The 100,711-nt window shown below is 72.8% G+C and carries 85 protein-coding genes, 1 tRNA gene and 2 pseudogenes; 37 read left to right on the forward strand and 51 right to left on the reverse strand.

The window, feature by feature from the left end; all coding sequences use genetic code 11:
- The first annotated feature begins 20 nt into the window (after positions 1-20).
- The gene (locus tag ACWCXC_RS28525) at positions 21-2,387 is read left to right on the forward strand and encodes an NB-ARC domain-containing protein (protein ID WP_450890925.1); all 2,367 of its coding nucleotides are present in this window, start codon (positions 21-23) and stop codon (positions 2,385-2,387) included.
- An 886-nt stretch (positions 2,388-3,273) separates the two neighbouring features.
- Positions 3,274-4,086 carry a phytanoyl-CoA dioxygenase family protein gene (locus ACWCXC_RS28530; protein ID WP_450890926.1) on the forward strand — a complete coding sequence of 271 codons (813 nt, stop codon included), beginning with the start codon at positions 3,274-3,276 and terminating at the stop codon, positions 4,084-4,086.
- 390 nt (positions 4,087-4,476) lie between these two features.
- Here the strand turns inward: ACWCXC_RS28530 and ACWCXC_RS28535 are convergent, their stop codons facing one another.
- Genes ACWCXC_RS28535 through ACWCXC_RS28545 form a run of 3 tightly spaced genes read right to left on the reverse strand, consistent with a single transcriptional unit; the run spans position 4,477 to position 8,051 of the window.
- Entirely contained in the window at positions 4,477-5,754 is a 1,278-nt protein-coding gene (locus tag ACWCXC_RS28535; protein ID WP_450890927.1) for an erythromycin esterase family protein, read from the reverse strand.
- Between the two features lie 49 nt (positions 5,755-5,803).
- Complete coding sequence (locus tag ACWCXC_RS28540) at positions 5,804-6,454, reverse strand: CatB-related O-acetyltransferase (protein ID WP_450684112.1); 651 nt, start codon at positions 6,452-6,454, stop codon at positions 5,804-5,806.
- The gene (locus tag ACWCXC_RS28545; RefSeq protein ID WP_450890928.1) at positions 6,438-8,051 is read right to left on the reverse strand and encodes an FAD-dependent monooxygenase; all 1,614 of its coding nucleotides are present in this window, start codon (positions 8,049-8,051) and stop codon (positions 6,438-6,440) included. The genes ACWCXC_RS28540 and ACWCXC_RS28545 overlap by 17 nt, the downstream gene beginning before the upstream one ends.
- Before the next feature lie 113 nt (positions 8,052-8,164).
- Here ACWCXC_RS28545 and ACWCXC_RS28550 point away from each other — a divergent pair, with 113 nt between their 5' ends.
- Positions 8,165-8,743 (forward strand): TetR/AcrR family transcriptional regulator, encoded by a 579-nt coding sequence (locus tag ACWCXC_RS28550; protein WP_450684110.1) that lies wholly within the window; start codon positions 8,165-8,167, stop codon positions 8,741-8,743.
- A gap of 74 nt (positions 8,744-8,817) precedes the next feature.
- On the opposite strand, the gene ACWCXC_RS28555 is transcribed toward ACWCXC_RS28550, so the two are convergent.
- Both ACWCXC_RS28555 and ACWCXC_RS28560 read right to left on the reverse strand, forming a co-directional pair.
- Entirely contained in the window at positions 8,818-9,234 is a 417-nt protein-coding gene (locus ACWCXC_RS28555) for an NUDIX hydrolase (RefSeq protein WP_450890929.1), read from the reverse strand.
- Positions 9,152-10,288 (reverse strand): DMT family transporter, encoded by a 1,137-nt coding sequence (locus ACWCXC_RS28560; RefSeq protein ID WP_450890930.1) that lies wholly within the window; start codon positions 10,286-10,288, stop codon positions 9,152-9,154. Before ACWCXC_RS28560 ends, ACWCXC_RS28555 begins: the two co-directional genes overlap by 83 nt.
- Before the next feature lie 40 nt (positions 10,289-10,328).
- Between ACWCXC_RS28560 and ACWCXC_RS28565 the strand changes: the two genes are divergently transcribed.
- From ACWCXC_RS28565 to ACWCXC_RS28580, 4 genes are all read left to right on the forward strand, one after another.
- Positions 10,329-10,853 carry a MarR family winged helix-turn-helix transcriptional regulator gene (locus ACWCXC_RS28565; protein ID WP_450890931.1) on the forward strand — a complete coding sequence of 175 codons (525 nt, stop codon included), beginning with the start codon at positions 10,329-10,331 and terminating at the stop codon, positions 10,851-10,853.
- Between the two features lie 132 nt (positions 10,854-10,985).
- Positions 10,986-11,474 carry an MmcQ/YjbR family DNA-binding protein gene (locus ACWCXC_RS28570; RefSeq protein ID WP_450890932.1) on the forward strand — a complete coding sequence of 163 codons (489 nt, stop codon included), beginning with the start codon at positions 10,986-10,988 and terminating at the stop codon, positions 11,472-11,474.
- Between the two features lie 97 nt (positions 11,475-11,571).
- Complete coding sequence (locus tag ACWCXC_RS28575) at positions 11,572-12,873, forward strand: replication-associated recombination protein A (RefSeq protein WP_450890933.1); 1,302 nt, start codon at positions 11,572-11,574, stop codon at positions 12,871-12,873.
- Positions 12,874-12,991: 118 nt separating this feature from the next.
- A complete protein-coding gene (locus tag ACWCXC_RS28580; protein ID WP_450890934.1) occupies positions 12,992-13,453 on the forward strand; it encodes a DUF6896 domain-containing protein in 462 nt (153 codons plus the stop codon).
- Here ACWCXC_RS28580 and ACWCXC_RS28585 read toward each other — a convergent pair.
- The 6 genes from ACWCXC_RS28585 to ACWCXC_RS28610 form a co-directional block, all read right to left on the reverse strand.
- Entirely contained in the window at positions 13,395-14,582 is a 1,188-nt protein-coding gene (locus ACWCXC_RS28585; RefSeq protein WP_450890935.1) for a cytochrome P450, read from the reverse strand. The genes ACWCXC_RS28580 and ACWCXC_RS28585 overlap by 59 nt on opposite strands.
- 196 nt (positions 14,583-14,778) lie before the next feature.
- Entirely contained in the window at positions 14,779-15,834 is a 1,056-nt protein-coding gene (locus ACWCXC_RS28590) for an MDR family NADP-dependent oxidoreductase (protein ID WP_450890936.1), read from the reverse strand.
- Entirely contained in the window at positions 15,831-17,549 is a 1,719-nt protein-coding gene (locus tag ACWCXC_RS28595) for a phytoene desaturase family protein (RefSeq protein ID WP_450890937.1), read from the reverse strand. Before ACWCXC_RS28595 ends, ACWCXC_RS28590 begins: the two co-directional genes overlap by 4 nt.
- Positions 17,546-19,228: a phytoene desaturase family protein gene (locus tag ACWCXC_RS28600; RefSeq protein WP_450890938.1), complete on the reverse strand. Its 1,683-nt coding sequence runs from the start codon at positions 19,226-19,228 to the stop codon at positions 17,546-17,548. The genes ACWCXC_RS28595 and ACWCXC_RS28600 overlap by 4 nt, the downstream gene beginning before the upstream one ends.
- Positions 19,218-28,643: a non-ribosomal peptide synthetase/type I polyketide synthase gene (locus ACWCXC_RS28605; protein ID WP_450890939.1), complete on the reverse strand. Its 9,426-nt coding sequence runs from the start codon at positions 28,641-28,643 to the stop codon at positions 19,218-19,220. Before ACWCXC_RS28605 ends, ACWCXC_RS28600 begins: the two co-directional genes overlap by 11 nt.
- 65 nt (positions 28,644-28,708) lie before the next feature.
- Complete coding sequence (locus ACWCXC_RS28610; protein WP_450890940.1) at positions 28,709-29,647, reverse strand: sterol desaturase family protein; 939 nt, start codon at positions 29,645-29,647, stop codon at positions 28,709-28,711.
- Between the two features lie 488 nt (positions 29,648-30,135).
- Here ACWCXC_RS28610 and ACWCXC_RS28615 point away from each other — a divergent pair, with 488 nt between their 5' ends.
- Complete coding sequence (locus ACWCXC_RS28615; protein ID WP_450890941.1) at positions 30,136-31,866, forward strand: PP2C family protein-serine/threonine phosphatase; 1,731 nt, start codon at positions 30,136-30,138, stop codon at positions 31,864-31,866.
- Between the two features lie 13 nt (positions 31,867-31,879).
- On the opposite strand, the gene ACWCXC_RS28620 is transcribed toward ACWCXC_RS28615, so the two are convergent.
- Positions 31,880-33,148, reverse strand: a complete 1,269-nt coding sequence (locus ACWCXC_RS28620) for a hypothetical protein (RefSeq protein ID WP_450890942.1) — start codon at positions 33,146-33,148, stop codon at positions 31,880-31,882.
- 37 nt (positions 33,149-33,185) lie between these two features.
- Positions 33,186-33,698, reverse strand: a complete 513-nt coding sequence (locus tag ACWCXC_RS28625) for a SigE family RNA polymerase sigma factor (protein WP_450684096.1) — start codon at positions 33,696-33,698, stop codon at positions 33,186-33,188.
- Between the two features lie 185 nt (positions 33,699-33,883).
- On the opposite strand from ACWCXC_RS28625, the gene ACWCXC_RS28630 reads away from it, so the two are divergent.
- Positions 33,884-34,567 (forward strand): alpha/beta fold hydrolase, encoded by a 684-nt coding sequence (locus ACWCXC_RS28630; RefSeq protein WP_450684095.1) that lies wholly within the window; start codon positions 33,884-33,886, stop codon positions 34,565-34,567.
- A 33-nt stretch (positions 34,568-34,600) separates the two neighbouring features.
- Here the strand turns inward: ACWCXC_RS28630 and ACWCXC_RS28635 are convergent, their stop codons facing one another.
- Positions 34,601-35,896, reverse strand: coding sequence for an MFS transporter (locus ACWCXC_RS28635; protein WP_450684094.1), 1,296 nt, complete (start codon positions 35,894-35,896; stop codon positions 34,601-34,603).
- Positions 35,897-36,040: 144 nt separating this feature from the next.
- Between ACWCXC_RS28635 and ACWCXC_RS28640 the strand changes: the two genes are divergently transcribed.
- Positions 36,041-36,652 carry a CGNR zinc finger domain-containing protein gene (locus tag ACWCXC_RS28640; RefSeq protein ID WP_450890943.1) on the forward strand — a complete coding sequence of 204 codons (612 nt, stop codon included), beginning with the start codon at positions 36,041-36,043 and terminating at the stop codon, positions 36,650-36,652.
- A 7-nt stretch (positions 36,653-36,659) separates the two neighbouring features.
- Here the strand turns inward: ACWCXC_RS28640 and ACWCXC_RS28645 are convergent, their stop codons facing one another.
- Together ACWCXC_RS28645 and ACWCXC_RS28650 are read right to left on the reverse strand one after the other, a co-directional pair.
- The gene (locus ACWCXC_RS28645) at positions 36,660-37,208 is read right to left on the reverse strand and encodes a GNAT family N-acetyltransferase (RefSeq protein ID WP_450684092.1); all 549 of its coding nucleotides are present in this window, start codon (positions 37,206-37,208) and stop codon (positions 36,660-36,662) included.
- Positions 37,209-37,343: 135 nt separating this feature from the next.
- Positions 37,344-38,126: an IclR family transcriptional regulator gene (locus ACWCXC_RS28650; protein WP_450684091.1), complete on the reverse strand. Its 783-nt coding sequence runs from the start codon at positions 38,124-38,126 to the stop codon at positions 37,344-37,346.
- A 266-nt stretch (positions 38,127-38,392) separates the two neighbouring features.
- Here ACWCXC_RS28650 and ACWCXC_RS28655 point away from each other — a divergent pair, with 266 nt between their 5' ends.
- Entirely contained in the window at positions 38,393-40,045 is a 1,653-nt protein-coding gene (locus ACWCXC_RS28655) for an OPT/YSL family transporter (protein WP_450684090.1), read from the forward strand.
- Positions 40,046-40,098: 53 nt separating this feature from the next.
- The gene (locus tag ACWCXC_RS28660; protein WP_450890944.1) at positions 40,099-41,163 is read left to right on the forward strand and encodes an S-methyl thiohydantoin desulfurase domain-containing protein; all 1,065 of its coding nucleotides are present in this window, start codon (positions 40,099-40,101) and stop codon (positions 41,161-41,163) included.
- A gap of 396 nt (positions 41,164-41,559) precedes the next feature.
- Here the strand turns inward: ACWCXC_RS28660 and ACWCXC_RS28665 are convergent, their stop codons facing one another.
- The 3 genes from ACWCXC_RS28665 to ACWCXC_RS28675 all read right to left on the reverse strand — a co-directional run bounded on the left by ACWCXC_RS28665 (position 41,560) and on the right by ACWCXC_RS28675 (position 44,031).
- Positions 41,560-42,231, reverse strand: a complete 672-nt coding sequence (locus ACWCXC_RS28665; RefSeq protein WP_450890945.1) for a hypothetical protein — start codon at positions 42,229-42,231, stop codon at positions 41,560-41,562.
- The gene (locus ACWCXC_RS28670) at positions 42,228-42,647 is read right to left on the reverse strand and encodes a S8 family serine peptidase (protein ID WP_450686059.1); all 420 of its coding nucleotides are present in this window, start codon (positions 42,645-42,647) and stop codon (positions 42,228-42,230) included. Before ACWCXC_RS28670 ends, ACWCXC_RS28665 begins: the two co-directional genes overlap by 4 nt.
- A 778-nt stretch (positions 42,648-43,425) precedes the next feature.
- A complete protein-coding gene (locus ACWCXC_RS28675) occupies positions 43,426-44,031 on the reverse strand; it encodes an Rv1733c family protein (RefSeq protein ID WP_450686060.1) in 606 nt (201 codons plus the stop codon).
- A gap of 372 nt (positions 44,032-44,403) precedes the next feature.
- Between ACWCXC_RS28675 and ACWCXC_RS28680 the strand changes: the two genes are divergently transcribed.
- The gene (locus ACWCXC_RS28680; RefSeq protein WP_383650903.1) at positions 44,404-44,628 is read left to right on the forward strand and encodes a hypothetical protein; all 225 of its coding nucleotides are present in this window, start codon (positions 44,404-44,406) and stop codon (positions 44,626-44,628) included.
- A 26-nt stretch (positions 44,629-44,654) separates the two neighbouring features.
- On the opposite strand, the gene ACWCXC_RS28685 is transcribed toward ACWCXC_RS28680, so the two are convergent.
- The 10 genes from ACWCXC_RS28685 to ACWCXC_RS28730 form a co-directional block, all read right to left on the reverse strand.
- A complete protein-coding gene (locus ACWCXC_RS28685) occupies positions 44,655-45,245 on the reverse strand; it encodes a hypothetical protein (protein WP_450686061.1) in 591 nt (196 codons plus the stop codon).
- 14 nt (positions 45,246-45,259) lie between these two features.
- On the reverse strand, positions 45,260-46,423 hold the full coding sequence (locus ACWCXC_RS28690) for an ROK family glucokinase (protein WP_450890946.1): 1,164 nt from the start codon (positions 46,421-46,423) through the stop codon (positions 45,260-45,262).
- A 163-nt stretch (positions 46,424-46,586) separates the two neighbouring features.
- Positions 46,587-47,435 carry an ATP-binding cassette domain-containing protein gene (locus tag ACWCXC_RS28695; protein ID WP_450684368.1) on the reverse strand — a complete coding sequence of 283 codons (849 nt, stop codon included), beginning with the start codon at positions 47,433-47,435 and terminating at the stop codon, positions 46,587-46,589.
- Complete coding sequence (locus ACWCXC_RS28700) at positions 47,432-48,481, reverse strand: ABC transporter permease (protein ID WP_450684369.1); 1,050 nt, start codon at positions 48,479-48,481, stop codon at positions 47,432-47,434. Before ACWCXC_RS28700 ends, ACWCXC_RS28695 begins: the two co-directional genes overlap by 4 nt.
- Positions 48,478-49,491 carry a substrate-binding domain-containing protein gene (locus ACWCXC_RS28705; RefSeq protein ID WP_450684370.1) on the reverse strand — a complete coding sequence of 338 codons (1,014 nt, stop codon included), beginning with the start codon at positions 49,489-49,491 and terminating at the stop codon, positions 48,478-48,480. Before ACWCXC_RS28705 ends, ACWCXC_RS28700 begins: the two co-directional genes overlap by 4 nt.
- Before the next feature lie 304 nt (positions 49,492-49,795).
- Positions 49,796-50,992 carry a cytochrome P450 family protein gene (locus ACWCXC_RS28710; protein WP_450684371.1) on the reverse strand — a complete coding sequence of 399 codons (1,197 nt, stop codon included), beginning with the start codon at positions 50,990-50,992 and terminating at the stop codon, positions 49,796-49,798.
- 11 nt (positions 50,993-51,003) lie between these two features.
- On the reverse strand, positions 51,004-51,423 hold the full coding sequence (locus ACWCXC_RS28715; protein ID WP_450890947.1) for a PaaI family thioesterase: 420 nt from the start codon (positions 51,421-51,423) through the stop codon (positions 51,004-51,006).
- A 70-nt stretch (positions 51,424-51,493) separates the two neighbouring features.
- Positions 51,494-52,672, reverse strand: coding sequence for a cytochrome P450 family protein (locus ACWCXC_RS28720; RefSeq protein WP_450684373.1), 1,179 nt, complete (start codon positions 52,670-52,672; stop codon positions 51,494-51,496).
- Positions 52,673-52,758: 86 nt separating this feature from the next.
- Positions 52,759-53,478: a response regulator transcription factor gene (locus tag ACWCXC_RS28725; protein ID WP_450890948.1), complete on the reverse strand. Its 720-nt coding sequence runs from the start codon at positions 53,476-53,478 to the stop codon at positions 52,759-52,761.
- Complete coding sequence (locus ACWCXC_RS28730; RefSeq protein ID WP_450684375.1) at positions 53,475-54,698, reverse strand: sensor histidine kinase; 1,224 nt, start codon at positions 54,696-54,698, stop codon at positions 53,475-53,477. Before ACWCXC_RS28730 ends, ACWCXC_RS28725 begins: the two co-directional genes overlap by 4 nt.
- 146 nt (positions 54,699-54,844) lie before the next feature.
- Here ACWCXC_RS28730 and ACWCXC_RS28735 point away from each other — a divergent pair, with 146 nt between their 5' ends.
- Positions 54,845-55,108: a hypothetical protein gene (locus ACWCXC_RS28735; RefSeq protein ID WP_450684376.1), complete on the forward strand. Its 264-nt coding sequence runs from the start codon at positions 54,845-54,847 to the stop codon at positions 55,106-55,108.
- On the opposite strand, the gene ACWCXC_RS28740 is transcribed toward ACWCXC_RS28735, so the two are convergent.
- The gene (locus tag ACWCXC_RS28740) at positions 55,098-56,021 is read right to left on the reverse strand and encodes a DMT family transporter (protein ID WP_450684377.1); all 924 of its coding nucleotides are present in this window, start codon (positions 56,019-56,021) and stop codon (positions 55,098-55,100) included. The two genes, ACWCXC_RS28735 and ACWCXC_RS28740, sit on opposite strands and share 11 nt — an antisense overlap.
- 191 nt (positions 56,022-56,212) lie before the next feature.
- Here ACWCXC_RS28740 and ACWCXC_RS28745 point away from each other — a divergent pair, with 191 nt between their 5' ends.
- Entirely contained in the window at positions 56,213-56,959 is a 747-nt protein-coding gene (locus ACWCXC_RS28745; protein ID WP_450684378.1) for an SDR family NAD(P)-dependent oxidoreductase, read from the forward strand.
- A gap of 82 nt (positions 56,960-57,041) precedes the next feature.
- Here ACWCXC_RS28745 and allB read toward each other — a convergent pair whose 3' ends face one another.
- A complete protein-coding gene (gene allB, locus ACWCXC_RS28750) occupies positions 57,042-58,385 on the reverse strand; it encodes an allantoinase AllB (protein ID WP_450684379.1) in 1,344 nt (447 codons plus the stop codon).
- Positions 58,386-58,724: 339 nt separating this feature from the next.
- Between allB and ACWCXC_RS28755 the strand changes: the two genes are divergently transcribed.
- Positions 58,725-59,525, forward strand: coding sequence for an IclR family transcriptional regulator (locus ACWCXC_RS28755; protein WP_450684380.1), 801 nt, complete (start codon positions 58,725-58,727; stop codon positions 59,523-59,525).
- A 21-nt stretch (positions 59,526-59,546) separates the two neighbouring features.
- On the opposite strand, the gene ACWCXC_RS28760 is transcribed toward ACWCXC_RS28755, so the two are convergent.
- Both ACWCXC_RS28760 and ACWCXC_RS28765 read right to left on the reverse strand, forming a co-directional pair.
- A complete protein-coding gene (locus ACWCXC_RS28760; RefSeq protein WP_450890949.1) occupies positions 59,547-60,227 on the reverse strand; it encodes an ABC transporter ATP-binding protein in 681 nt (226 codons plus the stop codon).
- A complete protein-coding gene (locus ACWCXC_RS28765; RefSeq protein ID WP_450684382.1) occupies positions 60,224-61,315 on the reverse strand; it encodes an ABC transporter permease in 1,092 nt (363 codons plus the stop codon). Before ACWCXC_RS28765 ends, ACWCXC_RS28760 begins: the two co-directional genes overlap by 4 nt.
- Before the next feature lie 110 nt (positions 61,316-61,425).
- Here ACWCXC_RS28765 and ACWCXC_RS28770 point away from each other — a divergent pair, with 110 nt between their 5' ends.
- Positions 61,426-62,628 carry a sensor histidine kinase gene (locus ACWCXC_RS28770; RefSeq protein WP_450684383.1) on the forward strand — a complete coding sequence of 401 codons (1,203 nt, stop codon included), beginning with the start codon at positions 61,426-61,428 and terminating at the stop codon, positions 62,626-62,628.
- Entirely contained in the window at positions 62,625-63,257 is a 633-nt protein-coding gene (locus ACWCXC_RS28775; RefSeq protein WP_450684384.1) for a response regulator, read from the forward strand. Before ACWCXC_RS28770 ends, ACWCXC_RS28775 begins: the two co-directional genes overlap by 4 nt.
- Positions 63,258-63,287: 30 nt before the next feature.
- Here ACWCXC_RS28775 and ACWCXC_RS28780 read toward each other — a convergent pair whose 3' ends face one another.
- The gene (locus ACWCXC_RS28780; RefSeq protein ID WP_450684415.1) at positions 63,288-63,587 is read right to left on the reverse strand and encodes a DUF5955 family protein; all 300 of its coding nucleotides are present in this window, start codon (positions 63,585-63,587) and stop codon (positions 63,288-63,290) included.
- A gap of 320 nt (positions 63,588-63,907) precedes the next feature.
- Here ACWCXC_RS28780 and ACWCXC_RS28785 point away from each other — a divergent pair, with 320 nt between their 5' ends.
- A complete protein-coding gene (locus tag ACWCXC_RS28785; protein ID WP_450684416.1) occupies positions 63,908-64,477 on the forward strand; it encodes a nucleotidyltransferase family protein in 570 nt (189 codons plus the stop codon).
- 233 nt (positions 64,478-64,710) lie between these two features.
- Entirely contained in the window at positions 64,711-66,330 is a 1,620-nt protein-coding gene (gene aceB / locus ACWCXC_RS28790) for a malate synthase A (RefSeq protein ID WP_450890950.1), read from the forward strand.
- Between the two features lie 75 nt (positions 66,331-66,405).
- Here aceB and ACWCXC_RS28795 read toward each other — a convergent pair whose 3' ends face one another.
- From ACWCXC_RS28795 to ACWCXC_RS28810, 4 genes are all read right to left on the reverse strand, one after another.
- Complete coding sequence (locus ACWCXC_RS28795; protein WP_450684386.1) at positions 66,406-67,302, reverse strand: sucrase ferredoxin; 897 nt, start codon at positions 67,300-67,302, stop codon at positions 66,406-66,408.
- A 19-nt stretch (positions 67,303-67,321) separates the two neighbouring features.
- Positions 67,322-68,533: a cupin domain-containing protein gene (locus ACWCXC_RS28800; RefSeq protein WP_450890951.1), complete on the reverse strand. Its 1,212-nt coding sequence runs from the start codon at positions 68,531-68,533 to the stop codon at positions 67,322-67,324.
- Positions 68,530-68,775, reverse strand: coding sequence for a hypothetical protein (locus ACWCXC_RS28805; protein WP_450890952.1), 246 nt, complete (start codon positions 68,773-68,775; stop codon positions 68,530-68,532). Before ACWCXC_RS28805 ends, ACWCXC_RS28800 begins: the two co-directional genes overlap by 4 nt.
- A 210-nt stretch (positions 68,776-68,985) precedes the next feature.
- Positions 68,986-71,274, reverse strand: coding sequence for a glycosyl hydrolase family 18 protein (locus ACWCXC_RS28810; RefSeq protein ID WP_450684389.1), 2,289 nt, complete (start codon positions 71,272-71,274; stop codon positions 68,986-68,988).
- Between the two features lie 214 nt (positions 71,275-71,488).
- Here ACWCXC_RS28810 and ACWCXC_RS28815 point away from each other — a divergent pair.
- The 5 genes from ACWCXC_RS28815 to ACWCXC_RS28835 all read left to right on the forward strand — a co-directional run bounded on the left by ACWCXC_RS28815 (position 71,489) and on the right by ACWCXC_RS28835 (position 77,021).
- Positions 71,489-71,561, forward strand: a tRNA-Cys gene (locus ACWCXC_RS28815).
- Between the two features lie 104 nt (positions 71,562-71,665).
- Entirely contained in the window at positions 71,666-72,802 is a 1,137-nt protein-coding gene (locus ACWCXC_RS28820; RefSeq protein ID WP_450890953.1) for a gala protein, read from the forward strand.
- Entirely contained in the window at positions 72,799-74,580 is a 1,782-nt protein-coding gene (locus tag ACWCXC_RS28825) for an ankyrin repeat domain-containing protein (RefSeq protein WP_450890954.1), read from the forward strand. Before ACWCXC_RS28820 ends, ACWCXC_RS28825 begins: the two co-directional genes overlap by 4 nt.
- Positions 74,577-75,806, forward strand: a complete 1,230-nt coding sequence (locus ACWCXC_RS28830) for an AAA family ATPase (protein WP_450890955.1) — start codon at positions 74,577-74,579, stop codon at positions 75,804-75,806. The genes ACWCXC_RS28825 and ACWCXC_RS28830 overlap by 4 nt, the downstream gene beginning before the upstream one ends.
- Before the next feature lie 3 nt (positions 75,807-75,809).
- Positions 75,810-77,021 (forward strand): vWA domain-containing protein, encoded by a 1,212-nt coding sequence (locus ACWCXC_RS28835; protein WP_450684393.1) that lies wholly within the window; start codon positions 75,810-75,812, stop codon positions 77,019-77,021.
- Positions 77,022-77,028: 7 nt separating this feature from the next.
- Here the strand turns inward: ACWCXC_RS28835 and ACWCXC_RS28840 are convergent, their stop codons facing one another.
- Positions 77,029-78,021, reverse strand: a complete 993-nt coding sequence (locus ACWCXC_RS28840) for a fibronectin type III domain-containing protein (RefSeq protein ID WP_450684394.1) — start codon at positions 78,019-78,021, stop codon at positions 77,029-77,031.
- A gap of 166 nt (positions 78,022-78,187) precedes the next feature.
- Between ACWCXC_RS28840 and ACWCXC_RS28845 the strand changes: the two genes are divergently transcribed.
- Entirely contained in the window at positions 78,188-78,790 is a 603-nt protein-coding gene (locus ACWCXC_RS28845) for a TIGR03086 family metal-binding protein (protein ID WP_450890956.1), read from the forward strand.
- A 52-nt stretch (positions 78,791-78,842) separates the two neighbouring features.
- On the opposite strand, the gene ACWCXC_RS28850 is transcribed toward ACWCXC_RS28845, so the two are convergent.
- Complete coding sequence (locus tag ACWCXC_RS28850) at positions 78,843-79,526, reverse strand: alpha/beta fold hydrolase (RefSeq protein ID WP_450684396.1); 684 nt, start codon at positions 79,524-79,526, stop codon at positions 78,843-78,845.
- Positions 79,527-79,587: 61 nt separating this feature from the next.
- On the opposite strand from ACWCXC_RS28850, the gene ACWCXC_RS28855 reads away from it, so the two are divergent.
- The 3 genes from ACWCXC_RS28855 to ACWCXC_RS28865 all read left to right on the forward strand — a co-directional run bounded on the left by ACWCXC_RS28855 (position 79,588) and on the right by ACWCXC_RS28865 (position 81,779).
- On the forward strand, positions 79,588-80,427 hold the full coding sequence (locus tag ACWCXC_RS28855) for a chitosanase (RefSeq protein WP_450890957.1): 840 nt from the start codon (positions 79,588-79,590) through the stop codon (positions 80,425-80,427).
- A gap of 229 nt (positions 80,428-80,656) precedes the next feature.
- Positions 80,657-80,971, forward strand: a complete 315-nt coding sequence (locus tag ACWCXC_RS28860) for an SH3 domain-containing protein (RefSeq protein WP_450890958.1) — start codon at positions 80,657-80,659, stop codon at positions 80,969-80,971.
- A gap of 43 nt (positions 80,972-81,014) precedes the next feature.
- Positions 81,015-81,779, forward strand: a complete 765-nt coding sequence (locus ACWCXC_RS28865) for a chitosanase (RefSeq protein WP_450684399.1) — start codon at positions 81,015-81,017, stop codon at positions 81,777-81,779.
- An 85-nt stretch (positions 81,780-81,864) separates the two neighbouring features.
- On the opposite strand, the gene ACWCXC_RS28870 is transcribed toward ACWCXC_RS28865, so the two are convergent.
- From ACWCXC_RS28870 to ACWCXC_RS28905, 8 genes are all read right to left on the reverse strand, one after another.
- Positions 81,865-83,298, reverse strand: a complete 1,434-nt coding sequence (locus ACWCXC_RS28870; RefSeq protein ID WP_450890959.1) for a nucleobase:cation symporter-2 family protein — start codon at positions 83,296-83,298, stop codon at positions 81,865-81,867.
- Between the two features lie 265 nt (positions 83,299-83,563).
- Positions 83,564-84,952, reverse strand: a complete 1,389-nt coding sequence (locus ACWCXC_RS28875) for an 8-oxoguanine deaminase (RefSeq protein ID WP_450890960.1) — start codon at positions 84,950-84,952, stop codon at positions 83,564-83,566.
- 166 nt (positions 84,953-85,118) lie between these two features.
- Positions 85,119-86,042: a factor-independent urate hydroxylase gene (pucL, locus tag ACWCXC_RS28880; RefSeq protein WP_450684402.1), complete on the reverse strand. Its 924-nt coding sequence runs from the start codon at positions 86,040-86,042 to the stop codon at positions 85,119-85,121.
- Positions 86,043-86,048: 6 nt separating this feature from the next.
- Entirely contained in the window at positions 86,049-86,441 is a 393-nt protein-coding gene (uraH, locus tag ACWCXC_RS28885; protein ID WP_450684403.1) for a hydroxyisourate hydrolase, read from the reverse strand.
- A gap of 18 nt (positions 86,442-86,459) precedes the next feature.
- Positions 86,460-86,969, reverse strand: coding sequence for a 2-oxo-4-hydroxy-4-carboxy-5-ureidoimidazoline decarboxylase (gene uraD, locus ACWCXC_RS28890; protein WP_450684404.1), 510 nt, complete (start codon positions 86,967-86,969; stop codon positions 86,460-86,462).
- A gap of 177 nt (positions 86,970-87,146) precedes the next feature.
- Entirely contained in the window at positions 87,147-87,524 is a 378-nt protein-coding gene (locus tag ACWCXC_RS28895; RefSeq protein WP_450890961.1) for a helix-turn-helix domain-containing protein, read from the reverse strand.
- Positions 87,521-87,772 carry a hypothetical protein gene (locus tag ACWCXC_RS28900; RefSeq protein WP_450890962.1) on the reverse strand — a complete coding sequence of 84 codons (252 nt, stop codon included), beginning with the start codon at positions 87,770-87,772 and terminating at the stop codon, positions 87,521-87,523. The genes ACWCXC_RS28895 and ACWCXC_RS28900 overlap by 4 nt, the downstream gene beginning before the upstream one ends.
- Before the next feature lie 56 nt (positions 87,773-87,828).
- Entirely contained in the window at positions 87,829-89,010 is a 1,182-nt protein-coding gene (locus ACWCXC_RS28905) for a lactonase family protein (RefSeq protein ID WP_450890963.1), read from the reverse strand.
- A 244-nt stretch (positions 89,011-89,254) separates the two neighbouring features.
- Here ACWCXC_RS28905 and ACWCXC_RS28910 point away from each other — a divergent pair, with 244 nt between their 5' ends.
- From ACWCXC_RS28910 to ACWCXC_RS28930, 5 genes are all read left to right on the forward strand, one after another.
- Positions 89,255-90,094, forward strand: coding sequence for a TIM barrel protein (locus ACWCXC_RS28910; protein ID WP_450890964.1), 840 nt, complete (start codon positions 89,255-89,257; stop codon positions 90,092-90,094).
- Positions 90,095-90,131: 37 nt separating this feature from the next.
- Positions 90,132-91,031: a 2-hydroxy-3-oxopropionate reductase gene (locus tag ACWCXC_RS28915; protein ID WP_450890965.1), complete on the forward strand. Its 900-nt coding sequence runs from the start codon at positions 90,132-90,134 to the stop codon at positions 91,029-91,031.
- Between the two features lie 234 nt (positions 91,032-91,265).
- On the forward strand, positions 91,266-92,723 hold the full coding sequence (locus tag ACWCXC_RS28920; RefSeq protein WP_450890966.1) for a catalase: 1,458 nt from the start codon (positions 91,266-91,268) through the stop codon (positions 92,721-92,723).
- A 600-nt stretch (positions 92,724-93,323) separates the two neighbouring features.
- On the forward strand, positions 93,324-93,998 hold the full coding sequence (locus tag ACWCXC_RS28925) for a DUF6518 family protein (RefSeq protein ID WP_450890967.1): 675 nt from the start codon (positions 93,324-93,326) through the stop codon (positions 93,996-93,998).
- Between the two features lie 216 nt (positions 93,999-94,214).
- Positions 94,215-95,501, forward strand: coding sequence for a phospholipase D-like domain-containing protein (locus ACWCXC_RS28930; RefSeq protein WP_450890968.1), 1,287 nt, complete (start codon positions 94,215-94,217; stop codon positions 95,499-95,501).
- A gap of 89 nt (positions 95,502-95,590) precedes the next feature.
- Here ACWCXC_RS28930 and ACWCXC_RS28935 read toward each other — a convergent pair whose 3' ends face one another.
- Both ACWCXC_RS28935 and ACWCXC_RS28940 read right to left on the reverse strand, forming a co-directional pair.
- Positions 95,591-96,322 (reverse strand): hypothetical protein, encoded by a 732-nt coding sequence (locus ACWCXC_RS28935; protein ID WP_450890969.1) that lies wholly within the window; start codon positions 96,320-96,322, stop codon positions 95,591-95,593.
- 145 nt (positions 96,323-96,467) lie between these two features.
- Positions 96,468-97,010, reverse strand: a complete 543-nt coding sequence (locus ACWCXC_RS28940; protein ID WP_450890970.1) for an ATP-binding protein — start codon at positions 97,008-97,010, stop codon at positions 96,468-96,470.
- 225 nt (positions 97,011-97,235) lie between these two features.
- Between ACWCXC_RS28940 and ACWCXC_RS28945 the strand changes: the two genes are divergently transcribed.
- Entirely contained in the window at positions 97,236-98,519 is a 1,284-nt protein-coding gene (locus tag ACWCXC_RS28945; protein ID WP_450890971.1) for an XRE family transcriptional regulator, read from the forward strand.
- Complete coding sequence (locus ACWCXC_RS28950) at positions 98,516-99,055, forward strand: GNAT family N-acetyltransferase (protein WP_450890972.1); 540 nt, start codon at positions 98,516-98,518, stop codon at positions 99,053-99,055. The genes ACWCXC_RS28945 and ACWCXC_RS28950 overlap by 4 nt, the downstream gene beginning before the upstream one ends.
- A gap of 39 nt (positions 99,056-99,094) precedes the next feature.
- On the opposite strand, the pseudogene ACWCXC_RS28955 reads toward ACWCXC_RS28950, so the two are convergent.
- Positions 99,095-99,510 (reverse strand): annotated as a pseudogene (locus ACWCXC_RS28955) (hypothetical protein).
- Positions 99,511-99,665: 155 nt separating this feature from the next.
- Between ACWCXC_RS28955 and ACWCXC_RS28960 the strand changes: the two are divergent.
- Positions 99,666-99,951: pseudogene (locus ACWCXC_RS28960) on the forward strand (IS21 family transposase); the annotation flags it as partial.
- Positions 99,952-100,711 lie beyond the last annotated feature (760 nt).

Raw genomic sequence — 100,711 nt, forward strand, 5'->3', positions numbered from 1 at the left:
ATGTCCATGTCCATTGGCTCATGATCGTCTACCCGGTGCTGCCGACACAATCCGGCCGAGAAGTAAGGAAGCACACGGGTTCATCCTCCGCACTCTCGTCTCGTCTCAGCCAATCAAGACGACGTCTAACAAGCGGCGGACGGGAACGCACGGTTCCCACCTGCGCGCTGCTCGGCCCCTCCGGCATCGGCAAGACGAGTACCGCCGCCGACTACGCCTACGACATGGCCGACTCTTACGACCACATCTTCTGGGTGAACGGCGAGAGCAGCACGTCCCTGCGCTCCTCCTTCCAGAGCATTCACGATTGGCTGCTCAGTCGCACGAACAACGGCCCAGATACTGACAGCAGTCGACTCCGTGACCGGGTACGCACGCTACTCAGCTCCTCAGCACGCCCCTGGCTCATGATCATCGACAATGTCGTCGACCGCCGTTTGGTGGATCCTTGGGTTCCCACCAGCGGGCGCGGCCACGTCCTCATCACCGCGACCGACCAGGTCAGTTGGGCAACCCAGCGCGCCAAAGTAGCGATCCTGAGCATGACGCCAGATCAGTCCACGGAGCTGATCAGGATGCGCCTGCACCACGAGGGAGATTGGGATGCCGCCAGCGAAGGGACCGCTGCGGCTCTCGCAGAACAGCTTGAGCACTGGCCACTGGCGATAGAGCTCGCCTGCGGTCACCTTGCCGGTCACGAGTTCGGGCTCAAGGAAGCGGACCGCTACCTGGAGCAGATCCGTGAACTGGCGCTGGATGACCGAGACGCCATCCCGCACGGGTACCCCGAGACGCTGGTGGGAGCCATCCGGTTGGCTCTACAACGCCTGATGGAAAAGGAAGAGCTGCAGCCGGCATCCGAAGGCGCAGCCCACGCGCTGTTCCCCGCAGCCTATTTCGCCTCCCGGCAGATTCCGATCTGGCTCCTCTACTTCTCCACCCTGATGTCCAGCGACAACGCCGTCAGGGCGGGGCTTCGCCATCCGGCGGTCTTCGGCCCGCAGGCCAAGGTCCCTTTCACCGCCCACGAGATGCATCGCGCGCTGCGTGCAGAGTCGTTGGCCCGGCGCGATGAACCGCTGTGCACGCTGCCTCAGCAGGAATGGTCCACCGCACACTGCGAAGGCGTCGACGACACCATCAACGTCAACGAGATCGTGCAACACGTCATCCGCACACTGGCGGAAGGCGGCACCGACGTGCCCGAGATCCTGAGCCAAGCTGCATACCACGCGCAGGGATGGCTGACGGCGTTCATTGAGGCGAATGACGACAAACATCTCCTGGCGATCCTGCCGCACGTGCAGAGCCTCGCCAGCCATGCCGGCCGACTGGGCATTGCCACAGACACGCTGGCGGTCATGTGGGGCAACCTGGCCGGTACCTACGTGCTGCGGGGGAAGCTCGACGACGCCCGGCAGGCATTCGAGAACGAGCTGGAGTATCTGCTGACCCGCAAGGAACCGGCCCCCGTGCTTGAACTGAAAACCCGTTCTCAGCTCGCGGACGTCCTGAGAAACACCGGTGAAGCATCGGCAGTGTGGCTGCCCCACCTGCAGCGCGCCCGAGACCTCGCCTTCCAACTGGCCGACTCCCGGACCGAAGACGTGTCCGTGGCCGTCACCAACTGCCTGACGGTGCTCAGCAGTCACACCGGCCGTGGCACCCCGGAGCCAGAGGTACAGGCCCTCACAGCCGATTTCACCTCGCTGCGTCAACGAATGCCGGCCACCCAGTCCCTGCGCATTCAGCACGAGATTAGCCAGATCAATGACGCCCTGACCACGAGACTCATGACCGACGAGGAAGTCGAGCAGCGCTGCCGAACGCTACTTGAGGACGACGGTCTTCGCGGCCCGCAACGCCTCGAACTGACGGGGCTCCTCACCGAAGCCCTGGCGTATCAGCATCGATGGAACGATGTCCGGGAACACCTTCAAACCATCCACGCGTACGCAGTCGAGCAACCTCTGCACCCGCAGGTGATCGCCAAGACCCTGCACAACGTGGGGCTGCGGGTGGGTCTGGCCGCGGCCTGCGGCGTGCCTGAGTGCCGCACCGCGTTCATGGTCCTCATCGGCGAAGCCGACGCATCACCCGCCCCGGAGTGCCAGCAACTTCTATCCATCCTCGTCAGTATCGCGTCAGGCATGGCCGTCGAGCATCTCAGTCTCCAGGCGGGGGTGACCTGCATGCCCTACAAGATGCAGACGCTGCGCCTCCTGAAAGCCGTGTGCGACCGGGAGCACGCCGCGATTCGCGAGTTCCACGGGGGCCTGGACGGGCTCGATGTGGCGGCACTTGACCAGGATGACGAGTTCGGTTGGAAGCTACTTTCCCGGGTCGTCGTCGCTTCCGCGGTCAGCATGATGCTGCGCGGCAAATGACCTGCTCACGCTCTTACCCGCGGGCTCGAGTCACGTCTTGCAGGTTGTCGATTGCCCCGTACCGATCGAACCCGCGGACCCGGACCAGGCACGTGGAGAAGGCAGCCAAGACGTACGGATTCTTGCGAGCAAAGGGCTACATCCTCGTTCGCCAGGGGCAAGTTCTGCTGCCCCGTGCCCTGCATTGCCACCGCACGCGCGTGGTCACCACGTCCGTCCAACGGAGCCCACGAAGGCTGCCGCAGACCTCCTGTCCAGCCACACGAACATGCCCCGCCACAGCGATCCGCAGGACCTCTTCTTGCCGTGATCTGTCACAGGCCGATCACCAACTGGAAAGATACCCTCGCACCTAGCAGTCCCGAACTGGACATAAGTGTCTGCATTGGACTGGTTGGACGCCCTAGGACAGTTTTTCCGACGTGTGCCACGTGGTCCCCAGCGAGGGTCCGAGGATCAGAACGGGGGCGTCCTCGGGCCCGTCGAAGCGGTACTGCAGGGTGTTCGGCGGTGTCTCACTCACGCCCCGCACCCTCTCACGTGTCACGAAATCTCACACAGCCGGGGAAGCCGACCGGGCCGGTGCGTCCGGCGCCTCGGCACGTCGAGCACCGCCGACACCCAACCGGCTGATGATGAACCTTTCACAGTGCACGGGCGAACCTGGCGCCGCGTGTCCTGCCGGCCGGGCTCGCGCCTGGTCCACCCGTCGACGCGCTGCTTCCTTCCTCAGCACAGCCGCCGACAGTGCGCAGTTCGCTGCAGAGCGTGTGGCGCCATTCCGAAGGCCGGGACGACGAGGCGGGGAACCGCATCCTGCTACCCGACAAAGGCAGCGCGGGGAATGTCGGGTGAGCGAGGCCGGTGCCACCGCACGATGGGGGGCATGGATGACACAACCTTGGTATCCCGTTTTCTCCGCGACGGTTTCGTGAAGTTGGAGGGCGCCGTCGCGCCTCGCGTGGCCGCGGACTGTGCGCGGCTGCTGTGGCGGGAGACGGGCTGCGACCCGGACGACCCGTCGACCTGGACGCAGCCCGTGCACTGGGTGGGCGGCATGGCGCAGGGCCCGTTCGCCGCTGCACCCAACTCCCCGTCCCTGCAACACGCGTATGACCTGCTCGTCGGCGCGGGACGCTGGGAGCCGCGCTACTCGCTGGGCACGTTCCCGCTGCGCTTCCCGCATGAGGAGGAGCCGGACGACGCGGGCTGGCACATCGAGGGGAGCTATCTGCCGGAGGGCGAGAGCTGGTACTTCACGAATCTGCACTCCCAGGGCCGGGCGCTGCTGATGCTGTTCCTGTTCAGCGAGGTCGGTGAGAAGGACGCACCGACCCGGATCCGGGCCGGCTCACACCTCGACGTGCCAAAGGTGCTGGAGAAGTACGGGACGGACGGGGCGAGCGGGCTGACCCTTGCCCCCGATCTGGTGGCGGCGTCCGACCACCGGCCACTCGCCCTCGCCACCGGATCCCCGGGCGACGTCTTTCTGTGCCATCCGTTCCTGGTGCACTCGGCACAACCGCACCATGGGGTGCGGCCACGCTTCATGGCCCAGCCACCGCTGATGCCTGCCGCACCGTACGAACTGGAGCGGGCCGACGGCGCGTACTCACCCGTCGAGATCGCGATCCGCAGGGGCCTGGGACGGGACACCCCCGGTCCGGCCGGGGACGGCGCAGACCACGGCGCCGGGTAGGCGCCTGCAGCGCCAACCGCTGGCGGCCGTTCCCCGAGGACGGATCGGAAGCCGGCCCGGAATCGCCAGCCACTGCTTTCACTGGCCCAAGACGCCCACCGGCTCCGCCCCTTGCAGTGCGGCACACAGACAAAGCGCCAGAACGGACATCCCGCCGGCAGCATGACGGCGGCCTCCGCCCCGTCCTCCACGAGAGCCCATCAAAAAGCCCGGGGACGGACACACAGCGGCGCTCTGCGAGCCCACACGTTCGGCCTCACGGCGAAGCCGCACCGGGGCCTCCGGTGCAGCCCCTCCGTCTCGCGGTCCCGTCCGGAGATGCCACGAGGGCGGGCAGACCTCGGTGGTGGGGATCGCGGCAGTCGACGACCAGTTCGGTGAACCCGCTGGTCATGACTTCTCCACGTCGGTGGTGGTGGAGACGGGGGTGCTGAGGATGCCGTCGAACGCGTCGACGACGGCGGTCTCCTGGTGGATTCCCTGCATACGGATGCGGGCGGGGGTTCCGGGAATCTCGGACGGGGCGCGGCGGAGGTCGGCGATCGCGAGTCCGAGGGCGGCGTCGGCGAAGGCCGCTTCGATGCTTTCCGGTGCGGGGGGTTCCAGCGGGGTGTCGTGGAGGGTGAAGCCGAAGGGCGCGCTCTCGTCGCGGCGCATGTCGGCGGTGTGGCCGGTGATGCTGGTCAGGCCGAGGGCGAAGTACGCGTCGCCGAGGGCCTCGTGGAGGTGCTGGCCCATGGGAAGCCCGGTGAGGCGGCCGTCGAAGGCGACCGGTGTCTTCTGGATGTGTGCGTTGTGGGCCATGAGGACGACCCGCTCGGTGGGAGCGAGTCGGTGCAGGTGCCACAGGAGTGACTCCGCCATGAAGTGGTCACGGGCGGACGTGTCGGCGGTGAGTCCGTCGCCGGTGAAGAGGGCGGCCATGGCGCGGAACGTGTAGTCGCCGTGGCAGGCGGCCTCCAGACATCGCAGGGCGGTGTCGTAGTCGTCCGGGTCGGCGCGCGAGAGGTAGAGCGGTTTCAGGGAGCGGAATCGGATGAGCAGCCGTGCCAGGAGTGCGCTGAGGGTGTCCTGTTCGCCGGTGGTCAGGCGCGCCCACGCGGGTGCGGCCGCGGCCGCCGAGTCACCGGCGAAGGACGCGGCGATCGTGGTCGCGTGCCGGATCGCCGGCAGGGTTTCCGGGTCGACGCGCCCGAGGTAGCCGGCGACCGGAGCCAGCGCGGGGAGCAGGGACCCGCCGGCCGCCGGGATGTCGATTCCCGCGAAGCGGACCGGTCGGGCGGCGGTGCGGTTGTGCCCGCGGAGGTAGCGCGCCGGCTCCTGGAGTCCGATGGGGACCGCGGTGGCCAGGAGCGCGGAGAGGTCGTCGTCCGCTCCCGTGCCGCGCGTCCAGACGTCCAGGGGGAGGGATTCGCAGAAGCCGTACTCGAAGGCCAGGACGGTGAAGCCGCAGCGTTCGACGAGGAAACGCAGGATACGGCCCCGCAGGGCGGCGAACTCGGCGATGAAGTGGGAGTGTTCCCCGACGGCGACCACACGGGCGCCGTCGAGGATGTCACGCAGCGGTTCCAGGTCGTCCAGGGGCGCTGCCGGGTCGAGGTGGGCGAGCGGGGTGGCGTGGCCGGCGAGCCAGTCGGTGAAGTGGGGCCGGTCGGGGGCGGGCGGCATGGTGGGGCTCTCCTCCGGAGGGATGGGCGCGGCGTGCGGGCGCGGCGGCTCAGGGGTGCCGGGACGTGGGGGCCGCGTCGCGCAGTTGGTCGACGCTGCCGGACATGAGGGTCCGTACGTGCCGGCCGATGTGCTCCGGGGGCCAGTCCCACCAGGCCAGTTCGAGGAGCTGCGCGACGTCCTCCGCGCTGTAGCGGGTGCGGATGAGCCGGGCCGGGTTTCCGCCGACGATGCCGTAGTCGGGCACGTCCCGGGTGACGACGGATCCGGCGCCGATGATCGCCCCGTGGCCGATGCGCACGCCGGGCATGACGGTCGTGCCGTGGCCGAACCAGACGTCGTTGCCGACGACGGTGTCCCCACGGCTGGGCAGCCCGGTGAGCAGGTCGACGTGCGCGGACCAGGAACCGCCCATGGTGGGGAACGGGAACGTGGAGGGCCCGTCCATGCGGTGGTTGGCCCCGTTCATGAGGAACCGCACCCCCGTGCCGAGTGCGCAGAACTTGCCGATGACCAGCTTCTCGGGTCCGTAGTGGTGGAGAACGTTGCGCGTCTCGAACGCGGTGGCGTCGTCGGGGTCGTCGTAGTACGAGTACTCCCCCACCTCGATCAGCGGGGAGGTGACCAGCGGCTTGAGCAGCACCACCCTCGGCTGGTCGGGCATGGGGTGCAGGACGGTGGGATCAGCGGGTACGTGCATGGCGGACATCCTCATCGTGTGCGAGCGGTCGTACGTGGCCCGTGGCAGGCCGGTGGGGTCGGTCGTGTTCGGCCCGGGGACGCCCGAACCAGGTGGAGAGGGACTGCCGCAGCGCCGGCAGAAGAACGTCGGCGGGCGCGCCGACCGGTGCGGCCCAGGCGACGCGGGCGTCCGGACGGATCAGGAGGGCGTCGGCCGGCCGGTCGTCGGTTCCGGCCGTCCGGATGTCGACGCGGTGGGCCCATCCCGTGGCGGCTTCCCGAAGCTCACGGCGGTCCGCGAGGTCGAGGAGCAGGGGGCGTGCGGAGTGCATGAGTGCGCCGACTCTGGTGGTGCCCCGGTCGGTCTCCAGGGCGAGATCGGGTGCGAAGGTGCCGGTCAGTGCGTGCGTAGGGCCCTCCGACAGCGGGTATCGGATGTCGGCCCCGGCGACCATGGCTCCCATACGGCGCAGGGGTGCCTCGTCGCCGAGCAGTTCCCGGAAGACGACGCGGAGTGCGTCTGCGGCGGCGTCGTGACCGCGCCGCAGGGCCATCTGGGCGCGGGTGTGCAGCAGGGTCCGGGCTCCCGCGGCGTGGCGCTCCGCGTGATAGGTGTCCAGCAGTCCGGGTGGTGCCCAGGCGTGAACCTCGGCGGCCAGCTTCCAGGCGAGGTTGACCGCGTCGGTCATACCGGCGTTGAGCGCGACGCCGGTCGCGGGGAACTGGTGGGCGGCGTCGCCCGCCAGCAGGACGCGGCCCTCCCGGTACCGGTCGGCGTGCCGGTCCTGGAACTGGTACCGCGACAGGCGCAGCGGTTTCCCCAGGGGAAGAGCCACGCCCAGCACCCGGCGCACGCTGTCCTGGAGTTCGGCCAGGGTCATGGGCGTGTCGTCCTCGTAGGTGGTGCCCTCGTCCTCCGTCGTGGAGATCAGCATCACCTCGGAGGTGAGCCAGCCGAACCCGAGCACGCCGTGACCGTTCCGCGTGAACCCCGGACGCAGTCTGCCCAGTTCCGGCACATCGAGGTCACCGTTGTCGCAGCGCGCCGCTCCCTCGGCCGGGGTGACCTGGGCAAGCCGGTTGACCTCGGGACAGGTGGTCCCGGGAAAGCGGATGCCCGCCATGTCGCGTACGCCGCTGCGCGAGCCGTCGCAACCGATCAGGTACCGGGCGCGCACCCGATACGGCCCGTCCGGGCCCCGCACGTCGGCGGACACACCGTCCCGGTCCTGGTCCAACCCGGTGAGCTCGTGGCCGCGACGGATGACGACGCCCAGACGCAGAGCGCGTTCCTCCAGCAGCCGCTCCAGAGAGGGCTGGGGTATCTGGACGGCCCGCATCGGCGGATCGACCAGCCCGCCGAGGTCCAGGTGCACGTTTCCGAACGGAAACCGCGGAGCGGGGTGGGGGTCGGTGGCTGCCGCATGGAGTTCGGTCAGCATGCCCCGGAAGTGCAGCAGTTCCAGGATCTGCCCGCCCAGGCCGTTCGCCCGCGGGGTCTCGCGCCGTTGGGGCTGCCGCTCCAGGAGCAGGGACCGCACGCCCGCGAGGCGCAGTTCGCCGGCGAGCATCAGGCCCGTCGGTCCCGCACCCACGATGATCACATCAGTGTCCACACACCCACCCTTCACCTTCGGCACGGCACGTACCGTGCCGTTGTGGGGAGAGCGTGCCGCGAGGGCGGAGGACTGTCAAGCACGGCACGTGCCGTGCCGCTATGGTGATGGGCATGACCAACGCCCGTCGAAGCGGCCCCGACCTCACCCAGGCCATCATGCGCACCACCTTGGACCTGGGGCAGGAACTCGGCTACGCCAAGCTCAGCATCGAAGCGATCGCCGCGCGGGCCGGTGTCGGCAAGCACACCATCTACCGCCGGTGGTCCTCCAAGGGCGCCCTGCTGCTCGACTCTGCGCTCTCACTCAGCCAGTCGGACCTGGACTACCCCGACACGGGCGACATCGCGGCGGACCTGCGGACCCAGATCTACGCGACCGTCGATCTCCTGGCGACCGCCCCGCTCCGCTCCCTCTTCCAGGCGTTGGTCAGCGAGGCCCAGCACGATCCCGGCGTAGCCGCCGCACTCAAGGAACGCTTCATCGCCCCGCAGGCCGACAGGACCGTCGCCCGCCTGGAAACGGCTCGGCGCCAGGGCCAACTGGCACCCGACTTCGACCTCGACCTGGCGATGGCCATGCTCTCCGGTCCGCTGTACTTCCGCCTGCTCATCACGCAGGAGCCACTGACTCACGCCTACATCGACCGGATTCTCGATGCCCTCTTCACCGGAATGGGACCGCGGCCGTGACATGACGGAGCACCCTCCGCGGGGCCGGCTGCCGCCGCGCAGGGCTTCGCGGGGAGGGCAGCCGCATAGCCGTTCTACGCCGCCAGCAGGCCCTTCCTCCGCAGCAGTGGCAGGACGTGGTCCCGTACCGCCGGAGCGATCCGGATGTCCTCCTCGTGACCCGACACCCACCGCAGGTGTGCGAGTTCGGCGGCGGGGACCGGGGTGCCACTGAGGCGCGACTCGAAGACGGTCATCGCCAGAGGGACGCCCTCCAGGGCCGCGACGGACTCGACGTCGGTGAGCAAGCGCGGCTCCACGGGCCGGACGCCGAGTTCCTCCTCGCATTCCCGCACCAGCGTCCCCAGGGGTTCCTCGCCCGCGTCGGGCTTCCCGCCGGGAAGGTAGAAGATCTCGGGAGCCGCCTTCTTACTGACCACGAGGAGCTTCCCGCTCTGGACGACCGCCGCCGCCACGACGATCAGCGGCTCGGTCCGGGCGGGCGGTGTCACCGGCGTATTTCCTTGGGTCATGGACGCGATTCTGCCAGGCACGAGCCACGGACGACGCCTCACCGCGACCGGCCCCGGGCTTGCGGCCGACCTCACGGTCGGCACCGTTCCCCACGGCACGGGGCCGAACGAGGGCTCGATGCGGTTGACGCGGGCCGCCGGTCGGGGGCGGGGCGAAGCGGAGGCCGGTGCCGTCGCGTCGTCGGGGGCGGCCGGAGCGTCCCAGGACGACTCCGGCCAGAACGAGCGCGATGCCACACAGCTGATGGGCGGTCAGCATCTCTCCGGCGATCACCGTGCCGAGCAGGACACCCGTGACGGGGTTGAGGAGTCCGACCAGGCCCACGGTCCCCGCCGGAAGGTGCCGAAGCCCGGTGAACCAGGCGACGAAGGCCAGGGCGGTGGCGACGAGGGCCACGTAGCCGAACGCGAGGAGTTCCGGTGCGGAGAGTGCGGGTGGCGGGCCCTCGACGACCGCGGCGGCCGGCAGCAGGAAGAGTCCCCCGGCGGTGAGCTGCCAGGCGGTCGACGCGAGCACGTCGGTTCCGGTGTCGTTCCAGCGTTTGGTCAGGATGTGGCCGAAGGACGAGACGAGCATGGCTCCCGCCGAGGCGAGGACCCCTGGCACGCTCGCTCCTCCCCCCCCTGTCAGCAGCATGAGGCAGACCCCGCCGAGCCCGACCGCGGCCCCGGCCAGGTGCGCGGCGCCGGGCCGCTCGGACACCAGGACCCAGGCGATGAGCATCATCGCCAGGGGCGACACCGCCATGACGGTGGAGGCGACGCTCGTCGGCAGGAGCTGGGAGGCGGCGTAGACGAGGACGAAGAACACGCTCACGTTGAGCAGTCCGAGGACCGCGGACCGCCACCACCACACGCCACTCGGCCGCCGCCCGCACAGCCCGAGCAGGACCAGGCCGGCGGGCAGCGCTCGCAGCGCAGCCCCGTAGAGAGGGGTGTCGGCCGGCAGGAATTCACGGGTGACGTAGTAGTTCGTGCCCCAGGCCACTGGTGCGGCGGCGGTGAGCGCCACCCACCGCAGATTACCTTCCATGGAAGGTAATATAACTTCCACGGAAGGTATTGTGGTGCGCATGGACACTCCGCGACCGCTGGACCGCGTGGCTCGCATCCAGGCCGACTGGCGCCGCGAGCGGCCCGACCTCGACATCTCCCCGCAGGGCGTCATCGGCCGGCTGCACCGCCTGGCCGACCACCTCACCCGGGAACTCTGCGTCGTCTACGAACGCTACGGACTCAGCGAGGGAGAGTTCGACGTCCTGTGCGCGCTGCGCCGCGCCGGTGAACCCTTCGAGCGCGCGCCCGGAGAACTCGCCGCGCACACCATGGTCACCACCGGCGCGATGACGAAGCGGATCGACCGCCTGGAGCGAGCCGGACTCGTCACCCGCCGCCGTTCCGACGACGACCAGCGCGGCCGGATCGTGGCCCTCACCCCGCCCGGCCGCACACTGATCGACCAGGCATTCACCGACCACATGCACAACGAGCGCCACCTGCTGAGCCTGCTGACGCCCACCGAGGCCACGGCGCTCGAAGAACTGCTCACCACCTGGGTCTCCCGCGTGGAGTCTCCGCGTCCGTCCGACCGTACGTGAGCCACCCCGGCGCCGAGCGGCCGAATCCATACGGGAACCGCCGATGGCCCCGGCGGAATGAGCGGCCGTCATCGACCCTCATGTGTCCGCGGCATGTCGCCCGTTTTCGGCGGTTTCGGGCGAGGATGGACTGTGCCGCCGCGACCGCAGGGCGCCCACTTCGCGGTCTTCGACGCAGCGGCCGGCCCTCACGTCAAGGAGGACAAGCCCCATGACTCCCCACAGGACCGCCGGCGACACGCGGGTGTCCCGGTGAGCGCGGACGGCGACCGGCTCCAGGACACCGCCCACGAGGCGGCCCTCGCCCTGCCCGACGTCAGCCGCTCACGCCCCTTCACCCCCCAGCTCGACGTGTACAAAGTCGCGGGCAAGGTGTTCCTCATCGTCACCGACGACCCGGACGAGCAGATCATCACGGTCACATGCGAACCCGAGCACGCCCGTGCCCATGTGCACGCCCACGACTCGATCACACCGGGCCGCTACCTCGACAAACGCCACTGGATCACGATCGGTCCGGGCCCCGGCATCACCGAACGGCTGATCACCGACGCGGTCGAGGACTCCTACGACCTGGTCGTCGAACGGCTGCCACGACGCGATCGCCCCCGCCCCCGGTAGGCACCCCCGGCGCGCCCGCCAGTGGGCGCCGACGCCTGCCGACACCCCCGTACACAGCCCACTTCGCCCGCCGCCAACCGGGAGAACCGGGAGACCCATGGAACCGACGCTTCCGCTCTTCGACGAGGAGCCCGCCCGGCCCCTCGCCGACCGCCTGCGCCCCACCCGGCTCGACGAGGTCGTCGGACAGGACCACCTCCTGGCCCCGGACGCCCCGCTGGGCCGTATGGTCGCCCAGCAGCGCCTCGGCTCCACCATCCTGTGGGGCCCGCCCGGCGTCGGGAAGACCACCATCGCCCGCCTCCTCGCCCACGCCGGCAACCTGGCCTTCGAACCGGTGTCGGCCACCTTCTCCGGCGTGGCCGACCTGCGCAAGGTCTTCGCCGCGGCCCGCAGCCGGCGCACCGTCGGCCAGGGCACGCTGCTGTTCGTCGACGAGATCCACCGCTTCAACCGCGCCCAGCAGGACAGCTTCCTGCCCTACGTCGAGGACGGCACGATCACCCTGATCGGTGCCACCACGGAGAACCCGAGCTTCGAACTCAACGGCGCCCTCCTCTCCCGCACCCAGGTCCTCGTCCTCGAACGCCTCGACGAAGCCGCCCTGTCCACCCTCCTCGGCCGCGCCGAGGACCTCATCGGCCACCGGCTGCCCCTGGACGACGACGCCCGCCGGGCACTGATCGCCATGGCCGACGGCGACGGCCGCTACCTCCTCAACATGGCCGAACAGCTCCAGGTCGTTCCGGACACCGAGCCCCTCCTGGACACCGCGGCGCTCGCTCACCGCATCCAGCAGCGTGCCCCGTTGTACGACAAGGCGCAGGAGGGCCACTACAACCTGATCTCCGCGCTGCACAAGTCGATGCGCGGCTCCGACCCGGACGCGGCCCTGTACTGGCTCGCCCGCATGCTCGACGGCGGCGAGGACCCCCTGTTCGTCGCCCGCCGCCTGGTCCGCTTCGCCAACGAGGACATCGGCACCGCCGACCCGGCCGCCGTTCAGCAGGCCCTTGCCGCCTGGGACGTGTACGAGCGCCTCGGCTCTCCCGAGGGCGAGCTGGCGATCGCCCAGGCCGTCGCCTACCTCGCCACCGCCCCCAAATCCATCGCCGTCTACCGCGGCTTCGACGCCGCGCGGCGCGCCGCTCGCCGCACCGGCTCCCTCATGCCGCCCGCCCACATCCTCAACGCCCCGACCCGGCTGATGAAGGACCTCGGCTACGGCAAGGACTACCAGTACGACCCCGACAGCACCGACGGCTTCTCCGGCGCCGACTACTTCCCCGACGGCATGGATCGCGAGACGTACTACCGGCCGGCCCGCAACGGCTACGAATCCCGGATCGCCGAGCGCATGCGCCGCTGGGCGGACCTGCGCGCTCGCGGAGAGGAGTAGGTCCGACAGAGCGTGGGACGTACAGGTGATGAGGGGGTCTCACCCCTTGACCCGTCACGCCCCGCGCGGCGCGCTTTCCTGAACAATGCCCGCAGCCACAGACTCAGGGGGACGTCGTATGGAACGGGCCGCTGCCGCGCGAGATGTCGTGCTGGGTTACGTCCGCGATCCGAACGCGATCGATGAGGCCGTGAAGGCGGCGATCCACTCGCTCGAGCGCAGGGCGGATGTCCTCGGTCCGGTCCGCTCGCGCCGGATCGGCCGGGACGGGCGCATCGGCGCCTACTCCTCCACGGTTCATGGGGCGGGATGCCGATTCCTCAGTGGCGACGGCACCGAGGACGATGTGGACTTCGAGGCCGACGGGAGCGCGGTCTTCGACCTCTGGCGGCTGCGCCGGTGGGCCGATCGCTTCCGTGATGACGTCCCTTCCACGGGCGTCGGAGGCATACGCGGCTCCTGGGACGCGGTGCGCCGAGAGCGTACGGGCGGGGTGGGCCGGCCCGGCGGGGGAGCGGGGTCTACCAGTCGACGTCCAGCCGCAGGGGGCTGCGGAAGGTGGCGCCGAGTCGCCAGGTGACGGAATCCGCGGGGGCCGTCAGGCGCAGGCCGGGGAAGCGGGCCGCCAGGCGGTGCAGGGCGAGGTGGAGTTCGCAGCGGGCGAGCCAGGCGCCGAGGCAGTAGTGGGGGCCAGCGCCGAAGGAGAGGGTGGGGGCCTCCAACGGGGCGAACAGGTCGTGGAGGGTGGCGGGCGGGTAGACCGCCGGGTCGCGGTTGGCCCGGCCGCAGTCGGCGAGCACGGTCGCGCCGGCCGGGATCGTCACCCCGCCGACCTCGACGTCGGTGGCCGTGTGCCGGGCGCTGCCGCGCTCGTCGCCCAGCGGGACGAGGTGGAGTATGCGGTCCGCGACGCGGCCGGCCGCCTCCTCGTCGGCGCCGAGGCGCGGCCAGCTCTCACGGCGTTCGCCCAGGAGGTACAGCAACGCGTTGCCGAGCATGGTCGAGGTGCTGTCGTGGCCGCCCACGGCCAGTCCGCACACCAGCGTGACCAGGTGGGCCTCCGGCACGCCCCCTTCCCGGTCCGCCGCCGCGACCAGCCCGCTGACCAGGTCGTCACCAGGGGTGCGCCGCCGTCGCGCGATCAGGTCCGCGCCGAACGCGCGGAACTCCTCCACGGCGGACTCCACCCGCTCGCCGTCGTGGCTGCCGTCCGAGAAGGCGTGCTCGCCCCAGTACCGCATCCGGTCCCAGACCTGCTCGTCGAGCCCCATCAGCCGGCTGATCACGGCCACCGGCAGCGGGAGGGTGAACCCCTCGACCGCGTCGGCGGGCCGGGGCACCGTCTCCAGCCGGTCGAGGAGGTCGTCCACCATCTCCGCGATCCACGGCCGCCAGCGGGCGACCGACCTCGGGGTGAACGCCCGGCGCAGGGTGCGGCGCAGCCGCAGATGGGCGGGGCCGTCCTGGTTGAACATGAGGTCGGGGCTGCTCACGAGGTCGGGGACCTCGGAGAGGGCCGGGGCGTCGGGGGCGAACAGCTTCTCCCGGCCGAACCTCGGGTCCGAGAGGACCTGCCGGACGTCTGCGTAGCGGCTGACCAGCCAGACGGGGGCGCCGTCGGCCGGTTCGGCGAGACGGGGCGGGCCCGGTGCCTCGAAGTGCAGGCGGTGCAGGGGCACCGCTACGGGGGGCGCGGACTCGGCGGTCAACGTACCTCCAGGGGTGGGCGGGACGGTGGGGACCACAGCGGCGGGCGGGGCGGGCGTCATCGTGGTGGCCGTCAGGGGCGGTGACATCGTCGTGGCGGGCGGGGGCGGTGGCAGCGTCGTGGCGGGCGGGGACGGTGGCAGCGGTCGACTCGGTCGAGGCGGTCGTGACCGTCGCGACCGCCCGGGGTCGGCTCGGTCAGACTGCGACGAGGACCTTGCCCCGGTGCGCGGCCGGGTCCGTGTAGAGGCCGGCGTACGCGGCGGGGATGGTGTCGAAGCCGTGGTAGACGGTGTGGTCGCAGACGACCTCGCCGCGCCGGACCCGGCCGCCGAGATCGGTGTGCAGGGCGCGCCAGTTCTCCTCGGTGAACCACTCCAGGGAGAAGATGCCGCGGACGGTGGCGCGCGGGAACATCAGGTACGGCAGGAGGCGGGGGCCGGTGTGCTCGTTGCCCACCTGGGTCGCCCACTGCCAGCAGACCGCCACCTGGGCGCCGACGTTGAGGAGGGGGAAGACGGCGTCGGTGACCGCGCCGCCGAGGTTGTCGAAGTACCGGTCGACGCCGTCGGGGGCGGCCCGTTCCAGGGCGTCGCGGACGCTGTCCGCGTCGTCCCCGTGCCGGTAGACGATCACCGCGTCGAAGCCCAGCGCGGCGAGGCGCCCGGCCTTCTCCGGGGAGGAGGTGGTGCCGACGACCCGGGCCCCGTCGAGCGCGGCGAGCTGGCCGACGAGGCTGCCGACGGCGCCGGAGGCCCCGCTGACGACGAGGGTGTCGCCGGGGCTGATCGTCATGTATTTGGTGAGGGTCCCCCAGGCCGTCATCCCGGGGCCGCCCATCACGCCGAGGGCGGTCGGCAGCGGCAGGGCGTCGTCGTACCAGTCGGGATCGAGCCTGCGGTAGGCCGGGAAGACCATGGGGAAGGTGCCGGTCCGCCAGGGTTCGGGCGCGCCGGTGGAGATCAGATGGGTGCGCCAGCCGCCGAAGCCCTGGACGAGGTCGCCGACGCGGTGGGCGGCTTCGGGTCCGGCCTCCACCACCTCCATGACGGAGTCGGCGCCCATGTGCCCGCCGATGGGGGTGTCGAGGGCGATGCCCTGGAGGTAGGGGTCGACGGAGACGTACCGCGTGCGCAGCAGCATCTCGTCGGGGGCGAGGTCGACGTCGAGGTGCTCGACGACCTTCTCGTAGACGCGGCTCACGTCGGGGACGCCCTCGACGTGTTCGCGGAGCACCCATTTCTCGGTCTTCATGGTTTCCTCTCCGGCGGGGCGGCGGGGCGGACGGGGACGGGGATGACGCGGTGGGTCGGCGGGGGCGCCGTGAGGTCGACCGAGGCGGTGAAGGGTCTGCCGTCGTCGCGGCAGACGAACTGCATGACGTGACGGCCCGCGGCGGCGGCGCGGATGAGGCCGCCCGTGGTGGCCCAGACCCCGGACTGGTAGAAGTCGCGCAGGCCGGGGAAGCCGGGGCCGTGCTTCTTGATCAGCTCTTCGAGGGTCTCGCCGCTCTCGACGAAGGGCTGCCAGCCGAGGACGGTGCCGTCGTGGTTGGCGGTGTAGCGGACCTGGGTGAGCGGGCTGGAGACGTCGCGGACGACGATCGCGTCGCGCAGGCCGGGGTGGCGCCGGTCCAGGAAGCCGATGAGGGCTTCCCGGGCCCGGTGCTTCGCCGCGTAGTAGCCGCGCCCGTGCCGTACGGGCAGGGTGTGCAGCTCCTTGCCGCCGCGGACCCGGGTGACCTGTTCGGGGCCCTCGTCCAGGGCCCGCCAGGGGGCGATGTCGCAGAAGTAGGTGGCGTAGACGACGGTGGTGCCCGCCGGGGAGAGTTCGGGGTAGTGGCTGCTGCGGAACTGGACGTTGACGCTGTGGTGGCGGATGCCGGTCAGTTCGGCGGCCAGGGCCTCGTCGATGAGGTGCGTCGTGCAGGGGTCGCCCTCGGGGAAGGGACGGTCGAGGCCGAGGAAGAGGGTGAAGTAGCCGGGGAAGACCATGCCGGGCCGGTGGATGGTCTCGGTGTAGAGCCGGTGGTAGTCCTCTCCGAGGTAGCGGCCCCCCAGGAACTTCATGGCCGTCGTGTAGCCGTCGCAGGCCGAGACGACGATGTCGGCGCGCAGTTCACGGCCGTCGCTGAGCCGGACGCCGGCCGCCCGGTCGTCCTCGACGATCACCGACTCGACCTTGGTGTTGTACGAGACCTCGCCGCCGAGCCGCAGATAGCGGGCCTCGATCGAACGGGCGAGGCCGAGGGAGCCGCCCTCGGGGACGCCCGCGGACAGGTTGGCGTGCGAGGCGAGCTGGAAGTGGAACGGGAGGACCGGGAAGGCCGGGTGCTTCTCGTAGAGGATGTAGTTGAACGCCTCCCTCAGCAGCGGGTCCGTGAACCGGGCCGAGAAGTCGCTCATCAGGACGGTGATGGTGGTGCGGACGGCGTTGGCGTAGGGCAGGAACGAGGCGAGCATCCGCCAGCGCTCCCGGCGGCCCATCAGCCCGACGGGTTTGAGGAAGGGGTAGACCGCGAGTGCCTTGCGGAAGCTGCGCAGGTGGCCGCAGAACTTCCGCACCAGCCGGGCGTCGGCGGGCGAGAGGGCGATCAGATGGGCTTCGAGCCGGTCCGGGTCGGAGTAGAAGTGGACGGCCCGCCCGTCCGTGCCGCGCACGATGTTGAAGACGTCGAAGTGGCGGATCTCCTTGCCCTGGAGGGCTCCGAGCTCCAGCCAGATCTGGTGCATCTCGTTGCCGGGGCCGCTGCCGAGCAGCCAGCTGACGCACCCGTCCAGGGTGAAGTCGCCGCGCTCCCAGGCGGTGCAGCAGCCGCCGGGCAGTTCGTGCATCTCCAGGATGCGGGTGCGGTAGCCGTTCATCCGGGCGTAGACGCCGGTGGAGAGACCGCCGAGCCCCGCCCCGATGATGATCATCGTCTTCCGGTCCCGGCCCGCCGGCCGGGACCGGCCCGTTCCCTCGCTCATGAGTCCTCGCTCTCGCGTGCCGACCACCGGTCGAGCTGGGGCAGCCGTCCCAGCATCCGGGGGTGCCACGGCTCGGTCCCCTCGCTCTCCCAGGCCCGGAACTCCAGGCCGAGTTCGCGGCAGAGGTACTGGACGGCGAAGCGTCCGGTGGAGGCCGCCCTGATCAGTCCGCCCATGCCGGCCCACTGACCGGCCATGGAGAAGCTGCTCAGGCCCGGCAGCCGCATGCGGTCCCTGCCGACGAGCCGCGACGCGACGTCGTCGGCGTCCGAGAACGCCTTCCAGGCCAGGATGGAGCCGCGCAGATTGCCGGTGTAGCGGTGGGTGGTGGCGGGGGTGGCGACCTCCAGGACGTCGATGCGCTCGGCGATGCCGGGCGTGCGCCGTTCCAGGAAGTCCCGGACGAAGTCGGCGACCTGGCGTTTGCGCTGCCGGTACTCCGCGCGGCTCTCGGTCCGCAGCTCCTTCCACGAGGTGTAGTCGCTGAAGTAGGTGCAGTGCAGGACGGAGTGGCCCGGTGGGGCGAAGCCTCCGGAGTAGCGGGAGCGGGCCTGCACGACGAGGCTGTCCTGGAGCGCGCCGGGCAGCCGGCCCGCGTCGTGCGGGCCGAGGAGATGGGTGGTGCTGTGCGCCTCGTCCGGCTCCACGTCGCCGCGCAGTCCGACGAAGGCGGAGACGACGGCGGGGAAGAGCGTGCCGGGGCGGTGCAGCAGGTCGGTGTAGAGCCTGTCGATGCGGGGTCCGGTGTACCGGCCCCCGAGCAGGTCGTAGACGGTGGTGTGCCCGTCGCAGGCGGAGACCACGTGCTCGGCGAAGTACCGCCGCCCGTTGCGCAGTTCGACGCCGACCGCCCGGTCGTTCTCGACCAGGATCCGTTCGGCGCGGGCCCGGTAGGTGACCGTGCCGCCCAGTCGGCGGTACCGCTCCTCGACGGAACGGGCCAGGCCCAGCGAACCCCCCTGCGGGAAGCCGGCGTTGCCGTGGTGGGCGGCCGCCATGTTGAAGAGGTACGGCAGCAGCGGGAAGCCCTCCGGGTCCTGGAAGAAGATGTTGCGGAACGCCGCGCGCAGCAGCGGGTCCTGGAACCGGTCGGCGAAGACGTGCATGGGGGTGGCGGCGGTCCGCCAGAACAGCCGGAAGGCGGGGAGCACCGTGCGCAGGGTGCGGGCCCTCTCCCCCACGGTGCGCAGGGCGGGCGCGGTCAGGAACGGGTACAGCTCGATGCGCAGGAAGCGCCGCAGGTCCCGGGTGAACGCCCGGATGTGGGGGGCGTCGGCGGGCGAGAGCTCCAGGAGGTGCGCCTCCAGCCGGTCGGGGTCGTTGTAGAAGGTGACGGACCGTCCGTCCGCGTCCTCGACCTTGTTGAACAGCTCGAAGTTGGTGACCGACTTGCCGTCCAGGGCGCCGAGTTCGCGCCACACGCGGTGGGCGTCGTTGCCCGGGGCGGTGCCGATGAGCCATTCGATGCAGTAGTCGAAGAGGTAGCCCTCGCGCGACCAGGCGGTGCAGCACCCGCCGGGCAGGACGTGTTTCTCGAAGACCCGGGTTCTGGCCCCGCTCATCTGGGCGTAGCAGCCGGTGGAGAGGCCGGCCACGCCCGCGCCGACGACGATGACGCGGGGCGGGGTGCCGGGGGCGCGCCGCCTGCTGGTCCAGTCGTCCGGGTACTCATCCGCCATGGGCCGGTTCTCCCGTCAGGGCGGACCGCACGAGTGCGGCGTTGCGGGGCAGGTGCTTGGCGTCGAGCAGGTCGGCGTGGCTGCCGGAGCCGCGCAGGACGGCGGTGCCGGTGGTGGAGCTGCCGTGCCAGGTGCCCTGTTCCCCGGCGGCGTAGAGGGCGGCCTTGTCCTCGTCGGTGATCACGCTGACGGTCGCGGCGACCGTGCCGGTGTTGGGGGTCCGTCCGCAGAAGGCGAGGTACTCGGCGGCGTGGGCGAGGGTCTCGCGGGCGACGGCCTCGGAGCCGGTGTGTTTGCGCAGGTGCTCGGCGAGTTCGCGTTCGAAGACGGCGATGCCGGTGGCGTCCGGTTCGTAGGGGGTGAGGATGCGGCGGGAGTCGAGGATGACGACGTGGGCGACGCGGCGGCCCCGGCGCTCCAGTTCCTTGGCGGTCTCGAAGGCCAGGTTGCCGCCGAGGGAGTAGCCCAGGAGGAGGCAGGGGTCCTCGGGCCCCTGGGCGGCCTCGACGAGGTCGGCGTAGCGGGCCGTCTTGTCGTCCCCGGGGAGGTAGTTGAAGCCGATGACGGTGTGGTCGGGGAGGTGGGCGGCCAGGCCCCGGTAGACGAGGCCGTGGCCGCCGGCGGGCGGGAAGCAGAACAGGGCGGGGCCCTGTCCGGCGTTGAAGGTGAGGAAGGGCAGGTCGTCGGTGTCCGTGCCGTGCAGCACGTCCTCTATGGTGGCGGCCATGCCGTGCAGGGTGGTGACCTGGTAGAGCCTGCTGACGGGGACGCCGACGCCGAATTCGGTGCGCAGGTGGTGGAGGAGTTCGATGAGCTTGATCGAGCTGCCGCCGAGTTCGAAGAAGTCGTCCTCCAGGCCGACCCTCTCGCGTCCCAGGAGGGCCTTCCAGTGCCGGGCGACGCCGATCTCGTACAGAGTCACCGGCTCCGCGTGGGGCCGGTCGCCCGTTGCGGCCCGGGGGGCGGGCAGCGCGGCCGTGTCGACCTTGCCGTTGGCCGTCAGCGGCAGGGCGGGCAGTTCGGTGTAGTGGGACGGGATCATGTAGGAGGGCAGGGAGCGGGCGAGATGGCGGCGCAGGCCCCGGACGTCCAGGGTGGCGCCGGGGGCGGTCACGCAGTACGCGCAGAGCGCCGGGTCTCCCCCGGTGTCGGTGCGTACGGTGACGACGGCCCGGACGAGCGCGGGCCACTGGGCGAGGTGGGCCTCGATCTCGCCGGTCTCGATGCGGTGGCCGCGCAGTTTCACCTGGCCGTCGGTGCGGCCGAGCAGATGGACCCGGCCCCGGGCGTCCCAGCGGGCGATGTCTCCGGTGCGGTAGAGGCGTTCGGGGCGGGCGCCGGGGCCTCGGCCGAGGGTGCGGGTGACGAAGCGCGCGTCGGTCTGCCCGGGGTCTCCGGCGTAGCCGAGGGCGACGCCGGGGCCGCCGATCCAGAGTTCGCCGGGGACGCCGGGCGGGACCGGTTCGCCGTGGGTGTCGAGGACGTGGAGGGTGCTGTGGGGCAGGGGGCGGCCGATGGGGACCATGGCGCCGTCCTCCAGGTCGTCGACGGGCCCTTCGAAGCAGGCGCTGTCGATGGTGGCCTCGGTGAGGCCGTAGGAGTTGACGAGCCGGGTGCCGGGGCCGCACAGTCCGGCCAGCCGGCGGTACTCCCCCACGCTCCAGGCGTCCGAGCCGACCACCAGCAGCCGCAGGAAGTCCAGTCGCAGCCCCTCGCGCGCGCAGTGGTCCATCAGGCCGCGCACGACGGCGGGGACGAACTCCGCGCAGTCCACACGTTCCTGACGCATGGTGCGGTAGAGGCGGGTGGTGTCGAAGAGGAGGTCGCGGTCGGCCAGGACCAGGGTGCCGCCCGAGCACAGGGCGCGGACCAGGTCGCCGGTGAACACGTCGAAGGACGGGTCGGCCATTTGGAGGTGCGTCCGCACGTCGGTCTCCAGCCGGTACTCCAGCCGCCACGCCTCGTACGCGGAGGCCAGGTTGCGGTGGCTGACGCGGACGGCCTTCGGGCGGCCGGTGGAGCCGGAGGTGGTGATGACGTACGCGGGCGACTCGGGGCCGGCCGCGGGCCCCGGCCCGTCCGGGTGCGGGGCGGTGCGGGTTAGCTCGGCGAGGGTCCGTGTCGGGACGGCCCAGGCGCCCTTGTGCTCCGGCGCGGCGTCGTCCGCGACGACGACGAGCGCCGCGCCGGTGGCCGATACGAGGTGGGCGAGCCGGTCGACGGGCTGACCGGGCCGCACCGGGAGGTAGGCGGCACCCGCCCGGAGCACGCCGAGCAGGGCGACGACCAGCTCGGGCGACTTGTCCAGGCAGAGCACGACCACGCGGCCCTCGCCCACGCCGAGCGAGCGCAGCCGTGCGGCGGTCTCGTCGGCCCGGCGCAGCAGTTCCGCGTAGGTCAGCAGGCGCGGTGCGCCGCCCGGTGAGGGGAAGGTCACGGCCACGGCGTCGGGGCGTTCGGCGGCCCTGCGTGCGATCAGCTCCTGCACCGGTACGACGTCCGCGTCCCCGGCCGGTGCGGTGAGCGGCAGGGCCGGGCGGCTCCACTCGTCCAGGATGCGCTCCCGCTCCCGGTCGCCGAGCATCTCCAGCCGGGAAACGGGCCGTTCGCCCGGCGCACGGGTCATCCCGTCCAGGATGCGGACGTAGTGGCCGGCCATGCGGCGCAGCGTCTCGGGGAGGAAGAGGTCGGTGTTGTACTTGAACACGCAGTGGAAGCGGCCCTCCGCCTCGTCCTCGTAGGCGGAGAGGGTGATGTCGAACTGACCCTCCTCCTCGGGCAGTTCGATGTACTCCAGGCGGTATCCGTACTGTTCGGACGCCACCTTGTGGGTCAGCAGGATGAACATCGCCTGGAAGACGGCGGAGCGGCTGGGGTCGTGCTGGAGGCCCAGTTCCTCGACGAGGAGGACGAAGGGGTACTCCTGGTTGTCCAGACCGCCGAGCACGGTCTCGCGGACCTGCCGCAGCAGGGCGGCCACGGTCGGGTCACCGGTCAGGTCGGCGTGGAGCGGGAGCGGGTTGACGAAGTAGCCGTAGACGGAGGCGAAGTCCTGCCGGGTGCGGCCGGTGACCGGGCTGCCGACGACGAGGTGGTCCTGCCCGGAGTAGCGGTGCAGCAGGAGGTAGTAGGCGCTGAGCAGCACCATGAACGGGGTGACGCCGTGGGTCTGGGCCAGGGCGTGGACGCGGGCGCTGAGCGCTTCGTCGAGGACGAAGAACTCCGAGGCCCCGTTGTGGGTCTGGACGGCCGGGCGGGGCCGGTCGACGGGCAGGTCCAGGAGCGGGACCTCGGCCGGCAGGTGCGAGCGCCAGTAGGCGAGCATGCCGGCCGCCTCCGGCCCGGCCAGGAAGGCGTTCTGCTGGTTGAGGAAGTCGAGGTAGCGGGCCTTCACCGGCGGCAGTTCGGGCTCCTGGCCACGGCGGAGCGCCTCGTACACCGCGAGGAGTTCCTCGATGAAGGTGAACGTGGAGATGGCGTCGGAGACGATGTGGTGGACGGCCTTCATGATGATCCAGCGGTCCGGGCCCCGCTTGAAGAGGCGGAAGCGGACCAGGGGGTCGTGGGCGAGGTCGTAGGGCTTGCGGTACTCCTGGACGATCGTCGCGTGGATGGACTCCCAGTCCTCGCCCTGGACGTCGAAGAGGGCGAGGTCGGCCGGGGCTTCCTCGGAGACCTGCTGCACGGCCTGCCCGTCCACCATGAGGAAGTTGGTGCGCAGGGCCGGGTGGCGGGCGATGAGCCGGCGGACCGCCTCGAACATCAGGTCCGGTTCGAGGGCGGCGTGGACCTCGACGGCCCCGCCGATGTTGTAGGCGTACCCGTCGGGGTTGAGGTGCTTGAGGAACCAGAGCGCCTTCTGGTTCTGCGTCAGCGGGTAGCTGCGCTCGTCCTCGTGGAGGGCGACGGCCGTGCCCGTCCCGTCGGTGTCGTCGGCCGAGGCGAGGGCGGTGAGGCCGTCGTGGAGCTGGCCGGCGAGTTCTCCGGCCGGGGTGCCGCTGAGCAGGGCGACCACGGGCAGGGCGACGCCGAGGTCGGCGTGGATGCGGGCCCGCAGCTCCATGGCGAGGAGGGAGTCGAGGCCGAGGGCGCCGAGGTCGGTGCCGGGGTCGACGCGGTCGGGGGCGGTGCGCAGGACGGTGGCGGCGAGCGCGGCGAACCGTTCGGTGACCAGGGTCCGGCGGGCTTCGGGCCCGGCCGCGCGGAAGGTGTCGAGGAAGCCGTGACCACCGCCGGCGTCGCGGGGCGGGGCGGCGGCCGCCACGAGATCGGCGACCAGCGGGGGCGGGGACGGGTACCAGGCGAGGAAGACGGGCCAGTCGACGACGGTGGCGACGACGAGCTGGGCGTGGTCCTGGCCGATGACGCGTTCCAGGACGGCCATGCCGGCCTCCGGGGACAGGGAACTCATGCCCCGGCTGTGCAGATAGTGGTCGACCAGGCCGAGTTCCTCGATCATTCCGGTGGCCCAGGGGCCCCAGTCGAGGCTGAGGGCGGGCAGCCCCTCGGCGCGGCGGTGGTGCGCGAGGGCGTCCAGGAAGGCGTTCCCCGCGGCGTAGTTGGTCTGGCCGGCCGTGGTGAGCAGGGAGGCGATCGAGGCGAACAGCACGAAGTGTTCGAGGGGTTCGTCCCTCAGATGCCGGTGCAGGAGGTGGGCGCCGACGGTCTTGGGGTCGTGGACGGCGTCGAAGGCGGCCCGGTCGAGATCGGCGACGAGGGTGTCGCGGACCTGTCCGGCCAGGTGGAACACCCCGCGGACCGGCGGGGCCCCGCTCGCGCGATGGACGTCGAGCCAGTCGGTCAGGGCGTCCTCGTCGGTGATGTCGAGGGTCGCGAGGACGGGCTGGGCGCCCAGCGCCTCCAGTTCGCGCAGCAGGCCCGTGGCCCGGCCCTCGGGGGTGGCGGGGTCGAGTCCGGCCCAGGTGTCCCGGGGCGGTACGGGGGTGCGGCCGACGAGGACGAGTCTGCGGGCCCCCCGGCGGACGAGGGTGCGGCAGAGCAGCCGGCCGAGCGCGCCGAACGCGCCGGTGACCAGATAGCTGCCGTCGGCCCGCAGCAGGGGCGGCAGCGGACGGGTCAGGCCCTCGGCTGGGCGCAGCCGGCCGGTGAGGCGGCCGCCGTCGCGCAGGGCGATCTCCGTCTCGTCGTCGCTCAGGGCCTCGGCCAGGAGTGCCTCGGCGTCGGCCCGGTCGCCGTCCGGGCCCGGGCTGCGCCGGGGGTCGAGGTCGATGAGCTTGCCGGGGTGGCCGATCAGCTCCTGGTGCCGCAGGACGCGGCCGATGCCCCAGGCGGGAGCCCCGAGGGGTTCGGGTGCCTCGCCGGGCAGGGCGGGCTGGGCGCCCCGGGTGACGATGTGCAGCCGGCCCCCGTCGCCCCGGGCGGCCAGCAGGCGGGCGAGGACGATCAGGGAGTAGGCGCCGGCTCCGGTGTGGTCGCGCAGGGCGGTCCCGTCGCAGGTGGCGAGGGCGGGGGCGTCGAGGTTCCACAGGTGGAGGACGGTGCCCCGGAAGGGGGCGCCCTCGCGGTCGAGGTCCGCGAGGAGGCGGCGCAGATCGCGGTCGGACGCGGGGTCGACGGTGTAGGCGGAGCCGTCGGCGGAGGCGGTGTAGGCCGGGCCCCGGCGTACGGTGCGGCAGCGTTCGCCCCGGGCGGCGGCGAGGGAGGCGAAGGCGTCCGCGACGCCCCCGCCGTCCGCGAGGAGCAGCCAGCCGTGGTCCGGTGCGGGCGCGTGCGGGGCGGCGTCCGGTGCGGGCGGTCCGTTCCGTTCGGTGCCGGGTCCGGCGGGCTCGGGACGGGCGGTGGGCAGGGGCGGGCAGCCGGTCCAGACGGGTTCGACGAGCCAGGAGTCGATGGTGGTGCGGGCGACGGCGGTGGCGGCCTTCTCCACGTCGGCGGCGCGGAATCCCTCCACGCGGCCCAGCGGGGTGCCGTCGTCGCCGTACAGGGCGAGGGTGCCGAGGGTGGTGTCCGCGTCGGCGGGGAGCAGCGTGGCATGCGCCCAGAACGGCTGGTCCCCGATGGGTTCGAGGGCGATCTCCTCCACCGAGAGCGGCAGCCTGATCCCGGTGCCCGGGGCGGGGTCTTCGAGGACGAGCGGGGTCAGCAGGGTCTGGAAGCAGGCGTCGAGCAGCACGGGGTGGAGGTGGTGGTCCCCGGCGTCGCCGCCGAGCGCGCGCGGTGGGCGGATCCGGGCCAGGGCCTCTCCGTCGCCGATCCACACCTCCTCGATGGCCCGGAAGGCGGGTCCGTAGTGGTAGCCGAGGGCGGCCAGGGCCGTGTAGCAGTCGGGGCCCTTCAGGCGGCGCCGGGTGCGGGCCCGGATCGCGTCGGCGTCGAGGGGCGGGGTGGTGCGGCGGCGCTGTCCGGTGCGGACGGTGCCGGCGGCGTGCACGGTCCGCTCGCCGTCGGGTCCGGTGGGCGAGGCGATGGTGAAGGTGGCGTTCTCCGGGGAGAGCGCCACCTCGATGGTGCGGTCCTCGCCGTCGGGCAGGAAGAGGGCCTTGCGCAGTTCGATGCCGGCGAGGACGGCGGTGGTGCCGCCGGTGAGCCGCAGGACGGCCTGCGAGGCCATCTCGATGTAGCCGGCGGCGGGGAAGACGACGGTGTCCTGGATGCGGTGGTCGGCGAGGTAGGGAAGGTCCTCGGTGTCCAGGCGGGCCTGCCAGGTGGGTTCCGCCGCGTCGGTGCGGCGGCCGAGGAGGGCGTGGTCGCGGTGGCCGAGGCGGACCCGGGCGACGTTGGCGGGCTCGGTCCAGTAGCGGTCGCGCCGGAAGGGGTGGCGGGGCAGGGTGACGGGCCGGCCGGCGGGCTGGAGCACCGACCAGTCGACGGGGACGCCCAGGGTGTGGAGCGCGCCGAGGGAGGCGGCGAAGCGTTCGCTCTCGTCCTCCCCCCGGCGGATGGAGGGCAGGGTGGTGGCGGTGGCGCCGGTGGCGTCGAGGCATTCGCGGATCGCGTGGCCGAGGACGGGGTGGGGGCCGATCTCCAGGAACAGCCGGTGGCCGTCGGCGGCGAGCCGGTCGACCGCGGAGCGGAAGCGGACCCGGTCGCGGACGTTCCGCCACCAGTAGGCGGCGTCCAGTTCCTCGCCGCGCGCGGTTCCCTCCGTACCGGTCAGATAGAGCGGGACGTCGGCCCGGCGTGGTTCCAACGGGGCCAGGGAGCGCAGGAGTTCGTCCTTGATGCGTTCCATGCCGACGCTGTGGTAGGGCACTTCGACACTGAGGAACTTCACGAACCGCTGTTCGTCGCGCAGTTCCTCGGCCAGCCGGATGAGCGCCGCCTCGTCTCCGGCCAGGGTGATCGCGGTGGGGCTGTTGACAGCGGCGACGGAGACCCGGTCGCGGTAGGGGCGGACGCGGCGCTCCGCCTCGTCCTCGGCCAGGCCGACGGCGAGCATGGTGCCGGTGCCGGCCAGGGTCTGCTGGAGGCGGCTGCGGTGGACCGCGATCCTGACCGCGTCCCGCAGGGAGTAGACGCCCGCGGCGTGGAAGGCGGCGATCTCGCCGGTGCTGTGGCCGACGACGGCGTCCGGGCGCACCCCGTACGACCGCCAGAGCGCGGCCAGGCCCGCCTGTACGGCGAAGTTGGCGGGCTGGGCGAGCCATGTCCCGCTCATCCGGGAGGCGGACTCGTCGGCGGTCAGCTCCTCGACCAGGGACCAGTCCGCGAACTCCCGCACGGCCCGGTCGCAGGCGATGACGGTGTCGCGGAAGACCGGTTCGTCGGCGAACAGTTGGCGGCCCATGCCCCACCACTGGGGGCCCATGCCGGTGAAGACCCAGACGAGTGTGCGGTCGGCGCTCCCCCGGGCGCGGCCCCGCACGACGCGCGGGTGCGGTTCGCCGCGTCCGTGGGCGGCGAGCGCCTCGTCGAGGGAGGCGGCCGAGGAGTAGACGACGGACAGCCGCTCGGGCAGGTGCTGGCGGCGGTGGGCCAGGGTGTGGCCGAGGTCGTCGAGGGAGGGGGCCGGGCCGTTGTCGCCGGCCAGTTCGCCCCGGATCCCGGCGGCGGCTTCCGTCAGGGCGTCGGGGTGGCGGGCGCTGAGCGGCAGGATGCTCCACGGTCTGCGGGCGGGCGGGGCGGAGCGCGGGGCCGGCGGGGCCTCCTCCAGCACGACGTGGGCGTTGGTGCCGCCGAAGCCGAAGGAGTTCACCCCCGCGCGGGCGGGTCCTTCGTGGTCGGGCCAGTCGGTGGCCCGGGTCGGGATCTCGTACGGGAGGGCCGCCGCGTCGATGGCGGGGTTGAGGGTCTCCAGGTTGATGTGGGGCGGGATCACCCGGTGTTCGAGGCTCAGCACGGTCTTGATCAGGCCGGCGATCCCGGCGGCGGATTCGGTGTGGCCGATGTTCGCCTTGACCGAGCCGACGTAGGCGCGGGCGCCCGGGGCCCGTCCCACGGCCAGGGCGCGGGCCAGGGCGTTGGCCTCGATCGGGTCGCCGACCGGGGTGGAGGTGCCGTGCGCCTCCATGTACTGGAGGTCTCCGGGGGTGATGCCCGCCTCGGCGCAGACCCGGCGGATCAGGTCGACCTGGGCGTCGGGGCTGGGCACGGTGATGCCCGGGGTGCGGCCGTCCTGGTTGACGCCGCTGCCGAGGATCACCGCGTGGATCCGGTCCCCGTCTCGTACGGCGTCGTCCAGGCGCTTCAGCGCGACCAGGCCGACGCCCTCGGCGCGTACGTAGCCGTCGGCGGTGGCGTCGAAGGTGCGCGAGCGGCCCCCGGGCGAGAGGAACCCGCCCTTGGTCTCCGCGATGGTGTACTGCGGGGCCATGTGGAGCAGGACGCCGCCGGCCAGCGCGAGATCGGTCTCGCCGCTGTCCAGCGCCTGGCAGGCCAGATGGACGGCGACCAGGGAGGAGCTGCACGCGGTGTCGACGGAGAGGCTGGGGCCGCGGAAGTCGAAGCAGTACGAGATGCGGTTCGACACCATCGTCATCATGGTGCCGGTCGCGGTGTGGGCGGCCAGGGTGGTGAAGTCCAGGTCGGCGAACTGGAGGATCTTGTAGTCCAGGGTGAACGCCCCGACGTAGACGCCGACGTTGGTGCCCGCGAGCGCGTCGGGCCGCTGGCCGCCGTCCTCCAGGGCCTCCCAGGCCACTTCGAGCAGTTTGCGCTGCTGCGGGTCCATGTGGTGGGCCTCGCGGGGGCTGATGCCGAAGAACGCGGGGTCGAACGCGTCGAAGCCGTCGATGTATCCGCCGCGACCGCCCACGAGGCGTCCGGGTTTGTCGCGGTACCGGCTGCCGAGGGTCGCCGCGTCGTAGCGGTCGGGCGGGGTCGGCGTGACGCAGTCCTTGCCGGTCACCAGGTTCCGCCAGAACGCGCGGTGGTCCGAGGCACCGCCGGGCAGGCGGCAGCCCATCCCGACGATGGCCACCTTGGACCGTAAGGTCCGGTTCTCGGCGTCGGACATGTCGAACTCCTCACAGGGTGGTGGAACGTCGGGGGCGGTGCGGTCGTCGGCGGGTGACCTGCCGGTCAGGGCCGGCGGCCCGGCGCGGCTCCGCGTCGCCAGGGGTGCAGGAGGGCGGCCAGGATCTCGCCGGTGCCGGGGAAGGCGGCGGGGTCCCGGAGGCCCACGGCGGCGGGTTCCCGGCCCGGTCGCCAGGTGAAGCTGCCGAAGAGGTGGTCCCAGCACGACAGGTCGGAGCCGTAGTGCCCGGCCTCGGCCAGATCGGTGCTGTGGTGCAGCCGGTGCTGCTCGGGGCTGGCCAGCAGATGGTTGAGGGGGCCGATGCGGACGTCGATGTTGGCGTGGACGAAGTAGCCCTGGGCGGCGACGAAGAGTCCGGTCACCAGCACGGCCGGCCGGGAGAATCCGGCGAGGGCCAGGGCCAGTTGGACCAGGCCCTGGGCCAGGACGATGTCCAGGACGTGGTTGACGCCGTTGTTGGCGACGTTGACCTTCTCCGGCACGTGGTGCACGCCGTGCAGCCGCCAGAGCAGGGGGTTGCGGTGGCCCAGCCGGTGCACCAGATAGCTGGCGAGCGATCCGGTGAGGAGCGCGCCCGGGATCTCGACCCCCAGATGGTGGGTCGGCTCCGCCGGCGAGATGAGGCCGACGGCCAGCGACACGAGCAGTTGCGCCAGTCCGCTTCCGGCCATGGTGAGCAGGAAGTAGATGCCGTAGAGGCGCCATTCCGCCGTGGCCGGGTGCCAGGTCCGGTCGTACGGAATCAGCCGTTCCAGCAGGACGAGATAGGAGATGACCCCGATCAGGAAAAGCGGGCTGACCCGGGCCGGGTCCCATCGCTCCCGTACCGCGAACACCCCCACGAGAACGACCGCGAGGAGCAGAAAGGGATAGGAGAACGCACGGAGGAAACGGGCCGGTGAATTACCGGCCGCACTCCGACGCACATCCGAATGGTCTGCCGAATGAATTGCGCCATCGGCTCCACGCTCACGCTCGCCCATCCGTGACCCCCACAGGAGACGGTAACCGAAAGAAGGATCGATACGCCGCATCAGGGCAGGTCATCGCAGCCTTTGGCGCATCGGCGCACCCGGGGGGCCACCCCGGATCCGCACGGAAAGATGTCAGACACCCGGCCCCGACGGAATTCGGCCGTGGCGTGAACCGATGCCTCTACCCCCATCGGCCCAGATCATTTATTTCCCGCTCCCGTCGCTTTAACCGTGCTCGGCACGGAGAAATCGCCCATCCTTTTCGACCGCGGCACATAATTGTGTGAGGAATTAATTCTTAGGATCATCGAGACGCCGAAGGACGGCGCATCGCGATGCGCTGGTCCGCCTTTTCCACGCCGGGGCGTGCGTGGGGGCGCGGAGCCGTACGCCGGCACGCGTGACACGCCCCGGTCCGTGCGGTGGCGCCGCCCCCGGCTGGCGCGACCCGCCGTGCGCCCCGATGCTGTTCACACACGGCACCGAGAGGGCCCGCTATGCCCATGGACGACCCCACTCCGGCGGACGGCGCGCGCTCCCGTCTGGAACTGCGGGCGATCCGTGCGCTGCTGGACGCACAACGGCGGAGGATCACGGCGTACGCGGCCCTGCACCAGGACGACGACGAGGACCGCGACCCCGGTGTGCTCCCCGGGGCGGTCCTCGTGACGCCTCCCGGGGGCCAGGAGGTGCTGGACGCGCTGCCGATGGCCGCGCTCCTGCTGGAGCCCGTCTTCGGCGCGGACGGGGAGCTGCGGGACGCGCTGGTCATCGGCCGGAACGCGCAGGCCCAGGTCTACGGAACGGCACGGGCACGCGAGAGTCCGGCCGAGCCTCCGGGCGGCGCGCAGTGGCTCTTCGCCCGCTATCCGGCCCTGGCCGCCACCTCGGTCCCCCGGATGCTGACCGCCGCGTACCGCGAGGGCGTTCCGCAGGGCCCGCAGGACGTGGAATGGCTCGCGCGCACCCGTACGGGACCCGTGCGGAGCAACGGCGAGGCGCGGATCGCCCCCTGCGGCCGCCACTACCTGCTGACCTGGGAGCCGGGCAGCCGCCTCCGGATGGCCGCCGCAGCGCAGCGGCTGGTGCGCAGCTGCTGGGCGGAGTGGAACCTCGGGGACCCCGGGGTGCTGCCCTCGCGCGGCTTCCGGCAGGTCCTCGGCCTGGCGCGGGGCACCCCGGTGCCGGGGCTGTACGAGCTGGCCGCCGCGGCCACGCCCGCCAGTCTGCCCGCGCTGTACCAGACGCTGTACGACGTCATCCTCCGCAAACGGACCACCGCCTGCGAGCTGCGCCTGCGCGGCAGCGGCCGGAAGGTGTTCCGCATGATCGCCGAGCCCGTGCGGATCGCCCCGGGGAGCCTGGTGTGGGCGGTGCGGGCCGTGCTCGTCGATGTGACGGCGGATCTGCGGCGCCGGGAGGCGGCCCGGCGCGCGGAGCGCGAGGCGCGTCGGGAGCACGAGCGTGCCGAGGCGGTCGCGGAGATCGCGGACGTCCTGCGCGAGGCGGTGCTGCCCCATTTCCAGGACGAACTGGACCCCTACGGTCTGGAGGCGGCGGCCGTCTACCGCCCCGACGCCCGCGAGGCCGGGGTCGGCGGGGACTGGTACAAGGCGCGCAGGCTGCCCGACGGCCGTCTCCTGATCGCCCTGGGCGACGCCCGGGGCCACGGGCTCGCGGCGGCCACGCTGATGGCGAAGCTGCGGTACGCGCTCGCGGGGCTCGCGTACACGCAGGAGCCGGTCGAGCGGCTGACGCAGTGGCTCAACGAGGTGGCGTGCGCGGAGGGCTCCGAGTCCACCGCCACCACGATCATCGCCCGCTTCCATCCCGAACAGGCGCTGCTCCGGTGGACCTGCGCCGGTCATCCGCGCCCCGTCCTCGTGCGCGACGGCCGCGTCGCCCTGCTGCCGATGACCGGCGCAGGCCCCGGGCCCCCGCTGGGCGTGCTGTCCGGCGTGTCCTACGACGCCACCGAGTCGCCGCTGGAGATCGGTGACATCGTCCTGATGTACTCGGACGGCCTCACCGAGCGCCGCCCGGCCGATCCCGACCGGGACACGCTGCGCTTCCTCGAAGCGGCGGCCCGGTGCTTCGAGGAAGCGCCCCCGGGTCCGGGTCAGGACGGACTCCAGGACTACGTGGAACTGCTCGTGGCCCGGCTGGACGGCCCCCACCGGACCGATGACGCGACCCTCCTCGCCCTGCGGCGGATCGGGACCGTTTAGCGGGCGGCGGGCGCTACTTCGCCGTCCAGGCCGGACTCGTGGCGACGGCCCGCAGCTGAGCCATCGTCAGGGCGGGTTCCTCGCGGGTGGCCGGGGTGTTCTGCGCACCGGAGTTGAAGGCGGAGACCACCACCCGCAGGCCGTCCGGGCGCAGGGTGTCGACGGTCCACATCCGCACGCCGGCGCCGCCCTTCTCTCCCGGACCCTGGTGGGAGGCGACCTTCGTCCCGTCGGGCAGCTCCTCCGTATCCGCGAGGAACAGATCGCCCGCGTCGGACATGCCGGGCTGCACATTGATCTGGACGAGGGAGGCGCCCTTGCCGTCGTCCACGACGACGTAGGCGAACTCGTCCTGCCCGTCGCGGGAGACGACCTTCACGGAGGGAGGCAGCAGCGCGGTGAGCTTGCGGAGGATCGCCGCCCCGTCCAGGCCGCGCGCCGGGGGCTGCCGCACGGGTTCGCGGGGCGCCTTCGCGAGGGCCGCCATCACGGGCCGCCACGCCTTCGACGTGACGAGCGCCTTCAACTGCCCGGCGTCGAGCGGGGGATCGTCGCGGGTGGTGTCGGCGCCCTTCTCCGCCGGGGCGTTCCACTCGCTGGCGTCCACGGTGTAGCCGTCGCGGGTCACGAGGTAGGCGTGCCACCACTTGGTGTCCACCCGCTTGTCGGGGTACTCGTAGCCGCGCATCACCATCAGGCGGGAGCCGTCGGGGAGTTTCTCCTCGCGGCAGGAGTCGTACGGGACGTAGACCTTGTCGGGGCAGGCGAGCTGTTCCCCGGCCTCGCTGCCGGTCGGGTCGACGGAGCCGACGGAGACGCCGATCGCCGCCCTGCCCCGGCCGTCGTCGTGGACGAGGTGGGCCAGCGGTCCGGCCGGGTCATCGGTGCCGCGTGCGGAGCGTTCGGTGATCTTCCCCTTCGGCAGCAGCCCCTCCAGGACGGCACCGACCTGCCGGGCCGAGAGCTGCGGCCCGGTGGCGCCGGCCGGTGCGGCGGAGGCGGCCCGGCTCGCCGCCGGCCGCGCGGCGGCGGGGGCGCCGGTGCCGCCCGGCTGGTGGCCGAAGGCGCCCGCCGTGTACGAGGCGCCGATGCCCACGACCGCCAGCGCCACGACACTGCCGGTGACGGCCGCGGTCCTGCGCCGCCGCACCCCGCGCCTGCCGCGTGCGACGCCGCCGTCCACCAGCGGGAGGCCGTCGGCGGAGAAGGTCTCCCCCGTACGGCGCAGCGCGTCGCCGAGCCCCGTCTCGAACGGGTCCCGGTCCTCGCGTGTTCCAGACATGTCCAACCACCCTTGTCGTCTTCGTCGGTCCAGCGGGTCAGCGTGCGGCGAGATCGGCGAGGCTCCCGCCGAGGAGCGTCCGCAGCCGGGCGAGTGCCCGGGTGCTGCGGGTGCGTACGGCCGCGGAGCTGACGGAGAGGGCGTCCGCGGTCTCGGTGACGGACCGGTCCTCCCAGTACCGCAGCACCACCACCGCCCGGTCCTTCGGCGGCAGTTGCCGCAGCGCGTCCAGGAGTGTGAGGCGCAGCGAGGGGTCGGCGGACGCCGTCGTCCGCGCGTCCTCCGGTATCGCCTCGCTGGGCCGCTCGCCCGCCGAGCGCCGCCGCCGGTGGGCGAGGAAGGCCCGGACGAGCACGGTCTGCGCGTACGCGGCGGGGTTGCCGAGCGTGGGGCTCCGGCCCCACACCACGTACATCCGCCCCAGCGTCTCCTGCACCAGGTCCTCGGCGAGATGGGTGTCACCGCTGGTCAACAGGCACGCGGAACGGTAGAGATGCCCCATGCGGGCCTCCGCGAACGCCCGGAAGGCGCCCTCCTGGGACCGCCTCATCCGCCACCCTTTTCCCTTGCCGGCCGCTTACGTCCTTACCGATGCGGCGGAGGTGACGAAATGTTTCATGCCGGTCCCGGGAGGTGTGCGCCGGTCCGGCGGATCCGGTGGCCGGGGGCGTTGTCGGTGCCGGCCGGTAGCGTGCGGGCAGCCCGCCTTTCCTCCGCTCACTCCCGGGAGACACCGTGGACATGCTGCTCATCGCCGGTCTCTGGCTCGACGGCTCGGCCTGGGACGAGGTCGTGCCCGAACTCACCGCGCTGGGCCACCGCCCGGTCGCCCTCACGCTTCCCGGCCAGGGCGACGGCGCCGCCTCCGCGACGCTGGAGGACCAGGTGGCGGCCGTCGTCGCGGCCGTGGACGCCTCCCCCGGGCGGCCGCTGGTGGTGGGGCATTCCGCGGCGGCGACGCTGGCCTGGCTGGCCGCCGACGCACGGCCGGGGAAGGTCGCGGGGACCGCGCTGATCGGCGGCTTCCCCGCGCAGGACGGGCGGGCGTACGCCGATTTCCTGCCGATCAGGGACGGGGAGCTGGCATTCCCGGGATGGGAGCCGTTCGAGGGCCCGGACGCGGCCGATCTGGACCTGCCCGCGAGGAAGGCATTCGAGGCGGTCGCGATCCCCGTCCCCGAGGGCGTCGCCCGGGGCGCGGTGCGGCTGACGGACGAGCGCCGGCTGGCCGTGCCGGTGACCCTGGTCTGCCCGGAGTTCACCCCGGCGCAGGCGAAGGAGTGGATCGCCGCGGGCGAGAGTCCCGAGCTGGCCCGTGCCGCCGATGTCACCTATGTGGACCTCGACTCGGGGCACTGGCCGATGTTCACCCGGCCCCGGGCCCTGGCGGAGGTGCTGGCGGCGGTCGCGGAGGCGTAGGGACCGGGGCCCGATGCCGTGCGGCGGGGCCGGTCAGCGCGCGGCCCCGCTCTCCTCCCAGGTGGAACGGGTGACGTTCCGCAGGAAGTACACCGGGGTCACCGCCGTGGCCAGGGCGAAGACGGCGAAGGCCGTGCGCATGCCGCCGACTTCGGCCAGCACGCCGACCAGGGCGGCGCCCAGCGGCATGGCGCCGAAGGTGAAGAGACGGGCAGCCGCGCCGTAGCGGCCCTGCATCGCGTCGGGGACCTTGCGCTGGGAGAGGGTGCGGGCGTTGACGGACCAGAGGGTGCCGCCCATGCCGCCGAGGAAGGCTCCGGCCGCCACCGCCCAGACGCTGGTGGTGAGCGCGGGGAGCGCCACCATCGCGGTGGTCCCCAGGAGATCGGCGAGCATGGCGCGGCGCACCCCGAGGAGCCGGTTCACCCGCGTCACGGTGAGCGCGCCCACCAGTCCGCCGACGCCGAGCGCGCTGAGGACGAGGCCGTAGCTCCGCGGGTCGAGGCCCATGACCCGGGAGGCGTAGAGGGGGATCAGTGCCAGCCAGGCACCCCAGACCGCGCAGAGCACGGCGACGACCAGGGACAGGGTGCGCAGCACGCGGTCCCGCCACAGGAAGCGCAGCCCTTCGGTGACCCGGCCGCCGGCCGCCCGCGACGCGGAGTCCGCGATGTCGCGGGCGGGCCGGAAGCGGCCGGCCAGGAGGAGCAGGGCGAGGGCGGCGACGGCGTAGGAGATGCCGACCAGGCCCAGCGCGAGGCCGGTTCCGGCGGCGAGCAGGAGCCCGCCGAGGAAGGGGCCCACGAATTCCTGGCCGACCGTCTCGGCGCCCACCATCCAGGCGTTGGCGCGTTCGCGTCCCTCGGGCGGCACGGCCGAGGGCACCAGGGCGGAGGCGGCGGTCGAGGCCAGCACGTCGGCGGTCCCCAGCACCGCCCCGGCGGCGAGGAGCCCGCCCAGGGAGAGGCCGCCGGTCAGGGCGGTGGCGAGCAGCCAGCCGGTGGCCGCCACCCGCAGCGCGCCGGCGATCCAGAGCAGCCGTCGCCGGTCGAGGCGGTCGACGAGCACGCCGACGTGGAGCGCGACGAGCAGCCACGGCAGCGTCACCGTCAGGGAGACCGCGGTGACCTGGGCCGGTGAGCCGGTGAGCCGGGCGGCGAGCAGCGGAAGGGTCATCTTCAGCACGCCGTCGGCGAGGTTGGTGGCCGCCGTGAACCCGACGAGGACCGCGGTGTTGCGGCGGCCGGTCTCCTCCGGAGACCGCGCCCCCGCCCCCGTGTCCGATGCCGCTTCCCCGCTCTCCGACCGTACGGACGTCCCTGTGCTCACGGCTGCCGCCTCCCCACCTTTAACCGCCTAACGGCTTAGGCGGTGAACGTACTGTGGCGCATGCCGGCGGCTCCGCGCAACCGGTAAAACGGTTAGCCGGTGAACGGGGGTAGGATGGCGGACGATCGCGGGAGGTGACACGCCATGCTTGAACCGCCGGCCTCGGCCGTCCTGGTGGAGTCCTTCGCCAACACGGTGGACGTGGAGGAGGCGAGCGACGAGATCGCCACTCCTCAGGGACTGTCCGCCTGGCTCGGGGGTCGCGGTCTGCTGGACGACCCGTCCGTGACCCTCGCCCCCGCCGACCACCGCGACTATCTGGCCCTGCGCGCGGGCATCCGTGAGGAGTTGGGCGCACACGTCGGGGACGTCCCCGATCCGGCACTGCTCGCCGGGGCGGACCGGGTGCTGGCGCGGCATCCGGTGCTGGTCACCGCACGGGGCACGCTGGCCCCCGTTCCGGATCTGCCCCCGGAGCGCCGCCCGCTGGCCGTTCTGGCCCTGGCCTGGAGCCAGTTGGTCACCACGGGGGACGCGGCGCGCCTCAAGCGGTGCGCCGAGCACAGCTGCGCCTGGGCGTTCTGGGACGTGTCGAAGAACCGCAGCCGGCGCTGGTGCTCGATGCGGGTCTGCGGGAACCGCAACAAGGCGCGGTCCTACGCGTCGCGGCAACGGAGCGGCGCCGCCGGGGCCGAGACCGCTGCCGCTGCCGGTGCCGGTGCCGGGGCGCCGGAGGGCTCCCCGGGCACCGGCTGAGCGCCCGTCAGCGGCGCACGCCGAACCACTGCTCGGCGCCGTACTCCTCGAACCGCTCCACCTCCGTGAACCCGAGCTTCGCCGCGAGGCGCATCGCGGGGGCATTGGCGGTCCGGGTGGAGAGGACGACGGGTTCACCGGCCCGTGCGCGGGCGCACCAGCCGAGGGCCGCCGCGCACGCCTCGGTGGCGTAGCCGCTCCCCCACGCCTTCGGCAGGAACAGACAGCCGAGTTCGGTCTCGCCGCCCTCGGGACGGACGCGGCCCCGGCGTTCGGCGGGGCGCCGGTCCAGGGTGACGATGCCGACCAGCGCACCGTCGCGCGCCGCCACGAAGAGGCCGGGGCGGCGTCCGGGGACCTCCGGCATCGCGCGTTCCAGCGCCTCGCGCGGCTGCGCGCCGCCGGTGTGCGCGCCCACCTCGGGCGAGGAGAACAGCTCCACGAACCCGGGGCGGTCGCGCGCCTCGGAGGCGCGCAGCACCAGGCGTGCGGTGCGGATCGGGGCGGGGGGCCATGCCTCGTGGGCGGTGGCGGCTTCCTGTCCGGGTGCGGTCATGACCGGCAACCTATCCCGGGCGGGGCGGAGATGACGGTCGGTCACCCGTAACGCGACGGGCATCGGCCCGCATCACCGGAAACCGCAATCCGGTTCCACAATCCGGAACTCGGGTGGAACGCGGTGCCGGTGCGGTCAGCGGGCCGGGCCGGTGTCCACGTAACGCAGCCAGTACGGGTCGCCGATGCGCTTGCCGACGCGCAGCGCGGCGTCCCGGACGGCGCGGCCGAAGCGGGCCGCGTTCTCGTCGTGGACCTCGCGGGCGGGCAGGGCGATCCCGATGCCGAAGACCTGGCCGGTGTCGCCGTCGAGGACGGCCGCGGAGATCCCGGCGACGCCGGGGACGTACTCGCCGCGCGAGGAGTCCCAGCCGTCGGCGCGGACCCGGGCCAGGCACGCGGTCAGCTCGCCGGGGGTGCGCGGGGCGGAGCCGGTGCTCTGCTCCAGCCGGGCGCCGACGAGCCGCAGCACCTGGGCGTCGTCGAGGCGGGCGAGCAGGGCGCGCCCCATGGAGCTGGCGTAGGCGGGGGCCCGGGTGCCGGCCGGGGTGTACGCCTGGAGGGCGCCCGTCGTACCAATGCGCATGTGGAGCACCAGGGACTCGGCGCCGTCGAGCACGTCCACGTATCCGGTGTATCCGATGTCGGCGACCAGCCGGGCCAGCTCCTCCTCCAGCAGCGAGGCGGTGCTGCGCGAGGCGCGCAGATGGTACGAGGCCTCCATGACGAGGGGGCCGGGGCGGTAGGCGCGGCTCACCGGGTCGCGGTCGAGGAAGCCGTAGTCGGCCATCATGCTCAGCGTCCGGGACACGGAGCTCTTCGGCTGCTCCAGCGCCGTCGACACGTCCGTCACGGTCAGATCGCGCTGCAGGCGCGCCATCAGCTTCAGGACATCGCGCGCGTTGGCGAGTGTGCTCACCGTTCTCCCGCCTCCCCCGGGCGTCCCCCGAGTCGTGTCGTCCGATCGTAAGCGGCCCGGGCCGCCGGCCCCGACCGGCCCCGGTCCGCACCGCCGGGCTGCCCACATGGCGAGAAGCCCGGAGGCGGCCTTGACGGCACTGTTCACCGTAGGCATGATCCTGGAGATCCGAATATTCAGACATGGTTCCAGATTTTAGAACTACCCGGCGGGGCCCGAAACGACGACGCCACCGGCCCCCGCCCCACACGGAAGCACCGAGGAGCATGACCACTGACGCCCCGCCCCAGGCCGGGACCCCGTCCGCCGAGCACGGCGGACGGCGCCACCCGCGCGCCCTGGCCCCCGGCAATCTGATCCTCACCGTGGTGCTCAGCGTCTTCGGCGCCGTCGTGGGCGTGCAGTTGCTCGCCACGCTCGGGGTCACCCCCAGCACCTCGCTGATCGGCGCGCTGGCCGCGATGACGCTGGCCCGGCTGCCGTTCGTGGTGTTCCGCGGCTTCCGCTCGGTCCACGCGCAGAACCTGGCGCAGACCAGCATCTCCTCGGCCACGTTCGGCGCGGCCAACAGCCTGTTCCTGCCGATCGGCATCCCGTTCCTCTTCGGGATGGACGACATGATCGTCCCGATGCTCATCGGGGTCTCCGCCGCGATGCTCGTCGACGCCTGGCTGCTCTACCGCATGTTCGACACCCCGGCCTTCCCGGCGGCGAACCCGTGGCCGCCGGGGCTCGCCGCCGCCGAGGCCATCAAGGCGGGCGACGAGGGCGGGCGGCGCGCCAAGGTGCTGGGCCTGGGACTGCTGACCGGTCTGGTGGGCGCCGTGTTCGCGCTGCCGATGTCGGCGTTCGGCGTGGCCCTGATCGGTGGGCTCGGCGCCATGGCGGCGTTCGGGGCCGGACTGCTCTTCACGCAGTACGCGGACCCGCTGTTCGGGCTCGATCTGAACGGCATGTACCTGCCGCACGGCATGATGATGGGCGCCGGCCTGGTCGCCCTGGTCCAGGTCGGCCGCACCGTCCTCGCGGCCCGGCGCACCCACGCGCCCCGCACCGGTCCGGCAGCGCCCCGCACCGCCGGGACGACGGCCGGGGACGCCGAGGACGGGGCGCGCCGGCTGGGCCGCTCCATGCGGCTGGGCTTCGGTGCCTACCTCGTGATCTCCGTCCTGCTGGCCTTCGGCACCGGCGCGGCCACCCACATGTCCCCCGGCATGCTGATCGGCTTCCTGCTGTACGCGTCCGTCGCCGCCTTCCTCCACGAACTGCTGGTCGGCATCGCCTCCATGCACTCCGGCTGGTTCCCGGCCTTCGCCATCGCCCTGATCACCCTGCTTCTCGGCATCCTCATCGGCTTCCCGCCGGAGGCCCTGGTCGTGCTGTCCGGTTTCACGGCCGCCACCGGCCCGGCCTTCGCGGACATGGGCTACGACCTCAAGGCCGGCCATCTGCTGCGCGGCGAGAACGCCGATCCGGCCTTCGAGCTGGAGGGCCGGCGCCAGCAGCTCATCGCCGCGATGATCGGTTTCGTCGTCGCCATCGCCGTCGTCCTCGTCTCGTACCGCATCTTCTTCGACAGCGGCCGTACCGCCCCGATCGACGCCGCGTACGTGGCCGCGATCAAGGCCGGCCCCTCGGCCGAGACCGCCCGGCACCTGGCGCTGTGGGCGATCCCCGGGGCGCTGGTCCAGTTGCTCGGCGGATCGCGGCGGCAGCTCGGCATCCTGCTGGCGACCGGGCTGCTGATCACCACGCCGATGGCGGGCTGGATGGTCGCCGCCGGACTCGCCGTCCGCGTCCTGGCCCCGCGGGTCCTCGGCCGGAAGGCCACGGAGGACCTGGAGGTCTTCGCCGGGGGCGCGATCGCCGGCGACGCGCTCTACTCCTTCGGCAACGGCGTGTTCAAGGCCGCCGGTTAGCCCTCTCTCACCCCCTCACCCCCCGCATCGAAACACCCTGGGAGACCCCTCCGATGAAGCGACAGCTGACCCATGACGACCTCCGCGCGGCCGTGTACGGCGGTGCCGTACTGGGCGGTGGCGGCGGCGGGTTCGTCGAGCGGGGCCTGCGCACCGCCGAACTGGCCCTCCAGGTGGGCACGCCGGAGCTGTGGACCGCCGACGAGTTCGCGGCCGACGACCTGACCGCGACGGTGGCCCTGGTCGGTGCCCCGGCCGCACCCGACCCGCAGGTCCTGCCCACGCATCTGCTGCGCGCCCTGGAGCTGCTCCGCCGCGAACTGCCCCGTGAGCTGGTCGCCGTCCACACCAACGAGAACGGTGCCGAGACCACCATCAACGGCTGGTTCCACTCGGCGATGACCGGCCTGCCCGTCATCGACCTGGCCTGCAACGGACGCGCCCACCCCTCCAGCGTGATGGGTGCGATGGGCCTGCACCACGAGGACGGCTACCGCTCCAGCCAGGGCTATGCGGGCGGCAAGCCGCACTCCTATGTGGAGGGGGCCGTCTCCGGCGGTCTGGAGGCCACGTCGAACGTGGTGCGGCGCGCCTCCGTCGAGGCGGGCGGCTGGGTGGGCGTGGCCCGCAACCCGGTCGAGGTCGGTTACGCGGTGCGCAACGGGGCGCCGGGCGCCATCGGGTTCGCCATCGAGCTGGGCCGCCGCTTCCTCGCGGACGGCCCGGCCGGTGCCGCCGCGCAGCTCGGCGGCGAGATCGCGGTGACCGGCACGGTGCGCACGTACCGCTGCGCGCAGCGCGAGGGTCTGGACGTGGGCGTCGCGGTCCTGGACGACGCGGCCGGCACCACGCTGCACTTCGTCAACGAGTACATGGCGCTGGACGTCGGCGGAGAGCGCCGGGCCTCCTTCCCGGACCTGATCACGACGTTCGACGAGGACGGGCAGCCGCTGGCCTCCGCCGACGTCGCCGTGGGCACGCGGCTGAGCGTGCTGGTCGCCCCGGCCGACAACCTGCTGCTGTCCACGACGATGTACATGCCCGAGGTGTACGCCCCGGTCGAGGAACTGCTGGGTGTGCGCTTCGCCCCGGAGGCGAGGGCCCTCTCCCGCGTCTGATCCGGACCGCCGCACGGGCCCGCCCCCCTGTCGTCGAAGGGGGCGGGCCCGTGCGCCGTCTCAGGCGGTCAGGTCCGGGCGCCGGGTGACGCGCACCGCGTTGACCAGCGGGGTGCCGGTCACCGCCCGGAGCGCGAGGTCCGGCCGGACGTCAGGAACGCCTGGAAGCGGGACCGGCGCGGGCCGTTTCGCCGTACGGTTGCCGGCCTGTGGCCGGACCGCGCACCGAGTCCGCCAGGGCCTTTCGTTCGGATCAGGCTGGATCAGGGAGCGGGGTGTGGTGCGTGGGGCTGCAAGGCGGAGGAGGGCGTCAACGCGGAGCTTTGGCAACCGACGACAACGCCGCAGACACGCGTGCCACACCCCGCGAGCCCAGCATGATCCGAACGAAAGGCCCTAGCTCCGGGGCTTGTTGACCTCGAAGGCGCGGGTCACCGTCTGCTCGACCGTGCTGCCGTCGCTCGCGGAGACCGTGGCGCGCAGCGTCGCGTACGAGGCGTCGGCGGGGGCGGTCAGACCGGCGTGCGGCGGCGTTGCGGCCGTGCCCGCGCTCAGCTCGACGGTCCGCCAGGTCAGGCCGTCGTCCCAGCTGACCTCCAGCCGCACCGGACCGGTCTCGGCCTCCACCGCGCCGGGGGCCCGCTGGACCGTCACGTCCACCCGCGTGGTCGCGAGGCGGGCGGCCCCGCCGGAGGCGTCGAGGCCGTGCGGGGTGAAGCGCACGCCCATCAGCGGCAGAAGGGTGCCGGACCCGTCGTCGGTGTCGGAGTCGAAGGCCCATCGCGACCGGACCCGGGTGGACAGGCTCGCGTACGCCTGGTCGCGGGTGAGGTCGGCCTCCAGGGTGTACCGGCCGGGCCCGGCCGGGACCGTGACGGTCTTGGCGCCGCCGACCGCGCTCCACTCCCCGAGCTTCCGCCCGTCCCGGACCAGGGCGAGCGTGCCCGTCGCGCCCCAGTCGGCGCCGCCCCGGGTGCCGTCGCCGTCGACGAACCACGGTGTTCCGGCCCAGACCACGGAGTCCTTGAGGCGGTAGGCGGGGGCGGCCGGGAGGGCCGGTCCGATCACCGCGGCCCCGAAGTCCAGCCGGGTCGTGGCGTGCGGGCGGACGGTCTCCGTCTGGGTCGCCCCTGGACGATGCCGCTGATCGAGCCGGAGCCGTCGTCGCCGAGCACCTTGCCGACGAGGAGTTCGGCGCCGGGAGCCATGCCGGCGTACCGGCCGCCGGACGCGGCCCCGGTGCCGGCGACGGTGGACGCGGTGTGGGTGCCGTGACCGGTGCGGTCCCGGTCGTCCTGGCCGGTGACGAAGACCTTGGTGGCCGCGATCCGGCCGGCGAGGTCGGGGTGGTCCGCGTCGATTCCGGTGTCCAGGACGGCGACCTTGACGCCGGTGCCGTCGAGTCCGGCGCGGTGGGCGGCGTCCGCGCCGGTGAGCGGCACGGTCGGGGTGGTGGTGGGGACGGGGGCGGTGGTGCCCCGCACCTTGGCGTCCAGCCAGAGGCGGGTGACGGCCCCGGCCGTGCGGGCGGTCGCCTCGACCGGGGCGAGGTGGCGCCATGCCTCGGCGGCGGACTTCTTGGTGACGGCCCGGCCAGTTCGGCGCCGCCGATGGAGTCGAGCGCGGCGGTGGGCCGGGTGCCGGGCCGGGCGGTTCGCGGGGTGCGGCCCCCGGCGTACTCGACGCGGCGCGGCCTCGGCACCGCCGCCGCGTCCTTCGCCGTCCCCTTCGCCCCGGCCTTCGGCGCCGGGAACATCGTGGCGAGCGCGTCGCGGAAGGAGTCCTGGGCCTCGGTCACGGCGGCGCGCGCGTCGCTCTCGCTCAGCTCGCGGCCCTGCGCGGCGGCCAGCAGCCGGGCGGTGCGGGCGGGCGGAGTGCGCAGTTGCACGATGACGTCGACGGGGTCGGAGGAGGCGAGCGCCTTCTCGGAGAGGTGCGCCCCGCCGAGCTCCAGGCCCGCCATGCGGTGCAGCGCCGCGCGCTCCTGGCCGTCGAGCGAGGCCAGTACGGCCGCGGCGCTCGGCGGGGCGGTCGGTTTCGGTGCGGCGGCCGCCGCGGGCGCCGCACCCGCAGCGGCGGCCAGAAGCGTGGCCGCCACCACCAGGGACAGGCGTCGTTGTTCCGGGACGTGCGTCATGGGCTGCCTTGCTTCCGCTCGGGAGGGGCCGGGGATCGTCGCACGATCATCGGTGCCGCACGGAGCAGGGCGGAAGGGGCGTCGCTGGCGGGATCACGACGTGTCGTCAAACCGCCAGCGGGAGGTCACGGGGCGGGCGGGCCGGTTCCGTCGTCGGGGCCGCGATCGCGCGGGCGCCGGCCCGTCCAGACCGGTTCGAGCGCCTCCCATTCGCGTTCCCAGGCGTCGAGCCGTCGGTTCAGGGCCCGTCTGCGGGCGAGCAGCAGACCGCCGCCCTCGGCCAGGGCCACCAGGCCGGTGACGACGATACCGAAGGCGGCGGAGGTCAGGCCGCGCTGCGCGAGGCCGAACGCGGGCCGGGTGCGGTAGGCGCCCGCGTCGTCGACCCAGATCTCCACCGGGGTCCCCTTCGCGGTGTCCGGCCGCACATGGACGGTGCCGCTCCGCCGCGTGTGGACGGGGTACTCCCAGCGGGCCGGGGCGGTGGCGGTGGGCGAGGCGGCGTAGCGGGTCTCCGGGATGATCACGGACCGGTCGGTGGTGGTGGCGACGACCCGGTGGCGGTGGGCGGCGGCCTCGGCGTCGTCCCGGGCGTCGGCGCGCCAGGCGGCGGCGGCGGCGAGCAGCCCGCAGAGCAAGGCGAAGAGCGCGGCGAACACCACGTACCAATGCGCGGGGTGGCGGCGTCCGGGCACCCCGGCAGCCAGGTCCGGGAGATCGTCGCTGTCCATGGCGCTCGCCTCCGTGCCCGGCGGAAAGGGGCGGGACGGCCCCAGGGCCCCTGCCTCCGTCCCAGCGTGGCCCTCCCGGGGGCGCCGCGCACGCCGGAACCGGCGCGGCGGGGCTCGAAAGGCGCGCCCCGGGCTGTCGGCGCGGCGGCGGGCCAGGCCGGGGGGCCCGCAGGCGTCCGGCGCGACGGGGCCGGGGGCCCCGCGGGGCGGGCGGGGTGGGTCTGGACGCGGATCGAGGATGGCGCGGGGCGGGGGTGGTGCGCGGCCGGTCGGGGGTGGTGCGGGGCCGGGACCGTACCGTATTCCGGGGCCGGGTGCGCGGTTACGCGGGGACCGGATGCGCGTGCGGGCGCTCCGGGCCACGCTGGAGGTATGGCTACTCCTCCGATCGTGATCCACCGGCCGACCCCGTCCGGGGCCCGGCTCGTCACCGTGCACATCGCCGGACGCGAAGAGAAGCTGGGGCTCGCCCACAGCGACCACGACGTCATCGTCTTCCTCGCGGACGCCGGGATGGCCGATCCCGAGCGGGCGCTCGACACCCCGTCGCTCGTCGAGTGGCAGGGCGCCGCGGCCCATGAGTACACCGCGTCCTGACCGCTCCCGCCGGACGGCGGCCCCGGTCAGGGGGTCGCCGCGGAGACCACGTAGACGACCGGGGACATCGGGTCCGTCATGTCGACGGTGATGTCCTGGGTGGGGCGCGGGTCGGGGTTGATGTGCCGGACTCCCGCCCAGGAGACGCCGTCGGTGAAGTGCCAGCCGGCGATCTTGCGGTCGCGGGCCCCGACGGTGACCTTGCCCGCTTCCAGCGCGGCCCGGCCGGTGCCGACCTGGGTCAGGAAGCGGTCCAGGCCGTTGGAGGACGTGCGGAACTGCACGTACATCCGGCTGGCCTTCCAGTTGTTGGTCTCGTAGTACTGCACCTCGACCGCGTCCCGGGGGATCGGGACCTCGAAGATCCGGCGGAGCATGCGCGAGGGCCAGCCCTCGCGCAGTCCCTGGGCCGCCGCCTCGGCGGCCTTGTCCTGGCCGGAGCGGCGGCTCTGGCCCGCGGAGATCAGCAGGTAACCGGCGGGGACGCCGATCAGCAGCACGATGATGGTCGCCGTGATCAGGCGCCGGCGGATCGTCCGCCGCCGTTCCTCGGGGGACGGGTCCTCGCCGGGCGGCGGGGACTGGCGCGGCACGACGGGGTGCTCGGCTGCGGTCATGGGTGTGGGCGTCCCTAGGAAGTGCGGGTGTTGCGGGTGTTGCGGATGGTGCTCGCGGCCTGGTCGTAGATCTGGGCGTACCGCTCGTAGCGCTCCACGCGCCGGCGGTTGGTGCGCCGGAAGCGGCGGGCCACCAGCCGGGCGAGGTCGGCCGCGCCGACCATACCGGCCTCGGGGCCGAGCTGGGCCTTGGCGATCTTGGCCTCGGGGCGGTAGCCGCGTCCGGTGAGATGCCGTTTGAAGGCGTCCCTGGCCGGCCCGATCAGCAGGTCGTCCGCGGCGCTGACGCCGCCGCCGATGACGAAGCAGGAGGGGTCGAGCGCGGCGGCCAGATTGGCGATGCCGACGCCGAGCCACTGGCCGATGTCCTGGAGGAGTTCCACGCACATCGCGTCGCCCTCGCGGGCGAGTTCGGTGATGAGCGGGCCGGTGATGTCGGGGATGTTGCCCTTGACCCGCTCGATGATCCCGTGGGCGACCGGCGAGTCCGCGGCGGCCAGCTCCCTGGCCTCGCGGACCAGGGCGTTGCCGGAGCTGTACTGCTCCCAGCAGCCCCGGTTGCCGCAGGGGCAGCGGTGGCCGCCGGGCACCACCTGCATGTGGCCGAACTCACCGGCGACGCCGTACCGGCCGCGCTTGACCCGGCCGTCCTCCAGGATCGCGCCGCCGATGCCGGTGCCCAATGTGATCATGACCAGGTGGTCCTCGCCCCGGCCGGCGCCGAAGCGCCACTCGGCCCAGGCGGCGGTGTTGGCGTCGTTGTCCACCATGACGGGGACGACGAGCCGGGACGCGAGGGCGTCGCGCAGGGGTTCGTCGCGCCAGGCCAGGTGCGGGGCGAAGAGGACCTTGGAGCGGTCGGCGTCGACCCAGCCGGCCGCGCCGATGCCCACGGCGTGGACGTCGTGGCGGTCGGAGAGGTCGAGCACCAGCTCGACGATGGTGTCCTCGACGACCTTGGGGCTCTTGGACTTGTCCGGCGTCTCGGTGCGCACGGTCTCCAGGATGGTGCCGTCGGCGTCGACGACACCGGCCATCACCTTCGTCCCGCCGATGTCGATGCCGACGGTGGGGACCCGGGGCGCGGTGAGGTGCGAACGCCTCTCCCGGGTGCCGACGGTCCGCAGGACGGTGGCGCGGGCGGAGCCGCGGTGTGTGAAGTCGCGGTACGTGCTCATCGTCCCTGCGGGGTCTGGGGGGCCGGTCCCTGGGGTTCCGGCGGCGGACGGTGCCCGCCGCCCCCGATTCTGCCACTGCCGGAGGGGGTGCGTACGTCGCCCGCCGTACCCGCCGCATGCCCGGCGGTCCCGGAGGCGGGCCGGCCGGGCGCGGCGGCGGGGGTCAGCCGGCGGTGCCGTCCCCGGCCGCCGGGGCGTCCGGGCGGCCCGGCAGGGAGGTCCGCTCCAGCTCGTGGCTCAGCTCCTCCAGCTCGCTGCCGCCCGCCATCTGCCGGGTCAGCTCGTCGAGCGTGACGTCGTCCTTGGTGTGGCTCCCGGCCATAGCGCCCCGCTTGAGCAGGACGAAGCGGTCGCCGACGAGGAAGGCGTGGTGCGGGTTGTGGGTGATGAGGACCACGCCGAGCCCGGCGTCCCGGGCGGCGGCGACGTACTTGAGCACGACGCCGGACTGCTTGACGCCGAGCGCGGCGGTCGGCTCGTCCAGCACGAGGACCTTGGCGCCGAAGTGGACGGCGCGGGCGATGGCGACGCACTGGCGCTCACCGCCGGAGAGGGTGCCGATGGGCTGGTCGACGTCGCGCAGGTCGATGCCCATCCGCAGCAGCGCGGAACGGGTCGTCTCGCGCATCAGCCGGACGTCCAGGCGCTTGAAGGGGCCGGCGCCGGTGGTCGGCTCGGAGCCGAGGAAGAAGTTCCGCCAGACCGGCATCAGCGGGACGACGGCGAGGTCCTGGTAGACGGTGGCGATGCCCCGGTCCAGGGCGTCGCGCGGATTGGCGAGGACGGTCTCCTCGCCGTCCACCAGGAAGCGCCCGGCGTCGTGCCGGTGCAGCCCAGCGATGATCTTGATCAGGGTGGACTTGCCGGCGCCGTTGTCCCCGAGGACGCAGGAGATCTCGCCCGCGTGGACCTCCAGGGAGACGTCCTGGAGCGCCTTGATGTTGCCGTAGAACTTGCTGACGTGGTCCAGCTCGACCAGCGGCTGCCCGCTCGATTCCCGGGGTGCCGTCATGAGGTCGCCTCCGCGCGCTTGCGTACCCATGCGTTGAGCAGGGTGGCCAGGAGCAGCATGGCTCCCAGGAAGAACTTGAACCAGTCGGGGTTCCACTCCGCGTAGACGATGCCCTTGCTGGTCATGCCGAAGATGAAGGCGCCGACGGCCGAGCCGATGGCGGAGCCGTAGCCGCCGGTGATCAGACAGCCGCCGATGACGGCCGCGATGATGTAGATCAGCTCGTTGCCGACGCCCTCGCCGGACTGCACCACGTCGTAGCTGAACAGCAGGTGCTGGCCGGAGACCCAGGCGGCGAAGGCCACCCCGAGGTAGAGGCCGATCTTGGTGCGGACCACCGGGACGCCGACCGCGCGGGCCGCGTCCGCTCCCCCGCCGACGGCGAAGATCCAGTTGCCGAAGCGGGTGCGGAGCAGGATCCAGGTGGCGAGCGCGACGAGGACGGCCCACCACAGGATGGTCACCTTCAGCTCGACGCCGCCGACCGTCAGGTGCGAGGCGAAGACCTTGCGGGCCGAGGGGAAGCCCTCCATGTCGCCGATGGTCTTCGTCGAGACGGTGCCGCTGATCAGCTTGGTGAAGCCCAGGTTCAGTCCGGTCAGCATCAGGAAGGTGCCGAGCGTGATGATGAAGCTGGGCAGTTTCGTCCGGGTCAGCATGAAGCCGTTGAACGCGCCGATCGCGAGCGTGACCAGCAGGGACACGAACACGCCGACCCAGACGTTGGCCGTCATCTGGTAACTGAACATCGAGGAGACCAGCGCCGAGCTGGTCACCAGTACCCCGGCGGAGAGGTCGAACTCGCCGCCGATCATCAGCAGCGCGACCGGCGCCGCCATGATCCCGATGGTGGAGGCGGCGTAGAGCACCGTGCCGAAGCTGGTGGCGCGCAGGAAGCTGTCCGCGACGATCGAGAAGAACAGGAAGACCGCCAGCGCGCCGACGACCGAGCCCAGCTCGGGGCGGCCGAGGAGCTTGCGCAGCGGCGAGGTGCGCAGCAGCCGCTCGTCGGCTGCCGGGGCGGGGGACGCTCCGGACGCCGTCATCGGGTGCCCCGGTCGGCGTACGCGGCGAGCTGGGCGGCGTCGTCGGTGGTGATGATCTGCGGGCCGGTGAGGACCGGCCGGCCGCCGCCAAGGACGTTGCGGTTGTAGCGGTAGAGCCAGAGCAGGTCGACGGCCTCGTAGCCCTGGAGGTAGGGCTGCTGGTCGACGGCGAAGCCGAGGGTCTTCGCCTGGAGCTCGGACGCGACCTTGGCGTTCAGGTCGAAGGTGTCGATCTCGGCCTTGCTCCCGGCGGTCTCCTTGGCCTTGACGGCGGCGTCCGCGAACGGGGCGCCGAGCGTGACGACCGCGTCGATGTCCTTGTCGGCCTGGAGCTTCGCCTCGATGGACGCCTGGACGTCGGGCATGTTGGTGCCCTCCACGTACAGGTTCTGCATCTCGCCGTCGAAGGTCTTCCTCGCCCCGGCGCAGCGCTGCTCGTGGCCGACGTTGCCCTGCTCGTGCAGGATGCAGAGCGCCTTCTTGCGGCCGCGCGCGTTCAGCTCCTCGCCGACGGCCTCGCCCGCGATGGACTCGTCCTGGCCGATGTGGGTGAGCGCGCCGTACTTCTTGGACTCGGCCGATCCGGAGTTCACCGTGATCACCGGGATGCCCGCCTTGACGGCCTTGGCCACGACGGCCTTCATGGCGTCGGGCTTGGCGAGGGTGACGATCAGCCCGTCGACCTTCTTGTCGATGGCGGCCTGGACGAGCTGGGCCTGCTGCTGCCCCTCGTCGTTGTGCGAGTACAGGAAGTTGATGTTGTCCTTCTGGGCGGCCATCTTGGCGCCCTTCTGGACGATGTCCCAGAAGGTGTCGCCGTCGCCCGAGTGGGTGACCATGGCGAAGGTCCAGCGGGGTGTGTTCACCGCGGACCGGCCCTCGGCGGCGGCCTGGGCCGCCCGCTCCTCCGCCCGCTTGCCGCCGGTGCTGCTGCATCCCATGAGGGAGACCCCGAGCACCGCCGCAAGCACGGCGCCCATCGCGCGTACCCCTGTCCGAACCCTTGCCACGACGCCGTGCCCTTCTTGTGCTGCTCGTTGGTGCTGCTGGTGGAGCCGGGTCCCACAGGTCCCGGCCCGGCTGGGCAAGTATCCCCGAGCCGGGTGCGCGGTCCCCCGGAGGGGCACGGCACGTGTGTCGGACCGGGGCGTGTACGGGCCCGCCGGCCGGGTGCGTGGCACGGGGACCCGTGCCACCGTACGAGAGCCCGGCGCCGGTGTCACCGTACGAGCAGCGGGAAATCGACGGTGCGGCGGCGGGCGCGGCGGCAGGGGGTGCCGGCCCGGCCGAGCGGGGTCCGGGGCGCCCGCCCGCTCACCAGCGCACGGGCAGCGACTCCGGTCCCCGGATGAGCATCCCCGTACGCCAGGTCAGCTCCTCGGGGTCCGCGTCCAGGGCCAGGTCCGGGCAGCGCTCCAGCAGGGAGCCGATCGCCACCGCCGCCTCGATCCGGGCCAGCGGCGCGCCCAGGCAGTAGTGGATGCCGTGGCCGAACGCCAGATGGCCGCGGGCGTCGCGGGTGATGTCGAAGCGCTCGGCGTCCGGGAAGCGGCCGGGGTCGCGGTTGGCGTCGGAGAGGGCGATCAGGACGAGTTCGCCGCCGCCGGGGATACGGGTGCCGGCCACGTCGACGGCTTCGGTGGTGAAGCGGTAGGTGGGGGTCTCGACCGGGCCCGCGTAGCGCAGCATCTCCTCCACGGCCCGGTCGATGAGCCCGGGGTCGGCGCGCAGGGCGGCGAGCTGGTCCGGGTGGGTGAGCAGGGCGAGGACGCCGTTGGCGATGAGGTTGACGGTGGTCTCGTGGCCGGCGACGAGCAGCAGCCAGGCCATGCCGAGGAGCTCACCGGCCGAGAGCCGGTCGCCGTCCTCGTCGGCCGTGTGGATGAGGGCGCTCATCAGGTCCTCGCCGGGCTGCTCGCGTTTGTCGGCGAGGAGTCCGGTGAGATACGCGGTCATCTCGGCGGTGGCGCGGCGGCGGGCCGCGCCGTCGAGGGAGGAGACCGCGGTGTTGGACCAGTCGCGGAAGCGCCGGCGGTCCAGGAAGGGCACCCCGAGCAGTTCGCAGATCACGGACATCGGCAGCGGGAAGGCGAGGGCCTCGACGAGGTCGGCCGAGCGGCCGGGCCCGGACAGCATGGTGTCGAGCAGGTCGTCCGTCATCTCCCGTACGCGCGGGACGAGCCGCTGCATCCGGGGGGCGGTGAACTCGCGGGTGACCAGCTTGCGCAGCCGGGTGTGGACGGGGGCGTCCGAGCTGAGCATGGAGACCCCGGCGGCGACCTGGCTGAGTCCCAGCTCGGGCGCGGAGTTGTGCCACTCCTTGGAGAACCGCTGGTCGGCGAGGGCTGCGCGGCCCTCCTCGTAACCGACCACGAGCCAGGCGGGCGTGGTGTCGGGGAGCAGGACGCGGTGGACGGGACCGCGGGCGCGCAGGGAGGCGTAGACGGGGTGCGGGTCCCGGGTGAACGCCTCCCCGAGGGCCCCGAGGTCGACTATGGCGGCGAGGGTCACGGGGGGCTCCTTCAGGACGGGGTGGCGCTGAGGACGGTGCCCTGGGCGACGGCGCAGAGCGTTTCGGCACCGTCCTCCCCCACCACGGACAGATCACACCGGGCGACGGCCTGCCGGCGGCCGCTGTGGACGACCTCGGCGCGGGCGACCAGGGTGGTTCCGGTGGCGGGCCGCAGATACTGGATGGAGAAGCCGCCGGTCAGCACGGCCGGGCCGAGCGTCGTCCCGGCGGCGAAGGTGAGCGCGTTGTCGGCGGCGTAGGCCAGCACACCGCCGTGCAGGAATCCGTTCTGCTGCCGCAGTTCCTCGCGGCTGTCGATCTCCAGCGTGGCCGCGCCACCGCCGAATGCGGTGACGCGTGCGCCGACGAGGGTGCTGAACGGCTGGCTCTCCAGCACCTTCTGTGCCGCCCGCAGGTCGAGTCCGGTCATGAGGGGTCCTTTCGGGGTTCCGAGGGGCCGAACGTATCCGGAGCGGCTGCCTCGGCGGGGGCGGTTCGGCTCACCAGCGGACCGGAAGCCGCCGCGCCCCCCGGATCAGCAGACCGGGCACCCACTCGGGGGCGGTGCCGTCCGGGTCCGGGGCGAGGCCGGGGCAGCGCTCCAGCAGGGCGCGGATCGCGATGCGGCCCTCCATGCGGGCCAGCGGGGCGCCGATGCAGAAGTGCGCGCCGTGGCCGAACGCCAGGTGGCCGCGCGGTTCGCGGCGGATGTCGAAGGTGTCGGGCGCCGGGTGGCGCGCACCGTCGCGGCCGGCCCCGGCGAGGGAGACCAGGACCGTCTCCCCGGCCTCGATGACCCGTCCGGCGAGCGTGACCCGCTCCCGGGCGAAGCGGTAGGTGGCGTTCTCCACCGGTCCCTCGTACCGCAGCATCTCCTCGACCGCACCGTCCAGCAGCCCGAAGTCGGCGCGCAGGGCGGCCAGTTGGTCGGGGTGGTCGAGCAGAGCCCGGACCCCGTTGCCGATCAGGTTGACGGTGGTCTCGTGGCCGGCGACCAGCAGCAGGAAGGCCATGCCGATCAGTTCCCCGGGGGACAGCCGGCCGAGGTCGTCGTCCCGGGCGGCGATCAGGGCGCTCAGCAGGTCGTCGCCCGGTGTCCGGCGTTTGGTCGCGATGAGGTCGGCGAGGTAGGCGCCCATGGTCCGGAACGCGTCGGGGTCCTCCTTCTCGCCGAGCGTGGAGACGACGGCGGCGGACATCGCGCGGAAGGCCTCGCGGTCCAGGTCGGGGACGCCGATGAGTTCGCAGATGACGGTCATGGGCAGCGGGAAGGCGAGCGCGTCGACGAGGTCGGCCCGTCCGGCCGGCACCATCGCGTCGAGCAGGTCGTCGGTGATCTGCTGGACCCGGGGGCGCATGGCCTCGATGCGGCGCGGGGTGAACTCCCGGGCGACGAGCTTGCGCAGCCGGGTGTGGTCCGCGCCGTCCATCTCCAGCATGTTGTATTTGATGGCGACCCCGGAGTCCGTCTGGCCGGGCAGGGTGCGCCAGTTCTTGGCGAAGCGGGGGTCGGCGAGGACGGCCCGCGCCTCCTCGTGGCCGACGACGAGCCATGCCTGTTCGTACTCGTCGGTGCGGACGCTGTGCACGGGTCCGGCGGCACGCATCCTCGCGTAGTACGGATACGGGTCCGCGAGGAAGTCGGCGTTCGCGTAGAGGTCGGTCTCGACGTCGGACATGGGCCCCACCCTCCCTGTCTGCGCGGTCCGGCCGCCCGGACCGCCGGGATCAGCCTAGGGCGGTCCGGGAACGGCGAACGAAGGGTTCAGGCCAGGTCGTCGCCGTCCTCGGCGTCCAGCAGGCCCGCGTCGTGGATCAACAGCGCGATCTGCACCCGGTTGTTGAAATCGAACTTGGCGAGAATCCGTGACACCTGGGTCTTCACGGTGGCGACGCTCAGATAGAGCGCGGCGGCGATCTCCGCGTTGGAGCGGCCCCGCGCCACGGCGATGGCGACCTCGCGCTCCCGGTCGGCGAGGCAGGCGACGCGCCGGCGGGCCCGCTCGGCGCGGCCGGCCCGCTCGTCCCGGCCGGGTCCGGCGGCGCGCGCCATCAACTGCCGGGTGACGGCGGGCGAGAGGACGGGGTCTCCGGCGGCGACCCGCCGCACGGATTCGACGATCCGCGCGGGCGGGGTGTCCTTGAGGACGAAGCCGGCCGCCCCGGCGCGGATCGCGCGCAGCACCTGCTCGTCGGCGTGGAAGGTGGTGAGGACGATGATCTCGGGGGCGTCGGGGCGGGCCCGCAGCCGCTCGGTGGCGGTCAGTCCGTCCATGACCGGCATCCGGATGTCCATCAGCACCACGTCGGGCCGGAGCCGGTCGACGAGGTCGGCGGCCTCGCCGCCGTCGGCTCCCTCGCCGACGATGTCGATGTCGTCGGCGCCGCCGAGCATCAGGGTCAGCCCGGCCCGGACCAGCGGGTCGTCGTCGACGATCAGGAGCCGGACGGGCCGGGGCGCGGGGGCGGGTGCCGGGAAGGTCATGGGGACCACGGTAGCCAGGCCCGTACGCCGAATCCGCCGTCGGGCTCCGGTCCGTGGTCGAGCCGGCCGCCGGCCAGGGTGGCCCGTTCGGTCAGCCCGATGAGGCCCTGACCCGACCCCGGGACCTGCTCGAAGGGGTGGACGGGGGCGGGGTTGCGGATCTCGACGGTGAGGCCCCGGCCGGGCCCGCCGTCGACGGTGAGGGTGACCTCGGCGCCGGGGGCGTGCTTGCGGGCGTTGGTCAGGCCCTCCTGGGCGATCCGGTAGACGGTGCGGCCGACGGCGGCGGGCGCGGCGGCCGGGTCGGCGATCCGGTTGTCGAGCGTGACGCGCATCCCGGCGAGCCGGGACTCGGCGACGAGCGCGTCGAGGGTGGCGAGGGTGGGCTGCGGCCGGTCGCCGCCGCCGTCGCTGTCGCCGGGGCCGCGCAGCACACCGATGATCTGGCGCAGGTCCTGGAGGGCCTCGTGGGCGCTGTCCCGGATGACGCCGGCGGCGCGGGCCACCTCGGCGGGCGGCGCGTCCGGGCGGAACTCCAGGGCGCCGGCGTGCACGCTGAGCAGGGTCAGCCGGTGGGCGAGGACGTCGTGCATCTCGCGGGCGATGGCCTCGCGGGCCAGCCGCTGGGCCTGTTCGGCGCGGAGCGCGGCCTCGCTCTCGGCCCGTACGGCGCGCTCGCGCAGGGTGACGACGAGCTGGCGGCGGGAGCGGACGACCATGCCCCAGCTGAGGACGAGCAGGACGAGCAGCGCCCCGACGACGGTGGAGGCGAGGAAGGAGGTGGTCGGGTCCGGGCGCAGATACGGCTGGACCGGGACGGTCACCAGGGCGGCGGCGCCGATGAGGGCGACGGGGCGGAACGGCCGGTGGACGGCGACGCTGAAGAGCGCGACCAGCCAGGCGCCCGCCGCGACGGGTTCGACCAGGCTGAGCGCGGTCAGGGCGACGGCGAGCCCGACCGGCCAGCGGCGCCGGACCCACAGGGCGCAGCAGGCGGCGGCGCCCACCAGCGAGTCCACGAGGACGAACACGTCGTCGGTGGTGGGGTCGGCCTCGATCGTCGAGAGGGCCGCCATGCCGAGGCCCGCCGCGCAGAGGAAGGCCGTCAGGTCGACCGCCCAGTCCCGCACGGTGCGGCGGGCGCGGCCGCCCCGGTCCCCGGGCAGTTCCGGGTCCGCCATCGAGGAGGGCAGCAGCCAGGGGTATTCCGTACGCGTCATGTCGACAAAGCTACGCAGCCGGGGCGGGGCCCCGGGGCCTTCGGGCCCGTCGGGCGACCAAAGTCGCGCGGCCGGATACTTTCGGCGCACGTCCGCGGCCGGGCGGCCGACGCGGCGGACGGGGCCGGTCCGCGAGGCTCGGCGGCATGAAGCGACTCTGCGAGACGGCCGGTTTCCTGATCTTCGTCCAGGGTGCGGCGGGGCTGATCCATCAGTGGGTGGACTGGTTCCGGCTCTTCAACCTGGTGGCACGGCTGCCGTTCCTGCGCGACCACGGGCTGTTCGTCTCGCTGGTGCTGCTGGTGGCGGGGGTGGCGCTGATGGTCGCCTCGGACGCCATCGAGGAGGACGGGGCGGCCGGGAAGAACGGGTCGGACGAGGAGGACGGGGGCGCTCCGCTCACGAAGTGAGCCGGTCCGCGCTGCGCCGCCCCCACGCCGTTCCGGCGAGGACCAGGACCGCACCGGCGACCCCGGGGACGCCGAGCCGCTCGCCGCCGAGCGCGATGCCGACGGCCGCCGCCCAGAGCGGTTCGGTGCCGAGCAGCAGACTGACGCGGGACGGCGAGGTGCGGCGTACGGACCACATCTGCACGAAGAACGCGAAGAGCGTGCAGAACACCGCCAGGAACAGCAGCCCGGCCCACTCCCCCGGCCCGAATCCGGCGGCGACCGTCCACGGGGCGGGGCCGGTGCCGGGCGCGGCGGCCAGCAGGGCGAAGACGGCGACCGCGCTGCCGAGCTGGACCGTCGTCAGGGACAGCGAGTCGGCCGCCCGTACCGACCGGATGCGGGCCATCAGCAGGACGTGCAGGGTCCGGGCGAGGGCGGCGACCAGCATCAGCAGATCGCCCGCCGAGGGGGTGGTGAAGCCGCCGCCCTGGGTGAGCAGCACCACCCCGGCGACGGAGAGCCCGGCGGCGGCGAGGAACGCGCCGGTCGGCCGGACGCGGGTCACGGCGGCCTCTGCGAGCGGGGTGAAGATCATGGTGAGGCTGATGATGAGCCCGGCGTTGGTGGCCGAGGTGTGCACGATGCCGTACGTCTCCACCAGGAAGATCCCGCTGAGCACCAGCCCCAGCAGTCCGGCGCCGCGCCACTGGGCGGCGGTCAGCGCCCGCAGCCGGGACCATCCGGCGGCGACCAGCACGGGAAGCACGACGGCGAACCGCAGCACCAGGACGGCGACGACGGTCTGCGGCGTGGTGATGCCCTTGGCGGCCAGATAGCTGGAGCCCCAGACGACCGCGACGAGCAGCACGGGCAGATCGGTGGTCCAGGCCCGGCGCGAGGGGGCGAGGGCGGGCACGGCGACAGAGGACACCCGGGTTCTCCTGGTTCTCCACAGGAATGGTGTGGAGACCTCACCGGCTCGCACGCGGAACGATCACGCTACCGCCGCCCCGGCCCGGTTGGCGAGCCCCGACTGTGCGTCCGTTTCCCGCCGGTGGTCGGGGCCGCGACGGACTTTGCTGGTTCCCGTCAGCAGGAAACGACAACGGACGGGACCCTCTCATGACCACCCTCACCAGCACCCGCCGCACCGCGCTCGTCACCGGCGGCAGCCGGGGCATCGGGGCCGCGACGGCGCTCCGGCTCGCCCGGGACGGCGTCGATGTGGCGCTCACCTATGTGCACGACAAGGACGCCGCCGACGAGGTGGTCCGCAGGATCGGGGCGACCGGCCGCCGGGCCGTCGCCCTGCGCGCGGACGCCGCCGACCCGGAGGCGGTCCCGGCGGCCGTGCACCGGGTGGCCGAGGACTTCGGCCGGCTCGACGTCCTGGTGAACAACGCGGGCATCGGGGTCCTCGGCCCGATCGCGGACCTCACGGACGCGGACGTGGACCGGGTCCTCGCCGTCAACGTACGCGCGGTCTTCCTGGCCTGCCGGGCGGCGGCCGGGGTGATGGAGGACGGCGGTCGCATCATCTCCGTCGGCACGGCCCTGAGCCGGTACGCCGGCGGGCCGGGCGCCACGCTGTACGCGATGAGCAAGTCGGCCCTGGCCGGGCTGACCAAGCCGCTCGCGCGCGAACTGGGCCCGCGCGGGATCACCGTGAACCTGGTTCAGGCCGGGGCGGTGGACACCGACATGAATCCGGCCGACGGCCCGTTCGCCGCAGGGCAGCGCGCGGCGAACGCGCTCGACCGGTTCGGCAGGACGGAGGAGGTCGCCGGACTGATCGCCTATCTGGCCGGGGCCGAGGCTGCGTACATCACCGGCACCGAACTGGCGGTGGACGGCGGCCACGCGGCCTGAACCACGGGCCGGCCGGGGCCCCGGGGCGGGCACAGGGTCCGCGCCCCGGGGCCTCCGCGCCCCGGACCGCCCTCCGCCGTCGTCAGCGGGTGCGTTCGAGGAGCCGGCCGGTGGGGGCGCCGACCGTGCCCCCGGACGCGATGCGGACTCCGCGCAGCCACGTGGAGCGCACCACGCCGTACAGGGTGCGCCCGGCGTACGCGGTGACCTGATTGCGGTGGTGGAGCGCGGCGGGGTCGACGGTGAAGGCGGCGTCGGGGTCCAGGACGGCGAAGTCGGCGTCGCGGCCCGCCTCGACGGCGCCCTTGGCGGTCAGCCCGGCGAGGGCGGCGGGGGCGGCCGACATCCAGCGGGCGACGTCGTCCAGTGTGTGGCCGCGCCGGCGGGCCTCGGTCCAGATGGCGGGCAGGCCGAGCTGGAGGGAGGAGATGCCGCCCCAGGCGGAGGCGAAGTCCGGGGTCTTCAGATCGGTCGTGCACGGCGAGTGGTCGGAGACGATGCAGTCGATGGTGCCGTCGGCCAGACCCTGCCAGAGCACGTCCTGGTTGGCGGCCTCGCGGATCGGCGGGCAGCACTTGAACTCGGTGGCGCCGTCGGGGACTTCCTCGGCGGTCAGGGTGAGGAAGTGCGGGCAGGACTCGACGGTGACGCGGACGCCCTCGCGTTTGGCGGCGGCGATGAGCGGCAGCGCGTCGGCCGAGGACAGGTGCAGGACGTGGACGCGGGCGTCCAGCCGCTTCGCGTGGGCGATGAGCCCCTCGATAGCGGTGTTCTCGGCGTCGCGCGGCCGGGAGGCGAGGAAGTCCGCGTACGCCGGACCGCTCTGCTGGGGGGCCGAGGCCAGATGGCGGGGGTCCTCCGCGTGCACGATGAGCAGCCCCCCGAAGCCGGTGATCTCGGCCATCGCGCGGGCCAGTCGCTCCTGGTCCAGTTCGGGGAACTCCTCGACGCCGGAGGGCGAGAGGAAGCACTTGAAGCCGAAGACCCCGGCCTCGTGCAGGGGTCGCAGGTCCTTGGTGTTGGAGGGGATGGCCCCGCCCCAGAAGCCGGTGTCCACATGGGCCTTGGGCGCGGCCACCCGCTGCTTGACCCGCAGGTGCTCGACCGTGGTGGTCGGCGGCAGCGAGTTGAGCGGCATGTCGAGCAGGGTGGTGATGCCGCCGGCGGCGGCCGCGCGGGTGGCGGTGTGGAACCCCTCCCACTCCGTGCGTCCGGGGTCGTTGACGTGGACGTGCGTGTCCACGAGACCGGGCAGCAGGACGTCGTCGCCGAAGTCCTCGACGGCGGCCCCGTCCGGTACGCCCGCGTCGTACGGCAGGACGGCGTCGATCGTCCCGCCGGCGCAGTGCACCGAGGCGGGGCGGGTGCCCTCGGGGGTGACGACGCGCGTCGAGCGCAGAACCAGTTTCACGTCCGTACCGGGCACCCGTACTCCCTACTCCAGGAATTCAACGAATTGTTGAAGTCGACCGGGCAGGAGTCTTGCGGCGCGACCGTGCCCCGTCAAGACCTCCGCCCACCGCGCCGCCACCCATCCGATCACCCCGCGCACCGGCTAGAGGTTTCCACAAAGTAAAAGTATTCTTTCGGAGTGCGGAACGTAGAAAGAGCCGGAGCCGGGACCCCCCGGGGCCGGCCCCGGAGCCGGGAGACCCGGACAAACGCGCCCTGACCGGCCAGGACGGCGCCCTCCGCGGCAGTGGGCCGATCGCCGGGTGCCCGGTAGGCTGCTGCCTTGCTCCTCCGTATCGAAAGGACCGTTGACGTGCCGTCGTCCCACGCCAGCACTTCCGACTCCAAGCCCGCCGGTTCCAGCGGCGGTGTGCAGTCCCTGGAGCGCGCCTTCGATCTGCTGGAGCGGATGGCCGACGCGGGGGGCGAGGTCGGACTGAGCGAACTCTCCGCGAGCAGCGGACTGCCGCTGCCCACGATCCACCGTCTGATGCGCACCCTGGTCCTGTGCGGTTACGTCCGCCAGCAGCCCAACCGCCGCTATGCGCTGGGCCCCCGGCTGATCCGCCTGGGCGAGTCCGCCTCACGGCTGCTGGGCACCTGGGCCCGCCCGTATCTGGCCCGGCTGGTCGAGGAGACCGGCGAGACCGCCAATATGGCGCTGCTCGACGGCGACGAGGTGGTGTACGTCGCCCAGGTGCCGTCCAAGCACTCGATGCGCATGTTCACCGAGGTGGGCCGGCGGGTGCTGCCGCACTCCACGGGCGTCGGCAAGGCGCTCCTCGCGCACGCCCCGGCGGACGAGGTGCGGGCGCTGCTCGCGCGCACCGGCATGCCGGCCGCCACCGAGAAGACGATCACCACCCCGGACGGTTTCCTGGACGCGCTGGAACAGGTCCGCCGCACGGGGTACGCGGTGGACGACAACGAGCAGGAGATAGGGGTCCGGTGCCTGGCCGTCCCCGTCCCCGACTCCCCCACCTCGGCGGCGATCTCGATCTCCGGCCCGGCGGGACGGGTCACCGAGGCGGCCACCGAGCAGATCGTGCCGATCCTCCAGCAGGCCGCGAAGGACCTCTCCGAGGCGCTGGCCGGCAGCGGTTCCGCGCACTGACCCCGGCCGGGCGGCCCTCCCTCAGGCCAGGGCCGCCTCGGTCAGTCCGCCGTCCCGCATCGTGACCGTACGGTCCACCCGGTCCAGATGCGTCCGGTCGTGGGTGACCAGCACGGTCGCCGTGGCGCGCTCCCGGGTCAGCGTGACGAGCAGGTCCAGCACCGCCGCCCCGCGTTCGTGGTCCAGGGCGCTGGTCGGCTCGTCGACGAGCAGGACCGAGGGCTCGTTCATCAGCGCCCGCGCGATGGCGACCCGCTGGCGCTGCCCGCCCGAGAGCTGATGGGGCCTGCGGCCCGCCTGCGCCCCGAGGTCGACGGCGTCGAGCAGATCGCGCGCACGGGCCCGCGCCGCCCGGGCCGAACCGCCCGACAGATGCCGCATGACCTGGAGTTGCTCCGCGGCGGTCAGCGAGGGCAGCAGATTGGGCTGCTGGAAGACGATGCCGATCCGCTCCCGGCGCAGCGCCGCCTTCTCCGCGCGGCCGAGCCCGGCGGTCGGCGTCCCGTCCACGACGACAGAGCCGGAGTCCGGGGTGACCAGGGTGGCGGCGACCGCCAGCAGACTGGACTTGCCGGAGCCGGAGGGGCCGACGACCGCGGTGAGCGTGCCGGCGGGCACGTCGAGGCGGACCCGGTCCAGGGCGGTGACCAGTCCGTCCCCGTCGGGGTAGGTGAGGGTGACATCGGTCAGCGTGAGGGTCATCGGGCACTTCCGAGGGCGGTGAGCGGGTCGACGGCGGTGATCCGCCGGACGGAGAGGGCCGCGCCGATCGCGCCGAGGGCGATCATCACGGCCGAGGGGACGAGCACGGTGGCCGCGTCGAGGACGAAGGGCACGGCGCCGCCGCCGATCAGGGTGCCGATGCCCCAGGCGAGCCCGGCTCCCAGCCCCGTACCGGCGACCAGCATCACCACGGCCTGGCCGAGCGCGTCCCGCAGCAGGTAGGGGGTCCCGGCGCCCAGGGCCTTGAGGACGGCGACGTCGGCGCCGCGCTGGATCGTCCAGACGGTGAAGAAGGCGCCGATGACCAGGGCGGAGATGGCGAAGAGGAAGCCGCGCATCAGTTGCAGGGAGCCGTTCTCCGCCTGGTAGGAGCCGATGGCGGTGAGGGAGTCGTCCAGGGTGCGGGTGCTGGTGCCCGCCGCCCGGTCCCCGGCGGCGAGATCGGCGCCGCCGTCGGTGGTCAGGGCGATGACGGTGGCGTGCGCCGGGCCGCCGGCGCCGTCGCCGCCGAACCGCTGCCAGTCGGCGAGCGAGGTCCACACGACCGGCGTATGGCTGTACGAGGCGTCCCCGGCGACCGCCGCGACGGTGACCTCGGTGGAGCCGAGCCGCAGCCGGTCGCCGGTCCCGACCCCGAGGTCGTCGGCGGCGGACGTGGTGACGACGACCCGTCCCGGGGCGACCGGCGTGCCGGGCGGGGCCAGGGTGCCCGCGGGCTCGACGCCGAACGCCGACACGGCCGCCGTCCGCTCCCCCTGGACGGCGGCGGCGTTCAGGGTGCGGATCCCCAGGGGCTGCGCGGCCTCGACCCCGGGGATCGTGGCCCAGCTCCGCCAGGCGTCCTCCCGGACCGTGGAATCGGTGAAGGACACCGCGCGGCCGTCGGGCGGCGCGGCGAAGGCCAGGTGGTCGGCGTCCAGCCCGGTGACGGCCGAGGTGTTCTCCCGGGCCAGCCCGGCCGTGAGCCCGGACAGCAGCCCCACGAGCAGGGTGATCAGGACGACCACCGTGCCCATCAGCGCGAACCGCCCCTTGGCGAACCGAAGATCTCTCCATGCGACGAACATGGCTCCAGCCTCGGCCTCCGCCCCGTCCGGGGCATCGCCCGCGGGCCGGTACCGACATCAACCTTTCGATTGACCGGCCCCGGGCAGACCCCGCTTACGCTGGACGCATCATGGAAATCCGCCCCCACCCCCCGGTCGCCGCCGCGCTGCGGCTCTGTCTGCACGCCCTGCTGCTGGGGCTGCTGGCGCTCACGGTCGTCAAGGCGGTGGGCGACGGGATCCCGTACGCGGGGGCGGCCGTGGCGGTGGCCGCCGTGCTCGCGGCGGTGTACGCGGCGGGCGCGCTCGCCCCCGCCGTGCGGCCGCTGACCCGGGCGGGCGCGGTGTGGCTGGGGGCGCTGGGGGCGCTCTGGGTGGCGCTGCTGGCGCTGTCGCCGGACGCGCTGTGGGTGGCGTTCCCGCTGTACTTCCTCCAGCTGCATCTGCTGCCGGTGCGCTGGAGCGTGCCGGCCGTGCTGGTGACGGCGGGGGCGGCCATCGCCGGTTTCCTGCTGCACGGAGCGGCCGTCACCCCGGGCACGTTCATCGGTCCGCTGCTCGGCGGCGCGGTCGCGGTGGCCACGGTGCTCGGTTACGACGCGCTGTTCCGGGAGAGCGAGCGGCGGCGCGAGCTGATCGAGGAGCTGGTCTCGACCCGGGCGGAGCTGGCCGAGGCCGAGCGCACCGCCGGAACGCTCGCCGAGCGCGAACGGCTCGCCCGGGAGATCCACGACACCCTCGCCCAGGGCCTGTCCAGCATCCAGCTGCTGCTGCGCGCCGCCGAGCGGACCTTGCCCCGGGACGCCCCGGCCACCGGCCATGTCCGCCGGGCCCGGGAGGCCGCCCAGGAGAATCTGGCCGAGGCCCGCCGCTTCGTCCGCGCGCTGACCCCGCCCGATCTGGCGAACGGCTCGCTGGCCGCCGCGCTGGAGCGGCTCTCGGCCCGCACCACCGCTCCGGGGCTGACCGTGCAGTTCGCCGTGAGCGGCACGCCCGTGGAGCTGCCCACGCCCTACGAGGTGGCGCTGCTGCGGACCGCGCAGTCGGCGCTGGCCAACACCGTGCGGCACGCGGAGGCGCGGCGGGCGGAGATCACCCTCAGTTACATGGACACCTCGGTCTCGCTGGACGTGGTCGACGACGGCCGGGGCTTCACGGACGCGGGCGCGCCGGGCGCGGAGTCGGGAACGGGCGGCTTCGGGCTGCCGGCGATGCGTTCCCGGGCGCGGTCGCTGGGCGGCACGCTGAGTGTCGAATCGGCCCCGGGGCAGGGCACGGCGGTCGCCCTGACGCTGCCGTTGCCCGAGGGCGCGGCGGGACGGGACGCGGCATGAGCGCGCCGGTCCGGCTGCTGCTGGCCGACGACCATCCGGTGGTCCGGGCGGGGCTGCGCGCCGTCCTCGACACCGAACCGGACTTCCGGGTCGTCGCCGAGGCCGCCACCGCCGAGGAGGCGGTGTCCCTGGCCGCGGCGGGCGGGGTGGACGTCGTCCTCATGGATCTTCAGTTCGGTGGGGGAATGCACGGTTCCGAGGCGACGGCGGCGATCACGGCGGCGCCGGACGCGCCCCGGGTGCTGATCCTGACGACGTACGACAGCGACGCGGACATCCTCGCGGCGGTGGAGGCGGGCGCGGCGGGCTATCTGCTCAAGGACGCCCCGCCGGAGGAGCTGGCGACGGCCGTGCGCACGGCGGCGGCCGGCCGCTCGGCGCTGGCCCCGGAGGTGGCGCACCGGCTGATGGACCGGATGCGGACCCCGGCGCAGGCGCTCACCAAACGCGAGCTGGAGGTGGTGCGGCTGGTCGGCGAGGGGTTGTCGAACCTCCAGATCAGCAAGCGGCTCTTCCTCAGCCAGGCCACCGTCAAGTCCCATCTGGTCCACATCTACGCGAAGCTGGGCGTGGACTCGCGCACGGCGGCCGTGGCGGCGGCGAGGGCGCGGCGGCTGATCCGGCGCTGAGACCGGGGGGGCCGTCACCGCGGGGGACGTTCAGCGGCGCGGCGGCTCGCCGAAGAGGTCGACCGCGACGCGTACGTCCCGCAGGGCCGAGGCCAGGGCGCTGACCGAGCCGATCGCGCTCGCGATCAGCAGCAGCGAACGGCGGAGCCGGGGGATCTCGGGCACGCCGCGCGCCGCCATCGCGTCCAGGGCCGCGAGTTCGTCCTCGGCGACGGCGCGGTCGGGGAACTCCGCGGGATGTCCGGCCAGTTCCCTGCGGAGCCGGGCCACGGCCGTGCGCAGCTCCGTCACCCTCGGGTCCTCGACCCCGGTCAGCCGCGCCTGGCCCACGCTCTTCACCAAAGCAACTCCCCCTCGCACGTCCGCGTGCCGGTGTGTCGATCGATCTTGTGCCGGTGTGTCCGGCGGTTCCCGGACCGTGGTCAAGTGTCCGGGGGTGCGGGCAAGTTAACGCCATGAAAGGTGCCGGGCGCCACTCCGCGGACCGAACTCGGAGTGTCCGGCGCGCGGACACGGGTGCCCGGTGCGCCCCGGCCCGTGCGCGGGCGGTCGCTCTGCGGTATCCAGACGGCATGACTCGCACACCGCGCACCCCCGCCCCGGCCTCCGCCTCCGCCTCCCCCGCGGCCCCCGCCCGCCTCGTCGCCGGGCTGCTGCTCGCGGCGGGCGGCGGACGCAGGCTGGGCGGACGTCCCAAGGCCCTGCTGGAGCATCGCGGCCGGCTGCTGGTCGACCGCGCGGTGGACGTGCTGCGGGCGGGCGGCTGCGGCCCGGTGCATGTGGTGCTGGGCGCGGCGGCCCAGGAGGTGCGGGCGCGGGCGGACCTCGCCGGCTGCGCGGTGGACGTCAACCCGGAGTGGACCGGGGGGATGGGCTCGTCGCTGCGGGCGGGGCTGGCCGGGCTGGCCGGCTCGGGGGCCGACGCGGCGCTGGTGCTGCTGGTCGACCAGCCCGGGATCGGCGCGGAGGCGGTGGCGCGGGTCCGGGCGGCGTACCGCTCGCGGTCGAGTCTGGCGGCGGCGTCGTACGGGGGCGAGCGGGGCCATCCGGTGCTGTTCGGGGCGGACCGGTGGGCGGACGTCGCGGCGGGGGCGACGGGCGACCGGGGCGCGCGGGCGTATCTGCGGGAGCACCGCGATGCGCTCACGCTCGTCGAGTGTTCCGATGTGGCGCAGGCGTACGACATCGACACGGAGGCGGACCTCGCGCACCTGGAGTGAGCGTCCCGGCACACCGCGCCAGGAGTGCCAGGTTCTGTCGACCCGGAGAATCTCGACATCAACAAAACATTGAACTTCCACCATGAGGAAACTACTATCCACTGGTCAGAAGCCCTCTGCACCTCAGAAGGCGACCGCAGCCGTATCCCGGAGCCCTGGCACCCCGTGCCGTTTCGGGCGACCCGGCGGCCGTGACACGTCGCCCGCACCGCCCGCTGAAGGAGTGACCGCTCATGTCCGCACCAGCGCCGTCCTCGCTGGCCATCGTCGATGCCGAGCCCCTGCCCCGGCAGGACGAGGTCCTGACCCCCGCGGCCCTCGCCTTCGTGGCCGCGCTGCACCGGCGGTTCACGCCCCGGCGCGACGAGCTGCTCGCCCGCCGCGCCGAGCGCCGCGCCGAGATCGCCCGCACCTCCACGCTGGACTTCCTGCCCGAGACGGCCGCGATCCGCGCGGACGACTCCTGGAAGGTCGCCCCGGCCCCGGCCGCGCTCAACGACCGCCGGGTGGAGATCACCGGTCCGACCGACCGCAAGATGACCATCAACGCGCTGAACTCGGGCGCGCGGGTCTGGCTCGCCGACTTCGAGGACGCCTCCGCCCCCACCTGGGAGAACGTCGTCCTCGGCCAGCTCAACCTGATGGACGCGTACAACCGCTCGATCGACTTCACGGACCCCAGGTCCGGCAAGTCGTACGCGCTGAAGCCCGCCGAGGAGCTGGCGACCGTCGTCACCCGGCCCCGGGGCTGGCACCTGGACGAGCGCCACCTCCAGCTCGACGGCACCCCGGTGCCCGGCGCCCTCGTCGACTTCGGGCTGTACTTCTTCCACAACGCCCAGCGCCTGATCGACCTCGGCAAGGGCCCGTACTTCTACCTGCCGAAGACCGAGTCGCACCTGGAGGCCCGCCTCTGGAACGACGTCTTCGTCTTCGCCCAGGACGAGCTGGGCATCCCCCGGGGCACCGTCCGCGCCACGGTCCTGATCGAGACCATCACCGCCGCGTACGAGATGGAGGAGATCCTCTACGAACTGCGCGACCACGCCTCCGGGCTGAACGCGGGCCGCTGGGACTACCTTTTCTCCATCGTGAAGAACTTCCGTGACGGCGGCGCCAAGTTCGTCCTGCCGGACCGCAACGCGGTGACGATGACCGCCCCGTTCATGCGGGCGTACACCGAACTCCTGGTCCGCACCTGCCACAAGCGCGGCGCCCACGCGATCGGCGGCATGGCCGCCTTCATCCCGTCCCGGCGCGACGCGGAGGTCAACAAGGTCGCCTTCGAGAAGGTCAAGGCCGACAAGGACCGCGAGGCGAACGACGGCTTCGACGGCTCCTGGGTCGCCCACCCCGACCTGGTCCCGATCGCCATGGCCTCCTTCGACGCGGTCCTCGGCGAGAAGCCGAACCAGAAGGAGCGGCTGCGCGAGGACGTCTCGGTGGCGGCCGGCGATCTGATCGCCGTGGACACCCTGGACGCCAGGCCCACGTACGAGGGGCTGCGCAACGCCGTCGCGGTCGGCATCCGCTACATCGAGGCATGGCTGCGCGGCATGGGCGCGGTCGCCATCTTCAACCTGATGGAGGACGCGGCCACCGCCGAGATCTCGCGCTCGCAGATCTGGCAGTGGATCAACGCGGACGTGGTCTTCGAGAACGGCGAGCACGCCACGGCGGAGCTGGCCCGCGAGGTCGCCGCCGAGGAACTGGCCGCGATCCGCGCGGAGACCGGCGAGGAGGCCTTCGCCGCGGGCCGCTGGCAGGAGGCCCACGACCTGCTGCTCCAGGTTTCCCTGGACGAGGACTATGCGGACTTCCTGACGCTGCCGGCGTACGAGCGGCTGCGCTGACCTCGTATCGCTCCGCGACGCCCCCGCCCCCGGCACGGTTCCGGGGGCGGGGGCGTCGACGTCGCGCGGGGCGGCTCAGCCGACGCGGATCGAGACGGCCTCGTGGACGAGGGCCGCGCCGGTGGGCGGCCCGTTGCAGGTGAGGCGGTGGGGCGGCGCGCGATGGGCGCGCACCTCGACGACGTACGTCACCGGGTAGGGGGGCGGGCCGGTGACGCTGACCAGCCAGTGGGGCCCGGCCCGGGTGGTGCCGGTGACGGTGTAGTCGTGGCGGCCGGCCGGGCCGATCCGGGCGAGGAGGGCGGCGACGGCGGCCTGCTGGGGGGCGTTCAGGTCGGTGTAGCCGCGCAGATGGCGGGCGTGCACGCGGTCGGCGAGGTGCTGCTCGACCACCGCGACGGCGGAGACGGCGTCGAGTCCGCCGTAGTAGACACCGTCCGGGGCGACGAGAACGTTGGCCGCGAACCGGTCGCCGCCCACATGGGAGCACTCCCAGACCAGTTCGGGCCAGTACGCGGCGAGGGCCGCCGCCACGGGCCGGCCGCGTACGGCGCAGCAGGCGTCGTGGCGGCCGTGGGCGCAGACGAGGACGACGGGCGGACGGCCGGTCTCCCCGGGGGCGGCGAGCGCGGCGGCGGCCCGGACCAGATCCGCCTCGTGTTCCCAGGTGCCCCAGTGCTGGCGGTGGGCGCCGGTGGCGTCGTACCGCAGGACGGCCCAGCGGCGGGGCCCTCCGGGGCGGCGGCGTCCGTGCCGCCGGATCAGCAGCACCCGGGCGCGCACGGCGCGGGCGGCGTCCAGGAGGACGGCCCCGGGGCCCTCGGCCAGGGCCAGACCGTCGAAGCCGTTCGCGGGCCAGGCGCCCGGGTACTCGACGAGCACCCAGGTGTCGCCGGGCGGCGCCGTGCCCGCGAGGGCGTCGCCCCGGGCGCGGGCGGCCTGGGCGCAGAAGAAGCGGCCGGGACCGGTCATTCGGGTCTCCGGGGCCGGGTCACGGCCGGGCGGGCACGAGCACGCCCGCACGCAGCAGCCGTCCGGCGCAGGCGAGGCCCAGGTCCCCGGCGGTGCGCACCCCGCCCGCGAGGAGTCGGGCCACGGCCGGGACGTCGTTCTCCGGGAGGTCGAGCGCGCAGACGCGGGTGACCAGGCGCGCCCCCTCCAGCCGGGCGTCCAGGGCCGCGCGAAGCCGTACGGGGGTGGTGGCGGCGAGGTCCCGGGCGGCGGCGTACTGGGCCAGCGGTCCGAGCGGTGCGGGGCGGGCCTGCGCGCGCCGGGCACGGTGGAAGCGGGGCGCCGGGTCCGCGTCGGTGAGGGCCGCGAGGAGCCGGGCGCGGACCCGGTCCGTCTCGTCGTCCGGGCCGTCCGTGCCCAGCGGCAGGGTGCCGCGCGCCCAGGGGTCCTCCCGCAGGGCGGCGAGCGCGTCCTGGACGAGCTGTTCGGCCACGGCGTACCTGGTCCAGACGTGGACGCCGAGCGTCAGATGGATCGAGATCTCGCCCTGCGCCTCGGCGGCGTGCAGCCAGCCGCGCGGCAGGTAGAGAACGTCACCGGGGGCGAGGACGGTGTCCAGGTACGGTTCGCGCCGCGCCGCCTCCGCGACCGCCCGGCAGTGGTCGTTCCACGGCTGGTCGCGCAGCGGGTCGGGGTGCACCGGCGGGTGGACGGTCCAGCGTTTGGTGCCCTCGGTCTGGAGGACGAAGACGTCGTGGACGTCGTAGTGGGCGGCGAAGCCCCGGTTCTGCGGCGGGGTGATGTAGGCGTTGGCCTGCACCGGATGGCCCAGTTCGGTGCCGAGCGCGGTGACGAGGTCCCCCACGGGGGCCCAGGTGCGGTGGAGGGCCTGGAGGACGAGGGTGGCGCCGTCCGCGAACTCCCGCCACAGCGCGGTGTCGTCGACCTGGTCGCCGATGGTGGCGCCGACGCCCGCCGGGGCGGTGAACGCCGTGTCGGGGAGGGTGGTGCCGTTCTTCGCGACCCGGAGGAACGGGGTGCGCAGCCCGCGCCGTGCGACCAGTTCGTCGACGGCGCGGGCGGTGAGCAGGTCGGAGAAGTCGTCGGCGCGGCGGGTGAGCAGCGCGCGGCGCGCCCAGATGTCACGGGCGAACTCCTCGCGGCTCAGGCCGGGCGTCAGCCGGGTCTCCAGGACCCCGGGCGCCGCGTCGGCGGTCCGGGGCTCGACGGTCCCGGTCGTGGTGGGCCTCAAGAAGCGGCGCCGGCCGAACTCGCACCGCCGTCGGCGCCACCGTCCGCACCACCATCGGCACCACCGTCCGCACCACCGTCCGCGCCGCCGTCCGCCCCGCCATCGGCACCACCGTCCGCACCACCGTCCGCGCCGCCATCGGCACCGCCGTCCGCGCCGCCGTCGTGCACGCCGGGGGTGCCCTCCGCACCACCGTCGGCGGGGCCTTCCTGCTGGTTCGGGTCCTGCTCGGGGCTGGTCATGAGTCCTCCCGCGCATCGAACGGAACCGGACCCGCGTACCGGGACCGGTCGTCAGGCACGGCGGCGCCCTCGGACACCGCCGTCCCCACCGTAACGCTTGGGGGGTTTCCTCACGATTCGGCGGAATACGGGAACGGGGGCGCGAACCCCGTGGAAACGGCAACGGGGAGCCGCGCGGGCGCGCGGCTCCCCGTCCTCGTGCCGGACCGGCTATTGCAGCCCGGTGGTGATGGCGTTCATCAGCGTGCCCTGGGCGGTGTCACCGGACATCTCCCAGACCATGACGCCGAGCAGCCCCTTGTTCTTCACGTAGGCCATCTTCTTGCCGATGGACCAGGTGTCGTCGAAGGACCACCACTGACTGCCGGTGTATCCGTACGTCGAGATGGACTGTTCGTCGTGGTGGACGGCCATCGTCGGATAGGCCCCGATGAGGTTGGAGTAGCCCCGGGTCCCGGCCTCCTCGGCGAACTGGCCGGGCGCCGCCCCGCTCGCGGACTGCCATTCACCGGCCTTCCCGCCGTCCGTGACGCCCTGCCAGCCCCGTCCGTAGAAGGGGATACCGAGGGTCAGTTTGCGCGGGTCGACCCCGGCGTCGGTGTACGCCTTGATGGCCGTGTCGGCGCTGAAGTGGAAGCTGTAGGGGTCCTGTTCGTCGTTGTAGAGGTTGGCCTGGTGGCCGGTGCGGTTGGGCTCCCAGGAGTTGTCACTGCCCGAGCCGTGGAAGTCGTAGCCCTGGACGTTGGCGACGTCGAGGGAGTCGAAGACCTTCCCCAGGTCCCAGCCCTCGTCGATCTTCTGGGGGTCGGCGGGGGTGAACGCGGTCAGCAGGCGGTGGCCGCCGCCGAGCGCGTCGAGCTGCTTGCGGAACTCCGCGAGGAGCAGGGTGAGGTTGTCCTTGTCGGCGGGCGAGTAGTGGTTGCCGGGGTGTCCGGTGCCGGTGCCCGGCCACTCCCAGTCGATGTCGAAGCCGTCGAAGATGCCGGCCGCGGTGCCGGGCCCGCCCGCTCCGTTGTACACGGGCAGGTTGCCCTTGATGTACATGTCGATGCAGGAGGAGACGAACTTCTTGCGGGCGGCGTCGGTGGCGGCGACGTCCGAGAAGTACTTCGAGTACGTCCAGCCGCCGAGCGAGACCACGATCTTCAGGTTCGGGTGGCGCTGCTTGAGCTTCTTCAGCTGGTTGAAGTTGCCGCGCAGCTTGCCCCAGCCGTCGTCCGCGACGCCGTCCACGGACTGGGAGGCGCTGAAGGGGCGGGCGTAGTCGGCGTCCGCGTCCCCGGCGCCGGTGCCCTGTTCGGGGTCCTGCGGGTCGGCCGTGGTGCCCTTGGTGACCCCGTTGAGGCAGGTGAGGTTGTTGGGGTCGATATTGGCGAAGGAGTAGTTGATGACGTCGAGCTTGTCGGCGGCGCCCGAGGTCTCCAGGTTCTTCACGAAGTACTGGCGGCCGTAGATGCCCCACTGGACGAAGTAGCCGACCTTGGCGTACTTGCCCGCGCCGGCGATGTCGTCGGTCTTCACGGTCAGCGTGTTGCTCGCGGGCGAGGCGTTGTCGGCCGCGTCGCGCGCCTTGACGGTGAAGGAGTACGAGGTCGCGGGCGACAGCCCGCCGATGCTCGCGGTGGTCGTGGTGCCGGAGACCGTGGTGGCGAGCACGCCTCCCTTGTAGAGGTCGTACGCGGCCACCCGCTGGTTGTCCGTGGCGGCGTTCCAGGCCAGGGTGACCGAGGAGGAGTCCTTGGCGGTGGCGCGCAGCGAGCCGGGGGCCGTCGGCGGCGAGGTGTCGGTGGCCGGGTCGACGGTGGTGACGGTCAGCGGGGCGCTCTCGGCGGAGACGTTGCCGCGGGTGTCCTTGGCCCGGACGGTGAACGCGTAGGCCGTGGCCGGGGTGAGTCCGGTGACCGTGGCGGAGGTCGCGGCGGTGGCCGATCCGAGGACCTTGCCGCCGGCCAGGATGTCGTACGAGGCCACGGGGAAGTCGCCGGCGGAGGAGGCGGTCCAGGAGAGCGAGGCGGTCCGCGCGGTGACGTCGGTCTGCTTCAGTCCGCCGGGCGCGCCGGGCGGGGCGTCGGCGGACCCGTCGCACTTGTCGCCGTTGATCCGGCAGCCGGTGGGCGCCTTGATCGGACCGGTGGCGACGAACCAGAAGCTGTAGGGCTCGGTGGTGCTGTGCGCGGCGACCGTGCCGTTGTAGTGGGCGTTGACCGCGGTGAGGTGACTGCCCTGGGTGGTGACCGTGCCGTTGTACGAGGAGCTGATGGCGACCCCGGCGGGCAGGTCGAACTCCAGGCTCCAGCCGGTCACGGCCGTGTCCGTGTCGTTGCGCAGGATGTAGGTCCCCTTCCACCAGGCGCCGTTGTCGGCGGTGGTGAAGGTCGCCGTCAGCTTGCCGGCCGCGTGCGCGGGTCCGGCCTGCAAGGACAGCAGGGCGAGGAGCAGGGCGAGCACCGCGAGCAGGGCGGTCGCCGTTCTCCGTCTGAGGGGCATGTGCTCGAACATGGTTCTCCCTTGCGACTGGGACCGGTGAGGCGGTCCTCGGGGGGAGCGGGATGCATGTCGTTCCATGGAGCACAGAGGAAGGTAATTGGTCTGGACCAGCGCGTCAATAGGTACAGACCATTTACGGTAGACGCGCCGCCTTCCGGGGCGATCCCACCAACCCCTGGCACTGGTGTGCGAGTTCGCCCCGGCACGCACTAGGATCATGCGCGGCAGGGCTGTAGCGCAGAGGTCGTCGCGCCCAAGCAGCAAGCTGGAGGACGTCGGTTCGAATCCGACCGGTTCTGCCGCCTTTACGTAACGGGACGTCGACGTGTCGGGCCGCCCGAGCGGGCGGCGCACGGCCGCCCTTGCCTCGGCCGGACCCGGCGGGGGGATCTGGGGAATGGCGATGTCGCAGCCGATGCCGGTGCGTTGTCCGGCGATCGAGCATCCGGACCTTCCGCTCGCCGACCCGGCACTGCTCGGTCCCCTGCTCGAACGCCTCGCGGACGGGCGGCCGGTGACGGCCGACGAGACCTTCCCGCTGGGCACGCTGCGGACCGACGGACGCGTCGACCTGTGCAAGCAGGGACTCGGCGCGGCCGGCGCCGCCCGGATCATGCCCGCCGTCGCCGCCTCTCCGCACGCCGTCCACGTCCTGCTCGGCACCAACGGCCTCGGGGACGAAGGCGCCCGCGCCGTGGCCGAGGCGGCCGCCGCGTCCGGCCACGGGCTGCACACCCTCTACCTCGGCTGCAACCGCATCACCGCCACCGGGGCCGCGACGCTGGCCGGGGCCCTCGACGGCGACGACACCGTCCGCGCCCTGTGGCTCAAGCGCAATCCGGTGGGCGACGCCGGGGTGCGGGCCCTGGTGCCGATGCTGCGCCGCGCCTCCGCGCTGCGCACCCTCGACCTCGTCAACACCGGGGTCACCACGGAGGGCCTGGCCACCCTCCTGGACGTGCTGGCCGGCCGCGCCCGCCCCGTGGAGCGGCTGTTCCTCGGGGGCAACGGCCTGGACGCGCGGGCCGCTCCCCTGCTGGCCCGGCTGATCCGCGACGCGGGCGTCCGCGAGCTGTACCTGCCCTCCAACCACCTCGGGGACGGCGGCGCCGCCGTCCTCGCGGGCGCCGCCGATCCGGCCCGCCCGATCCGGCTCGGCCTCGGCGGGAACGGCATCGGACCCGAGGGGGCCCGCGCGCTGGCCGCCGCCCTCGACGGGATCGAGGCCCTGGACCTCGGCCGGCCGCCCTCGGAGCGCAGCCTCGGCGCCCCGCCCAACGCCACCGGCGACCTCGGCGCCGACGCGCTGGCCGCCGCCCTGCCCGGCAGCCCGCTGCGCCGGCTCGACCTGTGCCACACCGGGCTGACCGGACGGGGCGCCAAGACCCTCCTCTCCGCCGTCGGCCACGGCTCGCGGCTGGAGTACATGGGGCTCGGCCCCGGGCTGCCCCGCCGGGTGAAGCGCTCCTTCGCCACGGCGCTGCGCCCGGACGGCGGTGCCCACGCCGATCTGCGCGCGGTCAGGAGCCTGTACCGATGAGCCCGCACCCCGCCTCGGGCCTGCTCTCCTCCGAGGAGGCGGCGAGCTGGCGCCAGGTCCGCCGGTACGCGGTGCCGCGCACCATGATCGAGACCTCGGCCGCGCTCCGGGCGGCCGGCGACTGGCGGGGCGCCCTGGCGGCGGCCGGATTCGACCTGGCACTCGACCCGGCCAGAGTCTCCGCCCGGTACGGAACGGACGTGGCGGAGGCGGTCGAGGACGATCTGCGCCACCTCGTGCCCGATCTGCTCCGCTGGCATCTGCCCCGCATCCTCGGCGGGCGCTCGACCCTGGCCACCGAACGGACCCTGCTGCTGGCGGGATACGGGGCGGGGGGCGGCGCCCCGTACCTGAGACTGCGGACCGGCCCCATGGTCGACGGACCGCAGCGGGTCACGCTCGGCTTCGGCCCGGCGCGGCGCCCCGGGTCCGGCGCACCGGCCGTCGAGGACTGGCGGACCCTGCGGCACCTGTGGGACGCGCGCCGCACCGGCGAACTGCGGGAACGGCTCGGCGGCACCCGGCTGCCGTTCCTCAACGCGGACGGCACACCCCTCCCGGCGGACCGGCTGCCGCACGAGGCGCCCGACGGCACCGACGCGACGGCCCGCGCCGAGTGGTCCACGCTGCTGCACCAGCGCGGTGACATCGCCGGATCGCTGGCGGCGGCCGGCATCGTCTGGGATCCGACGCCCCCGGAGATGCCCGCCTGGTACCGCACCACGCCCGAGTCCCTGATCCGCGCGGTGGCGCTGGACGTGCCCCGGCTGGAGGCCGAGGTCCGGCGGGTCGCGACGCTCACCGGGGCGGAGCGGTTCCAGATCGCCCGGGACTGGCGGGCGCGCGTCCTGCTGGACTTCACCGGCCCCGGGCGCGAAGGGCCGCTGCGCGTCCGGCTCGTCGAACGCGAGGCGGCCGAGGGCGCGGAGCTCCTGCCCGAGAGCGTCTGGCGGCGGCTGCCCGACGTCGATCTGCTGCGCACCGGGGACCTGACCGCGCGCCGGCTCCATCCGCTGGTCGCCGGGGCCCTCTTCCCCGGCCTCGACGGGCCGTTCGGACCGGACGGGCCCACGGCCCCCGGCCCGGTCCGCGTCCGGTGCCGGGGCGCGTGGCACACCGTCCGGTTCCACGAGGGCGCGCTGGACTCGCCGCACACCGCGCAGGAGAGGCAGCGGGAGCACGCCCTGCGCGCGTTCGGCGGCGCGGTCACCGGCTGCTTCGCGGCCGAGCACGCCTGCACCAGCGGCACCGGCCGGCTGCCGAAGGCCCTGGCGGCGCAGCGCCGCGACTTCTTCCTGCACGCCGAGCACGGGAACACGCGGGCCGTCGTCGCGCTGCTGGACGCCGGATTCGACCCGCGCATCCGCGACGGCGGCCGGCGCACCCTGCTCCATCTGCTGCCCCTGCTCGACCACACCGCACTCCTTCCCCGGCTGCTGGACGCCGGGCTCGATCTGGAGGCCCGGGACCACCGGGAGCGCACCCCGCTGAGCACGGCGGTCTCCGGCCGGGGTTCGGCCGCGCTCGTCCGGGCCCTGATCGACGCGGGCGCCCGGCTGGACGTGGTCGACCAGACGGAACTGTCGCTGGAACAGATGATCCGCAAGTACCGCCGGACGGATCTGCGGTTCCTCGCCGAGCGGGTGGTGGCGGACCACCCCGACGTGGGAGCCGAGTGGTGGGAGGAGTGGGATCCCGACGACGAGGACGAGGCCGTCGGGGACGACGAGGACGACGAGGACGACGCCCCCGACGACGAGGAAGGTGAGGACGGATGAGCACCGTCGCCCCCGACAGCCCGGCCCGGCACTCCCCCGCCGCCTCCGGGACCGATCCGATGGAGGCCGCCGACGCGCTGAACCGGCGGCTGCGCACCAGCCGTACCGAGACCGTCGCCAGCCCCCAGCTGGAGGCGCTGGCCCTGGCGGTGACGGCCAATCAGCCGGTGCTGCTGTGGGGCGAGCCGGGCATCGGCAAATCGGCCGGGCTCGAACAGCTCGCGGCCGGGCTCGGGGTGGAGCTGGAGACCGTGATCGCCAGCGTCCACGAACCGTCCGACTTCGCCGGGCTGCCCGTCGTCGGTGACGACCCCGCCACCACCGGGGTGCCGATGGCGCCGCCGGACTGGGCGGTGCGGCTCGCCCGGCGCGGGCGGGGCCTGCTGTTCTTCGACGAGTTGTCCTCCGCGCCCCCGGCGGTGCAGGCCGCGCTGCTGCGCGTCGTGCTGGAGCGGCGGGTGGGCAGCCTCACCCTCCCGGAGTCCGTCCGCATCGTGGCGGCGGCCAATCCGCCGTCGAGCGCGGCGGACGGCTGGCACCTCAGCCCGCCACTCGCCAACCGCTTCGTGCACCTGGCCTGGACGCACGACGCGCGCACCGTCGCGCGCGGGATGGCCGGCACGTGGCCGGAGGCGGCCGTTCCGCTGGTCGAGCCGTCCCGGGTGCCGGGCGCGGTGGCGCGGGCCCGGGGCGCGGTCTCCGGTTTCCTGCACGCGCGGCCGGGGCTCGTCCACCACATCCCGGGCGACGCGGAGAGCCGCGGCCGGGCCTGGCCCTCGCCCCGTACCTGGGACATGGCGCTGCGGCTGCTGGCCACCGGATACGCGACGGGCACCGGGCGGGAGGCCGTCGCCGCCGCCCTGACCGGGGCCGTCGGGGACGGGGCGGGCATCGAGCTGCTGGCGTACCTGGAGAATCTGGACCTGCCCGACCCGGACCGGGTGCTGGCGGACCCGGAGGCGTTCGCCCTGCCCGAGCGCGGTGACCGGCAACTGGCCTTCCTGATCGCGGTCGTGGCCGCCGTACAGGCCGACCTCACCCGTCCGCGCTGGGAGGCCGGCTGGGCGGTGCTGGCCAAGGCGGTCGCGGCCGGCGTGCCCGATGTGGCGGCCCGCGCCGCGGTCGACCTGGCGTCGATGCGTGACCCCGCCTGGCCGGTCCCCGAAGGCATCGACGCCTTCCTGGAGCTGCTCCAGCTCTCCGGCGCGCTGCCGGGAAGCGGCTGAGGGATGTCCGCGCCCCGGGAGGAGTCCGGCCGGCCCGCCCCGGCGCGGCTCCGGCTGGACCTCACCAAACTGCTCGCCGCCCGCTACCGGGCGGCGACCGACCGCCCGTACCTGGCCACCGCGCTCTACGCGCTGTCGGTGGTGCCCAGTGACGAGGTCCCGACCATGGGCGTGGACCGGCACTGGCGCTGCTATGTGTCGCCGGCGTTCGTCGAGCGGACCCCGGTGAGGGAACTGGCCGGGGTCTGGCTGCACGAGGCCGCGCATCTGCTGCGCGACCACCACGGCCGGGCCGGCCGGCTGTCCGCGGCCGATCAGCGCGACGCGCACCGGGTCAACGTCGCCCAGGACTGCGAGATCAACGACGATCTGCTCGCCGACGGGGTGGCCCTGCCGGAGGGCCGGATGGAGCCCTCGCTCTTCGGTCTGGCCGAGGGGCGGTTCTTCGAGGAGTATCTGCCGGATCTGCCGCCCGGCCCCCCGCTCACCTGCGGTTCGGGCGCGCACGGCCGTCACGAGCCGTGGGAGTCCACAGGCCCGGACGGTCCGCCGCAGGTCGGGGCGGTCGAGGCGGAGGCGCTGCGGCGCCGGACGGCCGAGGCGATGCGGGCGCATCTGCGCGCCCGGGGCACCCTGCCGCAGGGGTGGAAGCGGTGGGCCGAGGAGGTCCTGGAGCCGGCCGTCGACTGGCGGCAGGCGCTGGCCGGGGCGGTCCGGGAGGCGGCGGCCTGGGCCTCGGGTGCGGTCGACTACACCTATCGGCGTCCGGCCCGGCGCGGGGCGGCGCTGCCCGGTGTGGTGCTGCCGAGCCTGCGCCGGCCGCTGCCCCGGGTCGCCGTCGTCGTCGACACCTCCGGTTCGATGGGCGACGACGAACTCGGTTCGGCGCTGGCCGAGATCACCGGCGTGCTGCGCGAGGTGGGCATCGGCGGCAACCGGGTCACCGTGCTGGCCTGCGACGCCGATGTGCACGCCGTGTCCCGGGTGACGTCGGCCGGGCAGGTCGTCCTCGGCGGGGGCGGCGGCACCGACATGCGGGTGGGGATCGCCGCGGCGCTGGCCGCCCCGGAGCGCCCCGGCATCGTCGTGGTCCTCACGGACGGCCTCACGCCCTGGCCGGAGGAGTCGCCCTCGTGCCGGCTCGTCGCCGCGCTCATCGGGGCCGAGGCGCCTCAGCCGCCGCCGTGGATCGAGACGGTCCGCGTGCCCCTCTGACGCGGGCTCACTGTCCGAGGACCACCGTGAGCGGAGCCGAGAACGCGCCCCACTTGCCGTCCGGCATCTTGGCGCGGAGCGTGATCTCGTGGCGGGTGCCGCGCGGTTCGGCGGTGGTGTACTGGTAGGTCGCCCGTCCGGCGGGCGGTGCGACGCCCCAGACGATGGTGGTGGTCATCTTGCCGTCCAGGTACAGCTCGTAGGTGGTGATCTCGCCGTCCGTCTCGGGCTGGGCCCAGTCCAGATCGACGGCGTACTCCTTGCCCTGGACCTTCGTCCTCGCCCGCAGGCCGGTCGGGGCGGTGCTCGCCGGGGCACCGGGGGCCGACGCGGTGGTGAGGCGGAGGGTGTTGCTGTCGGGCGAGGAGGTGTTGGCGGCGTCGCGGGCCCGCACGGTGAAGGCGTACGCCATGCCGGGGCGCAGTCCGGTCAGCCGGGCCGTGGTCGCGGTGCCCGGCACGGTGTGGATGCGGGAGCCCTCCTGGTAGATGTCGTACGCGGTGACGCCGACGTCGTCCGTGGAGCCGCCCCAGGACAGGGTGGCGGCCCGGTTGCCGTCGGCCTTGCCGCGCAGTTTCACCGGCCGGGTGGGGGGCGCGTGGTCGGCGGGCGTGGGGGCGGGGGTGGTGACGCGGACGGCGGCGCTGGGCGCGGAGAGGTTTCCGGCGGCGTCGCGGGCGCGGACGGTGAAGGTGTAGGCGGTCGACGCGGTGAGCCCCTCGATGTCGATCATCACCTTGGACGCGGGGACGGACTTCACCTTCCTTCCCTCGCGGTAGACCTCGTAGCCGGTGACGGCCGTGTCGTCGGTGGACGCCTTCCACATGACGTGCGCGGAGGTGGCGCTGCCGGCCTGGACGGTCACCCCGCGCGGCGCGGTCGGCTTCCCCGTGTCGGCCTCGGCCTCCGAGCCGCAGGCGGTCAGCGCGGCGAGGAGCAGGGCGGCGGAACAGGACAACGCGGCGGTGGTGTGGGGGCGTTGCACGGTGTTGCCTTCCATCCGGCAGCTATTGGTCCAGACCTGTATCGCACGGTCCGGGGCCTCCCGACAAGGGGACGGAGCGGAACGTTCCGCAATATGCCGGTGTGCGCCGCCGCCCCCGGGCCGCGGGATTCACCCGGTGGGCGGGCGATGAGTTCCCGGGATCCGGGGAGTCTGCACAGGTATGGACACAGAGACGAACCCCGTACCCCTCGATCTCGGGCCCGCCGCCCGGAACGTCACCGCCCTGCTCGACGGCATCGACGACGCCCGGCTGGCCGGTCCGACCCCCTGCCCCGGGGTCACCGTGGGCGCGATGCTCGCCCACGTCGGCGGGCTGGCCGTGGCCTTCCGGGACGCCGCGCGCAAGGATCTGGGGGCGACGACCGGGACGGCGCCCTCGGTGGAGTCGGGGGTGCTCGCGGACGACTGGCGCGAGACGCTGCCCCCGGCACTCGACGAACTGGCGGCGGCCTGGCGCTCCCCCGACGCCTGGCAGGGCATGACCCAGGCGGGCAGCGTGGACCTCCCGGGCCAGGTCGCCGGAATGGTGGCCCTCAACGAGCTGGTGCTGCACGGCTGGGACCTGGCGCGGGCGACCGGGCAGCCCTACTCGGCGGAGGAGGACCATCTGCGCAGCTCGCTCGCGGTCCTGGCCGACCTCGGCGACAATCCGCCGCCCACCTCGCCCTTCGGCGCTCCGGTGCCGGTCCCCGACGACGCGCCGCTGCTGGACCGGGCGGTGGCCCGCAGCGGCCGGCGCCCCGACTGGCGGCCGGGCGACTGACGGAACCACCGGTCCGCGGGCCGGGCGACGGGCCGGCCCGTCGCCGAGGCGGTCAGCTGGTGAAGAACTCCGTCATCTCCTGGACGAGCTGCGCGGCGTTCGTCTCGTGCGGTCGGTGCCCGCCGTCGAGGGTGATGAGGCGCGAGTCCGGGACGAGCGCGGCCATGTCCTGGAGCCGGGCCTGGGAGAGACCGCTCGCCGGGCCGCCCGAGACGACCAGGGTGGGGGCGACGATCTCACCGAGGCCGTGCGCCCGCTCCGGCTCCGGGTCGTCGAGCTGGTCGCGTACGGCGGGAACGGCGTTCTCGTCGTAGTCGACCGGGCCCTGCGGCGTGCCGGCGGGCCCGGCCGCGCCGGGGTACGGCGGCGGGGTCTCCACCAGCACCAGCCGCTCCACCCGGTCCGGGTTCTCCTGGGCGAGGAGCTGGGCGACGACGCCGCCCATGCCGTGGCCGGCCACCCCGGCCCGGTCGATCTCGCAGGCGTCGAGGAAGCCCAGCACGTCCTCGGCCATCAGAGCGAGGTCGTAGTCGTCGGGCCAGTCGCTCTCCCCGTGCCCGCGCAGATCGATCGCGTACACCCGCCACTCCCGCCCCAGCAGCTCCCCCACGGCCTCCCAGGAGGCCGCCGAGTCCCCGAGGCCGTGCAGCAGCACGACCGGTGAACCGTACGGATCGCCCCAGCTCCGGTACGCGAGGCGCACATCGCCGACATCCACCACTGACTGATCATCCATGCCCCCGACGCTACCGCCCGGCCTGCGCCGCTCGTCCCACAGGGCCTGGCAGGCTGGCGGGGTGAAGATCAGCACGCGTCCGCCGCTCGCCTCCCGCCTCGCCCTCGTCCTCGCCGCCGTCGTGCTGTCCGGGTGCACGGCGACCGGCTCCGGCTCCGGCTCCGGCAAGGGAGCGGCCGGCCCCGGACTGGATGATCCGGTCAAGAAGGACATCGCCATGCAACTGGTCTCCAGCGCGGAGAACTCCACGCTGGACTGGAAGGCGCAGTACGGCTACATCGAGGACATCGGCGACGGCCGGGGCTACACCGGCGGCATCATCGGCTTCTGCTCCGGCACCGGCGACATGCTGAGCGTGGTGGAGCGGTACGCGAGGGCGCGGCCCGGCAACGCGCTGGAGCGGTTTCTTCCGGCGCTGCGGGCGGTGCGCGGCACCGACGCGCACACGGGGCTCGGCCGGGCCTTCACCGATGCCTGGGCCCGTGCCGCGAAGGACACGGCGTTCCGCACCGCGCAGGACGCCGAACGGGACCAGTCGTACTTCGGTCCGGCGGTGCGCCGGGGGCGCGCGGACGGGCTGGGCGCGCTCGGCCAGTTCATCTACTACGACGCGTATGTGATGCACGGTTCGGCCGACGCGCAGGGCGATGTCGGCTTCGCGACGATGCGCCGCCGGGCGCTGGCCGAGGCGGATTCCCCCGCCGAGGGCGGCGACGAGCGCGCCTATCTGGACGCGTTCCTCGACGCCCGCGTCGCGGCGATCCGCGAGGAGCCCTCCCACCACGACACCAGCCGGGTCGAGACCGCCCAGCGGGTGTTCCTGAAGCAGGGCAAGTTCGGCCTGGAGACGCCCCTGCGGTGGAAGGTGTACGGGGACAGCTATGTGATCGAGGGATCCTGAGCGTCCCCGGGGGCCCGCGAGGTCTGCGCGACGCCCGCCAAACCCACGATCGGTGGGCGCGCGAGGCGTTGGCCGCATCCGCCGTGTGCGCCGGTGCGCACCGCATGTGACCTGCGCTTTCACTGCTGTGCGCGGGGGTGGGCGGAGCCGTGTCCCCGGGGGCCGGCGGCCCGTTGTGCGGGGTGGACGGCGCACACCGGTGGGCCGGATCACCGAGGAGTTCTGCGAGATGATGAAGAAGTTTCTGCTGACCGTGACGATGCTGGCCGCCGGCATCGGCCTGGCCGTCTCCCCGGCCGCGCAGGCCGCGCCGAGCACGGCCACCGCGCACCGCGCGCAGGCGGCGCAGCCGTCGCTCGTCTGCACGGTCAACGACAACGGCGTCAACTTCCGGGGCGGACCGGGCACCAACTTCCCGGTCCTCGGCCAGGTCAACAAGGGCCAGAACCTCAACTACCGCGGCCGGACCGGCGACTGGATCATGGGTGACCTGTGGGGCGGACCCACCGGTGTCTGGATCTACGTGGCGTACCTGAACTGCTGAGTCCCCCACCGTACCGCCCCGCACCGGTCCCTGACCGCCCCCGGTGCGGGGCTTGCGGCTGCCGTCCCGTGCGGCGGCACCTGACGAGGAGGCGTGCGTGAACGGTCTGGACGATCCGGCGAAGAAGGACATCGCCATGCAGCTGGTCTCCAGCGCGGAGAACTCCACGCTGGACTGGAAGGCGCAGTACGGCTACATCGAGGACATCGGCGACGGCCGGGGCTACACCGGCGGCATCATCGGCTTCTGCTCCGGCACCGGCGACATGCTCGGCCTGGTGGAGCTGTACACCCGCCGGGTCCCGGACAATCCGCTCGCCCGGTATCTGCCGGCCCTGCGCGAGGTCGACGGAAGCGACTCGCACGAGGGCCTGGACCCCGGGTTCCCCTCCGCCTGGCGGGACGCGGCCCGGGACGATGCCTTCCGGCGGGCCCAGGACGACGAGCGCGACCGGGTGTACTTCGATCCGGCGGTGTCCCGGGGCAAGGGCGACGGCCTGGGCGTGCTCGGCCAGTTCGCGTACTACGACGCGTTCGTGATGCACGGCGACGGCGACGACGGAGCGAGTTTCGGGGCGATCCGCGCGCGGGCGCTGCGGCAGGCGGAGCCGCCGGCCCGGGGCGGTGAGGAGACCGCCTTCCTCGACGCGTTCCTGGACGCCCGGGTGTGGGCCATGCGGCAGGAGGAGGCGCACTCGGACACCAGCCGGGTGGACACCGCCCAGCGGGTCTTCCTGCGCGCCGGCAATCTGGACCTGGACCCGCCGCTGGACTGGAAGGTCTACGGCGACAGCTACCACATCGGCTGACGCCGGGACGGCGCACGGCCGTGGTGCGCACGGGACCGCCGAGGCGGACCGTACGCACCACGGCGCCGGACGGTGCGACGGCCCGTCAGTGCGCGGGCACGGCGGCCCGGTCGAGCGGTTCGCCGTCGGGGGCGGCCTCGGCCGGACCGGGGTCCGCCGCGCGGCCCAGGTGGTTGAAGGCCAGGTTGAGGACGATCGCCACCACGCAGCCGGTCGAGATCCCGGAGTCGAGCACGACCAGCAGGTCCTTCGGGAAGGCGTGGTAGAACTCCGGAGCGGCGATCGGTATCAGTCCGACGCCGACGGCGGCGGCGACGATCAGCGCGTTCTCGCCCTTCTCCAGCGCGGCGGTGGCCAGGGTCTGGATGCCGCTCGCGGCGACCGATCCGAACAGGACGATGCCCGCGCCGCCGAGCACCGGCAGGGGCACCAGGGCGATGACGGACGCCGCGACCGGGAAGAGGCCGAGCAGGATCAGGATGCCGCCGCCCGCGGCGACGACGAAGCGGCTGCGCACCTTGGTCATGGCGACCAGCCCGATGTTCTGGGCGAAGGCGCTGCACATGAAGCCGTTGAACAGCGGGCTGAGCGCGCTGCCCAGGGTGTCGGCGCGCAGTCCGCCCTCGATCGTCCGCTCGTCGGCCGGGCGGTCGACGATCCGGCCGAGGGCCAGCATGTCGGCGGTCGACTCGGTCATGCAGACCAGCATCACGATGCACATGGAGACGATCGCGGCGATCTCGAACTGCGGGGCGCCGAAGTGGAACGGGGCGGGGAAGCCGATCACGTCGGCGTCGCCGATCGCGCCGAAGTCGGTGATGCCGACGGGGATGGCGATGAGGGTGCCGGCGACCAGGCCGAGCAGGATCGCGATCTGCTGGAGGAATCCCCGGAGCAGTTTGCGCAGCGCCAGCACGATCACCAGGGTGACGGCGGCCATGGTGATGTTGGTGGTGGAGCCGTAGTCGTCGGCGGTGGCGTTGCCGCCCTGGGACCAGTTGAAGGCGACCGGCAGCAGGGAGACGCCGATCAGGGTGATGACGGTGCCGGTGACGACGGGCGGGAAGAAGCGGACGAGCTTGCAGAAGTACGGGGCGAGGACGAAGCCGAGGAGGCTGGCGACGATGATCGCCCCGAAGATCACGGCGATGCCGTCGTGCCCCCGGTCCTTGCCGATGGCGACCATCGGGGTCACCCCGGCGAAGGAGACGCCGTTGACGAACGGGAGCCGGGCGCCTATGCGCCAGAAGCCGAGCGTCTGGAGCAGGGTGGCGATGCCCGCGGTGAAGAGGCTCGCCCCCATCAGGAAAGCGGTCTCCTTGGGGGTGAGGCCCACGGCGGGCCCCACGATCATGGGCGGGGCGACCACGCCCGCGTACATCGCGGCCACGTGCTGGAGGCCGCTGGTCACCATCTTCAGTGGGGGGAGCGTCTCGTCGACCGGATGTTTCCGGTCGACGGCCGCGTCGGGTTCGGGTGCTGCGCTGGCGTCGTTGCGAAACCTGGGCGTGGCTGCCACGGCGGTTCCTCCGGTCGGTTACACGTCTGCGGTGACGTGGGTGTCAGGGAGGTGGTGCCGGGGCCGGTCCGGGGACCGGGCCCCGTGTGGTGCGTTGATGCAGGTGGGGCAGGTCGTGCAGCTGGTGCGGGCAGCTTTGATCGCCGGTGCGGGAGGCGTCCGCTCTCGGCGGTGCCTCCCGCACCGGTTGCCGCGGACCCCGCTCGGGTCCGCGGCGGCCGGACGAGGGCCGTCCCCCTCGGCCGGCCGGTACGGGGGGTCGGGGTCAGGCCCCGGCGGCGATTTCCGCGAGGCGCCGGGCCTCGTCGCGGGTGGCGCGGGCGATGGCGTCCTCGTCCGCGGTGACCAGCCGGCCCGACTCGACGACGGGCCGGCCGCCGACGAGCGAGAGGGTGACGGGCGCGGCGGCGCCGAAGACCAGCGCGGTCACCGGGTCGGCGATGGAGGCGTGGGCCAGGGTGTCCATCTTCCAGAGCACGAGGTCCGCGAGCTTGCCGGGTTCCAGGGAGCCGGTCTGGTCGGCGCGGCCCAGGACCCGGGCGCCGCCGTGGGTGCCGAGCCGCAGTGCCTGACGGGCGCTCAGGGCGCGTTCGCGGTGCGGGCCGAGGCGGTTGACGAGGAGGGCGTTGCGCAGTTCGGTGTGGAGTTCGCCGGACTCGTTGGAGGCGGTGCCGTCGACGCCGAGTCCGACCGGGACCCCGGCGGCGAGCATGTCCGGCACGCGGGCGATGCCGGCGGCGAGCCGGGCGTTGGAGGACGGGCAGTGGGCGACGCCGGTGCCGGTGCGGGCGAACGCGGCGATGTCGGCGTCGTTCATGTGGACGCAGTGTGCCATCCACACGTCCTCGCCGAGCCAGCCGGTGGACGCGAAGTAGTCGGTGGGCCCCATGCCGAACAGCTCGTGGCAGAACTTCTCCTCCTCCACGGTCTCCGAGCCGTGGGTGTGCAGCCGGACCCCGCGCCTGCGGGCCAGTTCGGCGCCCTGGCGCATGAGTTCGGTGGAGACGGAGAACGGGGAGCAGGGGGCGACGGCGATCTGGGTCATCGCGTCGAAGGAGTCGTCGTGGTGGGCGTCGATCGTCGCCTCGGTGGCGGCGAGCGCGCCCTCCAGGCTCTCCACGGCGAAGTCCGGCGGCAGTCCGCCGTCCTTCTCGCTGCGGTCCATCGAGCCCCGGGCGAGGGTGAACCGTACGCCCATGTCCCGGGCGGCGCCGATGATCGCGCCGGAGAGGTCGCCCGAGCCGCGCGGGTAGACGTAGTGGTGGTCCATCGCGGTGGTGACACCGCCGCGCGCCATCATGGCGAGCGAGCCCTGGGCGGCGGCGCGGACCATCGCTTCGTCGATGCGCGCCCAGGTCGGGTAGAGGGCGACCAGCCACTGGAAGAGGTTGTGGTCGGTGGCCAGGCCCCGGGTGATCCACTGGTAGAAGTGGTGGTGCGTGTTGATCAGGCCCGGGGTGAGGAGGTGCCCGGTGCCGTCGATCCGGCGTACGACGTTCTCCAGGCCCTCGGGGGCCCGGCCGGCGCCGACGGATTCGATGCGGCCGCCCGCGACGACGAGGTGTCCCGAGGCGTACTCGGTGTCGTCGGCGTCGACGGTCGCGATCGAGCAGTTCTCGATGACGATGCGTTCCACTCGGCCGGTTGCTGCCATGGTGCGTCCTTCTCTCGTCGGGGGTGCGGGCACGGCAGGACCCTAGGAGGATTTGAGTGCCGCGGCGGTGAGGCGGGCCGCGGGTGCCGAGAGGGTGGAGGGGCTGGGTGACCCGGTGGGGCGCGCCGGGTCCGCCCTGGGCGGACCGGCCCGGCGCGCCGCCGTGTCAGAGGTTGGTCAGGTCGACCGGGATCTGCGGTTCGACGCCGTCCCGGAGCACGGTGGCCTCGATCAGGCCGTAGGGACGGTCGGCCGCGAAGTAGACCTCGTTGTCGTTCTTGAGGCCGAAGGGCTCCAGATCGACGAGGAAGTGGTGGTTGTTCGGCAGCGAGAAGCGGATCTCGTCGATCTCACTGCGGCTGTTGATGATCCGCGAACCCATCTGGTAGAGGGTCTGCTGGAGCGAGAGGGAGTACGTCTCGGCGAAGGCCTGGAGCATGTGCGTGCGCGCCTGGGCGTAGGACTTCTCCCAGTTGGGCATCCGCTGCTCGTCGCTGGTCCAGTTGTAGCGCCAGCGGGCCGAGACGTCGGTGGCCAGGATGCGGTCGTACGCCTCCTTGAGCGTCGTGTACTCGTCCTTGACGTACCCCCAGAACTCGGAGTTCGTCGAGTTGAGCACGGTCAGCTCCTTGAGCCCGGAGATGACCTGCCACTGCTCGCCGTCGAAGGTGATCTGGCTGGTGCGGACCTCCTGGTTGCGGCGGACGAAGGAGTGGTTGACCTCGTCGGAGCCGATGAAGCGGGAGGTGGCGTCGGAGGTGGCGATGCGGTCCCAGGCGTACTCCTCGATGCGGATGCGGGCCCGCTTGATGGGCTCCTGGGACGTCACGAAGTGGCGGGCGAGGTGAATGCCGAACTGCTCGGCGGAGTCGATGCCGTGCTGCTTGGCGAAGGCGAACACCGTGTTCTTGGTGGTGTCCGTGGGCAGGACGTTGGCGTTGGATCCCGAGTAGTGGACCTCGTCCATGTCGCCGGAGAGAGCGACGGAGACGTTGAGGTCCTTGATGTGGTGGGTGTCGCCGTCCCGCACGATCCTGACGACGCGGTTCTCTGCTTTGCCGTACTGGTTCTGGCCGAGAATCGTGGGCATGGTCTGCTAGCTCCCTCGGTATACGGAGTAGCCGAACGGGTTGAGCAGCAGCGGTACGTGGTAGTGCTCGCCCGGAGTGACGGCGAAGGTGATCGCCACCTCCGGGAAGAACGCGCCGCTGTCCCTTACGCGGGGGGCGTCCTGCTGCGCCTCGGCTTGCTTCTTGGCGGTGAAGTAGGGCTCGGTCTCGAAGTCGAGCCGTACGTGGGTGGTGCCTTCCGGCAGGGCCGGCAGGTCCTTGCAGCGCCCGTCCGCATCGGTCGTGGACCCGCCGAGCGCCGCCCACGGCGCGCCGTCGCCGCCGCGGGCGGAGAGCGAGACGGGGACGGCCCCGGCCGGGCGGCCGATGCTGGTGTCCAGGATGTGCGTGGACACCGATGCGGTGGTCGAGGTGCTCAAGGCCTTGCTCTCCTTCGGTTACGTGTCCTCGGCGACGAGACGCGTGAGGCGGATGCGGTTGATCCTGCCCAGTTCGGTGCGGACGACCTCGCGCTCCCGCTCCGGTGTGTTGCCGATCCGGGACTTCACGGCGTCGCGCATCTGCTCACCGGTGGCCCCGGTGGCGCAGATCAGGAAGACATGGCCGAACCGTTCCTGGTAGGCCAGGTTCAGGTCGAGCATCTCGGCCTTGAGTTCCTCGGAGGCTCCGGCCATCCCCCGCTGTTCGCGGGAGGAGACCGGGTCCCCGGGCTTCGGCCGGCCGATCGGGGGGTGACCGGCCATGGCCTCGGCCAGGTCCCCCGCGTCGAGTGCCGCCGTGGCGGTGTCGCTCGCGGAGAACAGGGCTTCGGCGGTGGCGTAGGGGCGCTGGGCGAGGATCGCGCGGCCCCAGGCCGTACTGGCACAGATCTCGTGCAGTGCGGTGGCCGCGGCCTCGTCCGCCAGGGTGTTGAACCGGGCCAGGCCCGGCGTGGAGCTCGAAGTCACGGGAGCCTCCGTGGCCGTGGTGCGCGGTGCGTTGGTCGGGCTGCGGGATAGCTAACGCCCTCCACCACACCACGTCAACACTTTGTTGAAATTCCGTTCATGTAAAAAGCCGCCGCCCGGAGATCCGGACGACGGCTCGCGCGTTCACGCGCCCGTAACCTTCGATGACGGCCTCAACTAGCCGCTCTTGGAACCGTTTTCCCTGTTCAGGTAGTTGTAGACGGTGAAGCGCGAGACGCCGAGGGCGCCCGCCACGGTCTCCACGCCGTGCCGCACCGAGAAGGCGCCGCGGGCCTCCAGGGTGCGGACGACCTCCTGTTTGGTGCGGCGGTCCAGCTCGGCGAGGGGTCTGCCGTGCCGGCGTTCCATCGCGGCGAGGATGTGGTCCAGCGATTCGGAGAGCTGCGGGAGCCGGACGGCTATGACGGCCTCGCCCTCCCAGGCCAGGACGACGTCGTCGGCCTCGGCCTCGTCGGGGCCGAGCAGCTCCGCGCCCATCGCGTCGACGAGCGGCCTGACCGCGCCGATCAGGGGGTGGTCCGCGGCGCCGGTCACCGCGGGCCCTCCCCGATCACGTTGACCTGGAGGGAGACCCGGGTGGCCCCGGACTCCAGGGTCCGGCGGAGCAGGGAGTCCACGGCGGTGAGCACCGCGTCGGCGCCGCCCTCCGCCGTGTTGCCGAAGGGGCCGACGTCCACCGCGTCCAGTTCGGCGGACTGGATGACCTCGCGGGCCACGACCGCGTGGGCCGGTGCCTCGTCGAGGTCGAAGGGCTCGGTGGTGAACTCCACTCTCAGGCGCACGGTCTCTCCTCTTGCCTCGGGCCGCGTCCGGGGCGGCCCGCAACTCCGGACCGACCCTAGCGCCCGGGGCCCCCGGCCGGCAGCACGCAGACGGCGGCCGGGAAGGCGAAGGGCGTCCCGGCCGGGGCGAGGGAGCCGGTGGCGGGATCGACCCGGAAGACGGTGACGGTGCCGGAGCGCTGGTTGGCGGCCAGGAGGAGGGAGCCGTCCGGGGAGAAGGCGGTGTGCCGGGGGAAGTCGCCGCCCACCGGCACGGTGTCCAGCAGCCGCAGCGCGGCCCCGTCGTCCTCGACGGCGTAACGGGTGAGGCTGTTGTGGCCCCGGTTGGCGAGGTAGGCGAAGCGGCCGTCGGCGGTGACGAGGAGCTGGGCGGGGTAGCTGGTGCCGGACCCGGTTCCGGTGGACTGCGGGGCGCCGGGGGTCAGGGTTCCGGTGGCGGGGTCGTAACCGCAGACGACGACGGTGTTGTCGAGTTCGCAGGCGAGGTACGCGTACCGCCCGCCCGGGTGGAAGGCGAGGTGGCGCGGTCCGGCACCGGGGCGCAGCGGGGCGTGGGCGAGCTGCTGCAAGGTGCCGCGCGTCTCGTCGAGGCGGTAGGTGTACACCGTGTCGTTGCCCAGGTCGACGGCGAGGACGTGGCCGCCGTCGGGGGCGGTGACGATCTGGTGGGCGTGCGGCCCGCTCTGTCCGGGGCCGGGGGCGGGCGCGGTGTGGGCGACCAGATCGGTGCGCTCGCCGATCGATCCGTCGTCGGCCAGGGGGTGCACGGCGACGCTGCCGGAGGTGTAGTTGGCGCTGAGCAGCCAGCGCCCGCCCGGGTGGACCGAGAGGTGGCAGGGGCCGGCCCCGCCGGTGGAGCGGGTGCCGAGCACCCGGAAGGTCCCGTCCCCGGCGAGCGCGACGGCGCTCACGCCGCCGTCGCTCCGCTCGTCCACGGCGTAGAGCGTGCGGCCCGTGGGGTGGAGCGCGAGAAACGAGGGGTCGGGGACTCCGGTGACAACCGTACGGGCGGTGATCGCGCCGCTCACCGGGTCGTAGGAGGCCACCCCGATGCCGCTGCCGCCGGGGCTGGTCGAGGTGTATGTGCCGAGGAAGAGCGTGCCGGCCGCCCGGGCCGGAGGCTTCGGCGGGTGGGGGCGGGTGCGGCGCTCCTCACGCGGGAGGCCGGGGGCGGCGGCGAGCACACCGCCGGCCAGGAGCGCGCCGAGGACGGTGCGGCGGGTGGTGGGGGAGGTCATGCGAGGCACCTCGTGGGGTCGGTGGCGTCGGATGTGTCCGCCACAGTGACGCTCCCCCGGGACCGTCCGCAAGAGACGCACCGGCCATGGCGCACCCCGCGACACCGCTCGCGGAGCCCGCCGCTCCGGGCCCCGCGAGCGGCGGGATTTCCGGGCACCCCCTTGACAGCCGCCCGCCCGCCCCGGCAACCTTCCATCAAGCAGAAACAGACTTCCGCAATACGGAAGGAGCACCGACACCCTCATGGGCTACCCGGACCAGCGCTTCGATGTGAACCTGTCGATCCTCTTCACGGAACTCCCGCTCCTGGAGCGCCCCGCGGCCGCCGCCGCGGCGGGCTTCACCGCGGTCGAGCTGTGGTGGCCGTGGATCGACGACCCCACCCCCGAGCAGGCCCAGCTCGACGCCCTCAAGAGGGCGCTCGACGACGCCGGCACCCGGCTCGTGGGCCTGAACTTCTATGCCGGACGGCTGCCCGGCCCCGATCGCGGCGCGCTCTCCGTGCCGGGCGAGGAGTCCGAGCGCTTCCGGGCCAACATCGAGGTGGCCGCCGGATTCGCCGCCTCGGTCGGCTGCACGGCGCTCAACGCGCTGTACGGCAACCGGATCGACGGCGTCGACCCGGCCGTCCAGGACGCGCTCGCCCTGGAGAACCTGACCGAGGCCGCCCGCGCCGCCGACCGGATCGGCGCGGTGCTGCTGATCGAGACCCTCAACAAGCCGGAGTCCCCGGACTATCCGCTGGTGAGCGCGGAGGCCGCGATCGAGGTGGTCGACCGGGTCAACGCGGCGACGGGGCTCGGCAACGCGAAGTTCCTGCTGGACCTGTACCACCTGTCGATGAACGGGGAGGACCTCGGCCGGGTCATCTCCGCGTACGCCGACCGGACGGGTCACGTACAGATCGCCGACAATCCGGGGCGCGGCGCGCCCGGCACCGGCTCGCTCCCGCTGGAGCGGCTGCTCGACGAGCTGACGAAGGCCGAGTACGAGGGCTGGGTCGGCCTGGAGTACAAGCCCGGCGACCGGCCGAGCGCCGCGTCCTTCGACTGGCTCCCGGCCACCGCGCGGGCCGCCCGCTGAGCGCCCCCGCACACCCGCCGAATCGGAAGGCACCCTCATGAGCAACAACCTCCCCAAGGTCGCGTGGATCGGGCTCGGCATCATGGGCTCGCCCATGTCCGAGAACCTGATCAAGGCCGGGTACGACGTCACCGGCTACACCCTGGAGCAGGACAAGATCGACCGGCTGGCCGCGGCCGGAGGCACCGGCGCCCCCTCGATCGCCGACGCGGTCCGGGACGCGGACGTGGTCGTCACGATGGTGCCCGCCTCCCCGCAGGTCGAGGCGGTCGCGTACGGCCCCGACGGCATCCTGGAGAACGCCCGGCGCGGCGCCCTGCTGATCGACATGTCCTCGATCACCCCGCAGACCTCCGTGGACCTGGCGAAGAACGCCGCCGCGAAGGGCATCCGGGTCCTGGACGCCCCCGTGTCGGGCGGTGAGGCCGGGGCGATCGAGGCCGTTCTGTCCATCATGGTGGGCGGCGAGCGGGCCGACTTCGACGCGGCGAAGCCGCTCCTCGAAGCGCTCGGGAAGACCATCGTGCTGTGCGGCCCGCACGGCTCCGGCCAGACGGTGAAGGCCGCCAACCAGCTGATCGTCGCAGTCAACATCCAGGCGTGCGCGGAGGCGGTGGTCTTCCTGGAGAAGTCCGGCGTCGACCTCGGCGCGGCCCTGGACGTCCTCAACGGCGGACTGGCCGGCTCGACCGTCCTGGCCCGCAAGAAGGACAACTTCCTCAACCGGGACTTCGCGCCCGGCTTCCGGATCGACCTGCACCACAAGGACATGGGCATCGTGACCGACGCCGCCCGCAACGTCGGCGCCGCGCTGCCCGTCGGCGCCGTGGTCGCCCAGCTCGTCGCCTCGCTGCGCGCGCAGGGCGACGGCGGCCTGGACCACTCGGCGCTGCTGCGCTCGGTGGAACGCCTCTCGGGCGGGTCCGCCCGGGGCTGACCCCGGCCCCGCCCCACCCCGACTTCCGGACGGTGCCGGCGCTGACACCTGTCCTGTCGCGCCCAGGCGCCGGCACCGTCCGGAACACCCCCTCCCCCTCCCCTCCTCTCCCCCTCCCGCAGAATTTCAACAAACTGTTGACGTCGAGTTCGGGGCGTATCTACGCTCCTGGAGCCCCCAGGGGGTGTCTCGTCGCAGTTCAGCAGCTCCCGTACGGAAGGTCGCCCCGACACCATGACGCAGCGTGTGCTTACGACCGAGTCCGGCGCCCCGGTCGCCGACAACCAGAACTCCGCCACCGCCGGCGTCGGTGGCCCGATCCTCCTCCAGGACGGCCATCTCCTGGAGAAGCTGGCCCGCTTCAACCGGGAGCGCATCCCGGAGCGCGTGGTGCACGCCCGGGGCTCCGGCGCGTACGGCTACTTCGAGGTGACCGACGACGTCACCGGCTTCACCCGCGCCGACTTCCTCTCCGAGGTGGGCCGCCGCACCGAGACGTTCATCCGCTTCTCCACCGTCGCGGACTCGCTCGGCGGCGCGGACGCGGTGCGCGACCCGCGCGGCTTCGCGCTCAAGTTCTATACGAACGAGGGCAATTACGACCTCGTCGGCAACAACACCCCGGTGTTCTTCATCAAGGACCCGATCAAGTTCCCCGACTTCATCCACTCGCAGAAGCGCGACCCGTTCACGGGCCGTCAGGAACCGGACAACGTCTGGGACTTCTGGGCCCACGCCCCGGAAGCCACCCACCAGGTCACCTGGCTGATGGGCGACCGCGGCATACCCGCCTCGTACCGGCACATGAACGGCTACGGCTCGCACACCTACCAGTGGACGAACGCCGACGGCGAGGCGTTCTTCGTCAAGTACCACTTCAAGACCAACCAGGGCGTGCGCTCGCTCTCCTCCGAGCAGGCCGCCGAACTCGTCGGCAAGGACGCCAACTCCCACCAGACGGACCTGCTCCAGGCGATCGAGCGGGGCGTCAACCCGTCCTGGACCCTGTACGTCCAGGTCATGCCGGCCGCCGAGGCCGCCGACTACCGCTTCAACCCCTTCGACCTGACCAAGGTGTGGCCGCACGCCGACTACCCGCTCCAGCGGGTCGGCCGGCTGGTCCTGGACCGCAACCCGGACAACGTCTTCGCCGAGGTCGAGCAGGCCGCGTTCTCCCCCAACAACTTCGTGCCCGGCATCGGCCCGTCCCCGGACAAGATGCTCCAGGGCCGCCTCTTCGCCTACGCGGACGCCCACCGCTACCGCCTCGGCGTCAACCACACCCAGCTCCCGGTGAACGCCCCCCGCACCGCGACCGTCGACAACTACGGCCGCGACGGCCTGCACGCCACCCGCAACGGTGGGCGCCACGACAAGAACTACGAGCCCAACTCGTACGCCGGACCCGCCCAGACGGACACCCCGCACTCCGCCCCGCTCGCCGTCCACGGCTGGACCGGCACCCACGCCGCCCCCGCCCACACCAAGGACGACGACTTCTTCCAGGCCGGCGAGCTGTACCGCCTGATGTCCGACGACGAGAAGGCCCGCCTGATCGCCAACATCGCCGGCGGTCTCTCCCAGGTCACCCGCGACGACGTCATCGAGAAGAACCTCGCCCACTTCCACGCGGCCGACCCCGAGTACGGCACCCGCGTGGAGGAGGCGGTCCGCGCCCTGCGCGAGGACTGATCTCCCACCCCACAGACCCTGCCCGCGCCGACGCGCCCACCCGGATGAGGGGTTCGCGCACGGCAGGGGCAGGACGGGGGATCCGCCGGACACCCCCTCGGGCCGCGGCGGTGGTGCGATACCAGTGCGGTGGTACGGGGGAGGGCGGCGCGGTCACCAGACCTGAAGGCCCGTGCAACCCTCTCTTCGCACCTCCGCCGCGGCCCCTGTTTCCTCTGAACCGGGCGCGGAGCACGGAAACGGTCCCGTGCTCCGCGCCCTTCCACGCGTTCAGATGATGACGCCTGCGGCCTCCAGCAGAACGGCGCCGCTCGCTTCGGGATCGTGGTTTATGGTGAGCGCTTGGTGCGGCAGCCGTCCGAGGCGCCCCGCGAGCCCTGCGGTGGAGGTCTCCACAGGCGACAGCCCCGAGCACATCCGGGTACCGGTCCTCGGTGGCGGCCCCGAAGAAGTCGGCGCCGGTCACTCCTCGGGCCACCGTGATCAGCGCGGGAGTGCCGCCCGGAACGATTTCCGGGAAGAGGAGCGGGGAAACGGGACGCCACCCGCCCCCACCCCTCTATACACCGCGCGTATAATCAGAATGTATAGTCACCCGTCATGACCTCCCCGCCCTCCACGTCCGCGGCGACCTCGCCCCACGCCCTCAGCCGCCCCGCCGCCGGTCGGGACCACGCCGCCCTCACACAGGTGCTCTGCGCCGCCATCGGCATCGCCCTCGGCGTCCTGACGAACCTGCTCCAGGGCTGGCTGCCCTCGTCCTGGAGCCAGCTGGCGAACTCCGGCGGGGTGTGGTCGGCGCTCGCCTTCGCCACCGGCGCGGTCCTCGCGCCGCGCGTCGGCGATGTACGCCGTATCGCCGTGTCCGGTGCGCTCGCGGAGATCGGCCTCGTCGTCGGCTACTACGGCTACGCGGAACTGGGCCGCGAGGGCATGGGGAGCCTCGTCTTCCCCCTCGTCTGGCTGGTGATGGCGTGTGTCTCCGGCCCGCTCTTCGGTACGGCCGGCGCCTGGTCGCGACGCAGTCCCCGGCTGTGGCGGCGCGTCGGGTCCCTCGGTGCGGTCGGCGGCCTCTTCGGGAGCGAGTGCCTTCACTACTGGCTGACGCTCGGGTACACCGACCAGGCCATCGCCGCTGCCGTGGTCGCCTGCGCACTGCCCCTGGCACTGGCGCGCACCCACCGCGAGCGCGGCCTGGGCCTCGCCGTGGCGGTTGTCGCTTCCCCGGTGGCCTACGCGGCCGTGTACGGGCTGCTGGATCAGATCTCCGGCTAGCACGTGCCTCTTCGACGGGTTGGGGTTCGCGCACGGGACGGGCAGGACGAGGCCGCCTCCTTTCCCCTGCTCCTTCTCCCCGCCCCGGCGACACGGCGCGCGAGCCAGGTGACTCGGCGTCGAAGTCGTGCTTTGCTGACCCGGCTTGACGGCCCGAGACACGCACAGCCCGCGCACAACATCGCGCGGAAGCACGAGGAATGAGGAGAACCGACGATGATACCGCCGCTCACCCGAACCCGTTCATGGTCCCTGTCCCGGCGGTCCGCCTCCCCGCATTCCGCCACGCAGCGCACCACGCCCGGCAGGCGGGCAGCCGGCGTACTGCTCGCCGCCACCGCCTGCGTGGCCGCCCTGCTCGTCCCCGCGCAGAGCGCCGCCGCAGCGACGGTGCCCACCGGCCCGGTCTTCAACAAGCCGACCGGCACCACCGCCGAGCAGCAGACCATCCGCGCCCAGGTCCGCTCCGTGATCGCCAACGCGGACAGCGGATCGGTCCTGCGCCTGGCGATGTACCACCTCTGGGACGAGACGGTCGCCACGGAACTCGGCGCCGCGAAGGCCCGGGGCGTCAGCGTCAAGGTCGTCCTCGACGAGAGCACCCTCGACTACCCGGCCTCCTACGACCTGCTCAAGAGCAGCCTCGGCACCAGCACCTCCGCCGCCTCCTGGGTCGCCCTGTGCGCCAAGGGCCGCTCCTGCCTCGGCACGGCGACGAGCGGGATCAACCACAACAAGTTCCTGCTCGCGAGCAGCGTCGGCGACGGCGCCCAGAAGAACGTCGTCGTCCAGCTCACCTCGAACCTGACGCCGTCCAACTACAGCCGCTACTGGAACAGTTCGGTCACCGTCGCCGGCAACACCGCCCTGTACGACGGCTACGTGGACTACTTCACCCGCCTCCCGGCCCAGAACCGCACCGCCTGGTCCTACACCTACGGCAACGCGGGCGACTACAAGTACTACTTCTTCCCCCGCGCGGGCAGCGACGACACCACGGACACCGTCGTCAACGCCATGGACAACATCACCTGCCGCTACACCGACTCCGCCGGCACCGCCCGCCGCACCACCGTCCACGCCGCCATGCTCAAGATCACCCGCCAGGGCGTCGCCGACAAGCTCCGCGCGCTGGCCGGCCAGGGCTGTCTCGTCGACCTCGTCTACAGCGAGAGCGACTCCGGCACCTGGAACGCCCTCCACGGCGTCTCCGGCATCACCAACCGCTGCTATCAGCAGCCCGACCCGGACGACTCCACCGCGCCCAACCGGATCGTCCACTCGAAGAACTGGATGGTCGACGGCATGTACGCCGGCACCGTTCAGAAGGTGATGTTCACCGGCAGCCACAACTGGAGCGGCCCCGCCCTCCGCAACAACGACGAAGCCATGCTCCGCATCACCACCCCGTCCGTCTTCGACGCCTTCGAAGCCAACTTCCAGGCCACCCGCGCCGCCGCCTTCCCCGGCACCAGCGACAACGTGGCGGTCTGCAAGGGCTGACGACGACTTCCCCTCGGCACGGGAGGAGCACCTGCGGTCCTCGTAGGTGCTCCTCCCGCCGACGTCATGGGTGGGCATCTCCTTGGGTGTCAGACAGAGACTGCGGAGGGCGGCTCGCATTCTGCTGATGGGGTGGTCCGGTGCAGGGTGTCCGCGAGGAGCAACGCGTCGTCGGCGTCCAGGTAGTCGAAGCGGATGCGGTGGCCCCCGTACCGACTGCGGCAGTGTCCGCAGGTGGGCACCGACTCGACGAGCAGGTGCTGCCCGTTCGCGGAGATCGTCCGCTCCAGTTCCCGGGCGAACCGCTCGTGGTCGTGCCAGTCCCCGAGGTCGAGGGCGCTCAGGACCGACGCGTCGCCGCCGAGGCGGCGGTAGAGCAGCGTGGCCGTGTCCGTATCGAGCATGCCGAGGTCGATGAGCTCCCGGGTACCGGTGGTCTGGAGGTCGAGATGCCGCTCGATGCCGATACGGGCCAGGGCCCGATGCAACTGCAACGCCGCGTTCTGCGCCTCGGAGAGCCGGGTCTCGATCAGCCGCCCGAGGGACCGGACTTCCTCGTCCGAGGGCAGGACGACAAGCAGCTCGTGGCCGGGGCACGGCAGGGCCTGTTCCAGACGCGCCACCTCGGCGGCGATGCCCTCGGCGAGCAGGTGGGCCCGCACGTCTCCGTGTGTCCAGGGGTGAGCGACCGAGGGAGTCAACCGCAGGCGCCGGCCGTGGGGCACGGGGCCTTCCTCCCACTCGAAGTCGAGACCGGCGTACTCCAGGGCAAGCTTCAGGGCGTGGGCCGTGGCCATCGCGGTCATCAGCGCATTCGTCATCGGGTGATCCTCAGGGGATAGGGCGAACGTCCGTTTGCGTGTGCGGCAGCCAGCCGCACGGGGACGTAGTGCATGGGCCGCACTGCGCGGGCGAAAGGAGGAGGCGTAGTCATTGGTGCAATCGCCGGCCAGTCGGGCGAGGCGGTCAGAGATCCTTGATGCCGACGAGCACGCGACCGATCAGGTTGGTGTCGGCCCGTGCGGCATCGGGCACGTGGAGGCCATCGGATTCGGGCAGGCCCGGAGACGATACGGAAACGTCGCTGCCGCCCTGCGGCCCCGCGACGGCGAGTGCGATCTCGGCCCACACCACTTTGCCCGGCGCGTTCCGAGCCGGGTAGCAGCCCCAGGCCCTGCTCATGACCGCCACGATGAAGATTCCGCGTCCGCCCGTCGCGTCGACACCGACCTCCTTCAGAACCGGCGGCCTCGCATCGCGGTCCCACACCGACACCCTGACGGCGTCGGGCTCGGCCTCCAGCAGCAGTTCGAAGGTCTGTACGCCGCCCTGCCATGAAGCCGGACGCGTAGACACCTCGCCGTCCTCCGTGTGCCGCACGGCGTTGGTCGCCAGCTCCGACACCAGGAGCTGCGCCGTCTCGACGGCATGGGAGGAAACGGACCAGCCAGAGAGGACGTCGGCAGTGTGCAGCCGCGCCAGAGCCACGGCGTTGGGCGTGTCCGCCAACGCGAGCCGGCTCCTCCGGGGCTGTTGGTGGGGCATGACGGGGCTCCTGTTTCAGAGAGGAACGAACAGTCACCACTCACTCGCTGAAGGTGACCGGCATCCAGGTAACTCCGTTGCTCCCGTGGCTGGTTAGGGCGCTGAAGCGCTCATCGGTCGGGCTCGACTAGGACGTTTTGACCTGCCCTTTACGTGGTGGACCGCGAGCCCAGCAGCTACCGTGCCCGCATGGTGGCGATCCGCAACACCGTCCTTGAGACGTGGATGACCGAGCATGGATTCAGCTCCAACAGCCTTGCCGATGCCGTGAACAGCGCCGTCGAAGAGCTGACGGGGCGCATGGGCGGGCTCGACGGGTCGTCCATCCGTGCCTGGAAGGCCGGCCGAGTTACCTGGCCGAAGTCAGCAACCCGTACAGCGCTTGAGACGGTGACGGGCTTACCCGCCGTCGCCTTAGGGTTCGTGCCACGGGGCCGCTCTTCGGCCACCCCAGCGTCATCGCAGCAGGAGGACCCCGAAATGAAGCGCCGCACTCTCGTCGGCGGCATCGCTGCGGCAGCCGCCGCAGCAGCAGCCCCAGGGACCGCCTCACCCCGCCGGATCGGCATGAGCGACGTCAACCGGCTGAACAAGCGCTTCGCCGAGATCATCGCCAACGACCACCGCCACGGCGGACAACCCCGCATCGAGGAACTGGCCACAGCGCTCGCCGACGAGGCACTCAACCTCCAGAACGCGGGCAGCGCGACCCAGAGGGTGCGCAACAGCCTGTACGCCTCAGGAGCCGCGTTCCGCTCGTCCGCGATGTGGGCGGCCATCGACGGCCGGCGCTACGAGGCCGCGAAGGGGCACATGCGCGAGGCCCAGGCCCTCGCGGAGATGTCGGGCGACCAGGCGATCAAGTTCCGCATCTGGAGTCACGCGGGCACGATGTACCGGCACATGGGGCGCCCCGCCGACGCGATCGCCGCGAATGACGTTGCTCGCAACCTGCATCTCACCCGTCGTGACCCGCTGTTCGCGTCCCTCGGCCTGGCCCGCCAGGGAGCCATTCACGGTACGGCCCAGAATCGTACGGAGACATGTCGCGCGTTCGAGCAGGCGCAGGACGCCATGCTGCGCGCCGATCCGGCTGATCACCGGCCCGTCTGGTTGCTCGCCTTCTATGATCAAGCCGAACTGGACTCCCTGGCCCTCTCCGCCTATCTGGCGCTCGGCGAGTACCCGACCGCCGAGTACCACGCCCACCGCTGCCTGGCGTCGTTCCAGCCCCACATGGTCAGGTCTCGCGCCATCGCCACGACCCGCCTCGCGCACGCTCTTCTCTCACAGGGGGCCGCGGACGCCGCAACAGCAACCGCCATAAGGGTCCCCGCAGACGCCGCCACTCGCCATGCCCGCGTGTCGCGCATGCTCCAAGAATTCGGTGCCGCCCTCCGCGCATCCGCACCTCGCAGCACCACCGTCCAGACCTGGACAGAGCACACCATCACCTGGAGGAAGGCCACATGACCACCGCGCCCACCATCGAGCTGCGCACCTTCACGAGCCTGGACACGATTCGCGGTGACCTCCTCGATGTATACGCCGAGGTACGCGCCCCGCTGCTCCACCTGCCGAACTACGCGGTCACCGCATTCGGAGAACGCCTCGACCGTCACTCAAACGAGCCGGGATTCACAGCCGTCCTCGCGTACGCGCACAACGAGCCGGTCGGCTACGCGTACAGCAACACCATCGAGCACGGGGACCGCTACTGGCAGCGCACCAGCCCGGCCCCGGCAGAGAAGTACACCGAGCGTCCGGCCATGGCCCTCAAAGAAATCGGCGTCCGCCCGGCCTGGCGCAAGACCGGCACCGCCCGCCGCATCCACGACGCCCTCCTCGCCACAAGCGACGAGCCCTACGTCACGCTCATGGTCAACAGCGTCGCAGGTGACGGGAAGGTCCACGCGCTCTACACGTCATGGGGCTACACGGACATCGGCCAGAGCCAGCCGTCACCGGCCTCGCCCCTCCTCACCGTAATGATCTGCCCCATCCGATGACTCATCGCACGGCAACCGCGCAGGAAGAGCGCGGTCGCCTCACGCGGCGGACTCGGCCGTAACGCCGAGAAGCGCCTCCAACTCCGTCACGGCCACGGTCTCGTCCTTGGCATGGACCGTTGCGATGCCCAGACCGGCGGCCGGCGGAAGGTTCACCGCCTGATCGTCCACGAACACGCACCGCACGCGTGAGCGCGACCATCCGCCGGGCGACGGGTACTTCGGCCCAGGCTCGCCACATCAGGTTCACCGCATCGGACGTGCGCACCCAGGAGCCCCGCCGTGCCCTCGTGCCACTCCGACTGCCCGGTTTTCCCGACCTCCAGAGCCGCGTACAGCCGCCGGCCCTCCGGGTGGTCGTCCAGAGTGTGGCGCCACGCGCCTGGGTCCAGCCCTTCCGACTCGCACCAGGCCCGGCGGATTTTTCGGTGGTCAGCCCTTCGCGCAGCAAAGATCCCCTATGGCTTTGTAGGTGAGTTTCAGGAACGTCTGATGCTCAGCAGCGGGAACACCCGGTTCCACGGGAGAGTGATGTCGCTGAGTTCTGGAAACACCTCGGTGCTTGCTTCGGGACCCTGGTTGTGCTCTGCACGACGAGGGGGCCAGGGTGTTGCCGAAGTCCAAGGTCGATCTGTACGCGGCGATCCGCCGTGACGCCAGGACAGGCATGGCGACGCGCGCGCTCATGCGGAAGTACGGCGTCGGCTACGAGACCGTGCAGCGTGCCCTGGTGTCGGCCCTGCCGGAGCCGCGCAAGAAGATGAGGCCGCGCGCGACGCGCCTGGACCCCTACAAGCCGGTGATCGACGCCATCCTGAAGACGGACCTGACCGCGCCACGGAAGCAGCGGCACACGGTCAAGCGGATCTACGACCGGCTTCTCGACGAGCACGACGCCGTCGACATCTCCTACCAGATGGTCCGCACCTACGTCGCCGAACGCCGCGAGGAGATCCGTCGCCAGGCTGGCAAGGGGGTGGTCGATGCCTTCGTCCCGCAGACCCATCGGCCCGGAGCCGAGGCCGAGGTCGACTTCGGAGACGTCACCTTCAAGTTGGCCGGCAAGCTGGTGACCTGCTATCTGTTTGCCTTCCGGCTGTCGTACTCGGGCAAGGCCGTCCACCGCATCTTCGCCTCGGCAGGGCAAGAGGCATTCTTCGAAGGCCACGTCCACGCTCTCAACGTGCTGGGCGGTTATGTGGGTGACAACTCTTTCGCGATCTCGTGTTTCCGGTCAGGATGGTCGCTCCCGTCGAGGAGCGCGGATGGCCTGGCAGCCGGAGTTGGTACGACATGTCGATGCCGCGGGCAACCCCACGGCCTCTCTTGGGCATGCCTTGGTCGACGACTACCTGGAGTTCGTCGCGGCCCGCTGTCGGCCCAACACTCTGCTGGCCACCGCCTACGACCTGAAGGTTTTCTTCTCGGCGGTGCCCAAGGAGCCGACCGACGTCGTCACGGCGGACATCTTCGCGTTCATCACCGCACAGAAGAAACCGCGACGCGGGCCCAAGGTCGTCCGGCTCGAGGACGGTGAGGCGGGCCTGTCGGCACGGACCATTAAGAGGTCCTAACAAAGGCGTTTCACGTGCCGGTGTGTGATGAGGCAGGTGGCGAGGCCGAGGAAGGCTTCGTGGATGTCGTCTCGCCGCTCCC

It is taken from the genome of Streptomyces sp. NPDC001515 (assembly GCF_053597115.1).

What these genes read in the sequence shown, in the direction of transcription:
- ACWCXC_RS28830 (WP_450890955.1), top strand. Translation starts at nt 74,577, where the DNA reads ATGAGCACCGTCGCCCCCGACAGCCCGGCCCGGCACTCCCCCGCCGCC.
- ACWCXC_RS28845 (WP_450890956.1), top strand. Translation starts at nt 78,188, where the DNA reads ATGGACACAGAGACGAACCCCGTACCCCTCGATCTCGGGCCCGCCGCC.
- ACWCXC_RS28580 (WP_450890934.1), top strand. Translation starts at nt 12,992, where the DNA reads ATGGAACGGGCCGCTGCCGCGCGAGATGTCGTGCTGGGTTACGTCCGC.
- ACWCXC_RS28850 (WP_450684396.1), bottom strand. Translation starts at nt 79,526, where the DNA reads ATGGATGATCAGTCAGTGGTGGATGTCGGCGATGTGCGCCTCGCGTAC.
- ACWCXC_RS28695 (WP_450684368.1), bottom strand. Translation starts at nt 47,435, where the DNA reads ATGACGGCACCCCGGGAATCGAGCGGGCAGCCGCTGGTCGAGCTGGAC.
- ACWCXC_RS28535 (WP_450890927.1), bottom strand. Translation starts at nt 5,754, where the DNA reads ATGCCGCCCGCCCCCGACCGGCCCCACTTCACCGACTGGCTCGCCGGC.
- ACWCXC_RS28725 (WP_450890948.1), bottom strand. Translation starts at nt 53,478, where the DNA reads ATGACCTTCCCGGCACCCGCCCCCGCGCCCCGGCCCGTCCGGCTCCTG.
- ACWCXC_RS28560 (WP_450890930.1), bottom strand. Translation starts at nt 10,288, where the DNA reads ATGGAAGGTAATCTGCGGTGGGTGGCGCTCACCGCCGCCGCACCAGTG.
- ACWCXC_RS28715 (WP_450890947.1), bottom strand. Translation starts at nt 51,423, where the DNA reads ATGACCGGACTCGACCTGCGGGCGGCACAGAAGGTGCTGGAGAGCCAG.
- ACWCXC_RS28915 (WP_450890965.1), top strand. Translation starts at nt 90,132, where the DNA reads ATGAGCAACAACCTCCCCAAGGTCGCGTGGATCGGGCTCGGCATCATG.
- ACWCXC_RS28610 (WP_450890940.1), bottom strand. Translation starts at nt 29,647, where the DNA reads ATGGGCGAGCGTGAGCGTGGAGCCGATGGCGCAATTCATTCGGCAGAC.
- ACWCXC_RS28795 (WP_450684386.1), bottom strand. Translation starts at nt 67,302, where the DNA reads ATGACCGGTCCCGGCCGCTTCTTCTGCGCCCAGGCCGCCCGCGCCCGG.
- ACWCXC_RS28745 (WP_450684378.1), top strand. Translation starts at nt 56,213, where the DNA reads ATGACCACCCTCACCAGCACCCGCCGCACCGCGCTCGTCACCGGCGGC.
- ACWCXC_RS28925 (WP_450890967.1), top strand. Translation starts at nt 93,324, where the DNA reads ATGACCTCCCCGCCCTCCACGTCCGCGGCGACCTCGCCCCACGCCCTC.
- ACWCXC_RS28690 (WP_450890946.1), bottom strand. Translation starts at nt 46,423, where the DNA reads ATGAGCACGTACCGCGACTTCACACACCGCGGCTCCGCCCGCGCCACC.
- ACWCXC_RS28805 (WP_450890952.1), bottom strand. Translation starts at nt 68,775, where the DNA reads ATGACCAGCCCCGAGCAGGACCCGAACCAGCAGGAAGGCCCCGCCGAC.
- ACWCXC_RS28540 (WP_450684112.1), bottom strand. Translation starts at nt 6,454, where the DNA reads ATGCACGTACCCGCTGATCCCACCGTCCTGCACCCCATGCCCGACCAG.
- ACWCXC_RS28615 (WP_450890941.1), top strand. Translation starts at nt 30,136, where the DNA reads ATGCCCATGGACGACCCCACTCCGGCGGACGGCGCGCGCTCCCGTCTG.
- pucL (WP_450684402.1), bottom strand. Translation starts at nt 86,042, where the DNA reads ATGCCCACGATTCTCGGCCAGAACCAGTACGGCAAAGCAGAGAACCGC.
- ACWCXC_RS28595 (WP_450890937.1), bottom strand. Translation starts at nt 17,549, where the DNA reads ATGAGCGAGGGAACGGGCCGGTCCCGGCCGGCGGGCCGGGACCGGAAG.
- ACWCXC_RS28550 (WP_450684110.1), top strand. Translation starts at nt 8,165, where the DNA reads ATGACCAACGCCCGTCGAAGCGGCCCCGACCTCACCCAGGCCATCATG.
- ACWCXC_RS28675 (WP_450686060.1), bottom strand. Translation starts at nt 44,031, where the DNA reads ATGGACAGCGACGATCTCCCGGACCTGGCTGCCGGGGTGCCCGGACGC.
- ACWCXC_RS28655 (WP_450684090.1), top strand. Translation starts at nt 38,393, where the DNA reads ATGACCACTGACGCCCCGCCCCAGGCCGGGACCCCGTCCGCCGAGCAC.
- ACWCXC_RS28640 (WP_450890943.1), top strand. Translation starts at nt 36,041, where the DNA reads ATGCTTGAACCGCCGGCCTCGGCCGTCCTGGTGGAGTCCTTCGCCAAC.
- ACWCXC_RS28810 (WP_450684389.1), bottom strand. Translation starts at nt 71,274, where the DNA reads ATGTTCGAGCACATGCCCCTCAGACGGAGAACGGCGACCGCCCTGCTC.
- ACWCXC_RS28910 (WP_450890964.1), top strand. Translation starts at nt 89,255, where the DNA reads ATGGGCTACCCGGACCAGCGCTTCGATGTGAACCTGTCGATCCTCTTC.
- ACWCXC_RS28660 (WP_450890944.1), top strand. Translation starts at nt 40,099, where the DNA reads ATGAAGCGACAGCTGACCCATGACGACCTCCGCGCGGCCGTGTACGGC.
- ACWCXC_RS28605 (WP_450890939.1), bottom strand. Translation starts at nt 28,643, where the DNA reads ATGTCCGACGCCGAGAACCGGACCTTACGGTCCAAGGTGGCCATCGTC.
- ACWCXC_RS28565 (WP_450890931.1), top strand. Translation starts at nt 10,329, where the DNA reads ATGGACACTCCGCGACCGCTGGACCGCGTGGCTCGCATCCAGGCCGAC.
- ACWCXC_RS28920 (WP_450890966.1), top strand. Translation starts at nt 91,266, where the DNA reads ATGACGCAGCGTGTGCTTACGACCGAGTCCGGCGCCCCGGTCGCCGAC.
- ACWCXC_RS28530 (WP_450890926.1), top strand. Translation starts at nt 3,274, where the DNA reads ATGGATGACACAACCTTGGTATCCCGTTTTCTCCGCGACGGTTTCGTG.
- ACWCXC_RS28945 (WP_450890971.1), top strand. Translation starts at nt 97,236, where the DNA reads ATGGTGGCGATCCGCAACACCGTCCTTGAGACGTGGATGACCGAGCAT.
- ACWCXC_RS28730 (WP_450684375.1), bottom strand. Translation starts at nt 54,698, where the DNA reads ATGACGCGTACGGAATACCCCTGGCTGCTGCCCTCCTCGATGGCGGAC.
- ACWCXC_RS28905 (WP_450890963.1), bottom strand. Translation starts at nt 89,010, where the DNA reads ATGACCTCCCCCACCACCCGCCGCACCGTCCTCGGCGCGCTCCTGGCC.
- ACWCXC_RS28950 (WP_450890972.1), top strand. Translation starts at nt 98,516, where the DNA reads ATGACCACCGCGCCCACCATCGAGCTGCGCACCTTCACGAGCCTGGAC.
- ACWCXC_RS28625 (WP_450684096.1), bottom strand. Translation starts at nt 33,698, where the DNA reads ATGAGGCGGTCCCAGGAGGGCGCCTTCCGGGCGTTCGCGGAGGCCCGC.
- ACWCXC_RS28760 (WP_450890949.1), bottom strand. Translation starts at nt 60,227, where the DNA reads ATGACCCTCACGCTGACCGATGTCACCCTCACCTACCCCGACGGGGAC.
- ACWCXC_RS28930 (WP_450890968.1), top strand. Translation starts at nt 94,215, where the DNA reads ATGATACCGCCGCTCACCCGAACCCGTTCATGGTCCCTGTCCCGGCGG.
- ACWCXC_RS28525 (WP_450890925.1), top strand. Translation starts at nt 21, where the DNA reads ATGATCGTCTACCCGGTGCTGCCGACACAATCCGGCCGAGAAGTAAGG.
- ACWCXC_RS28680 (WP_383650903.1), top strand. Translation starts at nt 44,404, where the DNA reads ATGGCTACTCCTCCGATCGTGATCCACCGGCCGACCCCGTCCGGGGCC.
- ACWCXC_RS28935 (WP_450890969.1), bottom strand. Translation starts at nt 96,322, where the DNA reads ATGACGAATGCGCTGATGACCGCGATGGCCACGGCCCACGCCCTGAAG.
- ACWCXC_RS28775 (WP_450684384.1), top strand. Translation starts at nt 62,625, where the DNA reads ATGAGCGCGCCGGTCCGGCTGCTGCTGGCCGACGACCATCCGGTGGTC.
- ACWCXC_RS28765 (WP_450684382.1), bottom strand. Translation starts at nt 61,315, where the DNA reads ATGTTCGTCGCATGGAGAGATCTTCGGTTCGCCAAGGGGCGGTTCGCG.
- ACWCXC_RS28840 (WP_450684394.1), bottom strand. Translation starts at nt 78,021, where the DNA reads ATGGAAGGCAACACCGTGCAACGCCCCCACACCACCGCCGCGTTGTCC.
- ACWCXC_RS28590 (WP_450890936.1), bottom strand. Translation starts at nt 15,834, where the DNA reads ATGAAGACCGAGAAATGGGTGCTCCGCGAACACGTCGAGGGCGTCCCC.
- ACWCXC_RS28860 (WP_450890958.1), top strand. Translation starts at nt 80,657, where the DNA reads ATGATGAAGAAGTTTCTGCTGACCGTGACGATGCTGGCCGCCGGCATC.
- ACWCXC_RS28770 (WP_450684383.1), top strand. Translation starts at nt 61,426, where the DNA reads ATGGAAATCCGCCCCCACCCCCCGGTCGCCGCCGCGCTGCGGCTCTGT.
- ACWCXC_RS28825 (WP_450890954.1), top strand. Translation starts at nt 72,799, where the DNA reads ATGAGCCCGCACCCCGCCTCGGGCCTGCTCTCCTCCGAGGAGGCGGCG.
- ACWCXC_RS28835 (WP_450684393.1), top strand. Translation starts at nt 75,810, where the DNA reads ATGTCCGCGCCCCGGGAGGAGTCCGGCCGGCCCGCCCCGGCGCGGCTC.
- ACWCXC_RS28575 (WP_450890933.1), top strand. Translation starts at nt 11,572, where the DNA reads ATGGAACCGACGCTTCCGCTCTTCGACGAGGAGCCCGCCCGGCCCCTC.
- ACWCXC_RS28820 (WP_450890953.1), top strand. Translation starts at nt 71,666, where the DNA reads ATGTCGCAGCCGATGCCGGTGCGTTGTCCGGCGATCGAGCATCCGGAC.
- ACWCXC_RS28600 (WP_450890938.1), bottom strand. Translation starts at nt 19,228, where the DNA reads ATGGCGGATGAGTACCCGGACGACTGGACCAGCAGGCGGCGCGCCCCC.
- ACWCXC_RS28620 (WP_450890942.1), bottom strand. Translation starts at nt 33,148, where the DNA reads ATGTCTGGAACACGCGAGGACCGGGACCCGTTCGAGACGGGGCTCGGC.
- ACWCXC_RS28735 (WP_450684376.1), top strand. Translation starts at nt 54,845, where the DNA reads ATGAAGCGACTCTGCGAGACGGCCGGTTTCCTGATCTTCGTCCAGGGT.
- ACWCXC_RS28875 (WP_450890960.1), bottom strand. Translation starts at nt 84,952, where the DNA reads ATGGCAGCAACCGGCCGAGTGGAACGCATCGTCATCGAGAACTGCTCG.
- aceB (WP_450890950.1), top strand. Translation starts at nt 64,711, where the DNA reads ATGTCCGCACCAGCGCCGTCCTCGCTGGCCATCGTCGATGCCGAGCCC.
- ACWCXC_RS28645 (WP_450684092.1), bottom strand. Translation starts at nt 37,208, where the DNA reads ATGACCGCACCCGGACAGGAAGCCGCCACCGCCCACGAGGCATGGCCC.
- ACWCXC_RS28685 (WP_450686061.1), bottom strand. Translation starts at nt 45,245, where the DNA reads ATGACCGCAGCCGAGCACCCCGTCGTGCCGCGCCAGTCCCCGCCGCCC.
- ACWCXC_RS28720 (WP_450684373.1), bottom strand. Translation starts at nt 52,672, where the DNA reads ATGTCCGACGTCGAGACCGACCTCTACGCGAACGCCGACTTCCTCGCG.
- ACWCXC_RS28700 (WP_450684369.1), bottom strand. Translation starts at nt 48,481, where the DNA reads ATGACGGCGTCCGGAGCGTCCCCCGCCCCGGCAGCCGACGAGCGGCTG.